Annotated in this window: 87 protein-coding genes, 1 tRNA gene and 15 pseudogenes (1 of these 103 running past the window's edge); 51 read left to right on the top strand and 52 right to left on the bottom strand. The window is 72.0% G+C overall.

Translation table 11 applies throughout. From position 1 onward, the window contains the following. On the bottom strand, positions 1-440 hold the 5' portion of the coding sequence (locus ACFYNS_RS22295) for an FAD binding domain-containing protein (protein WP_388604697.1). Its footprint begins 571 nt before the window's first position; 440 of the gene's 1,011 nt are visible here — the first part of the coding sequence; its start codon is at positions 438-440; the stop codon falls past the left edge of the window. An 11-nt stretch (positions 441-451) separates the two neighbouring features. Next, positions 452-973, bottom strand: a complete 522-nt coding sequence (locus ACFYNS_RS22290) for a (2Fe-2S)-binding protein (RefSeq protein ID WP_388604695.1) — start codon at positions 971-973, stop codon at positions 452-454. 289 nt (positions 974-1,262) lie between these two features. Here ACFYNS_RS22290 and ACFYNS_RS22285 point away from each other — a divergent pair, with 289 nt between their 5' ends. Then, positions 1,263-3,782, top strand: coding sequence for a SpoIIE family protein phosphatase (locus ACFYNS_RS22285; RefSeq protein WP_388604693.1), 2,520 nt, complete (start codon positions 1,263-1,265; stop codon positions 3,780-3,782). Positions 3,783-3,819: 37 nt separating this feature from the next. Here the strand turns inward: ACFYNS_RS22285 and ACFYNS_RS22280 are convergent, their stop codons facing one another. Continuing rightward, a complete protein-coding gene (locus ACFYNS_RS22280; protein WP_388604691.1) occupies positions 3,820-5,067 on the bottom strand; it encodes an SLC13 family permease in 1,248 nt (415 codons plus the stop codon). A 683-nt stretch (positions 5,068-5,750) separates the two neighbouring features. Between ACFYNS_RS22280 and ACFYNS_RS22275 the strand changes: the two genes are divergently transcribed. After that, positions 5,751-7,274, top strand: a complete 1,524-nt coding sequence (locus tag ACFYNS_RS22275; RefSeq protein WP_360291684.1) for a catalase — start codon at positions 5,751-5,753, stop codon at positions 7,272-7,274. 113 nt (positions 7,275-7,387) lie between these two features. Here ACFYNS_RS22275 and ACFYNS_RS22270 read toward each other — a convergent pair whose 3' ends face one another. Next, on the bottom strand, positions 7,388-8,665 hold the full coding sequence (locus ACFYNS_RS22270; RefSeq protein WP_388604688.1) for an ROK family protein: 1,278 nt from the start codon (positions 8,663-8,665) through the stop codon (positions 7,388-7,390). 144 nt (positions 8,666-8,809) lie between these two features. Here ACFYNS_RS22270 and ACFYNS_RS22265 point away from each other — a divergent pair, with 144 nt between their 5' ends. The 5 genes from ACFYNS_RS22265 to ACFYNS_RS22245 all read left to right on the top strand — a co-directional run bounded on the left by ACFYNS_RS22265 (position 8,810) and on the right by ACFYNS_RS22245 (position 14,564). Continuing rightward, the gene (locus ACFYNS_RS22265) at positions 8,810-10,135 is read left to right on the top strand and encodes a sugar ABC transporter substrate-binding protein (RefSeq protein WP_360291601.1); all 1,326 of its coding nucleotides are present in this window, start codon (positions 8,810-8,812) and stop codon (positions 10,133-10,135) included. 7 nt (positions 10,136-10,142) lie between these two features. Further along, a complete protein-coding gene (locus ACFYNS_RS22260; protein WP_388604685.1) occupies positions 10,143-11,219 on the top strand; it encodes a carbohydrate ABC transporter permease in 1,077 nt (358 codons plus the stop codon). Next, entirely contained in the window at positions 11,212-12,111 is a 900-nt protein-coding gene (locus ACFYNS_RS22255) for a carbohydrate ABC transporter permease (RefSeq protein WP_388604683.1), read from the top strand. The genes ACFYNS_RS22260 and ACFYNS_RS22255 overlap by 8 nt, the downstream gene beginning before the upstream one ends. A 56-nt stretch (positions 12,112-12,167) precedes the next feature. Further along, entirely contained in the window at positions 12,168-13,544 is a 1,377-nt protein-coding gene (locus ACFYNS_RS22250; protein WP_388604681.1) for a GH1 family beta-glucosidase, read from the top strand. Between the two features lie 108 nt (positions 13,545-13,652). After that, entirely contained in the window at positions 13,653-14,564 is a 912-nt protein-coding gene (locus tag ACFYNS_RS22245) for a hypothetical protein (protein WP_360291609.1), read from the top strand. A gap of 209 nt (positions 14,565-14,773) precedes the next feature. Here the strand turns inward: ACFYNS_RS22245 and ACFYNS_RS22240 are convergent, their stop codons facing one another. Continuing rightward, positions 14,774-15,751, bottom strand: coding sequence for a LysR family transcriptional regulator (locus tag ACFYNS_RS22240; RefSeq protein WP_360291612.1), 978 nt, complete (start codon positions 15,749-15,751; stop codon positions 14,774-14,776). A gap of 377 nt (positions 15,752-16,128) precedes the next feature. On the opposite strand from ACFYNS_RS22240, the gene ACFYNS_RS22235 reads away from it, so the two are divergent. After that, positions 16,129-17,451, top strand: coding sequence for an FAD-binding oxidoreductase (locus ACFYNS_RS22235; protein WP_360291614.1), 1,323 nt, complete (start codon positions 16,129-16,131; stop codon positions 17,449-17,451). Between the two features lie 89 nt (positions 17,452-17,540). Here the strand turns inward: ACFYNS_RS22235 and ACFYNS_RS22230 are convergent, their stop codons facing one another. Next, on the bottom strand, positions 17,541-18,404 hold the full coding sequence (locus ACFYNS_RS22230; RefSeq protein ID WP_388604678.1) for a LysR family transcriptional regulator: 864 nt from the start codon (positions 18,402-18,404) through the stop codon (positions 17,541-17,543). 69 nt (positions 18,405-18,473) lie between these two features. On the opposite strand from ACFYNS_RS22230, the gene ACFYNS_RS22225 reads away from it, so the two are divergent. After that, positions 18,474-19,421 carry an EamA family transporter gene (locus tag ACFYNS_RS22225; RefSeq protein ID WP_360291619.1) on the top strand — a complete coding sequence of 316 codons (948 nt, stop codon included), beginning with the start codon at positions 18,474-18,476 and terminating at the stop codon, positions 19,419-19,421. A gap of 95 nt (positions 19,422-19,516) precedes the next feature. Here ACFYNS_RS22225 and ACFYNS_RS22220 read toward each other — a convergent pair whose 3' ends face one another. Then, a complete protein-coding gene (locus tag ACFYNS_RS22220; protein ID WP_388604677.1) occupies positions 19,517-21,511 on the bottom strand; it encodes a collagenase in 1,995 nt (664 codons plus the stop codon). A gap of 225 nt (positions 21,512-21,736) precedes the next feature. Here ACFYNS_RS22220 and ACFYNS_RS22215 point away from each other — a divergent pair, with 225 nt between their 5' ends. Together ACFYNS_RS22215 and ACFYNS_RS22210 are read left to right on the top strand one after the other, a co-directional pair. Then, entirely contained in the window at positions 21,737-22,420 is a 684-nt protein-coding gene (locus ACFYNS_RS22215) for a GntR family transcriptional regulator (RefSeq protein WP_360291625.1), read from the top strand. A gap of 650 nt (positions 22,421-23,070) precedes the next feature. Further along, positions 23,071-23,913, top strand: a complete 843-nt coding sequence (locus ACFYNS_RS22210; RefSeq protein ID WP_360291627.1) for a chitosanase — start codon at positions 23,071-23,073, stop codon at positions 23,911-23,913. 79 nt (positions 23,914-23,992) lie between these two features. Here ACFYNS_RS22210 and ACFYNS_RS22205 read toward each other — a convergent pair whose 3' ends face one another. Continuing rightward, the gene (locus ACFYNS_RS22205) at positions 23,993-25,162 is read right to left on the bottom strand and encodes a cytochrome P450 (protein WP_388604674.1); all 1,170 of its coding nucleotides are present in this window, start codon (positions 25,160-25,162) and stop codon (positions 23,993-23,995) included. Between the two features lie 173 nt (positions 25,163-25,335). Continuing rightward, positions 25,336-25,779, bottom strand: coding sequence for an Lrp/AsnC family transcriptional regulator (locus ACFYNS_RS22200; protein WP_360291630.1), 444 nt, complete (start codon positions 25,777-25,779; stop codon positions 25,336-25,338). Between the two features lie 97 nt (positions 25,780-25,876). On the opposite strand from ACFYNS_RS22200, the gene ACFYNS_RS22195 reads away from it, so the two are divergent. Beyond that, positions 25,877-26,854, top strand: coding sequence for an SMP-30/gluconolactonase/LRE family protein (locus ACFYNS_RS22195; RefSeq protein ID WP_388604672.1), 978 nt, complete (start codon positions 25,877-25,879; stop codon positions 26,852-26,854). Positions 26,855-27,163: 309 nt separating this feature from the next. Here the strand turns inward: ACFYNS_RS22195 and ACFYNS_RS22190 are convergent, their stop codons facing one another. Together ACFYNS_RS22190 and ACFYNS_RS22185 are read right to left on the bottom strand one after the other, a co-directional pair. After that, complete coding sequence (locus ACFYNS_RS22190) at positions 27,164-27,466, bottom strand: hypothetical protein (RefSeq protein ID WP_360291636.1); 303 nt, start codon at positions 27,464-27,466, stop codon at positions 27,164-27,166. 325 nt (positions 27,467-27,791) lie between these two features. Then, complete coding sequence (locus ACFYNS_RS22185) at positions 27,792-28,244, bottom strand: VOC family protein (RefSeq protein ID WP_360291639.1); 453 nt, start codon at positions 28,242-28,244, stop codon at positions 27,792-27,794. Positions 28,245-28,265: 21 nt separating this feature from the next. Here ACFYNS_RS22185 and ACFYNS_RS22180 point away from each other — a divergent pair, with 21 nt between their 5' ends. From ACFYNS_RS22180 to ACFYNS_RS22170, 3 genes are all read left to right on the top strand, one after another. Next, positions 28,266-28,865 carry a CGNR zinc finger domain-containing protein gene (locus ACFYNS_RS22180; protein ID WP_388604670.1) on the top strand — a complete coding sequence of 200 codons (600 nt, stop codon included), beginning with the start codon at positions 28,266-28,268 and terminating at the stop codon, positions 28,863-28,865. A 367-nt stretch (positions 28,866-29,232) separates the two neighbouring features. Continuing rightward, positions 29,233-29,889: an alpha/beta hydrolase gene (locus tag ACFYNS_RS22175; protein WP_388604668.1), complete on the top strand. Its 657-nt coding sequence runs from the start codon at positions 29,233-29,235 to the stop codon at positions 29,887-29,889. Positions 29,890-30,334: 445 nt separating this feature from the next. Beyond that, positions 30,335-31,285: an aldo/keto reductase gene (locus ACFYNS_RS22170; protein WP_360291647.1), complete on the top strand. Its 951-nt coding sequence runs from the start codon at positions 30,335-30,337 to the stop codon at positions 31,283-31,285. Between the two features lie 275 nt (positions 31,286-31,560). Here the strand turns inward: ACFYNS_RS22170 and ACFYNS_RS22165 are convergent, their stop codons facing one another. From ACFYNS_RS22165 to ACFYNS_RS22155, 3 genes and pseudogenes are all read right to left on the bottom strand, one after another. Further along, positions 31,561-32,226, bottom strand: a complete 666-nt coding sequence (locus tag ACFYNS_RS22165) for a chitinase (RefSeq protein ID WP_388604737.1) — start codon at positions 32,224-32,226, stop codon at positions 31,561-31,563. Between the two features lie 547 nt (positions 32,227-32,773). Next, positions 32,774-33,396: pseudogene (locus tag ACFYNS_RS22160) on the bottom strand (TOPRIM nucleotidyl transferase/hydrolase domain-containing protein). Positions 33,397-33,587: 191 nt separating this feature from the next. After that, complete coding sequence (locus ACFYNS_RS22155; protein ID WP_388604667.1) at positions 33,588-34,202, bottom strand: XRE family transcriptional regulator; 615 nt, start codon at positions 34,200-34,202, stop codon at positions 33,588-33,590. 80 nt (positions 34,203-34,282) lie between these two features. Between ACFYNS_RS22155 and ACFYNS_RS22150 the strand changes: the two genes are divergently transcribed. The 3 genes from ACFYNS_RS22150 (at position 34,283) to ACFYNS_RS22140 (ending at position 36,987) form a co-directional block, all read left to right on the top strand. Continuing rightward, positions 34,283-34,906 (top strand): class I SAM-dependent methyltransferase, encoded by a 624-nt coding sequence (locus tag ACFYNS_RS22150; RefSeq protein ID WP_388604666.1) that lies wholly within the window; start codon positions 34,283-34,285, stop codon positions 34,904-34,906. A 36-nt stretch (positions 34,907-34,942) separates the two neighbouring features. Continuing rightward, positions 34,943-35,434 (top strand): DinB family protein, encoded by a 492-nt coding sequence (locus ACFYNS_RS22145; RefSeq protein WP_388604664.1) that lies wholly within the window; start codon positions 34,943-34,945, stop codon positions 35,432-35,434. Positions 35,435-35,820: 386 nt separating this feature from the next. After that, complete coding sequence (locus tag ACFYNS_RS22140) at positions 35,821-36,987, top strand: alkaline phosphatase PhoX (protein WP_388604663.1); 1,167 nt, start codon at positions 35,821-35,823, stop codon at positions 36,985-36,987. Positions 36,988-37,086: 99 nt separating this feature from the next. Here ACFYNS_RS22140 and ACFYNS_RS22135 read toward each other — a convergent pair whose 3' ends face one another. Further along, positions 37,087-37,551, bottom strand: a complete 465-nt coding sequence (locus ACFYNS_RS22135) for a GNAT family N-acetyltransferase (RefSeq protein WP_360291665.1) — start codon at positions 37,549-37,551, stop codon at positions 37,087-37,089. Between the two features lie 92 nt (positions 37,552-37,643). After that, a complete protein-coding gene (locus tag ACFYNS_RS22130; RefSeq protein ID WP_360291667.1) occupies positions 37,644-38,054 on the bottom strand; it encodes a VOC family protein in 411 nt (136 codons plus the stop codon). Between the two features lie 338 nt (positions 38,055-38,392). Here ACFYNS_RS22130 and ACFYNS_RS22125 point away from each other — a divergent pair, with 338 nt between their 5' ends. Next, on the top strand, positions 38,393-39,382 hold the full coding sequence (locus ACFYNS_RS22125) for a phospholipase (protein ID WP_360291670.1): 990 nt from the start codon (positions 38,393-38,395) through the stop codon (positions 39,380-39,382). Between the two features lie 122 nt (positions 39,383-39,504). Here ACFYNS_RS22125 and ACFYNS_RS22120 read toward each other — a convergent pair whose 3' ends face one another. From ACFYNS_RS22120 to ACFYNS_RS22085, 8 genes are all read right to left on the bottom strand, one after another. Continuing rightward, positions 39,505-40,152 carry a DUF5825 family protein gene (locus tag ACFYNS_RS22120; protein ID WP_388604661.1) on the bottom strand — a complete coding sequence of 216 codons (648 nt, stop codon included), beginning with the start codon at positions 40,150-40,152 and terminating at the stop codon, positions 39,505-39,507. A 66-nt stretch (positions 40,153-40,218) separates the two neighbouring features. Continuing rightward, positions 40,219-42,186, bottom strand: a complete 1,968-nt coding sequence (locus ACFYNS_RS22115; RefSeq protein WP_360291676.1) for a RiPP maturation radical SAM C-methyltransferase — start codon at positions 42,184-42,186, stop codon at positions 40,219-40,221. A gap of 172 nt (positions 42,187-42,358) precedes the next feature. Further along, on the bottom strand, positions 42,359-42,484 hold the full coding sequence (locus ACFYNS_RS22110) for a hypothetical protein (protein ID WP_019357533.1): 126 nt from the start codon (positions 42,482-42,484) through the stop codon (positions 42,359-42,361). Then, positions 42,481-44,523 (bottom strand): prolyl oligopeptidase family serine peptidase, encoded by a 2,043-nt coding sequence (locus tag ACFYNS_RS22105; protein ID WP_360291679.1) that lies wholly within the window; start codon positions 44,521-44,523, stop codon positions 42,481-42,483. Before ACFYNS_RS22105 ends, ACFYNS_RS22110 begins: the two co-directional genes overlap by 4 nt. After that, a complete protein-coding gene (locus ACFYNS_RS22100) occupies positions 44,520-45,809 on the bottom strand; it encodes an MFS transporter (protein ID WP_388604659.1) in 1,290 nt (429 codons plus the stop codon). The genes ACFYNS_RS22105 and ACFYNS_RS22100 overlap by 4 nt, the downstream gene beginning before the upstream one ends. Positions 45,810-46,523: 714 nt before the next feature. Next, positions 46,524-46,724 (bottom strand): hypothetical protein, encoded by a 201-nt coding sequence (locus ACFYNS_RS22095; RefSeq protein ID WP_360300528.1) that lies wholly within the window; start codon positions 46,722-46,724, stop codon positions 46,524-46,526. A gap of 30 nt (positions 46,725-46,754) precedes the next feature. Next, on the bottom strand, positions 46,755-47,699 hold the full coding sequence (locus tag ACFYNS_RS22090; protein WP_388604657.1) for a DMT family transporter: 945 nt from the start codon (positions 47,697-47,699) through the stop codon (positions 46,755-46,757). A 146-nt stretch (positions 47,700-47,845) separates the two neighbouring features. Beyond that, positions 47,846-48,928 carry a serine aminopeptidase domain-containing protein gene (locus tag ACFYNS_RS22085; protein ID WP_360300520.1) on the bottom strand — a complete coding sequence of 361 codons (1,083 nt, stop codon included), beginning with the start codon at positions 48,926-48,928 and terminating at the stop codon, positions 47,846-47,848. 83 nt (positions 48,929-49,011) lie between these two features. Here ACFYNS_RS22085 and ACFYNS_RS22080 point away from each other — a divergent pair, with 83 nt between their 5' ends. The 4 genes and pseudogenes from ACFYNS_RS22080 to ACFYNS_RS22065 all read left to right on the top strand — a co-directional run. Next, positions 49,012-49,698: a GNAT family N-acetyltransferase gene (locus ACFYNS_RS22080; RefSeq protein WP_360300517.1), complete on the top strand. Its 687-nt coding sequence runs from the start codon at positions 49,012-49,014 to the stop codon at positions 49,696-49,698. Continuing rightward, the gene (locus tag ACFYNS_RS22075; RefSeq protein WP_360300514.1) at positions 49,695-50,570 is read left to right on the top strand and encodes a PaaX family transcriptional regulator C-terminal domain-containing protein; all 876 of its coding nucleotides are present in this window, start codon (positions 49,695-49,697) and stop codon (positions 50,568-50,570) included. The genes ACFYNS_RS22080 and ACFYNS_RS22075 overlap by 4 nt, the downstream gene beginning before the upstream one ends. 43 nt (positions 50,571-50,613) lie before the next feature. After that, positions 50,614-51,144, top strand: coding sequence for a GNAT family N-acetyltransferase (locus tag ACFYNS_RS22070; protein ID WP_360300512.1), 531 nt, complete (start codon positions 50,614-50,616; stop codon positions 51,142-51,144). 271 nt (positions 51,145-51,415) lie between these two features. Then, positions 51,416-51,593: pseudogene (locus ACFYNS_RS22065) on the top strand (ADP-ribosylglycohydrolase family protein); the annotation flags it as partial. A gap of 6 nt (positions 51,594-51,599) precedes the next feature. Here ACFYNS_RS22065 and ACFYNS_RS22060 read toward each other — a convergent pair. The 3 genes from ACFYNS_RS22060 to ACFYNS_RS22050 form a co-directional block, all read right to left on the bottom strand. Further along, entirely contained in the window at positions 51,600-52,280 is a 681-nt protein-coding gene (locus ACFYNS_RS22060; RefSeq protein ID WP_360300510.1) for a serine/arginine repetitive matrix protein 2, read from the bottom strand. A gap of 185 nt (positions 52,281-52,465) precedes the next feature. Beyond that, on the bottom strand, positions 52,466-53,080 hold the full coding sequence (locus ACFYNS_RS22055; RefSeq protein ID WP_360300507.1) for a YdcF family protein: 615 nt from the start codon (positions 53,078-53,080) through the stop codon (positions 52,466-52,468). A gap of 306 nt (positions 53,081-53,386) precedes the next feature. Next, on the bottom strand, positions 53,387-54,475 hold the full coding sequence (locus ACFYNS_RS22050; protein WP_360300505.1) for a MerR family transcriptional regulator: 1,089 nt from the start codon (positions 54,473-54,475) through the stop codon (positions 53,387-53,389). Positions 54,476-54,623: 148 nt separating this feature from the next. On the opposite strand from ACFYNS_RS22050, the gene ACFYNS_RS22045 reads away from it, so the two are divergent. Continuing rightward, positions 54,624-55,154: a GNAT family N-acetyltransferase gene (locus ACFYNS_RS22045; RefSeq protein ID WP_360300502.1), complete on the top strand. Its 531-nt coding sequence runs from the start codon at positions 54,624-54,626 to the stop codon at positions 55,152-55,154. Positions 55,155-55,272: 118 nt separating this feature from the next. On the opposite strand, the gene ACFYNS_RS22040 is transcribed toward ACFYNS_RS22045, so the two are convergent. The 4 genes and pseudogenes from ACFYNS_RS22040 to ACFYNS_RS22025 form a co-directional block, all read right to left on the bottom strand. Beyond that, positions 55,273-55,725 carry a DoxX family protein gene (locus ACFYNS_RS22040; protein ID WP_360300499.1) on the bottom strand — a complete coding sequence of 151 codons (453 nt, stop codon included), beginning with the start codon at positions 55,723-55,725 and terminating at the stop codon, positions 55,273-55,275. 213 nt (positions 55,726-55,938) lie between these two features. Further along, positions 55,939-56,619: pseudogene (locus ACFYNS_RS22035) on the bottom strand (hypothetical protein); the annotation flags it as partial. Positions 56,620-56,888: 269 nt separating this feature from the next. Beyond that, positions 56,889-57,361, bottom strand: a pseudogene (locus ACFYNS_RS22030) (HIT family protein). Between the two features lie 76 nt (positions 57,362-57,437). Further along, positions 57,438-58,724, bottom strand: a complete 1,287-nt coding sequence (locus ACFYNS_RS22025; RefSeq protein ID WP_388604654.1) for a pentapeptide repeat-containing protein — start codon at positions 58,722-58,724, stop codon at positions 57,438-57,440. Positions 58,725-59,975: 1,251 nt separating this feature from the next. Between ACFYNS_RS22025 and ACFYNS_RS22020 the strand changes: the two genes are divergently transcribed. The 3 genes from ACFYNS_RS22020 to ACFYNS_RS22010 all read left to right on the top strand — a co-directional run bounded on the left by ACFYNS_RS22020 (position 59,976) and on the right by ACFYNS_RS22010 (position 63,826). Further along, on the top strand, positions 59,976-61,436 hold the full coding sequence (locus ACFYNS_RS22020) for a Glu/Leu/Phe/Val dehydrogenase dimerization domain-containing protein (protein WP_360300122.1): 1,461 nt from the start codon (positions 59,976-59,978) through the stop codon (positions 61,434-61,436). A 291-nt stretch (positions 61,437-61,727) separates the two neighbouring features. After that, positions 61,728-63,062 carry an MFS transporter gene (locus ACFYNS_RS22015; RefSeq protein ID WP_388604652.1) on the top strand — a complete coding sequence of 445 codons (1,335 nt, stop codon included), beginning with the start codon at positions 61,728-61,730 and terminating at the stop codon, positions 63,060-63,062. 227 nt (positions 63,063-63,289) lie between these two features. Then, the gene (locus tag ACFYNS_RS22010) at positions 63,290-63,826 is read left to right on the top strand and encodes a hypothetical protein (protein ID WP_360300127.1); all 537 of its coding nucleotides are present in this window, start codon (positions 63,290-63,292) and stop codon (positions 63,824-63,826) included. A gap of 167 nt (positions 63,827-63,993) precedes the next feature. On the opposite strand, the gene ACFYNS_RS22005 is transcribed toward ACFYNS_RS22010, so the two are convergent. Beyond that, complete coding sequence (locus ACFYNS_RS22005) at positions 63,994-65,268, bottom strand: NAD(P)/FAD-dependent oxidoreductase (protein WP_388604650.1); 1,275 nt, start codon at positions 65,266-65,268, stop codon at positions 63,994-63,996. A gap of 97 nt (positions 65,269-65,365) precedes the next feature. Further along, a complete protein-coding gene (locus ACFYNS_RS22000; protein ID WP_388581171.1) occupies positions 65,366-66,616 on the bottom strand; it encodes a M24 family metallopeptidase in 1,251 nt (416 codons plus the stop codon). A 366-nt stretch (positions 66,617-66,982) separates the two neighbouring features. Here ACFYNS_RS22000 and ACFYNS_RS21995 point away from each other — a divergent pair, with 366 nt between their 5' ends. After that, positions 66,983-67,999: a LysR substrate-binding domain-containing protein gene (locus tag ACFYNS_RS21995; RefSeq protein ID WP_360300136.1), complete on the top strand. Its 1,017-nt coding sequence runs from the start codon at positions 66,983-66,985 to the stop codon at positions 67,997-67,999. A 96-nt stretch (positions 68,000-68,095) separates the two neighbouring features. On the opposite strand, the pseudogene tsaD reads toward ACFYNS_RS21995, so the two are convergent. After that, a pseudogene (gene tsaD, locus ACFYNS_RS21990) lies at positions 68,096-69,204 on the bottom strand (tRNA (adenosine(37)-N6)-threonylcarbamoyltransferase complex transferase subunit TsaD). A 254-nt stretch (positions 69,205-69,458) separates the two neighbouring features. On the opposite strand from tsaD, the gene ACFYNS_RS21985 reads away from it, so the two are divergent. Next, positions 69,459-69,731, top strand: a complete 273-nt coding sequence (locus ACFYNS_RS21985; RefSeq protein WP_360300142.1) for a hypothetical protein — start codon at positions 69,459-69,461, stop codon at positions 69,729-69,731. A gap of 174 nt (positions 69,732-69,905) precedes the next feature. Here ACFYNS_RS21985 and ACFYNS_RS21980 read toward each other — a convergent pair whose 3' ends face one another. The 4 genes from ACFYNS_RS21980 to ACFYNS_RS21965 form a co-directional block, all read right to left on the bottom strand. Beyond that, positions 69,906-70,601, bottom strand: a complete 696-nt coding sequence (locus ACFYNS_RS21980) for a DUF4232 domain-containing protein (RefSeq protein WP_388604647.1) — start codon at positions 70,599-70,601, stop codon at positions 69,906-69,908. Positions 70,602-70,894: 293 nt separating this feature from the next. Continuing rightward, the gene (locus ACFYNS_RS21975; RefSeq protein WP_388604645.1) at positions 70,895-71,650 is read right to left on the bottom strand and encodes a copper homeostasis protein CutC; all 756 of its coding nucleotides are present in this window, start codon (positions 71,648-71,650) and stop codon (positions 70,895-70,897) included. Continuing rightward, positions 71,647-73,170: a M81 family metallopeptidase gene (locus ACFYNS_RS21970; RefSeq protein ID WP_388604644.1), complete on the bottom strand. Its 1,524-nt coding sequence runs from the start codon at positions 73,168-73,170 to the stop codon at positions 71,647-71,649. Before ACFYNS_RS21970 ends, ACFYNS_RS21975 begins: the two co-directional genes overlap by 4 nt. Before the next feature lie 10 nt (positions 73,171-73,180). Next, positions 73,181-74,437, bottom strand: a complete 1,257-nt coding sequence (locus ACFYNS_RS21965; RefSeq protein ID WP_388604643.1) for an ROK family protein — start codon at positions 74,435-74,437, stop codon at positions 73,181-73,183. Positions 74,438-74,744: 307 nt separating this feature from the next. Between ACFYNS_RS21965 and ACFYNS_RS21960 the strand changes: the two genes are divergently transcribed. From ACFYNS_RS21960 to ACFYNS_RS21935, 6 genes are all read left to right on the top strand, one after another. Then, positions 74,745-76,556 (top strand): peptide ABC transporter substrate-binding protein, encoded by a 1,812-nt coding sequence (locus tag ACFYNS_RS21960; RefSeq protein WP_388604642.1) that lies wholly within the window; start codon positions 74,745-74,747, stop codon positions 76,554-76,556. Positions 76,557-76,615: 59 nt separating this feature from the next. After that, on the top strand, positions 76,616-77,575 hold the full coding sequence (locus ACFYNS_RS21955) for an ABC transporter permease (RefSeq protein WP_360290605.1): 960 nt from the start codon (positions 76,616-76,618) through the stop codon (positions 77,573-77,575). After that, positions 77,572-78,474: an ABC transporter permease gene (locus ACFYNS_RS21950; protein ID WP_360290608.1), complete on the top strand. Its 903-nt coding sequence runs from the start codon at positions 77,572-77,574 to the stop codon at positions 78,472-78,474. Before ACFYNS_RS21955 ends, ACFYNS_RS21950 begins: the two co-directional genes overlap by 4 nt. Then, positions 78,471-80,183, top strand: coding sequence for a dipeptide ABC transporter ATP-binding protein (locus ACFYNS_RS21945; protein ID WP_388604639.1), 1,713 nt, complete (start codon positions 78,471-78,473; stop codon positions 80,181-80,183). Before ACFYNS_RS21950 ends, ACFYNS_RS21945 begins: the two co-directional genes overlap by 4 nt. Beyond that, complete coding sequence (locus tag ACFYNS_RS21940) at positions 80,180-81,115, top strand: ROK family protein (protein WP_388604638.1); 936 nt, start codon at positions 80,180-80,182, stop codon at positions 81,113-81,115. Before ACFYNS_RS21945 ends, ACFYNS_RS21940 begins: the two co-directional genes overlap by 4 nt. Positions 81,116-81,534: 419 nt before the next feature. Further along, the gene (locus ACFYNS_RS21935; protein WP_388604637.1) at positions 81,535-82,245 is read left to right on the top strand and encodes a GNAT family N-acetyltransferase; all 711 of its coding nucleotides are present in this window, start codon (positions 81,535-81,537) and stop codon (positions 82,243-82,245) included. Positions 82,246-82,506: 261 nt separating this feature from the next. Here ACFYNS_RS21935 and ACFYNS_RS21930 read toward each other — a convergent pair. The 3 genes from ACFYNS_RS21930 to ACFYNS_RS21920 form a co-directional block, all read right to left on the bottom strand. Then, a tRNA-Trp gene (locus ACFYNS_RS21930) sits at positions 82,507-82,582 on the bottom strand. A 197-nt stretch (positions 82,583-82,779) separates the two neighbouring features. After that, on the bottom strand, positions 82,780-85,890 hold the full coding sequence (locus tag ACFYNS_RS21925; protein ID WP_388604635.1) for an amino acid adenylation domain-containing protein: 3,111 nt from the start codon (positions 85,888-85,890) through the stop codon (positions 82,780-82,782). 108 nt (positions 85,891-85,998) lie between these two features. Further along, positions 85,999-87,441: a cytochrome P450 gene (locus tag ACFYNS_RS21920; protein ID WP_360290618.1), complete on the bottom strand. Its 1,443-nt coding sequence runs from the start codon at positions 87,439-87,441 to the stop codon at positions 85,999-86,001. Positions 87,442-88,419: 978 nt separating this feature from the next. Between ACFYNS_RS21920 and ACFYNS_RS21915 the strand changes: the two genes are divergently transcribed. Continuing rightward, positions 88,420-88,887 (top strand): hypothetical protein, encoded by a 468-nt coding sequence (locus tag ACFYNS_RS21915; RefSeq protein ID WP_360290621.1) that lies wholly within the window; start codon positions 88,420-88,422, stop codon positions 88,885-88,887. A 550-nt stretch (positions 88,888-89,437) separates the two neighbouring features. After that, positions 89,438-90,411: pseudogene (locus tag ACFYNS_RS21910) on the top strand (SDR family NAD(P)-dependent oxidoreductase). 256 nt (positions 90,412-90,667) lie between these two features. Here the strand turns inward: ACFYNS_RS21910 and ACFYNS_RS21905 are convergent. Continuing rightward, positions 90,668-91,287, bottom strand: a pseudogene (locus tag ACFYNS_RS21905) (response regulator). A gap of 88 nt (positions 91,288-91,375) precedes the next feature. Further along, positions 91,376-92,652 (bottom strand): annotated as a pseudogene (locus tag ACFYNS_RS21900) (sensor histidine kinase). 392 nt (positions 92,653-93,044) lie between these two features. Here ACFYNS_RS21900 and ACFYNS_RS21895 point away from each other — a divergent pair. The 3 genes from ACFYNS_RS21895 to ACFYNS_RS21885 all read left to right on the top strand — a co-directional run bounded on the left by ACFYNS_RS21895 (position 93,045) and on the right by ACFYNS_RS21885 (position 95,402). Beyond that, a complete protein-coding gene (locus tag ACFYNS_RS21895; RefSeq protein ID WP_388604632.1) occupies positions 93,045-93,617 on the top strand; it encodes a heme-binding protein in 573 nt (190 codons plus the stop codon). Between the two features lie 528 nt (positions 93,618-94,145). Then, a complete protein-coding gene (locus ACFYNS_RS21890) occupies positions 94,146-94,820 on the top strand; it encodes a hypothetical protein (RefSeq protein ID WP_360290632.1) in 675 nt (224 codons plus the stop codon). A gap of 387 nt (positions 94,821-95,207) precedes the next feature. Next, the gene (locus tag ACFYNS_RS21885) at positions 95,208-95,402 is read left to right on the top strand and encodes a hypothetical protein (RefSeq protein WP_360290635.1); all 195 of its coding nucleotides are present in this window, start codon (positions 95,208-95,210) and stop codon (positions 95,400-95,402) included. On the opposite strand, the pseudogene ACFYNS_RS21880 reads toward ACFYNS_RS21885, so the two are convergent. Further along, a pseudogene (locus tag ACFYNS_RS21880) lies at positions 95,367-95,513 on the bottom strand (IS630 family transposase); the annotation flags it as partial. The gene ACFYNS_RS21885 and the pseudogene ACFYNS_RS21880 overlap by 36 nt on opposite strands. 252 nt (positions 95,514-95,765) lie before the next feature. On the opposite strand from ACFYNS_RS21880, the gene ACFYNS_RS21875 reads away from it, so the two are divergent. From ACFYNS_RS21875 to ACFYNS_RS21865, 3 genes and pseudogenes are all read left to right on the top strand, one after another. Then, positions 95,766-96,194 (top strand): hypothetical protein, encoded by a 429-nt coding sequence (locus ACFYNS_RS21875; protein WP_360290638.1) that lies wholly within the window; start codon positions 95,766-95,768, stop codon positions 96,192-96,194. 320 nt (positions 96,195-96,514) lie between these two features. Further along, complete coding sequence (locus ACFYNS_RS21870; protein WP_360290641.1) at positions 96,515-97,612, top strand: hypothetical protein; 1,098 nt, start codon at positions 96,515-96,517, stop codon at positions 97,610-97,612. A 226-nt stretch (positions 97,613-97,838) separates the two neighbouring features. Beyond that, a pseudogene (locus ACFYNS_RS21865) lies at positions 97,839-98,423 on the top strand (ADP-ribosylglycohydrolase family protein); the annotation flags it as partial. 101 nt (positions 98,424-98,524) lie between these two features. On the opposite strand, the gene ACFYNS_RS21860 reads toward ACFYNS_RS21865, so the two are convergent. The 5 genes and pseudogenes from ACFYNS_RS21860 to ACFYNS_RS21840 all read right to left on the bottom strand — a co-directional run. Continuing rightward, on the bottom strand, positions 98,525-98,749 hold the full coding sequence (locus tag ACFYNS_RS21860) for a hypothetical protein (protein ID WP_360290644.1): 225 nt from the start codon (positions 98,747-98,749) through the stop codon (positions 98,525-98,527). Between the two features lie 346 nt (positions 98,750-99,095). Further along, a pseudogene (locus ACFYNS_RS21855) lies at positions 99,096-99,395 on the bottom strand (hypothetical protein); the annotation flags it as partial. A gap of 234 nt (positions 99,396-99,629) precedes the next feature. Continuing rightward, entirely contained in the window at positions 99,630-99,779 is a 150-nt protein-coding gene (locus tag ACFYNS_RS21850) for a hypothetical protein (protein ID WP_360290647.1), read from the bottom strand. Positions 99,780-100,034: 255 nt separating this feature from the next. Continuing rightward, a pseudogene (locus tag ACFYNS_RS21845) lies at positions 100,035-100,201 on the bottom strand (FAD-dependent oxidoreductase); the annotation flags it as partial. A 1-nt stretch (position 100,202) separates the two neighbouring features. Continuing rightward, positions 100,203-100,847, bottom strand: a pseudogene (locus tag ACFYNS_RS21840) (substrate-binding domain-containing protein); the annotation flags it as partial. Positions 100,848-101,132: 285 nt separating this feature from the next. On the opposite strand from ACFYNS_RS21840, the gene uppS reads away from it, so the two are divergent. The 5 genes and pseudogenes from uppS to ACFYNS_RS21815 all read left to right on the top strand — a co-directional run bounded on the left by uppS (position 101,133) and on the right by ACFYNS_RS21815 (position 104,967). Beyond that, positions 101,133-101,897 carry a polyprenyl diphosphate synthase gene (gene uppS, locus ACFYNS_RS21835; protein WP_388604629.1) on the top strand — a complete coding sequence of 255 codons (765 nt, stop codon included), beginning with the start codon at positions 101,133-101,135 and terminating at the stop codon, positions 101,895-101,897. Then, positions 101,894-103,363, top strand: a complete 1,470-nt coding sequence (locus ACFYNS_RS21830; protein WP_388604627.1) for an oxygenase MpaB family protein — start codon at positions 101,894-101,896, stop codon at positions 103,361-103,363. Before uppS ends, ACFYNS_RS21830 begins: the two co-directional genes overlap by 4 nt. A gap of 335 nt (positions 103,364-103,698) precedes the next feature. Next, positions 103,699-104,002: pseudogene (locus ACFYNS_RS21825) on the top strand (transposase); the annotation flags it as partial. Between the two features lie 183 nt (positions 104,003-104,185). Next, positions 104,186-104,425 carry a hypothetical protein gene (locus ACFYNS_RS21820; RefSeq protein WP_388604743.1) on the top strand — a complete coding sequence of 80 codons (240 nt, stop codon included), beginning with the start codon at positions 104,186-104,188 and terminating at the stop codon, positions 104,423-104,425. Then, positions 104,422-104,967: a hypothetical protein gene (locus tag ACFYNS_RS21815; RefSeq protein ID WP_388604735.1), complete on the top strand. Its 546-nt coding sequence runs from the start codon at positions 104,422-104,424 to the stop codon at positions 104,965-104,967. Before ACFYNS_RS21820 ends, ACFYNS_RS21815 begins: the two co-directional genes overlap by 4 nt. Positions 104,968-106,132: 1,165 nt before the next feature. On the opposite strand, the gene ACFYNS_RS21810 is transcribed toward ACFYNS_RS21815, so the two are convergent. Together ACFYNS_RS21810 and ACFYNS_RS21805 are read right to left on the bottom strand one after the other, a co-directional pair. Next, a complete protein-coding gene (locus tag ACFYNS_RS21810; protein ID WP_388604626.1) occupies positions 106,133-107,761 on the bottom strand; it encodes an adenosine deaminase in 1,629 nt (542 codons plus the stop codon). A gap of 76 nt (positions 107,762-107,837) precedes the next feature. Next, positions 107,838-108,761: pseudogene (locus ACFYNS_RS21805) on the bottom strand (IS110 family transposase); the annotation flags it as partial. A 208-nt stretch (positions 108,762-108,969) separates the two neighbouring features. On the opposite strand from ACFYNS_RS21805, the gene ACFYNS_RS21800 reads away from it, so the two are divergent. The 3 genes from ACFYNS_RS21800 to ACFYNS_RS21790 all read left to right on the top strand — a co-directional run bounded on the left by ACFYNS_RS21800 (position 108,970) and on the right by ACFYNS_RS21790 (position 112,247). Further along, positions 108,970-110,415 carry a serine/threonine-protein kinase gene (locus ACFYNS_RS21800; RefSeq protein ID WP_388604624.1) on the top strand — a complete coding sequence of 482 codons (1,446 nt, stop codon included), beginning with the start codon at positions 108,970-108,972 and terminating at the stop codon, positions 110,413-110,415. Positions 110,416-111,059: 644 nt separating this feature from the next. Continuing rightward, positions 111,060-111,899, top strand: a complete 840-nt coding sequence (locus tag ACFYNS_RS21795) for a hypothetical protein (RefSeq protein ID WP_388604622.1) — start codon at positions 111,060-111,062, stop codon at positions 111,897-111,899. Positions 111,900-112,073: 174 nt separating this feature from the next. Beyond that, positions 112,074-112,247, top strand: coding sequence for a hypothetical protein (locus tag ACFYNS_RS21790; protein WP_388604620.1), 174 nt, complete (start codon positions 112,074-112,076; stop codon positions 112,245-112,247). Between the two features lie 117 nt (positions 112,248-112,364). Here ACFYNS_RS21790 and ACFYNS_RS21785 read toward each other — a convergent pair whose 3' ends face one another. Beyond that, positions 112,365-114,770, bottom strand: coding sequence for a Helicase associated domain protein (locus tag ACFYNS_RS21785; protein ID WP_388604618.1), 2,406 nt, complete (start codon positions 114,768-114,770; stop codon positions 112,365-112,367). Positions 114,771-115,343: the final 573 nt, after the last annotated feature.

Raw genomic sequence — 115,343 nt, 5'->3', positions numbered from 1 at the left:
TCGCGGCTGTGGCCGGTCAGCGCCGAGCAGCCGGAATCCGGCTCGCGCTTGTTGCAGGGCGATTGGGGGTCGCGGAAGTAGGAACAGCGGACCCGCTGCAGCAGGTTCCCGCCCAGGGACGCCATGTGGCGCAACTGCGGGGACGCCCCCTTCTCCAGCGCCTCGGAGAGCATCGGGAACCGTTCCCGGACCGCCGGGGCGGCGGCGACGTCGCTCATCCGGGCGGTGGCGCCGATGCGCAGACCCCCTTCCGGAGTGGCCTCGATCCCGGAGAGCGGCAGATCGTTGATGTCGACGAGCCGGCGCGGTTGCAGCACGTACTGCCGCAGCAGATCGATCTCGGTGGTCCCGCCGGCCAGGTAGTCGCAGGTGGGGTCGGCGCTGACGGTGGCGACCGCGGTCTGCGGGTCGGTCGCCCGGGAGTAGGTGATGGGGCGCACGGCGCGGCTCCCTAGGCTCGGTCGCGGACGGCGCGGATCGCCGCCCGGATGTTCGGGTAGGCGGCGCAGCGGCAGAGGTTGCCGCTCATCCCCTCCTTGATCTCCTCGTCGCCGGTCCGGCCCTCCTCGAGGAGCGCCACGGCGGACATGATCTGGCCGGGGGTGCAGTACCCGCACTGGAAGGCGTCCTCGGCGATGAACGCCTGCTGCATCGCGTGCAGCGCGCCGTCCTCGGCCAGTCCCTCGATCGTGGTCACCTCGCGGCCCTCGCAGGCGACGGCGAGGGTCAGGCAGGAGAGCACCCGGCGCCCCTCGACCCACACGGTGCAGGCTCCGCAGGTGCCCTGGTCGCAGCCTTTCTTCGCGCCCGTCAACTGCAGGTGCTCGCGCAGCGCGTCGAGCAGGCTGACCCGCGGTTCGATCTCGACCGCGCGTTCGGTGCCGTTGACCGGAAGCGCGACCCTGACCGGTCCCGGTCCGCGCTCCTCCAGGACGGCCCCGCGCCGGGCGAGGGCCTGATCATCCGCAGACATACCGCGCCTCCACAGCACGCATCGGGAGAGAAAAGAACTATATAAATGGGACGGAAATGTAACATTCATGCATGACTGAGACGGTGTCAGACACCCGCGGGCCTCCGTCGGCACCCTCGATTCCGGCCCCGCCGCGGACGACGTCCCCGGAACCTGCACGGCACGCGGGCACGCTCGTCCGGGCCGGGCCCGGGCCCGGGTCCGAACCGCCCGGCGCGGACGGGCCCGGGGCGGGCACCGGGGCACGACGCGTGGACCGAGACCAGGAGACCCGCCAGGAGAGGCGGCCATGGCTTCCGAGAGAGACCTTCCGACCGAGCCGCTCAGACCGCGCGAAGCGGTGGACCCCGCCATGGCGGTGATCGACACCCACGGCACCGTGACCGGATGGACCCCGGCGGCCGCGGCGCTGCTCGGCCGTCCGGCCGCCGATGTGGTGGGCCGCTCCGCCGCGGCCCTGCTGACCTCCCCCGAGGACGTCTCCCGAGCGGCGGAAGCAGCCGAGCACAGCCGCTCCCGGGGCAGTTGGACCGGCCTGACGACGCTGCTGCACCGCAGTGGCCGCCCGGTGGAAGTGGGGCTGCGGGTCTGCCCGCTGTCCGGCGCGGACGGCCGGAAGTCCTGGCTGGTCGCGGTCGTCGACCTGGGCAGGGCGCCCTCGTGGGTGCTGGGCGGCCCGGTGCTGGAGGCGTTCCTGACCCGCTCACCGCTGAGCATGGCCGTCCTCAGCCCCGATCTGCGATACGTGTGGATCAACGACGAGCTGGAGCGCCTGGGCGGGGTACCGCGGGAGGAGCGCTTGGGCCGCCGCCTGGCCGACACCCTGCCGGGCCTGGACACCCACGCGCTCGAGGCGCAGATGCGGCGGGTGCTGGCGACCGGCGCGCCCGTGATCGACTACGAGTACCGGGGATGGACCCCCGCCGATCCGCACCGGGAGCACGCCTACTCCACGTCCTTCTTCCGGCTCGACGACGCGGACGGTGAAGCGATCGGCCTGTGCTACATGGTCATGGACGTCACCGAGAGGTGGCGGGCGCGCGAGCGCCTCACCCTGATCAACGAGGCAGGCACCCGGATCGGCAGCACGCTCGATGTGGAGCACACGGCACAGGAACTGGCCGACTTCGCCGTTCCGCGCTTCGCGGACTTCGTCACGGTCGACCTGGTGGAATCGGTACTGCGGGGCGAGGAGCCCGCGCCGGACCCGCGCGAGAGCCTGCCCGCATTCCGGCGGGCCGGACTGCGGTCGATCACCGCCGGAACCCCGGAGTCCGTGACCGAGCGCGGCGACCGGACCACCGTGGACCCCGCTTCGCCGTTCGCCCGCGCCTTCCGGTCCGGCGAGGCCCTGATCGACCGGGACCTGGACGGCAACGGCGGCGGCTGGCTGAACCGCGACCCCGAGCGGGTCGAGAAGATCCACCGGTTCGGCATGCACTCGCTGATCGCCGTCCCGGTGCGGGCGCGCGGCACCATCATGGGGGTCGCGACGTTCGTCCGCTCCCGGTACCCGGCCCCCTTCGAGGAGGACGACCTGCTCCTCGCCGAGGACCTGGTCTCCAGGGCCGCGCTGTGCGTGGACAACGCCCGCCGCTACACCCGCGAGCACACCGCGGCCCTCACCCTCCAGCGCAGCCTGCTGCCGCACGCGCTGCGGGGCGGCACCGCCGTCGAGGTGGCCTCCCGCTACCTGCCCTCCGGCGCGCACGACGGAGTGGGCGGCGACTGGTTCGACGTGATCCCCCTGTCGGGTGCCAGGGTGGCCCTCATCGTCGGCGACGTCGTGGGGCACGGCATCAACGCGGCGGCGACCATGGGCCGGCTGCGGACGGCCGTGCACACCCTCGCCGACATGGAACTGCCCCCGGACGAGCTGCTCGCCCGCCTCGACGACCTGGTCATGCGCCTCACGGAGGAGGAGGCCCGCTCGGAGCCGAGCGCGATCACCGTACTGGGCGCCACCTGCCTGTACGCCGTCTACGACCCGGTGACCCGGCGCTGCACGATGGCGCGGGCCGGCCACCCGCCGCCCGCCGTGGTCCGCCCGGACGGCACCGTCTCCTTCGCCGACCTCCCGGCGGGCCCGCCCCTGGGCCTGGGCGGGCTGCCCTTCGAATCGGCCGAGCTGGAACTCCCCGCGGGCAGCCTCGTCGCCCTCTACACCGACGGGCTCGTAGGCGAGTGCGGCCCGGACATCGACGCCGGACTGAGCCGCCTCGAGGAGGTACTGGCGCATCCGGAGCTGCCGCTGGAGAGGCTGAGCTCGGCTGTGATCGACACTCTGCTGTCCACACCGCCGTCCGACGACGCGGCCCTGCTCCTCGCCCGCACCCATGCGCTGACCGCCGACCATGTCGTCTCCTGGGAGCTGCCCTCCGAACCCGCCGTCGTCGCACAGGCCCGCTCCCTGGTCGCCGACCGGCTCCGGGACTGGGGCCTGGAAGGGCTGGTCCTGACCACGGAGCTGATGGCCAGTGAACTGGTGACCAACGCCATCCGGCACGGTGCCGGACCGATCCGGTTGCGGTTGATCCGGCACACCGTCCTCGTCTGCGAGGTCACCGACAGCAGCAGCACCTCCCCCCGGCTGCGCCACCCCCGGACCACCGACGAGGGCGGGCGCGGTCTCTTCCTCGTCGCCCAGCTCAGCCGCCGGTGGGGTACCCGCTACACCGAGGCAGGCAAGCTCATCTGGGCCGAGCAGGACCTCCCCGCCGCGCCGGAAGCCTCCCCGGACCTCCCGGGGCCTCCGCGCGAGGGCCTGCCGGAAGCGCCCGCCGACCTGCCCCCGGCGCCCCGCGGATGAGGCGACGCGTCCCCCCACTGCCGGGGCCGTGGCCGGCTCAGCCGCCGAAGACCGCGAGCGAGACCCACAGGGCCAGGGTGGCGGCCAGCAGGGCGGACGGCACCGTGAGCAGGCCGAGGCGGGTGAAGACCGACAGCTCGACGCTGTGCTCGTACCGGTGGGCGATCCGCCGCCACAGCAGCGTCGCGAGCGAGCCCGCGTAGGTCAGGTTCGGGCCGATGTTGACACCCAGCAGGACGGCCAGCACCGCACCGGGCCCGGAGGATGCTGCCAGGGGGACGAGGACGAGCGCGGCGGGCAGGTTGTTGATCAGGTTGGCGAGCACCGCCGCGACGGCAGCGGTGCCGAGCAGCGCGGGCAGCGTCGTCCCGGTGGGCAGCACCGTGTCGAGCGCGTCGCCGAGACCGTTGTCGACCACGGCCCGTACGACCACACCCAGCGCGAGCACGAAGGCGAGGAACGGCACGGCTGCCGCGCCTGCGATCTCCGCCGGGGTGGTGCGGCGGCGGGCCAGGGCCCGGACGGCCAGCACGGCCGCGCCGGCCGTCGCGGCCCACACCGGGTCGATGCCGGGCGCGGAGGCCGCGCCGAACCCGGCCAGCGTCGCGGCCACCGTCACCAGTGCGAACAGCGGCAGTTCCGGTGCCTCCGCGCTCTCGGCCGGTCCCGGGGGAGCATCGAGATCCGCGGCGAAGAAGCGGCGGAAGACGGCGTACTCGACGGCGACGGCGGCCAGCCACGGCAGCAGCATCAGCAGGGCGAAGCGGGTGAAGCCCAGGCCCGTCGCGGTGAACGCGAGCAGGTTCGTCAGGTTGGACACCGGCAGCAGCAGCGAGGCGGTGTTGGACAGATGGGCGCTCGCGTACAGGTGCGGTCGCGGCCGGGCCCCCATACGGGCCGCGGTGGCGAACACCACCGGCGTCAGCAGCACCACGGTGGCATCCAGGCTGAGAGCGGCGGTCACCACCGAGGCGAGCGCGAAGACCGCCCCCAGCAGCCGGCGCGGCCCTCCCCGTGCCCAGCGGGCCATCCAGGTGCCGCAGGCGTGGAAGAGCCCCTCGTCGTCGCAGAGTTTCGCGAGGACGAGCACCGCGGCCAGGAAGCCGATCACCGGTCCGAGCCGGGCGGCTTCCTCGCCCACGTCCGCGAGCGGAATCGCGCCGACGGCGATCACCAGCACGGCCGCGGGCGCCGCGAACGTCACCTCCGACCGGCCATGGGGCCGGCCGACGGCGCACACCAGGACCACGGCCAGGGCGGCGACGGACAGCAACTCGAGCAGCATGGTCCCGATCATCCTCGCCGCCCCCGGTCCGGGTCCGGGCACCCCGCGGGTAGCGTGACCCGCCGCCGAAGGGCGACCGGAGCGTGCGGCGACACCCTCCGCGGCCGGACGGACGGGCTGCCCCTGCGGGGCGGTGCCGCCTGCGGGCCGTTCCCCGCCGCTGGACGGGGGCACCGGCACCGCTCGGACGGTGGAGCGAATTCCGTACCCGCCGGCCCTGCTGACCGGGTGATCCGGCGAAGCGCCGCGTTTGCCGAGCTCAAAAAGGGCCACCCAGTCAAATGACATGACTTCGGCACGGCACGGCGCACGGAACCGCTCGGGCACCGCCACGGCCCGGCTGCGGCACGGCAGGGGACCGCGGGCCGCCGGGCGGCGCGGCCCGGCGGAGCACCGGCACCATCGGCACCCGGCGGCGGGCGAGGCGCCGCGCGGGTGCCGGATTCCTCCCGGAGCGGTGCCGCACCGGCCGAAGCGCATCCTCCTGCTTCACCGGTGGAGACGGAGACCTGCCGGGCCCTCGGATCGGCCCGGCAGCCGGTCCGACGCGAGCGGGGTGCCGGGGGGCGGCAACACCGTCCACCGGCGCGCCGCTGCCGGGGCCGGTGCCCTCGCTGCGTTCCAGTGGTGAAACCAGCGCCCGCGCGACCGCGGGCGCCCGCGACGAGAAGGAGTCAGAAGCGATGGCGGAAGCGGACCGCATGCCGACGACGACGGATGCCGGCATCCCCGTCGAAAGCGACGAGCATTCCCTCACCGTCGGGCCCGGGGGGCCGGTCCTGCTCCAGGACGCCTACCTGATCGAGCAGATGGCGCAGTTCAACCGGGAACGGATCCCCGAGCGCCAGCCGCACGCCAAGGGCAGCGGCGCGTTCGGGCACTTCGAGGTGACCGGCGACGTCACCGCCTACACCAAGGCGGCCCTCTTCCAGCCCGGTGCCCGCACCGAGCTGGTGACGCGGTTCTCGACCGTGGCCGGCGAGCGGGGCAGCCCCGACACCTGGCGGGATCCGAGGGGCTTCGCGGTGAAGTTCTACACCAGCGAAGGCAACTACGACATGGTCGGCAACAACACGCCGGTCTTCTTCGTCAAGGACCCGATGAAGTTCCAGCACTTCATCCGGTCGCAGAAGCGCCGCGCCGACAACAATCTGCGCGACCACGACATGCAATGGGACTTCTGGACTCTCTCTCCCGAGTCCGCCCACCAGGTCACCTGGCTGATGGGCGACCGCGGGATCCCCCGCAGCTGGCGCCACATGAACGGCTACACCTCGCACACCTACATGTGGATCAACGCCTCGGGGGAGCGCTTCTGGGTCAAGTACCAGTTCAAGACCGACCAGGGCATCGAGTTCTTCACTCAGCACGAGGGAGACCAGATGGCCGCGGCCGACACCGACTACCACACCCGCGACCTGTTCGAACACATCCGCGACGGGCAGTACCCGAGCTGGACCATGTACGTGCAGGTGATGCCCTATCAGGAGGCAGCGGACTACCGGTTCAACCCCTTCGACCTGACCAAGGTGTGGCCGCACGGCGACTACCCGCTGATCGAGGTCGGCAGGATGACGCTGGACCGCAACCCGACCGACAACCACGCCCAGATCGAACAGGCCGCCTTCCAGCCCAACAACCTGGTGCCCGGCATCGGACCGAGCCCGGACCGCATGCTGCTGGCCCGGCTGTTCTCCTACGCGGACGCGCACCGCCACCGCATCGGCGGCAACTACCAGCAGCTCCCCGTCAACGCCCCGGTCGTTCCCGCGCACACCTACTCCAAGGACGGGGCGATGGCCTACCGGCTGACCACCGACCCGGTGTACGCACCCAACTCCAAGGGCGGGCCGGCGGCCGACACCGACCGGTACGGCACACCGCCCAGCTGGTACGCGGACGGTGAGATCACCCGGGCGGCGTACGTCTCGCATCCCGAGGACGACGACTGGGGCCAGGCAGGCACCCTGGTGCGCGAGGTGATGGACGACGCCGCCCGGGACCGCCTGGTGGACAACGTGGTGGGGCACCTGCTCAACGGCGTCACCGACCCCGTGCTGCAGCGGGCGTTCCAGTACTGGCGCAACATCGACGCCGGGGTCGGCGCCCGCATCGAGGAGGGGGTGCACGCCAAGCGGCACGAGAAGGACCCGAAGGCCGCGCAGCAGGGCAACCCCGCCCGGGAGAGCATGCAGGTCAAGGCGTGACGCCGCGCTGAGAGATCCGGGTCCCCGCCGCCGCGGGGACCCGGAGCGGGACGGTCGGGCGCGGGCCCCTGCCGCACCGGCCCCGGCGGGTTGCGAGGCGCCCGTCGGCGTCCTCAGACCGTCCGCGCCGCGCCGGAACCGCGGGGCGGGGAGCCGTGCGCGGGGGAGCCGACCGGGCGCCCTCCGGTCTCCAGGAAGCGGGCCAGCGGCAGGGTCGCCGCCCCCACCGTGACGGCGTCCGGCCCCAGCCTGCCCAGCTCGATCGCGGTGCGCCCCGCGGGGTGGGCCAGTGCGCGTGCCCGGGCGGCCTCGCGCACGGCGGGCAGCAGTCGGGCGCCCAGCAGGAGGCCGGCCCAGCCGGCCAGCACGATACGTTCCGGGCTGAAGAGGTTGACGAGGTTGGCGATGCCGGCGCCCAGGTGCTCGGCGGTCTCGGCCAGCACCGCCTCGGCCGCGTCATCGCCCGCCGCCAGCAGTTGCGCCAGCCCCGCCTCCTGGTCGCCCTGCGGGCTGCCTCCGGCCTCGCGCCAGCGCTCGAGCACGGCTGCCGCTCCCACATACGCCTCCAGGCACCCCGCCGCCCCGCAACGGCAGGCGCGGCCGCCCGCGCGGAGCGTGGTGTGCCCCCATTCGGCAGCTCCGCGGAAGCCGGGTCCGTAGGCGCCGCCCTCGGTGATGACACCCGCGCCCACACCCGAGCCGAGGAGGGCCACGACCGCGTCCCGCGCGCCCCGCCCGGCGCCGAACCACATCTCGGCCTGACCCAGGGTCTTGGCGCCGTTCGACACCAGCAGCGGGATCTCGTCGGGCAGTTCCGCCTCGGTGCGCAGCAGCTCCTCCAGCGGAACCGCGTCCCAGCCCACGGTCTGCCCGTGCACCACCGCGCCGCCCGCCGCGCCGCGGTCGACGATGCCGGGTACACCGACACCCACGCCCAGCGTCGGTCCCAGCGGCTGCGGCGGCATCGAGCCCGCGGCGCTCTCCCGTACCGCGGCGAGACCGTCCGCGATCAGCCGCACCACGTGCGCGGCCTGGTGGCCGCCGTCGTGCAGGGGGTATTCGGCACGGGCGTGTTCGTCCAGCGCAAGGTTGAAGAATTCAACGCGTACCCGGGTCTCTCCCACATCCACGCCGATCAGCGTCCCGGCCCCGGGTGCCACCCGCAGCAGGGTACGCGGCCGGCCGCCCTCGGACTCGGCGGAACCCGCCTCCTCCAGCAGGCCCTCGCCGAGCAGTTCGGCGGTGACGTTGCTGACCGACGCGGAGCTCAGGCCGGTGGCCGGGACCAACTCCTGTCGGCTCAGGGGTCCTTCGAAGTACAGGTGGCGCAGCGTGCTGGAGCGGTTGGTGCGGCGCAGATCACGCACTGTCCGCCGGTTCTCCTGGCGCATGTGACTCCCTTCCCCGCGCAATCTACCCGTGCGCGACGTCTTGACGACCCCTTCTTCCACCACTTAACTCACGACCCAAGAAAAGTGCGAGCCGCCTTCAGGTGTTCAACGCTCGCCTCCTCACCTCCCGGAGGACTGTCCGCCATGCGCAGATTCCGTACCGCGGCCGCAGCCGCGCTCGTCACCGCCCTGACCGCGGCCGCATCCGGCTGCGGAGGCGGCTCGGCCACCAACAGCGGGGGCAGCAACGACAACCCCGGCGAACTCACCTACTGGGCCACCAACCAGGGTTCGAGCATCGAAGCCGACAAGAAGGTCCTGGCCCCGGAGCTGAAGAAGTTCGAGAAGCGGACCGGCATCGAGGTCAAGCTGGAGGTCGTGCCCTGGTCCAACCTCCTGGACCGGATCCTGGCCGCGGCCTCCTCCGGGCAGGGCCCGGACGTCCTCAACATCGGCAACACCTGGTCCTCCTCGCTGCAGAAGAGCAAGGCACTGCTCCCGTTCGACGACGCGCGCTTGGCCGACGTCGGCGGTGCCGACCGGTTCAGCAAGGCGGCGCTGGCCGCCACCGGAGCCGAGGGCAAGCCCCCGGCCGCGGTGCCGCTGTACTCGCTGACCTACGCGCTCTACTGGAACAAGAAAATGTTCCGCCAGGCGGGGATCGACGGCCCGCCGGTCACCTGGGACGAACTCGTCGCCGACGGGAAGAAACTCACCCGCGGCGGCCGCCACGGACTCGCCGTCGAGGGCGGCAACCCGGTCGAGAACGCCCACCACGCCTTCGTCTTCGGCAAGCAGCACGGTGCCGACTTCTTCGACGAGAGCGGCCGCCCCACCTTCGACAAGCCCGGCAACGTCAAAGCCGTCAAGCAGTACGTGGACTTCCTGGCCGAGGACGGCATCGCGGCCAAGGGCAACGCGGAGTACGCGCAGAACCAGTCGGTGAAGGACTTCGCCACCGGCAAGGCCGGAATGCTGCTGTGGCAGGCGGCCCGTACCTCGCTGCTGGCGCACGGGATGAAGCCGGACGAATACGGCATCGCACCGGTCCCCTTCCAAAGCCGGCAGGACGCCACGGCCTCCGGCGGCACGACCAAGGTCAACTCCATGGTCGCGGGCATCAACATCGGTGTCTTCAACCACACCGACAACCTCGACGGTGCCATGAAGTTCGTGTCCTTCATGACCTCCACGAAGGAGCAGCGCATCCTCACCGACGCCTACGGCTCCGTCTCACCGGTGCTGGAGGCCCAGCAGGCGAAGCCGCGGGACAAGGACGAGGCCGTGCTGCGCTCCGTGCTCTCCTCCAGCGCCGCACCGCTGCCCCAGGTACCGGACGAGTCGAAGTTCGAGACCCTGGTGGGCACGGCGGTCAAACGGCTCTTCGCCGACGCCGCCGCGGGCCGGCCGGTCACCGAGAAGACGGTGCGCGAGGCCCTCACCAAGGCCCAGCAGCAGATGGGGAAGTGACCCGGCCGTGACCGCGGACCCCGCTCCCCGCACCCCGGCGCCGCCTGCGGGCGACACCGCCCGCGGCCCCAACCGGGCGGCCCCTGCCCCGGCTCCGGGGCACCCGCCGGCAGAGCCAGGAGACCCGGCTCTGTCCCGGGCGAAGCGCCCGGCGGCCGGCTCCCCGCTGCGCGACCGGGTCCGCAGCGCGGGACTGCCCTATCTGCTGCTGCTCCCGGCGCTGGCGCTCGAACTCCTCATCCACCTGGTGCCGATGGCCACCGGCATCGTGATGGCCTTCAAGGATCTGACCCAGGAGTACATCAGCGACTGGAGCGCAGCCCCCTGGGCCGGACTGGACAACTTCCGGGTCGCCGTGGACTTCGACACACCGGTAGGCGAGGCGCTGCTGCGCTCGTTCGCCGTCACCTGCGGCTTCACCGTCCTGGCCGTCGGCCTCTCCTGGCTGCTCGGAGTCACCGCGGCCATCCTGATGCAGGATGCCTTCCGGGGCCGGGGCCTGCTGCGCGCCCTCTTCCTCACCCCGTACGCGCTGCCCGTGTACGCGGCCGTCATCACCTGGTCCTTCCTGCTCCAGCACGACAACGGACTGCTCAACCACATCCTCCACGACCAGCTCGGACTCACCGACGGCAAGCCGTTCTGGCTGGTCGGCGACAACAGCTTCGTCGCGCTGCTGCTCGTGGCGGTCTGGCGCACCTGGCCGTTCGCCTTTCTGCTGCTCACAGCGGCGCTGCAGAACGTATCCGCCGACCTCTACGAGGCGTCCGCCCTCGACGGAGCCGGAATGTGGCGGCAGATCCGGCACATCACCCTGCCCGCGCTGCGTCCCGTCAACCAGGTGCTGGTGCTGGTGCTGTTCCTGTGGACGTTCAACGACTTCAACGTCCCGTTCGTGCTGTTCGGCAAGTCCGCTCCGCAGTCCGCCGACCTGGTCTCGCTGCACATCTACCAGTCGTCCTTCGTCACCTGGGACTTCGGCGCCGGCTCGGCGATGTCCGTGCTGCTCCTGCTGTTCCTGCTGCTGGTGACGGCCGGCTACCTGCTGCTGACCAACCGGGGGAGAGGATCCGCCGATGTCTGACACGGTCACCGCGCACCGGGCGTCCGGCCCCGCGGCCCGGCGCCGCAGCCCGACGGCCCTGCCGAGGTCCTTCGTGTGGACCCGCCGCATCGTGCTGACCCTGCTGGCGGTCTTCACCGCGACCCCGCTGTACGTCATGGTCAGCAGCTCGCTCAAGCCCCTCGAAGAGGTCTCCGGCGCCTTCCGCTGGATTCCGGCCGAACTGACGCTGCAGCCGTACCGGGACATCTGGCGCACCGTGCCGCTGGGCCGCTACTTCCTGAACTCGCTGATCGTCTCCGCCTCGGCGACGGCCTGTTCTGTGGCGGTCGCGGTCTTCGCCGCCTACGCCGTCAGCCGCTACCGGTTCCGCGGCAGGCAGGTCTTCACCGTCACAGTGCTCTCCACCCAGATGTTCCCCGGCATCCTGTTCCTGCTCCCGCTCTTCCTGCTGTTCGTGAACGTCGGCAACGCCACCGGGCTGGCCCTGTACGGCTCCCGGGGCGCGCTGATCCTCACCTACATGACCTTCACCCTGCCGCTGTCCATCTGGATGCTGGCCGGCTATTTCGCCTCCATCCCCCGGGACCTGGACGAGGCCGCCCTGGTGGACGGCTGCGGACCGCTGGGGGCGCTCTTCCGCGTCCTCATCCCCGCTGCCGTGCCCGGCATCATCGCCGTCACCGTCTACTCGTTCATGACCGCCTGGGGAGAGGTGCTGTTCGCCTCGGTGATGACCAACGACGCGACCCGCACGCTCTCCATCGGACTGCAGGGATACGCCACCCAGACCGAGGTCTACTGGAACCAGGTCATGGCCGCCTCGCTGGTCGTCAGCGTGCCCGTCGTCGCCGGATTCCTCCTCCTGCAGCGCTACCTCGTCGCCGGGCTGACCGCCGGCGCCGTCAAGTGACCGACCACACCGCCCGGCTCCCGCACCCCGGCCCGGCGCATCCCGAAAGGACCTCTGTGCCCGAGACGCATTTCGCAGCGCACCTCGACGCCCTCCCCGACGACTTCCTCTGGGGCGCCGCCACCGCCGCCTATCAGGTGGAGGGCGCCGTCGACGAGGACGGCCGCAAGCCCTCCATCTGGGACACCTTCAGCCACACCCCGGGCAGGGTCGACGGCGGTGACACCGGGGACGTGGCCTGCGACCACTATCACCGCTGGCGCGAGGACCTCGGCCTGCTGGGCGAACTGGGCCTGGACGCCTACCGGTTCTCCATCGCCTGGCCCCGCGTCCTGCCGGACGGCGGCGGCACCGTCAACGAGCCGGGCCTGGCCTTCTACGACCGGCTCACCGACGCGCTGCTGGAGGCGGGCATCACCCCCTTCCCCACGCTCTACCACTGGGATCTGCCCCAGGCACTCCAGGACCGGGGCGGCTGGCCCGCCCGGGAGACCGCGGAGCGCTTCGCCGCCTACACGGCCGTCGTCGCCGACCGCCTCGGAGACCGCATCCAACACTGGTGCACCCTCAACGAGCCGCTGTGCTCGGCCTGGATCGGCCACTACGAAGGCCGGATGGCACCCGGCCGCACCGACATCGCCGACGCCGTGCGGGCCTCCTTCCACCTCCACCTCGGACACGGACTCGCCGTCCAGGCGCTGCGCGCCGCGGTCCCCGGCGCGCGGGTGGGCATCGTCAACAACCTCACCCACTGCGAACCCGCCTCCGGCAGCGCGGCGGACGCCGAGGCCGCACGGCGCGCCGACGGGCACGTCAACCGCTGGTGGATGGACCCGCTGCACGGCCGCGGCTACCCGCAGGACATGGTCGAGCTGTACGGGACGGAGCCGCCGCAGCGCCCCGGCGACGCAAAGACCGTCGCCGAGCCGCTGGACTGGCTCGGACTCAACTACTACTTCCGCAACGTGCTCCGCGACGACCCCGCGGGTCCTTTCCCCCGGGCCCGGTCCGCCGAACTGCCCGCCGGAGCACGTGTGACCGGTATGGGCTGGGAGGTGCACGCCGAGGGGCTGGCCAAGACCCTGCGCCGGATGACGGACGACTACGGGGCACGCTGCCTCTACGTCACCGAGAACGGCGCCGCCTACCCGGACACCGTCGGCCCCGACGGACAGGTACACGACCCCGAGCGCACCCGCTACCTGGAAGAGCACCTGGCCGCCTGCGTCCGCGCCGTGCGCCAAGGGGTGCCGCTGCGGGGATACTTCGCCTGGTCGCTGCTGGACAACTTCGAATGGGCCTACGGGTACGCGCAGCGCTTCGGCCTCGTCCACGTCGACTACGCCACCCAGCGGCGGACCGTCAAGACCAGCGGCCGCCGCTACGCCGACCTCGTCCGCACCCACCGCGCCCGCCGGAACCGCGCCGCTTAGCCCGGTGGGCGCCGCCGGAACCGCCTGAGGGCGGCTGCCGTCACAGCGGTGCCGGGAACCCGCCGCCGCGAGGGGGCGGTCCGCCCCATTCATCCTCCGGGAGGTCGTATGCGGGTCCGATCACAGCGCTCCGCCGGACTGCTCGCCGCGGCAACCCTGACCGCCGCCGCGCTGGGCGCGGGTGCCGGCTGCGGCCCGCAGCAGGCCGGGGACGCTTCTGGCGACGGCGGCAGCCGGGCGCGCGCCGACCGAGCCCGGCAGGTCGCCGCCGCCTGGGACGGCTCCCGCGCCGCCGCCGCGTGGCGCGCCGGGTATCACCCTCTGGGCGAGGTGGTCCGCACGCCGCGCGGCGGCCTGCACAGCAGCGCCGACGAAGAGGCGTACCGCAGCGGCAGCTTCGTCCTCCGGGGAGAGCTGCCGGAGGCCGAGCGGACGAGCGGCCGGGTGGTGCCGGACGGCGGCCGGTCGCTCACCCGGCCGCTGATCCCGGCGGACGAGGCGTTAGAGGCGCTGAAGCGCAGCACCACCGAGCCCCATCTGACGGTGACCGGGGCGAAGCCGGGAGAGGCGAGCGTGGCCACCGGCCAGGGACGGGCGACCGTCCCCGCCTGGCTGTTCACCCTGAAGGGCTACGACGCTCCGCTGGTGCGGGCCGCCGCCGTCCCCTCCGCGCTGCCGCGCTCGCCGATCGGGCACACCCCCGGCTCCCGCAGCTCCCTCGAACACCTGGTGCGGATCTCCCCCGACGGGCGGTCGGTCACCGTGGCCGCCCGGCACGGGGTCTGCGACGACGGTGCGCGAGTGGAGGCGCGGGAGTCGTCCGGCAGCGTGGTACTGACCGCCTCCGTCAAGGAGCGCGAGGACCGGGAACCGGGTGCCCTGTGCACCAAGCAGGCCGTCCGCCAGCAGGTGACGGTGCCCCTGCGGCGGCCCCTGGAGGACCGCGTCCTGCTCGACGCGGACTCCGGCCGGCCGGTTCCCTTCCGCTCCCGGCTCGGGCCGACACCGAGCTGGAGCTGACCTCTCGGGCACGCTGTCGTCGCTGAACTCCGCTGAACGCGCGCGGTCTCCCGGGGCGCCCCCGAGGGCCGGGCAGGTTCCGGGCCGTGGTCCTGGCCGCGCGGGCCGCCGGATACGGCTGGGGCAGCGGGGCGCAGGCAGCGCGGGCGGCACCGAACACCGCGGTGCGTGGCATCCGTGCGGCAGGCGGCGGCGGTGGCGAGCACCCCTCACCTGTCGTCGGTGACGAGCCGGCGGGCCGCCTGGGCGAACGCGTGTACGCGAGCTGTGGCGTTTTCGCTGCGCCAGATCAGCCCCCAGCGCAGCGGCGGGGCGTCTTCGATGCGGACGTAGGCGACATCCGGCCTGACGTAGTAACGGCGGGCCTGGGCGCCCACCGGGAAGACGCCGAGACCTGCGCCGACCAGGGTGAGGATCTCCATGAACGTCGACGCGGACGGCCCCGGTGCGATGGGCTTCCCGGACGGGGTGGTCCTCGGCGTCCGGTCCGCGCGCAGGGACTCGGGCAGGTTGTCGGGGAGCTGGAGCAGCGTGACGCGGGCGAGATCCTCCATCCGCAGCGAAGCACGGCGCGCGAACGGGTGCCCTGCCGGGACTGCCAGCAGCCGGGCCTCCGCCACCAGCACCGGACCCGCAACGATGCCCGGGTCCTCGAACGGGAAGGTGGCCAGTGCCAGGTCGACCTCCCCGTCCCGCAGCCACGGCATCAGGTCGGTCATCTGCGCTTCGCGCAGGAGGACGTCGCAATCGGAGTGCTGGTGCCGGAATTCCTCGCCGGCACCGGCGAGCAGCTGTCCACCCGCGGCGCCGACGAAGCCGATACGCAGCGTGCCGGTGAGGCCGCGGCCGGTGGCGACGGCCTGCTCGAACGCCGCGGTGACTTGTTCCCAGGCGGGACGCAGGCTCGCGCACAGCCGGCGTCCGGCAGGAGTCAGCTCGACGCGCCGACTGGTGCGGTTGAACAGCGGAACCCCGGTGCGGCGCTCCAGCTTGCTGATCGTCTGGCTGATCCGGGCGGGGGAGACCCGCAGCCGCTCGGCGGTCCGGCCGAAATGCAGCTCCTCGGCGAGCACCAGCAGTGTCTCGACCTCGTACCGCTCCAGCATGAGCCCCCTGCCCTCCGGTGTTCCCCACCCGCGCGCGGTGCCGGGCGGCGGCCGGTCACCGTTGCCCGCGGTGCGCAGCATTATTTACCCACGCTTCACGGTCCCTGCGCGGAAGCGCATTGATCCGGCCCGCGCGCTCGCCGAGTCTGTATCCCCTCGGAGGTCCTCCACCGTCGCGAAGGAGCTGCTGTGTTCGTCACCACCCCGCAGGCGAGGGCCGCCCCGACCGCACCACGTCCGCTCTGCTGAAGAACCCCCGCGACGTCGAACTGGAGCGCGACGGCGCACGCTGGACAGTCCGCCGGATGCGGATCCGCAACGCCTGGTGGACGGGCGACCCCGCCGCGCTCATCGCCTGACCACCCCGATCCGCGGGCCCGCCGCGGGCGGCGGGCCGACACCCGCCGCGCCCGACCCGCCGTCCGGGCCACCCGCCCCTGCTCACACGAGGACACGCCATGAACGAGCCCCGCACCATCACCGATCACCGCGCCCTGCGCACCGCCGTCCGAGGCCCGGTCACACTGCCGGACGACCCCGGCTTCGACGAGGCGCGGCGTCCCTGGAACCTGGCCGTCGAACAGCCTGTCGCTGCCGTGGTCGAGGCGGCCGACGCCGACGACGTGGCCGCACTCGTGCGCCATGCCCGCAGCACCGGCACCGGTATCGCCACCCAGCCCAATGGGCACGGTGCCACCGGACGCACAGCCGGTTGCATCCTGTTGCGCACCGGCCGACTGGACGCCCTGGAGATCGACCCGGTCCGCCGCCGGGCCCGAGTGGGAGCGGGCGTGCCCTCCGGCAGGGTCCAGGCCGCCGCCGCACGCCACGGACTCACCGGCCTGCCCGGCAGCTCCCCGGTGGTCAGCGTCGCCGGGGTGGCGCTGGGCGGCGGACTGAGCTGGTTCGGCCGCAAGTTCGGTTGGGTCGCCGACAGCGTCACCGCCTTCGACATCGTGGACGCCGAGGGGGAGCAGCGGCGCGTCACCGGCGACAGCGATCCGGACCTGTTCTGGGGCCTGCGGGGCGGCGGCGGGGATCTGGCCGTCGTCACGGCACTCGAACTCGCCCTGCACCCCGCGCCGGAGCTGTACGGCGGCAGAGTCCTGTGGGCCGCCGAGCACGCCGGCGCGGTGCTCGAGGTGTACCGACAGCTCACGGCTGCGGCTCCCGATGAGCTGACGCTCTGGTTCGACCTGCTGCACTTCCCCGGGGCCGCGCCCATGGTGGCGGTGGACGCCACCCACCTCGGTGCGGAGCGCGAAGCGAAGGAACTCCTCGGTCCCTTGGACGGTCTGCCGCGGCCGCTGTCGGACAGCAGAAGCGTCATGCCGGTATCCGCGCTCGGCTCCATCACGGCGGAGCCCACCGAGCCCGGCGCCGGACTCTCCCGCGGTGAACTCCTGACCGCACTGGATGAACGGGCTGCCGGGGCACTCCTCGCCGAGCCGGTGGCGCCGCTGCTGAGTGTCCAGGTCAGACACCTGGGCGGCGCCCTCGCGCAGCCGTCCGGGAGCCCGCACGGACCGCTGACCGAGCCGTACGCGCTCTACTTGTTCGGCGTCCCCACCGATCCGGTGGCCGCCGAGGCGGTGACCACCAAGCAGCGTGCGCTCGCGGAGGCTCTCCCCGTCAGCGGACGGGCGCCGCTGTCGTTTCTCGCTCCGGGCGAGGCGATCGAGAAGGCGCTGCCCCCGGCCGCACTGGACCGGATCCGCGCTCTCAAGCACCACCGTGACCCGGACCGCCTCTTCCGCAGCAACTTCCCCCTGCTGCCCTGACCGCCCGTCCGGAGCGGCCGAGCGGTCACCGCCCGGCATACCGGGGGACGGCCGTCCCCCGGTATGCCGGGTGCCCGGAACCGCACCGGTCAGCGTCCCGCGACCACGTCACGGACGAGGCCGATCAGCGCGGGGATCGCCGGGTGGGCCGGTACGTCGCGGTGCCAGGCCAGCACCAGCGGAACCGGCGGCGCGTCGGTCAGCGGGCGGTAGGCGAGCGTCGGCTGGGAGTGCAGTCCGGGCGTCGCCGAGGTCGTGATGCCCACCGCCCGGCCGGCGGCGATCACGGTCAGCCACTCGTCCGTGTTGGCCACCTCCAGCGTCCGCGCGGGCCGGGCGTCGGCGGGCCACAGGTCCAGGGTGGTGGTGCCCGCGACGGTGTTCAGCGCGATCGGCCAGGCCGCGAGGTCCGCCAGGGTGAGCGTGTCGCGGTGCGCGAGGCTGCTGCCCTCGGGGACCACGGCCACGCGTTCCTCCTCCAGCAGGAGCTCCGTGATCATGCCGGGCAGCGGGACCCGGCCCCGCAGCAGTGCGGCGTCCACCCTGCCCCGGGTGAGTCCGGCCGTGCGGTCGTCGATCCGGCGCAGCTCCAGCGGCACCTCGGGGTGCTCCTGGTCCCAGCGGCGCAGCAGCGGGACGGTCCAGCTCCCGAGCGCGGCCCACGGATGCCCGAGGCGCAGCGGCCGGGCCGCGGACAGCGAACGGGGGTCGAAGGCCGCGTCCGCGGCGGCCAGCGCGGTCGCGGCGCGGTCGCGGAAGGTGCGGCCGGCCGCGGTGAGGTCGAGATGGTGGGTGGAGCGGTCGATCAGGCGTACGCCGAGATGGTCCTCCAACTGGCGCAGCGTCCGGGAGAGCGCGGGCTGGCCGGTGTGCAGCCTGGCGGCGGCACGCGTGATGCTGCCTTCCTCGGCGATGGCGAGGAAGGCCCGCAGATGGCGCAGCTCCATAGTCATGCCTGTGAAGCATAACCGCAGAGCATTCGGCATTTCACGGCGCAGGGGTCGGCGCGTAGCGTGAGCCGCATGACACATACGGGTTCCGGGGTGGAGACCGCGGGCGACGGATCCGCGACAGCGCCCGGCACGGTTGCGGCAGGCGGGGCGGGATCCGCCCGCGTGCCTGCGGGGGTCGGCAGCCTCGGCGGCATCGGGCTGGTGCTGGCCGGCGCGTTCTCCGTGCAGTTCGGTTCGGCCGTCGCGGCCCTGCTCTTCCCGCGTGCCGGAGCCCTGGGGGTGGTGGCACTGCGGGTGACGCTCGCGGCCGTACTGCTGCTGGTGGTCTGCCGCCCCCGGCTGCGCGGGCACAGCCGCGCTGACTGGGCCGTGGTGGTCGCCTTCGGGCTGGCGCTCGCCGGTATGAACACCCTGTTCTACCAGGCGGTCGACCGGATTCCGCTCGGTCCGGCGGTGACGTTGGAAGTGCTCGGTCCCCTCGCGCTGTCCGTCGTCACCGCGCGCAAGGCGCTGAGCCTGGTGTGGGCGGGGCTGGCACTCGCGGGCGTCTTCCTGCTCGGCCGGAGCGGTTTCGACACGCTGAGCCCGGACGGCGTCGCCTTCGCGCTGGGTGCCGGCGCCATGTGGGCGGCCTACATCGTCTTCAACTCCCGGACCGGGGCCCGCTTCCCGCGGCTGGACGGACTTGCCGTGGCGATGGCGGTGGCCGCGCTCGTCAGCCTGCCGCTGGGGATCGGGTCGGCGGGCGGTGTGCTGCTGGAGCCGGAGGTGCTGGGGCTCGGGCTGGCGGTGGCGCTGCTGTCCTCGGGAGTGCCCTACACCCTGGAGTTGCTGGCGCTGCGCCGGCTGCCTGCGGCGACGTTCGCGGTGCTGATGAGTCTGGCTCCCGGGATCGCGGCACTGGCGGGGTTCCTGGTGCTGGGCCAGGAACTCACGGCCGTGCAGTGTCTGGCCGTCGCCCTGGTGATCGGAGCCAGCGCGGGCGCGGTGCGCAGCGGGGGCGCGGACCGGAAGTGACGCGGGGCCCGCCGCGGCTTCCGCGGCGGGCCGTGCGTGCTCGGACCGGTGGCGCCGGGGCCCGGCGCAGCGCGCCGGCCCCGGCGGCGGTTCGGCTACCCGGTCGTGCAGGCGCCGGTCGCGCAGGCGTCGAGCCAGGCATACCAGTCCTGGTCGTACCGCGAACCGATGGTCTCCTCCAGGTATCGGCGGGCGGTGCCCCAGGCGCCCGTCCGGTAGGAGGCCAGCACCGCGTCCACCGCGCCGGGGTGTTCCTCCAGCATGTACCGCACGGCCAGGTACCCCCAGCGGTAGGTGCGGTCGGCGTCGGTGTTCCCGTAGGTGGTGTCGAACAGCGTGCTCAGCGGGTAGGTCCTGCTGCCCGCCCGGTCGATCGCCTCGTCGTAGCGGAGTCGGCGGTAGGAGTAGGACACGTACTCCGCGAAGCCCTCGATCCACCAGACCGTGGGAGTGGAGGTCCCGGCCGCGAAGTCGCCGTACATGTCGAAGCGGCCGTCGAGATAGTGCGTGTACTCGTGGTTGAGGTTCCAGATCCGGAAGTCCGGCCGCAGCCACTCGGCCTCGTAGGCGAGGAAGCGGGGCAGGTTGCCGGCTGCCGACGGGTCGCCCTCCAGGTACATGCCACCGTTGTCGGTGTCGATGCCGTAGAGGGCACCCGCGTAGATCCGGTAGTCGCGGCTGGAGTCGAAGACGACGACCTCGATGCTGCTGTTCCCGTCGTCCGCGACCGGCCCGCTGTCCCGGGCGACCCGGTGGAAGTACGCGTCCTGCCCGTTGAGGCTGTCGCAAGCGGCGCTGAAGTCCTCGGCGCTCATCTCCTGGGCGACCATGGTGATGCTGTCACTGCAGGGCTTCCTGTCCTTGAGTACGGCCTCCGTCAGCTTGCCCTTGAGGTCGCAGACGCCGTAGTACGCGCACCTGTCCCTGTCGTACGCGTCCGCCGTCTCCGCGACACCCACCCACAGTGCGGCGGTGTCGCCGGTGATGTCACCGGCGTCCAGCAGGTCCTTCACCAGCGGCCGGACCGTGCCGCGCAGCGCGGCGTGCTGGAGGAACCGCCCCAGTTCGCGCCCCGCGTTGTAGGTGAGGAAGTAGCGCTCCCCGCCCAGCAGGCCGAGGTGGTCGCGTGCGAAGGCGTGCAGGGTCCACAGGACGCGCGGATCCCGCTGCACGGCCCGGACGAAGTCGGGCATCTGATGGCCCCGCCACAGCACCCCGTAGGCGTTGTTGACGGCGTTGACCATCCAGTACTTGTCGTCGTAGGAGCTGTCGTAGCCGGTCAGCATCCGCTTGACGACGTCGAGGTAGTGCGCGTTCTCCTCCGCGCTGTCGATGAGGGTGACCGCCTCGGACAGGATCTCGCCGTTGGCGTCCGTGACGTCGTGGGAGTGCGCCGAGCCGAAGAAGGCGTCGAGCCCGCCCCGTAGAGCCGTCTTCAGCTCCGGCCCGTAGGTGCCGACGTCCTGCTCGTGGTACCAGTGCACGTAGTAGCCGGCCCGCAGGAAGAGCACGAGTTGCGGCATACCGGTGCTGCCGTTTCCCGGATAGGAGACGGAGCGGCTGCGCAGCGCGTCTGCGGCGGTCACCATCTGCTCCTCGCGGAAGGCGCCGTGTGCGTCGCTTCCGGTCAGGCCGAAGAGGGAATTGACGCAGCCCGTCGTGGCCGAGGTGATCTGTTCGACGAGCGCAGCCCCGGTCCGCGCGAAGTCGCCGGGAGAACAGGCGGCGCGGGCATGGCCGTCGTGCGGCGCGAGCCGGGCGGAGGGCCGTTCGCGCGGCGACCGGGGGGCGGGGCTGTCGTAGTCCGTGCGGAGTCCGTCCCGGGACGCCGGGAGCGGGGCACGGTCCGCCACTTCGAGCCGGCTGCCCTGGATGTGCTCCGGTTCCTCTCCGGTGCGGACCGCCAGGGGGCCGCTGCCCCGGTCCGGGGCGGCATCCCGTACCGAGTCTGCGGGCGCTGCGGCCCGGGCCGGGGCGCCGCCGGGCTGGCCGGCGCCAGCGGCGAGGGAGAGCGCGAGGGTTCCGGCGCCGACGGCACGTATCAGGTGGCTGCGTAACGGGTTGCGCGTTCTGCGTCCTCGCCAGAGCATCTGATGCCTCCTGTGGGGGTGTTCACCGTTCCGATCCGAGGGGGTTGCGCGCTGCGTCGCTTGACGCGAGCACGTCGAATCGGCTCAGTACAATTTCACACATCACATGTCATGGAGGAAGAAGCGTGCGGCCACCGGATTCCCGGAGCCGGACCGGCGGCGCAGCGCTCGCCCTACACTCGGCACGATCACGCTCGTCCCCGCACGCCGAGGAGCAGCGCACCCATGACCGCAGACCACCCGCTGAGGCTGCCCGCCGTGCCGGACCGGCTCAGCATCCGCGACCATGTCGCGCAGGCCCTGCGTGCCGCGCTGATCGCCGGTCGGCTGCGCCCCGGCACGGTGTACTCCGCGCCCCAGCTCGCCGCGCAGTTCGGCGTCTCGGCCACACCCGTGCGCGAGGCCATGCTCGACCTCACGCGGGAGGGCATGGTGGAGCCCGTGCGCAACAAGGGCTTCCGGGTGACCGAGCTGTCGCGCCGCGATCTGGCCGAGTACGTCGGGATCCGCGAGCTGATCGAGGTGCCCACGGTCGGGGAGGTGGCGCGCGGCGCCGACTCCGCCCGGCTGGAGGAGCTGCGCCCTGTCGCACAGGAGATAGTCGCGGCGGCCCGGGCCGGCGACCTCGTCGGCTTCCTGGAGACCGACCGCCGCTTCCATCTGGCCCTGCTCGAACTCGCGGGAAACCGGCGTCTGGTGGAGACCGTGGCCCAACTGCGCAGCCACTCACGTCTCTACGGCCTCGCGGGTCTCGCGGAGAGCGGCCAGCTCATCGAATCCGCCGAGGAGCACGAGGTGCTGCTCGACCTCGTACTGGCCCGCGACGCGGCGGGTGCGCAGGCCTGCATGCGCACCCATCTGGGCCGGCTGCGCACCCAGTGGGAGCGCGGCGGCTCACCGGCGGAATAGCCGCCGCCCGCCTGCGGTTCGCTGTGCGCCTGCGGCGAGGCCGTGCTCCACCTGCGGTTCCGGTCGCCCCGCACCGGCGGCGACACGTGTCCCGCAGCCTGGAAGACCACCTGGCGCTTCGAGCGCGTCGCCACCTCCGACGGACGCCCGGTCCACCAACTGCGGAGCTCTGCGGGAGGCTGCGCCACCAACGACAATGGCGAGAAGAGCATCGTCCACCTGCGTGCCTGCTCCGCCTGGAACAAGGACCAGTGGTGGCTCCTGGACCCCGTCCACGGCACCGCCCCCCCGGATCCGGATCTCGGCATCGTCTCCTACCGTGACGAGGACCTTGCCCTGACGGCCCGGGGCGAGGGGGACAACGGGATCGACCTCAAGCGCATGTGGGGCGATCACCCTCGCAGCGTCAGGGCTGGCACTTCTACCCCGCCTGAGAAGCTCCGGCGGAGCTCGGGGCGCCGTCCGGCTGCGGGTGCTCTGTCGGCTCGCGGCAGCCGGGGCCGCCCCGGCTGCCGCTCGGCGGCGACCGGGGAGCGGACGTCCGCGTGCCGGGTACGGGCACGCTGTGGTAGGGAGTCACCAGTCAACTCTCCGGACGGCCGACCGGAGACCTCCCGGGCGGCCGCCCCCGCATCGGCTGGAGCCTGCAGATGTCACCGTCCGGTGGTACACCGCGTCGTGGGAACCCTTCACGCCGTACGGTGCTCGCACTCGCGGGCGCGTCCCTGGCATCGGTACCCCTGGCGGGCGCCCGCTTCCTCCCGGCCGCCTCGGCCGGCGTGCCGGTGGGACTCGAGGACCCCGCCAGGAAGGAGAGCGCCATGCAACTGGTCTCGAGCGCGGAGAACTCCTCGCTCGACTGGCAGGCGCAGTACGGGTACATCGAGGACATCGGCGACGGCCGGGGATACACCGCCGGGATCATCGGGTTCTGCTCCGGTACGGGGGACCTGCGCGACCTCGTCGAGCGGTACACGGACCGCGCGCCGGGCAATGTCCTGGCTCCGTACCTGCCCGCGCTGCGGGCGGTGGACGGCTCCGACTCGCACGACGGGCTCGAACCGGGCTTTCCCGGCGACTGGCGCACCGCCGCCCGGGACCGGGTGTTCCGGCAGGCTCAGAACGACGCACGCGACCGCGGGTACTTCGATCCGGCGGTCGCACGGGGCAAGGCCGACGGGCTGCGGGCACTGGGACAGTTCGCCTACTACGACGCCTTCGTCATGCACGGCGGCGGAAGCGGCGCCACCGGCTTCGGCGGCATCCGCGAGCGCGCCCTGGGCCGGGCGCGGTCCCCCGCCGCGGGCGGCGACGAGACCGCGTACCTGCACGCCTTCCTCGACGCGCGGGTCCGGGCGATGCAGCAGGAGGAAGCACACCGCGACACCAGCCGGGTCGAGACCGCGCAGCGCGTCTTCCTGCGCCAGGGCAACCTCGACCTCGACCCGCCGCTGGACTGGAAGGTCTATGGGGACAGCTACCACATCGGCTGATGATCCCCGGCGCCGGCGCCGGCGCCCCTGACGCGGGCCCGCGGAAACGCCCGGCCCCGGGGCCGGCAGCGAGCCGCCGTCAGACCAGGACGGGCAGTGCGGTCAGGCCGCGGACCAGCCGGGTCGGGCGCCACTCCAGCTCCGCCGGGTCCACGGCCGGCCGGATGTCCGGGAACCGTGCCAGCACCATCCGCAGTGCGATCTCCCCCTCCAGCCGGGCGAGCGGCGCTCCCAGGCACCGGTGGATGCCGTGACCGAAGGCGAGATGCCCGGAGGCGTCCCGGGCGAGGTCCAGCCGGTCGGGTGAGGGGTAGCGGTCGGGGTCCCGGTTGGCGGTTCCGATCGCCACCTGCACCGGGCACCCCGGCGGCAGGTCGGTTCCGCCGAGTGTGCTGGGCCGCGTCGTGAACCGGAAGGTGGCCGTGCTCACGGGGGAGCTGTGCCGGAGGAGTTCGTCGAGCACGTCACGTACCCGGTGGGGGGCGTGGCGCAACAGGTCGAGCTCGGCGGGGTGCTGCAGCAGGGCGAGGAGTGAGTTGCCGATGAAGTGGGTCGTCGTCTCGTGCCCGGCGACGAGCAGCAGCACGCCGAGGGACACCAACTCCTCATCGCTCAGCCGGTCCGTGCCGTCCCGGACCGCGATCAGCTGGTCCAGGAGTCCGTTCCCGCCCCGGATCCGCTTCTCGGCGACGAGCCCCGCCATGTAGTCGGCCAGCGCGTGCGAGGCCGCGTCGATCACCTCGGGCCGGCCTGCCGCGAACAGGTCGGCGGACCAGCGTCGTACGTCTGCCCGGTCGCTCGCCGGCACCCCCAGCAGCTCGCAGATGACCGCGACGGGCAGTGGCATGGCCAGCTCCTCGACCGCGTCCACCGGCCCGGGGGAGTGCCACCGCTGCAGCTGCGCCGCGGTGAATTGTTCGACGAACGGGCGCAGCGCGGCGACGGCGCCGGTGGTGAAGGCTCTGGTGACCAGTTTCCGCAGCCGGCTGTGCCGTGGGGGATCGCTGGCCAGCATGCTCCGGGCCACGGCGGGGTGCAGACTGCGCCGCGAGGGCGCGTTTGCGAAGAAGGCTGCGGTCTCCTTCGACAGTTGCGGGTCGCCGAGTGCCTGTCGGGCTTCGGCGTATCCGGTGACGAGATACGCGGTGCGCCCCGCCGTACCGCTCTGCACCGCGCGCACCGGGCCGTCGCGCCGCAGCGAACCGCCGTGCCCGTGCGGCTCCTGGCGGCTGGGTGTGGTCTCCTGCACGATGCCGAACTCCCGACTCCTGGCCGACCGCTGCTTTCGCCGCGGGCGGGGCGTGTACCGCGCGCACCGGGAACGCCCCTCCGCAGACTACGGGTCCTCCCGGCGGCACCGTCGCCGCGGCCGCGGCCCCCCGGCGCGTCGGTACACGAGGGCTGGTACGCCGCGCGGACGGCTCACGCGTCCTTCACCGGAACCGGCCGTTCGAAGAATGTCTCCAGCACGACGGTGGCCTGGGTCCCGCTGACACCCTCGATCGCGTACAGCCGCCGCAGTACGTCCTGCAGTTCCCCGGTGGTCGAGGTGCGCACTTTCACCAGCACCGAGGCGCTGCCGGCGATGACGTGGGCCTCCTGGATCTCGGGCAGCGCCGCGAGATCGGGTGCGGAGTCGCCCATCCAGGACGTGGAGTCGAGCATGACGTAGGCCAGCACGTTCCCACCCACCGCGGCCGGATCCACCTCGACGGTGGTCCGTCGGATCACCCCGCGTTCGCGCAGCTTCCGCACCCGTTCGTGGGTGGCGCCGGGGGACAGGCCGACCGCCTCGCCGAGGGTGGCGTAGGACTCCGTGGCGTCCTGCTGGAGTCGGGTCAGCAGGGCCCGGTCGATATGATCCACAGCTCTCCCATTCGCCAAAATCTTGTGTTAGCAATACATCATACTGTTGATGCGAGTAAGCATCGAATGAGATTCAGCTGTGCGAGAGGGTGTTTCCATGACTGCCGAACGACGGCCCCCGCTCTACGAGTGCTTCGACGACCGCTTCCGCTCCGGGCGCTGCATGAACGGCGACGAGCGGTTGGAGGTGCTGCACACCGGCTCCCGCTGGGCCGAGGGCCCGGTGTACGTGCCCGCCTGGCGGCAACTGGTCTGGAGCGACATTCCCAACGACCGGATGCTCCGCTGGGATGAGGAGACCGGCGCTGTGGGCGTCTTCCGCCGCGAGGCCGGCCACACCAACGGCAACACCCTCGACCGGCAGGGCCGCCTGATCACCTGCGAGCAGGGGAACCGCCGGGTGACCCGGACCGAGCACGACGGCACCCGCACGGTGCTGGCCGACCGCTGGCAGGGCAAGCGGCTCAACAGCCCCAACGACGCGGCCGTGACCTCGGACGGCGCGATCTGGTTCTCCGACCCGGACTTCGGCATCACCAGCGACTACGAGGGGTACCGGGCGGAGAGCGAGATCGGCGCGAACAACGTCTACCGGATCGATCCCGCGACCGGGCGGGTGGAGGTGGCGGCGGACGGATTCTCAGCTCCGAACGGGCTGGTGTTCTCGGCGGACGAGCGGCAGTTGTTCGTCTCCGACACCCGCGCCGGATGCATCCGGGTCTTCCCGGTGCGCGAGGACGGATCGCTCGGCGGGGGCGCGGTGTTCGCGGATGCCTCGGCGCGGCCCGAGGCCCGGTTCGACAACCTCCGCTTCGACGCCGACGGCCGGCTGTGGGCGGCGGCGATGAACGACGGTGTGCACTGCTACGACCCGGACGGGACCCTGATCGGCCGGCTCGACGTACCGGAGCCGGTCGCCAACATCGCCTGGGGTGGCGCCAAGCGCAACCGCCTCTTCATCACCGCCACGACCTCGCTGTACTCCCTGGTGAGCGCGGTGACGGGCACACACCCGACCGGCCGCGGCCGACCTCCGGCCGCCGTCGCCCTCCCGGAGCCCTGGGGCGGCGCCTGAGGCCTGCCCCGAGACCGGCGGCGGGAGGTGCGCCACCCGGTCGGCCGCGGAGACCTCGACCGCGGCGGGCCCGGCGCCGCTGTCCGGGGTGCCGGCCCGGGGCTGCCGCGCTGACGACGGGGTGCCTGCCGCGGAATACCTCCGACGGGCGGCCCGCATCGGCGACGGAAGTCCCAACTCCTCTTGTGCGTATACCTGTTCGGATGTTCGGCAATGGTCAATCGTGAGTACGATCTTCCCCTGTGGTCCGGCGCGGTACACCCGCCGGGGCGGGCCGCGGCCGACCGCGGCCCGCTGTTCTGCGCTCGCTCACACGGTGGAGGCGATCCACCCCACTGTCTCGGAGGTGTGCGTCCCGTCCGAAGTGACCTTGCCGTTCACATGGATCTCGTTGATGCGGATCTTGAAGCCGGTGGTGGTGACATCGGCGATGCGCAGGCCGGGAGTGTCCGGGCCGTTGAACGTCTGGACGAAGGGAATCACCACCACCGAGGACCCGCTCGGGAAGGCCGAGGGGAAGGTGATCTGGGTGAAGGTGGAGGTGTTGCCACCCTGCGTCGCCACAGGGTTCGAGGAACTCAGGTTCAGTTTGCCGGTCTGGATCATGCTCATCCGCGTTCGCCCTCTCCGCACGCCGGCTGCCGCAGGACTCAGCCGGGGCGACCAACCGAGCCTGCGGAACCGGTAGTTGAACCACTTCTCCTGGTGAAGCGGTTGCTCGGGTAGTGCCCGTGCGCACGGCTGACCATGGGTGAAATCACCCAAAAGTGTACTCTTTTGCGATATACGGATTTTCGGGCGCAGAATAATCCGCCCGGGAGTCCACGCCCTCGGGGCCGGGGCTCGTCGACGGCGCGGGCCGGGCCTGCCCGGGTCGGTGCGGGCAGGCCCGTACGTGCCCTCGTCGCCGGGCGGCGCAGCTGCGGCTCGGCGTCGGCTACGCCGCGCAGAACTCGTTGCCTTCGGGGTCCTGGAGGAGCCACCAGTGTCCAGCGGGCCCCTGGTCCACCTCGCGGAGGCGGGTCGCGCCCAGTCGCTCCAGCCGCGCCACCAGCGCCTCGCGGCCGTCCGGCCCGCTGTGCACGTCGATGTGCAGACGGTTCTTCCCGGACTTGGCCTCGGGCACGTCCTGGAAGAGCAGTCGCCGACCGCGTCCGACGCCGCTCCTCCTGTCGAACGGGTCCTCGGGGTGGCGGATCGCTGCCAAGCCGCGGAACGTCTTGCGGCCGCGGTGCTCGGCGACCGCCTCCTCGCCGAGGTGCCCGGCGGCCAGCAGCTCCTCGACCAGGGCGCTGGGGTCCTCCACCTCGTATTCCAGAGCCGCGGCCCAGAAGTCCGCGAGAGCGGGTGCGTTCCTGCTGTCGATGACCAACTTCCACGTCAGTGTCATGTAACTCATAATATCGGTTACATGGATTCACCGGCGGCCACGGGCCTGACGCTCCACTCCCGTTCCGGTGCGGCCTACCGGTTCGACCCCGGCGCGCTGTGCCTCGAACTGCTGACCACCGGCGGCCCCGGTCCCTACCGCCGGTACGAGGTCCTGCACGAGCCGGCCGACCTGGCCGACTGGGCGGCCCGTTCACGGCTGACGCCGACACCCGTGCCGGACATCTCCCCCGCCGAGGTGGCGGAGGCGCGCCGACTGCGCGACGCGCTGTTCCGCCTGGTCGTCGCCCACATCCGCGGAGAACCCCACCCGCCCGACGACCTGGAGATCCTCAACGCGGCCGCGGCCGGGCCGCCGCTGGCCCCCGTCCTCACCCCGGCCGGGGAGCGGCAATGGGCCGCGTCCAGTGGCGCGCAGTTGCTCGCCACCGTCGCCCGGGACGCGATCGAGTTGCTGACCGGCCCGCTCGCGCACCGCGTCCGCACCTGTGCCGCCGGGGACTGCCAACTGATGTTCGTCGACACCTCGCGGCCCGGCCGCCGCCGCTGGTGCTCCATGGAGCACTGCGGCAACCTTCACAAGGTCAGAGCGGCGCGGGCCCGCCGCTCGGCGGAGGGATGACCCCGCGGAGCCCGTCGGGGTGCCGTCTCGCCGAGTGGACCATCGGCGCCCCGCCCCACGGGTGAGGGCGGGCATGTCCGACCCCGGCTCACCAAAACACCCCTCGACGCCGCAGCCACGTCCGCCACAGCGGGCCGGCCCCCCCCCGCCGAGAAGCGGAAACGGAGGGAGATGCCGACCCTGCGGGCGGGGGATCGCGCAGGCCCACCCATCCGCGGCCGCTCCGGCTCCGAAGTGGAAGACGAGCCCGCAGGCAGGCGAACCGCGCAGCCGGCGGTACCCGGGGTTCGTCCCGGGAGCGGGTGCCGGTGGCTCGGACCGGCCCGTCCTGCGATCCTGTCCGCCCGCCCAGTTCGAGGAGTGTCCGGTGGAAGCTCCCGCTTCCGCAGTGTCGTTGGACGTGCCCGCTGCCGCGCCGCAGGCCGCGGTTCTGGTCCTGCACGGTGGCCGCGCCGACGGGTTGGAGGCCCCGCCGCCGTGGAACCTGCCCGGTGCGCGGATGCGGCCCTTCGTGCGGATGATCGGGCGGGCGACCGCTGGGCAGGGTGTGGTGCTCGGCACGGTCCGCTACCGCCACCGGGGCTGGAACGGCGACCGCCAGGACGCGGCCCGGGATGCCCGGCAGGCCCTCGCGGAACTGGTGGACCGGGTGGGCGAGCTTCCGGTCGTGCTGCTCGGGCACTCGATGGGCGGCCGGGCCGCGCTGCGGGTGGCGGGGCATCCGAGTGTGCGGGGCGTCGTCGGCCTCGCCCCCTGGTGCCCCCCGGGGGAGCCGGTGGCGCACCTCGCCGGCTCGCACGTCGCCTTGGTGCACGGCGACCGCGACCGCACGACGGATCCGCGGGCGTCGGAGGAGTTCGTACGGCGGGCCCGCGCCGGGGGAGCGGAGGCCCGCATGATTCCGGTGCCCGGTGGGGACCACGCGATGCTCCGCCGACCGGGCTTCTGGCACCGTCTCACCACCCGCCTGGTCACCGGGCTGCTGGACCCGACGGCGCGGCCGCCGCGGGCCGCCGCTCGGTAGACCGCGGCGGCCGCAGAGGGTGGAGGGGTGCGGCAGGGGATGTGCGGCTGCCTCTTCGGGCCGCTTTGCACGCCGCAGTGCACGCACAGGGGAGCCGCAGTGAGGGCCGGGCCGCTCCTTGCCCCGACGCCGTGCACCCGCTGTGCGGCGCTGCCGGTACCGCAGCATGTTCCGGTGCCGGCAGCCCGCGGCCACGGCTCAGGCGGCCCCTGCGGCGGGCTCCTCCGCCACGGTCAGCGGTTCCAGGGTGGCCCCGCGCCCGGGCCTGCCGGTGAGCGGACCGTACCCACCGGGCAGTCGCCGGCCCGGGGCCGCCTCCGCGCAGGGGCCCCGCAGCCGTGTGAGGACGAAGGTCTGGCTGCGTTCGCCCGGTGGCACGGAGCAGACAGACCCGGACGCGGACACGGCCCGATTCGGCCGGGTGGTCGGCTGGTACGTTGCGTGGGTGACGACAGGTGAAGACGACTACGCCCTGCTGTACGGCTGCATGGGACTCGGCGGTACCGGGAAGGCGGAGACCGGTGGCGCGGCGGAGATCGGCGCCGCCGAAGCCGCTGTCGAGGCCGCTCTCGACATCGGGATCACCGTTTTCGACCATGCCGACATCTACCGCGGCGGCAGGGCCGAGGCCGTTTTCGGCGAAGTCCTCGGCCGGGCGGCGGGGTTGCGCGAGCGCATCGTGCTGCAGACGAAATGCGGCATACGGCTGCCCGACGGAGACCGCCCCGGCCACTACGACCTGCGCGGTGCGAGTATCCGCCGCCGGGTCGAGGAGAGCCTCACCCGGCTGCGTACCGACGTCCTCGACGTCCTCCTGCTGCACCGCCCCGACCCCCTCGCGGACCCGGCCGACGTCGCCGAGGCGTTGACCTCGCTGCACCGCGAGGGACTGGTGCGCCGCTTCGGCGTGTCCAACATGAGCGCCGGCCAGATCGCCGAGCTGCAGGCGCACCTGGAGCTGCCGCTGGCGGTCGACCAGTTGGAGATGAGTCTGGAGCGGCGGGACTGGCTCGAGGCGGGCGTCCTCGTCAACACCGCGGCTGCCACGGACAACGGATTCCCGCTGGGGACCCTGGAGTATTGCCGCAGCAGCGGCATCCGCCTCCAGGCGTGGGGCGCCCTCGCCCAGGGCCGCTACACCGGTCGGCAGGAGACACCGGAGCAGCACCGCACCGCGGCGCTGCTGAAGGACCTGGCGGCAGCCAAGGGCACGACCCCCGAGACGGTTCTGCTGTGGTGGCTGCAACGCCACCCGGCCCGGATAGCCCCCGTCGTGGGAACCACCAGTCCCGAACGCATCCGTGCGTGCAAGGACGCGGCGGGGGCGACTCCGCGCCTCACACATGAGGAGTGGTACGCGCTGTGGATCAGCGCGCGCGGAGAGTCGCTTCCCTGAGATCGTCCGCGTGCCGCGTGCCGCGGTGCCGGGAGGGGGTGCGGACGCGCAGCGCGTGGATCGGGAGCGGGCCGCAGCCGTCCGGTGGGCGGTCGCCGGCCGTGGGACGCAGGGGAGCGGGCGACCGGAGGCCGGACGGGGACCGCCGGGGAGCCCGCGCTGTTCCCGGAGCGGAGCCGGAGCAGCCCGGGTCGGCTGTGGCCGACCCGGGCTCCGTCCGTGCTTCTCGCGCTGTGCCTGCCCCCTCCGCGTGCCTCGGCGGGGGCCGACGGGACTCAGCAGCTCAGATTGTCACCCGGGGGAACACCCAGGATCGCGGTGAACTGCCGGTACTTGTCGATCCGGCTCTGGACCTGGCCGGGGTTCCCGCCGTCGCACTCCAGGCTCCCGTTGATCGCCCGGATCGTCTCGCCGAAACCCGCGCCGTCGACCATGGCGCGGTGCGGTGTCATGCTCCCGGGACCGGATTGGGTGTTCCAGTACCACAGAGCGGTCTTCCAGGAGACCGCCGGGTCCCGCTCCACCTGATAGGGGTCGTTGAGCAGGTCGATCCCCAACGCGTCGCCCGCGGCCTTGTAGTTGAAGTTCCAGCTGAGCTGGATGGGGCCCCGGCCGTAGTAGGCGGCCTGCCCGGCGGGGCAGCCGTACGGTTGGCCGGCGTCGCAGTAGTGGGGGTAGTTGCTCTCGTTCTGCTCGACGATGTGGACGAGGCCGCCGGTCTCGTGGCTGACGTTGGCCAGGAACGCCGCGGCCTCCTGCCGCTTGACCGTGTCGCTGCCGGTGTTGGCGAATCCCGGATAGGCGTCCAGGGCGGCGGTGAGGCCGCTGTAGGTGTAGAAGGAGTTCCGGTTCGGGAACATCTGGTTGAACTGGGCTTCGCTGACGACGAACTCCGCTGCCGCACCCGTCCGGGGCGGAGCAGCCTGGGAAGTCGTGGGCATGACAAACCACAAGGCGCATCCGACCGTCAGTGCGGTCAGCAGTGCCATGACGCGTTGCTTCGACACCGATGCTCTCCTCGCATGTAGGGGGTGAGGAAAACTCAACTGCATTGGTCTGTACCAAGTCAAGATGCGGGATCGGGTGAGTCACGGCGGCCGCCGGTGCGCCGCTGCCCTCATGTGACGTGTATGCCGCCTGGGGTGGGCGGCGCCTTGGCGGCACGGGCGGGAGTCCGGCAACACCCGGCTCCCGGCCCCCGAGGACGTGTCGCGCCCCGGTGGCACGTCCGGCGAGGGGCGGGCGCGCGACGGCGCCACCGAACCGTACCGGGACGCCACGGCATCGCCCCACGTCCGGTACGGGCGGTCGGCGCGCCGCCGGGCGGTCTCAGCGGTGGGCGGTCCGGGCGGGGCGGGCGCAGTGCACCTGTCCGGATGCGAGACGTACCGGACGTGGGGCCCCTGCCGCTGCGGACCGGCGGGACCCGGGCGGAGCGTGCCCGACCACGGTCGCGGGCCACTGCGGACCCGCTGCCCGAAGTGCTGGTCACAGCACGGCCAGCAGGCCCTCGAGCGGAGCCGGCACCCGGTCGGGGGCGAGTGCCCCGACGAGGACCCGGCCGTAATGGATCTTGCGGCCCTTCTTGGTTCCGAGGAAGCGCCGCAACTGCTGCTGCGGGGTGCGGCCCTGCTGCGCGGGCTGGCGCAGGAAGGTGCGCAGGGCGGGGCGCGCTCATCGCCCTCTGCCCGGACGAGTTCCGCCACCCGTGCCGTGCCCAGCGTGCGGATGAGCTCGTCCTCCAGATCCGCGACGCAGACGAAGAACTCCTGCGGTACCGCACCGGCGCGCTCCCACCCGCGCGCGTAGTGGTGTCGCTCGGCCTCGTCGCACAGCCCGGTCAGCCGCAGGCCCAGCCCGGGCGGCCCGAGAAGGGAGGTGAAGCGCCCCACGCTCATCGCACCACCCATCGGCAGGACGCAGACACCCTCGGCGGCCAGATCCCGGCCGCGCCCCGCGGCCAGCGCGTCGACCGCCGCCAGGTCGCTGGCCCCTTCGAGGAGGACCGCGGTCCGCACGGACAGCCGCGCGGCCAGTTCGCGCGCGGTGTCACCGGCGCCACCGGCCGCCCAGGCGGTCACCGCATCCCGGAACGCCCCGATGTCAGTCATACGGTGAGTCTCCGCCTCCTGCCGCCACCGCGGTAGGGAGTTTCCGCCGGACCGGCCGAGGGCGTGCAAGAGCCCGAGCACAGTACGGCAGCCGGAATCCGGCCACGACCACCGGCCGGCTCGGCTGGAGCCGCGCCGGCGTCGCCGCACCGCACCGCTCGGGTGGCGGCGTCGCAGCCGCTCCGCCCGGCTCACCGCTCGCTCTCGCTCCGGGTGGACCGAGGGGCGTCCGCACGGGTATGGGCACGCAGCCCCTGCAGGTCGAACAGAATGAGCAGTTCGACCGTGCCACCGTCTGCACTGCCCAGCCAATGGGGCCGGGACGTGTCGAACTCGGCCGCCTCGCCCGGGGGCAGCACCAGGTCGCGTTCGCCCAGGACCAGCCGGAGCCGGCCGTCGAGCACATACAGCCATTCGAAGCCCTCGTGGGTCTGCGGAGCCGGTTCGAGGGGCTCCGGCCGGGCGGGAATGATCATCTTGAACGCGTGCGTGCCGCCCGGTCGCCGGGACAGCGGAACGAGGACCATCCCGAACCGGCGGATCGGCTTCAGATGGATGCGGGGGTCGCCCGTGCGCGGAGCGCCGACGAGATCGTCCAGCGGCACGTCGTAGGCGCGGGTCAGCGGAAGCAGCAGCTCCAGGGTCGCCCGGCGCCGTCCGCTCTCCAGCCGCGACAACGTGCTCTCCGACACCCCGGTCGCCGCCGCGAGCTGGGCGAGGGTCAGGCCGCGCCGCCGGCGCAGAGCGCGCAGCCGAGGCCCCACGGCGTCGAGCACGTCCTCCTGCGCGGGATCCACGGAGGCCATCTTGCCAGACCGGCAAGATTCCGTGCCGGATCGCGGTCAGCGGCGCGAAGCTCACCTGCGTACCGACAGAAGGAGGCTCGATGAACACCGAAGCGGTCGAGTTCTGGGACGGCGTCTACGAGGCCCGTGCCGCCCCCACCGACCCCCGCCCGAACGTACGACTCACCGAGGCGGTCACCGGCCTGGCGCCCGGCGACGTGCTGGACCTCGGTTGCGGAGACGGCGGTGACGCGGTGTGGCTCGCTCGCCAGGGGTGGCGGGTGACCGCCCTCGACATCTCGGCTGTGGCCGTCCGCCGGCTCGCCGGTCTCGCCCACGCGCACGGTCTCGCCGACCGGGTCACCGCCGAGCGGCACGACCTGGGCGACCCCTTCCCACCCGGCCGGTTCGACCTGGTCTGCGCCCACTACCTGCACACCCCCCTCGGCCTGGACCGGGACGCCGTCCTGCGCGCGGCAGCGCACGCGCTGCGCCTCGGCGGACGGCTGCTGGTCGTCGACCACGGCTCCACCGCTCCGTGGTCGTGGAACCAGCACCCCGGCATCCGCTACCCGGCCCCGCGCGAGGTCGCCGCCGGTATCGGCCTGGACCCGGCGCGCTGGCCGGTCGAGCGGGCCGACGTGCTGCACCGGACGGCCACCGGCCCCGGCGGGCAGACCGCCGAAGTCACCGACCACCTCCTGGTCATCCGCCGCACCGCCTGAACCGGTCCGCCGAGGCGCCGCACGAAGGAGATCACCATGCCCACCGGCTCCCGCCGCCGCGACACCCCACCGCCCCGCACCGGACCCACCGAGGTCGAGGTGCTGCGCGGATTCCTCGACCACCTCCGCGACGCGATCGCCGCGAAGGTCGAGGGCGCACCCGAACCGCAGGTCCGGACAGCGCAGGTGCCCTCCGGGACGAATTTGCTCGGACTGCTCAACCACCTCGTCTCCGTCGAGAGCGCGACGTTCCTCGGCGACCGGGTGGCCGACTGGCAGGCGACCTTCCATGCTGCGCCGCAGGACAGCGTGGCCGAGGTGGTCGCCCGCTACCGGGCCGTGACGGTACGGGCGAACGCCGTGCTCGACGCGTGCGCCGACCTGGGCGCCCCGGTCCCCCGGCCCCGGCCGAACAGCCCGGCACCCAGCCTGCGCTGGGCGCTCACCCATCTGATCGAGGAGACCGGCCGCCACGCCGGCCACGCGGACATCCTCCGCGAACTGCTCGACGGCACGACCGGACGCTGACTCCCGGAAGCGGCCCGCCCCAGCCGGATCAGGCGGGGCCGCGGCCGGCCACCCGCCCGACGGCGTCGTCGAGGAACTGGAACCGGACCGGCGCCGACTCGTCCTCGGCGCGGGGCCGCGGCCCGCGCCGGTCCTTCGGTCGGGAGGTTCGGCGCCGGCTTCCAGGCCGTCGGTCCGAGCGCGCTGCGGGAAGCCTGCCGGCCCGCCGGTACGCCCGCGCCGCGGCCGGCAGGCCGGCGCAGGCCGCGCGGGACGGTGAAGCGACCCCGGACCGCCGCACCCTGCCGCGGAGTTCACCACGGGTTCCCGCGTCGGCCATCCGCACCGGTTAGCTTGCCGGAGGAAGCAGCACCATCCGTGCCCCTCCCTCTTCGTCAGGAGCGCTCATGGATCGTCGCTCACTCCTGCGCACCGCCGCCGTCGCGGGTTCCACCGCCGCGCTGGGCGGCTCGCTGTGGCGTACGGCCGCCGTCGCGGCTCCGGCGCAGCCGGGCTCGGGCCCCTACGGCCCGCTGGGCCCCGCCGACGCGAACGGCATCCGGCTGCCGGCGGGTTTCACCAGCACCGTGATCGCGCGGACCGGGCGGAAGGTCGGTGCCACGGGATACACCTGGCACCCGGCACCCGACGGCGGAGCGTGCTTCGCCACCGAGGACGGCGGCTGGATCTATGTGTCGAACTCCGAGGTGTCCCCGGGCGGCGCCGGTGCGGTCCGGTTCGGGGCCGGCGGCGACATCGCCGGAGCCCACCGCATCCTGGACGGCACGCGGCTCAACTGCGCGGGCGGCAGCACACCCTGGGAGACCTGGCTCTCCTGCGAGGAGACGGACCGGGGCGCGGTGTACGAGACGGACCCGTGGGGGCGGGAGGCGGCACGGCGCCGCCCCGCCATGGGACTGTTCAAGCACGAGGCTGCCGCGGCCGATCCGGTGCGCGAGGCCGTATACCTCACGGAGGACGAGCCGGACGGCTGCCTCTACCGATTCCGCCCCAGCACCTGGGGCGACCTGTCGGCGGGCAGGCTGGAGGTGCTGACCACGGGGTCCGGTACCTCGGGGCCCGTCGGCTGGGCGGCGGTGCCCGACCCGGCGGCCCGGCGCACCCGTACCCGCCGCCAGGTCGCCGCGGCCAAGCACTTCGACGGCGGCGAGGGGTGCCACTACGCGGCCGGGAACTGCTGGTTCACCAGCAAGGGCGACAACCGTGTCTGGCAGCTCGACTGCGCCGCGAACACCCTCGAACTCGTCTACGACGACGACCTCGTACCGCAGGGTGAGGACGCGCCGCTCAGCGGAGTGGACAACCTCACCGGCAGCGTCTCCGGCGACCTGTTCGTGGCGGAGGACGGCGGCAACATGGAGATCTGCCTCATCACTCCGCAAGCCGTCGTGGCGCCCTTCCTCCGCGTCGAGGGCCAGGGCGGGTCCGAGATCACCGGTCCGGCGTTCTCCCCCGACGGGAAGCGGCTGTACTTCTCCAGTCAGCGCGGTATCGGCGGCCGCTCGTCCGACGGGATCACCTACGAGGTGTCAGGGCCTTTCCGGGGGCGCTGAGGCGGTGCCCGACACGGGGCCGGGGCGGGCCGGGGTTCGTGGCGGCCGGATGCGGTGTGGCCGGCCGCCCTCCGCGTGCCACGGCGACCTGGGGGCGGGTCAGTCGACCGTGCGCCGGAAGACCTGCCGTGAACCGCCCTCCGGCCCCGGTTCGGCCATCTCGGCGGGGGTGAAGCCGAGCCGCTCGTAGAAGATCCGCGCCCCACCGGCGGCGGCGCCCGGATGGTCGGCACCGAACGTCACCACCTCGATGCTGCCCGGGCCCCGCACGAACCGGCGCACGGCCTCCGCCATCAGCTCGCGGCCGACGCCCGTCCCGCGCGCGGCTTCTGAGACGACCAGCCAGTCGACGTGGTGGTCCGGGTGCGACGGGGCGAACAGCAGGCCGCCGAGGATGTGCGCCCGCGCGGAAACGGCCACGAGCGCCGTGGACCGGTGGATGTGCTCCTCCAACGCGCGGTGGAAGCCGGGCTCCTGGACCATCGGCCCGAACCAGTGCTCCACTTCCGCCGCCAGCCTCAACAGGCCGGGGCGGTCCGTCTCCCGTGCAGGTCTCACACTCACCCGCCCAGTCTCGCAGAAGCCGGACGCCGCCTCCGCGGCTGCTCCCTCCCGCCCGGGCCGTACCCGGTACCGGCCCATCCGTGCCCGGAGGCCTACGAGTTGGACCATCCGCGGGTGGAGAGCACCAGCCGATAGCCGTCCGGGTCCTGAACGGTGACGCCCCAGGTGTCCCAGTACGGATTGTGCGCCGCCACGCGTTCCCCGCCGTGCTGCGCGAGCCGTTCCACCAGGGCGTCGGGGACCGGCGCGTCGAGGTAGACCACCAGCAGGTCCGCGGCCGTCGGCCGGGGCTCCACGGGGGCCAGGGGGTCGTGGACGAGCTCCAGGTGCCAGGACGCACGGGGCCACCCGACCATGAGAAGCGCGCCCCGGCCGGCCGCGCTGTCCGCCGCGCACCGGTACTGGACGTCGAGACCGAGGCCCGAGACCCAGAAGCGCTCGGCGGCCCGCAGGTCACGCGAGGGCCGGGCGATGCGGATGTGAGCCGTGGAGTCGGCGGGCATACGGACATCTCCTGAGCGGCGGGGCGTCACGGACCTGTGGTCCGTGCGCGGTGGAAGCGGACCACCGTGAGCCTAGGGATCCGACGGCCTGCTGCCATCGGTCGCTGGTCCTGGGCCGGGTGCCGGAGGCCGGCCGGGACCTCATCCCGGCCAGGCCGCGTCGCGGGCGGGCCCGGGAACGGTGAGCGCACGGAGCGCAGCCACTGGTTACCCGTGAGTAATATGACGTACGCTCTTCCGGGCGCGGGCGCTCGGTCCGCGTCGTCCGCCCCGGCAGACAGCGCGCGGAAGCGCCCGCGACCCGGGGCGGTCCGAAATTGAAGGAAGGACCGGACTTCATGGCCGTCGTGCGTCGGCTCCGCGGAATACTGCTCCCGCTCGCTCTGGCCGCCGGAGCAACCCTCATGGGAGCAGGGCAGGCTCCCGCCCAGCAGCCCGCCTCCCAGGGGGCGCCGTCCGCCGCTGCACAGCAGCGACCCACCTGGGCCATCGCCCACCGGGTACTCACCACGGGCGGGGTGACGGCGTCCCTCCGGCAGGGGGCCAACGCACTGGAGATCGACGCCACCGCCTGGCGGGACGGCTGGTGGGCGGACCACGACGGCACCCTCACCAGCTACGGCGACTCCATGGCCGCCATGTTCGACCAGGTGGCGGAGGAGCACCGGGCAGGGCGCCAGGTCTCCTTCGTCTGGCTGGACATCAAGAACCCCGACTGGTGCGAGAGCAGCGACCCCGAATGGCGCCACTGCTCCGTCGCCGCGCTGCGGGACCTGGCCCGCAGCAAACTGGAGAGCCGGGGCATCCGGGTGCTCTACGGCTTCTACGGAAGCGAGGGCGGCGCCGGCTGGCAGGATGCCGTCGGTGATCTGAACGCCAAGGAGGCCATCAGCTACAGCGGCGACTACGCCGAGGTGCGGGACGGCTTCGCCGAGCACGGAGCGGCCGTGCCGAGCAGCCGGCGCATCATGGACAAGGGGCTGTTCAGCATGGCGCTGGACTTCGGCAGCATCCAGCAGGAGCTGCGGGCCGGCGGCGCGGCCCGGGACCGCGGTGAACTCGCCCGCACCGTCGGCTGGACCGTGGGAACCGGCGACCGGGAGCGCACGGCCACGCTGCTCGACTCCTCCGGTTCGGGTGCCGCCGTGGACGCGCTGATCTACGGCAACCGCATGTCGTGCTACCCCGACGGCGTCAGCGGCCCGGACGGCTGCGGAACGGACGACAGCGGTGTGCGCACCGCGCTGTCCTACATCCAGGACTATGTGCGGGCGCACCCCGGCACCCGCCGCATGGCCACCCCGCAGGACATCCCCTTCGGCAGCTGACCTCCGGCAGGGGCCCCGCGCCGGAGCGCCCCCCGCCGCCGGACGTGCTCCGGCTGCCCGTCCAGCCGCCCGGCGCAGGCGTCCTCAGCGGCGCCGGGCGGCGGGCGCCCGCACGGGGACGTTCAGATGGCCATCGCCTCCTGGATCCAGCGCCGCACCCGGTAGGGCAGCCACCACACCATCTCGCCGACGTCCCCGACGAGCTGCTCGGACCGGAAGTCCTGGAGGATCGCCGCCGGTACCGCCGCGGCGGGCGCCCCCTCGGCCAGCAGCGCGATGGCCTCCTGGTAGTCGGGTTCGTCCACGGTGAAGCGGTGGAGTTCGCCCCACCGCCGGTCCCGGATCTGGACGAATCCCGGCCCCTGCCGCCAGAGGCACTTGCACAGGTAGTGCTCCTCGCGCCAGGTGCGCAGCGTCTGCTCGGGGTCGGGCGGACCGGAGAGGGCGACCGGCGGCTGGAGGTGGTTGAGCGGCCGCCACGCGTCGGGTCCGGGTGCGAGGCGCAGCTCCCATTCGACGTACACGGCGTGCGCCGTCAACTCCCGTACCAGGCACAGCCTGCGCACCGTGCGGGCCGCGTCGGCGGCGTCCGTGTTCGCGGCGGGGCGCAGGTCGGTGGCGCCGGCCAGCCTGACCCGCCGGGCGCCGGAGCGCCAGAGCCGCGCTGCGGCCTCGGAGGGCGGACCGGCCGCCTCCACCTCGCCCAGTGACATGCCGGTCAGACCGGCGGCCTCGAGTTCGTAGTCGCGCCAGGCGGTGACGGTGTCCATGGAGCTCCTCGGTACCGGGGTGCGTGCGGATGAGGGTGCGGATGCGGGGCGCCGGGCGCGGCGGCGTCAGGGGACCGGGACGGCGGGCCGCTCTCCCGGATCCTGCGCGGTCGCAGCTTCCGCGGCGGCCGCCGCGGTGCGCATGAACTCCAGCCGCAGCAGATCCTCGTTGACGGCCGCCGGGGCGAGATGCACGTACTGACCCGCGTCGGTGAACACCACACCCCACTCGAGCCAGCGCTCCAGCAGCTCCCGTATCGCCGGCTCGTCCCCGGCACCGTCCTCGCCCGGCGCTCCTTCGCCGCCCTCCGACGCGAGCTGCCCGGCGACCTTCCGGGCCAGCGCGGCGGGGTGGTGCGGCTGGTCCAGCAGCCGGAAGGCGGCCAGCTCCACCGGCGCTGTCAGCTCCCGCACCCGCCAGTCGAACATCCGGCGGCGGCTGACCAGCACGATCCGGTCACCGAGGTCGGTGTGGGTGAGCCGGCTGGACGGGTAGGCCTCGTGCCACGCCTTGATGCCGTCGTTGAGCCGGCTCGCGGTCTCCTCGCCGATCCCCCGCTCGGGCGCCTCGAACACGTAGGCCAGATCGTAGAGTTCGGACTCCGGCAGGTCGTAGGTGAAGCGGTAGTGCACGTCCGGGCGCAGCGCTTCGTAGCCCAGCTCGGGACGGTTGAAGTAGGGACTGAAGCGCTCGATGGCGATACGTGCCGAGAGGTCGACCGGCGGCATCAGATGCTCCAGCGCCGGTAGTTGCGCGATCACCGGGGTGTAGTCCTCGTCGCGCTCGTGGGGAAAGCCGTGCAGGTAGTTCCAGGAGACGGCCAGGCCGGTCTCCGCGCCGTCGCGTAGCATCCGCACGTTCTGGCAGCCGCTCACCCCCTTGTCCATCAGGTCCAGCACCCGGCTGTTGAGGCTCTCGATGCCCGGCTGGACGTAGATCATCCCTGCGTCGGCGAGGGTCTGGAGCTGGGAGCGGCGCATGTTCGCCTTGATCTCGATGTGCAGCCGCAGGTCGTATCCGCTGGCCACGATGCGGGGCAGCACCGTGCGCACGTACCCCATGTCCAGGATGTTGTCGACGACGTACATGTCCAGCACCCGGTGCTTGCGGGCGAGTTCCATGATCTCGTCGTAGAACCGCTCCGGCGCCTTGCTGCGGAACTCCATGAAGGTGCCGTTGAGCCCGCAGAACGTGCAGTGGTGCTTCTCGCCCCACCAGCAGCCCCGGGCGCCCTCCACGACCAGCTTGGGCTCCACCCAGTGCCGGGCCGCGGAGGCGGCGAGCCGCTCGAAGTAGCCGGAGTAGTCCGGCGAGGTGATCGCGGCGGGCGGAAGCGGGGAGGTGGCCATCGGGTTGGCCACCGAGGAGCCCTCGGCGTCCCGCCAGCACAGGCCCGGTATCGCACGGGGGCTCCCCGAACCGTCGAGAGCGGCGAGCAGTCGCGGGAAGGCGGCCTCCCCCTCGCCGCGCACCACGTAGTCGACGAACGGGAAATTGCGGTGGGCCGCGTGCCCCTGTTCGGCGTCGCAGTTGGCACCGCCCAGCACCGTCGTGATGTGCGGTGCGAGCCGCTTGACGTACTTGGCAGCGGCCAGCGCCGCGGTGTTCTGCTGGAACGTCGAGCAGAACCCCACCACGTCGGGCTCCCGCGCCACGATCTCCTGTGCGGTGCGCGCCACGAACTCCGGCGCGAGACGGTGCAGCTCGTGGCTCATGCGCATGCGGGAGGTGGAGAGCTTGCCGCGCAGCGCCGCGGTGAACTCCTCGGTGCGCCACTCCGGATCGTCGTAGAGCGCCGAGGAGAAGACCCAGTCGCCGCAGCCGAGGAAGTAGGAGGAGAGCGCGTAGTACTCGTAGTCGCCCTTGTCGAACTCGGTGCGCTCGGTGATCCAGTCGGTGTACTCGAGATTGGCGTGGTACACCTCCGCGGTGGTGTCGGGCCGGTTCTCGCTCGCGCTGCGCTTGAGGATGCCCAGCGCGAGCGAGGGCACGTCGATGGGGGACCAGGGCATGTTGACCAGCAGCACGCGCATGGGCGGACTCCTCGGAACGATCGCTGTCGGGCGGGGCCGGGCGGGGCCGGGCAGGTCCGGGCGGTGGCGGGGTGACGAGCGGGAGCGGCGGCACGGCGGCCCGGGGCCGGCCGCGCGGCTGCCGGGGTGCCTCCCGGCCCGGTGCCCCGGGGCACCGGGCCGGGAGACCGGGTCAGATCTCCTCGGTCTCCTCCGCGTTGCGGATCGGAACCGTGATCGTGATGCTGACGCCGGGCTTGCGGTTCTCCTCGTCGTCCTCGAGCGGGTTGTTGTGGATGACGTCCTTCTGCATGGTCATCGCCTCCCTTCGGGATGTCGGCGGACGGCGCCGGAGGGGTCCGGAGCACCGGCCTGCTCGGCCCCGCGCCGGTCGGAGCGGGGAGCTGTGGAGGTCGTGCGGCGGGCGGCCGAGGCCAGGTGGCGGTGCAGGAACTCCAGGGCACGGCGCAGCGTGGCCACGTGGTCGGCGCCGCGGTAGCCGTCGTGGCCGGACTCCAGCCACAGCGACTCGTGCGGTGCTCCCGCGGCCCGCAGCGCCGCCAGGTAGTCGGCGATCTGCTGCGGCGGGCACTTGGCGTCCCGGGCGGCGGCGACCACGAGTACGGGCGCGATGACGTGGGCCGTGTGGGTGACCGGGGAGCTTCGCGCGTAGCGCTCCGGTACGTCGTCCGGCGTGCCGCCGAACAGCCGCTCGTCCAGGGCGCGCAGGGCGGGCAGGCCGGTACGGTGTGCCGCGGCGAAGTCCGCGATGGGCTTGACGGCGACGCCCGCCTGCCACAGTTCGGGCCGCACTCCGAGGGCCAGCAGCGCCAGCGCTCCGCCCCACGAGGTGCCCCAGAGGCCGACGGCGCCCTCCCGCGCCAGGCCGCGTGCCAGCAGATCGGCCCGTACCGCCACCAGGTCGTCGACCTGCGTGAGACCTACCCCGGCGCCGAAGGCGGCCCGCCAGCGCGGCCCGTAGCCGGTGGAGCCGCGGTAGTTCACCCGCGCCGCACCGAGGCCGGAGGCCACCAGCGAGTGGACGATGCCGTCATAGGCGTCCCGGTCGTGGTCGGCGGGGCCGCCGTGCAGCAGGAACACCAGGGGCGGAGGCGTCGAGCCGGTGCGCTCCGGGAGGCTGAGCAGGGTGTGCACCGGTCCGTCGGGGCCGGGTGTCCACAGTTCGCTGTGCACGCCGGGTGCCCGCTCCGGCAGGGCGCCGAGCACCGGCGGATGCGCCCGGGCCGGGCCCGCCGCCGCTGTGGTGCACAGCCGGGGCGGGGTGGCGCTGTCCGTCCATACGTAGTGGATTCCTCCGCCGGGGCGCGGGGCGGCATCCGGGATGCTGCCGGGCGGGGTGGCCTCCGTGGACAGGGTGCGCCGGTTCAGGTCGGCGGTGTGCAGCAGGCTGCGCCCGTGCCGGTCCTGCCGGATCAGGACCGTGCGCGCCTCGGGGTACCAGACGGCGTCGATCTCGGTGTCGAAGGCGCACCAGGCGTGCTCGCGGAGCCCGTGCCGGGCGTCCCAGGTGGCGAGCCGGTACCGGTCGGAGTGCTCGGTGACCAGCAGGAGTTCGGCCCGTTCCGCCGCCGGTGCGAAGCCTCGCGCCCAGATCCGGGCCGCGGCGGGGCCTGCCGCCCCCGACTCCCGTTCCGGGGGCGCGCCGGAGCCCGCCGCGGTGCCTCGGGCGGCGGCGGCCACCTGCGGCAGGTCGCCGCCCCCGAGTGTGGCGACGGTGCGTCCGTCGGGGGTCAGCAGAGTCACCGCAGTGACGTCGTGCGGCGGCCCGGCGACGGCCAGCAGTGCGCCGTCGGGGGAGAGCCCGGCCAGCCGCCGTGGGCCGGGGGCCCGGTGGACCTCGCGGGCCGGGCCGCCCCGCCGTCCGAGCCACACGGCCAGCCCGGCGGGGCTGCCGACGCCCGCGGCGACCTGCCCCGCGGCGTTCATCGCGAGCCCGCGCGGGGTGCCCACGGGAGCCGGTGGCAGCGCCGCCGCGTCGGGGCCCCCGTCGAAGTCCTGGACCCGCCAGACGCCGCGTCCCTCCAGGTCTTCGTCGAACCACCACACGGCCCCGTCCCGGTCCAGGGTGCCGTGCAGGGTCCCGTGCGGCCGGTCGGTCACCTGGCGGGTGCGTCCGGTGGCGGCGTCGTGGGCGAACACTTCGCAGCGTCCTCCGGCGTCGGCGGTCAGGACCATCCGATCCGGGTCCGCCGGGCAGACCTCCGGGATGACGGGGCGGTAGACGCGGTAGCCGCGTTCGTTCTCCACCGCGCCGGACCCGGTGCCGGCCGCCGGCGTGCCGCCGGATCGGGTGCCGCCGGGCCCGGGCACGTCGGCTTCCGTTGCGCCGCGCGTCATACGGCCTCCTTCCGCAGCACCGCGGGGGCCCGCGCCGTGGACCACAGGGAGAGCAGGATCAGGGCCGCGCAGCAGCACAGCGCCGTGCGGTCCGTGCCCCCGGTCCCGGCGAGTCCGCCCGCCGCGAGCGGGCCCGCGGCGGCCGCCAGTCCGGTGGCGGTCGCGAGCACCGTTCCGGTGCGGGACTGGAGCTGCTGGGGGGTCACCTCCAGCGCGCGGGACTGCAGGACGACGGCCGCCGCCGGGAGCAGCAGCGAGATCGCCCCGAACAGCAGTGCGTACGCCCAGACCCGGGTGGTCAGCGCGAGTCCGAGCGTGGGCGCCACCATCAGCCAGGACACCGTGATCACCAGACGGGCGCCCGGAAGCACGTGAGCGAGCCGGGGCGCGAGCAGCGCGCCGGCCAGCCCGGCGGCCCCGGCCACCGCGAGCACCGCACCGACCGGCCCGCCGCCCGCACCCGAGTCCCGCAGGGTGAAGATCGTGCCGTAGGAGAGGGCGGCCAGCAGGAGGCTCATCGCCGTCGACCAGAGCAGGACGAACCGCAGGAACGGCTCCCGGCGCACGAACCCCGCTCCGGCGCCGAGTTCCCGCAGGAAACGCCGGCCGGCCGCGGCGATCCCGGCCCCTGAGGCGGTCGGGGAGCCGGACTCGGCCGGGCCGCCCCGGCGCGGGTGCAGGTCGGCACGCATCGCCGCCACGCAGAGCGCGGAGGCCAGATAGGAGAGGGCATCGGCGAGGAAGGGCAGCCAGCGCGCGAGTTGGAAGAGGGCACCACCGAGGGCCGGTCCCACCACGAGCCCCGCCTGTTCACCGGCCTGCAGCCGGGAGACGGCCCGGGGGTAGCGGTCGGGCGGCACGAGAGTTGCCACCGTGCCCGCCGACGCGGCCTCCTGACAGGAGGTCGCGGTCCGCTCCACCACCACCGCGGCGCAGAGCTGCCACAGCGGCGGGTCGCCGACCAGCGCGCCGACGGCGACCCAGGTCATGGCACCGGCCGAGACCAGAGCGGCGCAGACCAGCACCCGCTTGCGTGCGCCGTGGTCGGCGAGGACGGCGGCGAACGGCCCCGCGAGGATGCCGCATCCGGCGGACACACCGGCCACCGTGCCGACGACGGCGGGTGGGGTGCCGAGGGCGAGCAGCAGCAGCGGAAGAGCCAGACCGGAGGTCTGAGTGCCGAGCGCGTCCGCGGTGTTGGCCCACCAGAAGCGGCGGAAGTCCCCGTCCGCCGCGGCGCCCGGAGCAGTCGTCCGCTTTCCCGGACGGGCGGTTCCCGGGGTCAACGCGCCGTGGGCGTGCGCCGATCCGGCGAGGGAGATGCGGGAGGTGCGGGCGGGTGTAAGCAGCCTCTGCCGTGGTGCGCCATGGAACGTTCCCCCGGTTCACGAGCCGAAATCGCGTGAAGGTTTCGTGCCTTTCCCGTGCGCACCTTGAGGAATATCAGCCGCTGTCAAGGTTGCGCAATACATGGGACGCGGACCCGTCCGATGTCTTCCCGCGCCCTCCGCGGACCGCTCGGTGGCCGCGGGCGGCCGCGCGCCGGGCCGCCGCGCCCGACCGGGGCAGGGCCCGCCGGGTGCCCGGCGCTCAACCGGCCGCCGGGGTGCGGACGGTGCGGGCGGACGGTCCGCCGGCGCGGAGGCGTACGAGAGGCCTCGGCGTACGAGACGGTCTCGCTGACGGCGTCGAGGGGGAAGGCGCGGAAGCGTTCGGCGCCGAGGTCGAGCGTGCCGGACGCGAGGGCGCGGATCAGACCGGCGAGCGTCGAGCGCGGGTGCATCCACCGCCCGCGCACCGTGACCGAGTTGCGCATGAGCCACGGGCAGGGAGGGCGAGATCCGCGCCGCCGAGCATGCCGACGCCGCCCATGAGGACGACGCGCCCGGACCGCGGACGGTCATGACCGCGGTCCGGGCCGCCGGGAAGTGGGGGTTCCCGCGGGGCGCTCGCTCCGCATGCGCCCCCCGAGAGCGGGTTCCGCTGTCTCCGGGGGCAGCTCAGCGGGGGCCGGGCCGGTGGGGCTGACTCCGCCGGGCCCGCTGTGCCGCGAGCCGCGCGGCGGCGTCCTCGGTGCCGAAGGGGTTGCCGCGGCGGGTCCGGTCGGGAATCGGGAGTCCGTGCCGGATCGCGTGGCCGGTGTCGATACCGGTGGCGATGTCGCGTGCGAGGAGCAGGAACCGGTGCAGTGCTGTGCGCATGGGGTTCTCCTTGCCGTTGGTGGGGACGTCTCAGAGGGGAGCTGCGGCATTCCCGGCCGGAGTCGGAGCGTCGCTCCGGGCACGGATCGGCGCCGGGGCCGCGGGCCGTCGGCCGCGGTGGACGACGACGACGGCCGCGAGGCAGACGGCCAGACCGAGGGCGGTCCGCACTCCGAAGTGCTCGCCGAACATGATCGCGCCCCAGACCGCGGTGACCGGGGCCATGAGGAACATCAGCGTGTTGACCTGCGTGACGCCGGAGCGCCGCAGGATGAGCCAGTAGAGGCCGTAGCCGCCGAAGGTGGAGAGCACGACGAGCCAGACGACCGCCGTCCAGAAGGCGGGGTCGGTGGGTGGCGTCGCCGAACCCGCTGCCAGGGCCAGGGCGGTGAAGATGACGGCGCTGGTGGCACAGTGCACGGCCAGCGGCACCTCGGGGGAGAGGTCCGTACGGGAGCGGCCCTCCAGGAAGGTGGCCGCCACCAGCGACAGCATGCCGAGGAACGGTATGAGATAGGCCCACCAGGCGACGTCGGCGGCCGTGGCGGCATCGGCGGTCGTGACGATCACGACCCCGGCGAGTCCCAGCCCCAGTCCCAGCCCCAGTCCCAGCCACTGCGGGCGGGAGACGTACTGGCGCAGCAGCGGCCCGGCCAGCGCTCCGGCGACCAGGGGCTGCACGCCGTCGATGAGGGCGGTGGTTCCACTGGAGACGCCCAGTTGGATCGCCCAGAAGACGGTGAGCAGATAGCCGCTCTGGGAGAGCGTGCCGATCAGCGCCTGCCGGAGGAGGGCTCGCGGCGGCACGCTCCGCCAGGAGGCGCGTGCCGCGGTGGCGGCCAGGAGCGCGAGCGCGAGCGGCAGGAACCGCCACATCAGGAGCGTCACCGCGGGCGCGCTGCCCGCCCCCAGCTTCGCTCCGATGAATCCGGAGCTCCAGCAGACCACGAACGCGACGGCTAGCAGGAAGTTCACACCTCACCCCACAGTTCGAGTAAACAGATCGGTTTACTCATCCCACTATACAGATCGGTTTACCTTCTGGGGGGGTGAGGTCCGCTGGGCGGCATGGGACCGGCCGCCGTCGCGCGGCCGGCCCCGTCCGCAGTCGCTCGATGCGGCTACGGCCGTGCCGTGCCTGGAGCTGCCAGGAACCGCCGCTGGTCGTCCAGGAACCCCTCCGCGAACAGGCGGCGGGGGGCGAGGAGCGCGGTGAGCACAAGCTTGAGGTCCGAGTGCTCGACTGACTCCTTGACCAGTGAGTGGGCTGCCTCCGGGTAGTGCGCGACCGTCAGTGCGTCCGAGCCCAGGACCTCGCCGTAGACCCTCTCGGTCTCCGCGGTGTCGACGTTGGTGTCGTGGCCGGCGAGGGCCAGCAGTACGGGTGTGCCGCGCAGCGCCTCCAGGTCGCGCGTCGCGTCCGCGGTGTAGTTCTCGGACACGAACCGCCACCGGCCCGCGGTCATGCCGTCCGTGCGGCCCCCCAGGGCGCTGGTGTACTCGCCGAAGGTCGCGCCCCGCCGCAGCAGCCGCCGCGTGGTGTCGCTCTTCGCGATCTCCGCCTCGACGCGGGCCGCGGAGGCGCCCTCGGCGCGCAGCTCGGCGAGAAGGTTGTAGCGGCCCTGCCGGAGCCAGTTGATCGCGGGCGAGACGGCGATCACGAAGCTCACCGGGGTTTCGGCGGCGACCTTCGGCAGCACCCAGCCCGCCTGGCTGGCGCCCCAGAGCCCGATCCGGTCCCCGTCGATGCCGGGGCGTTCGCGCGCCCAGGCGATGGCGGCGGCCACTTCCTCGGCCCGGTCCTGCATGGACTGCGCCAGCCAGTCCCCGGGTGCCCCCGCGACACCGGGCTTGTCCCAGGAGAGTGAGGCGTACCCGGCCGCGGCGTTCGACTCCCACATGGGTCGGTAGCCGCCGTCGTGGGTGGCGTCCACGGCGCCGTCGCCGTGGACGTACACGACCAGGCCGTGTTGTTCGCGCCCGTCCTGGGGGGTGGTCAGTACGCCGTGCAGGACGTGGCCGCCGTGGCGGATCGAGACGCGCTGCTCGTGCATGTCGTAGGAGTGCTGCCAGGCCACGATTCCGCCGAGGCAGCAGGTCAGCGCCAGGGCTGTGGCGAGTGACCACACGGCGAGGCGGAGTGCGCGCCGCCGGGGCCGGGTGGGCCGCTGCTCGGTTCTGGATCTCTCTCTCCGGTTCCGCATGGCGCCAGAAACTATCATCCGAACTACGATCGTAGACATCGTAATAGTTTTCAGTCCGGCGGAGACGCGGAAGGGGCGGCGGTATGGAAGCGGATGCGGAGCGCACGGAGAGCGCCGGAGCCGATGGCACCGGCAGGGCCGACCAGCTCGGCAGGGTCCACGGGGTCTCGGTGCGGCGGGGGCTTCCCACCGGAGCCGAACGCAGGGCGGCGGAGCTGTACTGGGACGCCTTCGGCCGCAAGCTCGGCCCGGCACTGAACCCGCCGGAGAAGGCGGTGCCCTTTCTCGCCGACCAGTTCGACGCCGACCGCGCGGTCTGCGCGCTCCTCGACGGGCAGCTCGTCGGTCTCGCCGGCTACCAGGTCGACGGCCGGGCCCTGACCGGCGGTTCGGCTTCCGCGCTGCTGCGTGCCTACGGATGGCTCCGGGGACTGCCCGGACTCCTTCTCCTCGCCCTTCTCGAACGCCGCCCGGCACCCGGACAGCTCGTCATGGACGGCATCGCCGTGGCTCCGGAGGCGCGCGGCCGCGGCGTGGGGAGCCTGCTCCTCGAGGAAGTGGCGGACGTGGCGGCGGCGCACGGCTGCCGGGAGGTCAGACTGGACGTGATCGACACGAATCCGCGGGCCAGGGCCCTCTACGAACGCCGCGGATTCACAGCCGTTCGGACCGAGCGCACGCCCTACCTGCGCAAGCTGCTGGGATTCGGGGCGGTGACCACCATGCACCGGGCCGTCGGAGCCCAGCAGAAAGGACCGTCGACACCGTGAGCGACCGCGTCGAGATCCCCACCCGTATGCTCGTCCACGCCCTGATCCGCGAGGACGGCACAGTCGGCGCAGCCGAGCTCTACGCCGTCGCCAACACCCTGGGCATGAGCGACCAGCAGGTACGGCTCTGCATCAAGCGGCTGCTCGCCGAAGGGCGCTTCACCCACGAGGGCCGGGGCCGGAAAGCAGTGCTGCACGCGACCGAGGCGACCGCCCGGTTCCTCGCCCCCAACGCGGACTTCCTGCGGCACGCCTTCCGGCAGGACGCCGGGCACGCGCCCTGGGACGGTACCTGGCATCTGGCCGCGTTCGCCGTACCCGAGTCGGCGCGCACGGCGCGGGACGCCCTGCGCGAGACACTCGTCCACCTCGGCGGCTCCGCGCTCCAAGGGGGCTTGTACGTCTGCGCCAACGCCTGGGAGCCCTACGTCGAGGACGCCGCCGGCCGGCTCGGTGCCGATGCGGCGCTCACCCTCCTCACCACCACGGACCTGCGCAGAGGAGGCACCCAGGACCCCGTCGAACTCGCCAGGGACCTGTGGCCCCTGGAGGAGATCGCGGGCCGCTACCACCGGCTCGACCAGGTGGCCCGGCCCCGCCTCGAACGGCTCACCGGCTCCGATCCGGTGCCGTCGGCCGAACTCCTCACCATCGCTCTCGAACTGGCAGCCGAACTCACCCGCGCCATGGACCCCGACCCCCTGCTGCCGCCCGAGCTGCTGCCCCGGCCCTGGCCCGGCGCGCGGGCCAGGGAAGTCGTCGCCCGGTGCTGGGCGGCGCTGCACGAACGGGCACCCCGCGCATCCCGCCCTGCCGTCTTCCAGGTCTACGCCGACATCACGCGCGAGGCCGCGGAGCGGACCCGACGCTGAGCGGACCGGCGGACCGTGCCGCCGGAGCGGCTATGCTCCCGCCGTGGACGACATCGCCCCCGGCCTACGGATCAGGCCCGGAGACCGGGCCGACACACCGGCTGTCCTGCACCTGCTCGATGCCGCGGTCGCCTGGATGAACGCCCGCGGGAACACCCAGCAGTGGGGCACGACCCCGTACTCCCGAAAGCCCGGCGGAGTGGCGCGGGTACAGCGGTACCTGAGCGAGAACAGCCCCTGGATCGCGGAGCTGGACGGCACACCTGTGGGGGCGCTGGTACTCGACTCCGGCCCCAGCCCGCAGCTGCCCATCGGCCCGGCCGGCGAACCCGAGCGGTACGTCCGGCTGCTGGTCACCGACCGACGGCACGCCGGCCGGGGCATCGGCGCCGCGCTGCTGGACCACGCCGCCGCAGAGGCCCTCCGGGCCGGAGTCCGGTTGTTGCGGGTCGACTGCTGGGCGGGTGGGGGCGGCCAACTCGTCGCCTTCTACGAACGCAACGGATTCGCCCCGGCCGAGCGGTTCCTGCACGGGGACTGGCCGGGAGCGGTGCTCGCCCGCCGGGTGGGCTGAGGGTCCCGCCGGGCGGGCCTGCAGCGCGGGGCAGGGCCCCTGAGCCGACCGCGGGCAGCCGGTCAGCCGCGTGCCGCCGGAAATCGGTGGCAGGCCCTCGCTCGACACGGGATAGCGGGATGGGCATGGCAACAGGCGGAAAGCAGGCCGCGGTCGGGCGATGATCGGGCCGGCGGTCGGGGACGCACTCGGCTTTTCGAACGAGTTCAACGACCTTCCGCAGATCCTCGCCGAGCGCGGCTCCTGGCGCACGATGGACCTGCCCGCACAGCTCACCGCCGTGCGGAGGGCGGCCTGCACCTCCGGTGACTCCGACTCCCTCACCTGCTTGACCGGCGCTTTCGCCCGGCGCGTGTCTGGGCGCGGACGCCTGTCCGGGCGCCTGGGCGGAGCGGATCGAGCACGGCCGCGACTTGGGGGCCCTCGGACATCTTCGGGACGCGGGGTGAGTCCGCTCAGGACCGGGGGCCGGGCGGGGGAGGCGGGCCCGGGTGCGGGCCGAAGGGAGGCGGGCCCGGGTGGCCCGGGTACGGCTGCGGGCCCGGCATGGTGAGCCGGCGGCGGTGGCGCCCCCGGCGGACAGCGGTGACGACGCTGATGACCACAGCCGAGGCGACCGCGGCGAGGAACAGCCCGATCGCCGCGAAGACGGAACCCACCGCGGAACCCACGCGGGGCTCGTCCCCCAGAGCGAACTCGGTCTGCCGATCCGAGGTGCACGTGAGGGTGTAGTCACCGGTGCTGCCCGGCTTCACCTCGAAGACGCGCTCCCAGGTGCGGGACCCGCTGGTGATCCGGAACGTGCTGTCCGGCTGTTTCATGGATCCGGACCGCATCTGCGGGATCCGGCAGTTGACCCGGCCCCGCCCGGAGACGGAGGCGTAGACCGCCTTGGTCTCGCCTGCGGTGAACCGGAAGGTCTGCGAACCGCCGCTGGGGAAGCTGTGGTCGGTGTCGATCGAGTCCACCGTGTCCCGCACCGTCGCCACGATGACGGCGGTACCGCTGCCGGCCAGCACGAGCGCCAGCACCGCGGCGACCACGTACCAGAGGCGGCGGGGCCGCAGCTCCTTCGCCGGGATGGTCCGCGGCGGGGGGCCGCCGTACGCTGCTCCTCCAGGGTTACCTATAGCCACGGTCCCGCACTGTATCGCGACGGGAGCCGACGCCAGGGTGCGGCCGCCGGCAACTCCCGGCGTGGGAGCTTCTGCCCGCATCCGCATCCGCATCCGCATCCGCATCCGCATCCGCATCCGTCAGCGGGCCGGCCTCTCCTCTTTGCCGGGATCGCGTGCGGCCGGCGGCGCGGCGGAAGCATCGGTCAAGCAGCGGTCCGACGCGGTTGCCTGCGCTCGTCGGCCGTGAGCCCGCGCAGGGTCCACAATCCGTACAGCGCGAGCAGTGGCTTGACGATCAGCCACTCGCCGGGGCGGTAGTCGTCGGCGCGCACGAGCCGCTCGGCGAGGTCGGGGCGCTGCCGCCGCAGATACGCGCGGGCCTTCAGCGCGTGAGCGGGCTGGGAGACGAGCTTGATGCGGTCGGCGTTCTCGAGCAGGGGGAGCACATTGGCGATGTTCTCCCACGTAGTGGCGCTCCGTTCCTCGAGGAGCACCCTGCCCTCGAAGCCGAGCACCGACCGCGCGTAGGCGGCCAGCAACCGGGCCTCCGGCACGCCGCTGCCGACCGGACCCCCGCTGAAGACCAGGCAGGTTCCGCTCTCGGGGCCGGCGCCGAGGGAGCGAATCCCCGCACGCACCCGCCAGCGGTTGACGAGGTTGGCCTCGGCCCGCGGGTTCCGGTAGCCCAACACGACCACAGTCGCGGCAGCGTCCCCTCCGTCCGGGACGAGAGCGCGGGACCAGCGCCGGTTCAGCCACTCGCCCCAGGCCAGGGCGACGACGGTCCCGGCCATGGTCAGTCCCGTCCTGCGCCGCATCCCAGGACTCTAGGGCGCCTCCACCCGGAGCGGCAAAGGCTCAGTCGCGCAGCAGCCCCCGTATTCTGCCGGGACGTCGAAGGATCCTCCTGAGCGAGCGGAGGAACCCTCCCCGGCCGCCGTGCCTGTCCGCGCGTTCGGCCGGAGGCGGGACGCGGCAAGGCTGCGGATCCGCGACCCGGGACGCATCGCCGGCGACGGCGGAAGGTGCTGCCGTTCTGCGGGCCTGCCGGGCGAGTCGGTACGCGTCCGCCTCCCGGCGCAGCTGTTGTGAGCGGATCCGGTGCCACTCGACGTGCATGCCGCTCACGCCTGCTGCGGGAGTGCCAGGACGTCGGCGACCACGCAGCTCACGTTGTCGGGGCCGCCGGCACCGTTGGCGAGAGCGACGAGGTCACGGACCGCCTCCTCGGGTCGCGGGCTCCGGGCGAGCACCCGGCCGATTTCCGCCGCGGGCACGACGCCTGACAGCCCGTCCGAGCACAGCAGGTACCGGTCTCCTGCCCGGACGTCGTGCAGCCGCATGTCGGGAAGGGCGTCGTCGACTTCTCGGCCCAGCGCTCGCAGCAGCAGGGACCGTTGGGGATGGGAGGCTGCCTCCTCCGGACTGAGCCGTCCCTCGTCGACCATCGACTGCACCACGGTGTGGTCGTGGGTGATCTGGAACAGCTCCCCGTCGCGCAGGAGGTGGACGCGGGAGTCGCCGATGTGCACGAGGCCCAGTTGCGAGCCGGTCCACAGCATCGCGGTGAGTGTCGTGCCCGCCTCGTCGGGCTGGGAGCCGGCGTCGGCCATGCCGCGCACGGCCTGCCGGGCCCGGTCGACGGCGTCCTCGAGGACGTTGAGGAGGTCCCCGGCCGGAATGCTGTCGGTCTCCAGGTACTTCAGCGCGTGGACGGCGGCGGAGCTCGCGGGGGCGCCGGCGGCGCCGAAGCCGTCGGCGACGGCCAGCAGCCGGGATCCGGCATAGGCGGTGTCCTGGTTGCTCTCGCGGACCAGGCCCGGGTCGGAGAGTGCGGCATAGCGGATTTCCAGCGGGCGAGTGGCCGGGGTCATGGCAGGGTCCTTCCTGGCGAGGCTGTCGATGAGGAAGGTGGCCAGATCGCGCCGTGCCGCGGTGTCGGCTTCGACCTGCGCCCAGAAGGCGCGAACCTCACGGGCCGCGGAGCCGGCGTCCAGCGCGCAGATCCGCTGGATGCGGGCCAGGGGCATCCCCAGCCGCCGGAGCCAGGCGACGAGCCGGGCCCGGTCCAGTTGCTCGGGTGCGTAGTGGCGGTAGCCGGTCACCGGGTCGACGCGAGCGGGGGTCAGCAGGCCGAGCTCGTCGTAGAGCCGCAGTGCCTTCGGCGACAGCCGGGACGCCTTCGCGAACGCTCCGATGGTCAGCAAGCCCATTCCCACCCCTCCTCATGCCGGGCACGGCGCCCGGCCCCACCGATGCTGTGGCCTCCCCCAAGGTGAAGGTCAACGCCGCCGGGCCCGGCCGCGCCGCGCACCGGAATATTCACTCGCAGCGCCGTCGGCGGGTGTCCATACTGCGGTGATGGACCCGGTGACTCTCGAGACGGAACGGCTGACGCTGCGGGCCTTCACGTCCGCTGACGTGGACGCGGTGTACGAGGCCTGCCAGGACGAGGACATCCAGTTCTTCACGCCGGTTCCGGTGCCGTTCCGGCGTGCGGACGCGCAGAAGCGTATAGCCGACGATCTCCCCGCCGGCTGGGCCGAGGACCGGAACTACACCCTCGGCGCGTTCCGCAAGGACACCGGCGCCCTGGTGGGGTCGTACTGCCTGTTCCTCGTCAGTCAGGGGGTCTGGGAACTCGGCTACTGGGCGGTCAAGAACCAGCGCGGGCGCGGCTATTCGGTGGAAGCCGCCCGGTCGCTGTGCGAGTGGGGCTGGACCGCTCTCGACGTGCACCGCATCGAGTGGTGGGCCATGGTCGGCAACGCCGGCTCGCGTGCCGTTGCCGAGAAGCTCGGCTTCACCCTCGAAGGGATGCTGCGCAACCGCAGCATCGCCAACGACGGCAAGCCGCACGACTGGTGGATCGGCGGCCTGTTGCGGCCCTGAGAGCCGCCCCGGCGCGGAGAGCCGTCCCGGGTCCGCTGCGGCTCCGGAAGCCCGCGGGCGGGCCCGCGGCCGCCCGGGGGTGCGGCGTCCGGGCGGCCGCGGGTGTCGAGGGCCGGGATCAGGCGGGGACGGTCCGCCGGTCCAGTTCGCGGGTGCGGGAACGCGAGGAGGAGCGCAGCGAGCCCAGTGCCAGAGCGCCGGGCCCGGTGAAGACGAGCAGCAGGAGCGCCCAGCAGAACATCGCCGAGGCCTCCCCTTCGTTCTGCAGGGGGAAGAGGCCCCTGGGCTGGTGGACGGCGAAGTAGGCGTAGGCCATCGAGCCGGACGAGACGAAAGCTGCTGTCCTGGTCCCCGCGCCCACCAGGACCAGCAGGCCCCCGGCGAACTGGATCGCTGCCGCGTACCAGCCGGGCCAGGCACCCACCGGCACGGTGCCGCCGCCCTTCGCACCGCCGAGCACCCCGAAGAGCGACGCGGCCCCGTGGCAGAGGAAGAGCAGGCCGACGACGATCCGGAACAGTCCGGTCGCGTAGGGGCGTGCCTGGTCCAGTCGAGCGGTGAGGGAGGACATGGGGGTTCCTTCCATGGGGGGACGGACACCGCCGAGCCCCTCGCCCCGAGTCGACCCGGATGGAACGCCTGTGCGTGGGAGGAGTGGATCGACGGACCGGGCCGAGCCGACGGGGTCCGCAGCGGTAGGGCCGATCGGAGGGAAGGGGCGGCGGTGGAGGACGCTGTTCCGCGCGCCGGGTGTCGGGCTCGCGGACAGCATCCCGGACTTGGTCTAGACCATGCCTGAGTCGACGGAAGCGGTCAAGATGCTCGGGGACCGCTTGAGACTCGGTTGACAACCGGTCGGGACATCCGAGGCAGACCGCGCCGGGCGGAACGCGCCCAGGTCCGCCGCCCACCCTTCCCGGCGCCGGTCAGCGGGCGGGGGGAAGAGGCCTACGACCGTGCGACGGGGCGGTGGTGCCGCGGGCCGCGACGTCCGGACGCGGCTCGGACCGCAGTGCCTGGACGACCGGAGGTCAGGTTCGTTCCGCCGCCGATCAGTTCCAGGTTCTGGGCACGGCAGAGCAGCACCGCGACTCCGGCCGCCGCATCGCAGCAGACCATTGACACCAGGTCCCGCCGACCGCCCACCGCGCGGGAGAGCGCCGCCACTTCCAGCAGGGCGCAGCCCAATTCGCCGTCGCTCACCGAACCGGACATGCCGATCACGACGCAGACGCGGGGCGGGGTGGGGCGCGGCCCCGGCAGCAGCGCTCCGGCCCACCCGCCGAGCGCCGGGTGGGCCGCCGGTAGCTGTGCCCTCACCCACACCCGGTGCGCTCGCCGTCGCCGCCGAGCGGACGGTCGCAGCCGGCAACTTCCGCCAGGGCTGCGGCGGATGGAACGCCTCCTCAGCCCAGCGGCGCCACCCCTCCGGGGCGTCTCCCGGACGCCCTCTGGCTCCTTCCGCCTCGATCATGGACGGTGGCACGCCCTCCTCGCGGACGCGCTGCCACATCGAAAGGCGGGACGGAATCGGATTCGCGAAGTGAGTCGCCATCAGCACTCACCTTGTGCGAACGATTCCCCCGATCCAGGTGAGGAGTAGTTCTTCATCGCGGGCATCGTCGCCACCTCGATGATGAGCAATCACCCCTCTTCGAAGCCGTGCCGGCAACGGCCGCACCCCTGCCTGTGCCGGTGGGAACCCTTCACGCGTCCGGCCCGGCCCGCGCGGGATCAGGGGGCCAACCGGTCCAGCTCCCTTCCGATCGCCTCCCGCAGCGGGTCGTGCTGCGGTCCGAGCCGGAACTCCCGCGCACTCCACCGCTCGCGCGGATGAAGCCACACCGGACCTCCCACGAGGTCGGCCGGTTCCCAGTCGTACCGGGGCCACACGTGCGCGTGCAGAAACGGGTCCGTGTTCCCCAGGATCTCCAGGTTCACCCTCCGGAAGGCCGGGTCGAGCCGACGGCAGGCGCGCTCCACCGCCTCGCCGAGCCGGTCCATGTCCGACAGGAACGAGCGCCGCCTCTCCTTCGGCAGGTCCGACAGCCGCCCCACGTCCGGGTCGTCCACGAGCAGCAGCGCGTAGCCCGGCAGGAACTGCACATCACCGATCACCGCGAACCCCGAGGCCACCGCCGCAGCACAGCGGGGTTCTCGCCGCGCAGCGCGCTCCCGATCCGATCGGCCCGCCAGTCTGCCGTCATCGCCACATCCGCTCTCTCGCCGGTGAGGAGACCGCCGCGGCCTCCGGGCCGCGGCGGAGCGTGCGGAACCCCGCGTTCACGATCGCGTCCGCGCGGAGTGCCAGCTGCCCGGCAGGCTCACACCCGCGGGGGCCGTCCCGCCGTCCGAGGGCACCAGCCCTGCCGGAGCCTCGCCCTGCGCCTGGGCGAAGCCGACCGCGCCACCGGAGAACGTCGCGCGGGTGAAATCGGCACTGCCGTCCGCGAAGCGCGCGCCGGTGAAGGTGACGGCACCGGCCGAGAAGTCCGCGCTGCCGACATCGACGGCACTTCCGGCGAACCGGGCGCGGTCGAAGTCGACGGCGGCGCCGCAGAAGCGGGCGCCGTGAAAGCTGACCGTGCCCCGGAAGCTGCCGGGGTTGCCGGAGAAGTGCGCCCCGCGGAAGCTGACTGCTCCGTCGGCGAAGTGCGCGCCCTTGAAGGAGACCGTGCCGCCGGTGAAGAGCGCGGCGCCGAAGCCGACGGTGCCGCCGCAGAACCGGGCGTCCTCGAAGCTGACGCGGCCACCGGAGAAGTGCGCGCCGTTGAAGTTCGTGGTGCCGCCCGCGAACCGGACGCCGGTGAAGTTCACGGTACCGCCGCAGAACCGGGCCCCGTTGAGCACCACCGATCCCCGGAAGACGGCGCCCTCGAAGCTGACCGAGCCGCCGGAGAAGTGCGCGTGGTCGAGGGAGCCGCCGTCGAGGACGGCGCCGGTGAAGTCGAAGTCGTAGCCCTGCCAGGAGTGCGGGTGGTCAGTCGGGAGGCGGAGGCGGTCGCGGATGAGCCGGACCACGGTGCGGCGGACCTCGTGCAGGCCCACGTGCCGTGGGCTGCCGCCGACCTCCGTCCGCTCCGGGTCCTCCTCGGGCGGGTAGGGCAGCCGGAGGTAGGCGCACAGCACGTCGATGCAGGTCTGGCGCTGCGCCCTGTTCGGGGCGTCGTCCGCCAGACCCGCCAGGGCGTGCACACCCCCCAGGCGGACCGCGGCCGGCTCCTCGCCGAGTTGGCCGACCGCGCCGGTGAAGCGCTCGGTGTGCAGGCGGGTGGCCTCCCGGCGGGCACCGTCCTCATCGACCCGCTGACGCCGGTAGGCCACGACCAGCGCGACGAGTGCCCCGGAGCCGGCCACCACCCCGAAGGAGAGCTTCACCAGTTCGAAGACGGTCTTCGACGTCAGCTGCCGCTCCCGCTCGATTCCCCGGGCGCCGAGCAGGTCCCACCCGGTGAGGAACACCGCGGCGGCGACGACCACCGAGGCGAGGAAGGTCAGGGCGAGTACGGAGCCGACCGGCCACAGGCGAAGGCCGCTGCGGCCCTCCGGGAGCCTGGACTGTCGTGACATCACACTGCACAAGCCTCTCTCACCCGCCCGGCCCGCGACACCGGTTTCGCCCAGATCCGCAACACCCCGGCGGACAGCGCCGGGCGCACCTTCGCGAACGATGGTGCACGAACCCGACCGCCGCGTGCTGCCGTACGGTGCAACCCTCCTACGATCGCGCGGACTGTCCGGGCGTTCACGGGGCCGAAAACCCGAGTCCCGGCGCCTGGGCCGGTGACCGGCCCGTGACCGCGGCCGCGGACCGTTCTTCGACGTGCCGCGATGGCCACCACCGGGTGGCCTGCGGCGAACCGAACCCCGGGCACCTTCGACCGGCCGCGTCGCGGGCCGGTCGGCGGGCCGGTCGAAGGTGCCCGGGCGCCCGCTCCCGGCACCGGCCCGCGACGCGCCCGGGTCCTCGCGGAGCCGGTCGCCGCTCTTCCGGGGCCCGCCGGTCGAACGGATATATGAGGATCCGGAAAACGGACCCCCCGCGCGGGACTCGTGGTTTTCCCGAAACGGCACGGTGACAGGGCGGTGTTCTCATGACAAGGCAGGGGCCGAGCGACTCCTTCCGACCTGCGGAAGAGGTCCGACGAAATCCGGCGGCGCCGGTCCGGAAGGGCGGGAGGGCGGACCGGCTGTTCCCACGGTCAAGGGATGGAGAGGGCGAATGGTAAAGCTCCCGAGCGGCACCCGGCAAACACGAGCGGAGTCCGTTCGGGCCCAGCGGAAAGCGCCGGCGCGCATTCCGCCCCGGAGTCCCTCCCGCGGGCGGAATCCGGGGTGCCGCGCGGACCGCCGGAGGGCCTCGCGGGCGGGGGGGCGGCGAGCCGGGGCAACGGGGTCCGGCCGCCCGGGTGTGCCGGCGCGGCCGGCACGTCCCAACGCCCCTGCGACCAGGGGTGCTTCACCCGATCGGGCCAATCGCGCTGGGGTGGTCACGCGGGCGCCGGAGCCGCCTCCAGAGACACCTTGACAAGGGGTGATCCCGACCTCACAGTGGTCGCTACGTACAACGCAACCGGATGCGTTCTCTGCGTACATCCATCCCCTCCCTTTTCTGGGGATCACTGGAAGAACACCCCTGCGGGTGCCATTCGGCCTGCCCGAATAAACCCGCACGACCGTCGTACGTATTGCTGCCCGCCCGACCGGTGGAACAGGATCGTGCGGCCCCCCATGTGCGTTAGTGGATTTCTGCCCGCTGGGCGGTGATGCCTGAAAGCTCGCACATAAATCCTGGATAGTTAACGGAAGGGTGAGTGCCACATGACACAGAACGCTGTCGACACGCCGCTGCAGGCTGCCGAGCATGAACCCTTTCTGCAGGTCATGTGGCGAGATTCGGAAACCACCGCCCGGGGCTACGTCGTGATCGACCAACTGGTGTCCGGCATCGCCACCGGCGGCCTGCGCATGCGGCCGGGATGCACGCTCGACGAGGTCGGCGCCCTCGCCCGGGAGATGACGCTCAAGATGGGAGCCTTCGGCATCCCGGTCGGCGGCGCCAAGGGCGGCATCGACTTCGACTCCGCCGACCCCCGCGCCGACGGGGTGCGGGAGCGGTTCCTCCAGGGCGTGCGGCCGCTGCTGGAGCGCTTCTGGGTGACGGCGGGAGACCTCGGTACCCAGCAGGACGAACTCGACAGCGCCTTCGGGAGGGTCGGCCTCGGAGACACCTCCTTCCACGCCGCTATGGTCCGTGCCCCGGACGAGGAGGAAGCGCGTGAACGCGTCCGGCAGGCTTTCGCCACCCGGACGGACGGCCTGAAGCTCTCGGAGCTGGTCGGCGGCTTCGGAGTGGCGGAGGCGGCGCTGGCGGCGCTGGAGCACCGCGGCATCCCCGCCTCGTCCGCTCGCGCCGTCATCCAGGGCTTCGGCACGATGGGAGGGGCCACGGCGCTCTATCTGGCGCGCGCCGGAGTGAAGATCGTCGGTGTCACCGACGCCCAGGGACTGGTCCGCAACCCCTCGCGCGGCGTCGACGTCGAAGGCCTGCTGCGCGCACGCAGCACCAGCGGGGTCATCGACCGCTCCGCGCTGCGCGACGACGACGAGGTGTGCCCCGGCGACGCGTGGCTGGATCAGGAGGTCGACGTCCTGGTCCCGGCCGCCGTCTCCTACGTGATCACCGAGGAGAACTGCCACCGCGTCACTGCCGAGCTGGTGGTGGAAGCCGCGAACGTACCCACCACCCCCGAAGCCGAACAGCTCCTGAAGGAGCGGGGCGTCGGCGTGGTGCCCGACTTCATCGCGAACACCGGTGCCGCCGCCGGAGCCTGGTGGGTCATCCTGGGCGACGTGGTCAGCCCCAGTGGAGCCTGCGGCCGGCTGGCCTCCCAGATCCGGCCGCTGGTCCGCGAACTGATGATCCTGGCCGACGAGACCGGAATGTCCATGCGCGCCGCCGGGGTCCGGCTCGCGAAGCAGAACTCGCAGCGGATGATCGGCGAGTGCGGGGCTGCGGTGGCCTTCCGCGACCTGTTCGACCGCACGGCTCAGGAGCAGCAGCTGCCGGACGCACACACCGCTTCGGCGCTCGGGTCCGCGCCGACGCCGGCCCCCGAAGCCGCCACCGACGTCCTCGCGGCGGCCCCGCCGAACGGGGTGGCACCGATCGTCGCCGAGCTGGAACCGGACACCGGGCTCATGGAGACCGGGCGGCAGCCCGCAGCCGCCTTCCCGGCCTACTGGCCGGGCACGGCAGACGAGCCCCCCGCGCGTCACTGAGAAGTCTCGCGCCGGGCAGGTGCCTGCGGTCGGGAGGTTCCGGCCGCAGGCATCTCCCGTTCCGCCCCGATGCGGCAGAGCCGCTGTGTCCGGCCCCGGTGCCTCCGCGGTGAGCCGAGCCCGCTCCCGCCGGCGGGCGGCGCGCCGGAGTCCGTGCAGCCGCCCTCCGGGGAGGGCGCGTTGGGCCCAGGGCGACCGGATGCCGGGACGGGGCGGAGATGCAGGAATGGAGGTGCGGCGGAGCCCGGTTACCCGGTGCGGAAGGAAAGCGCACCGGAGGGATGGCGATCGATGACGCGGGTGAGTGAACAGCCCCAGGACTCGGCCGGAAGGCCGCAGCCCAACCGATCTGACGAGGGGCGCGACAGCCCGCCCCGGCGGACCGGGCGCCAGTTGGTCGCCGCCTCGGTCGGCAACGGCGTCGAGTGGTACGACTGGTTCGCGTACTCCTTCCTCGCCACCTACATCGCCGACGAGATCTTCCCCAAGAGCGCGGGCAGTTCACTGGTCCCGCTGCTCTCCACCTTCGCCGTCTTCGCCGTCGGCTTCTTCATGCGGCCCGTGGGCGGCCTGCTGCTGGGATCGGTGGCCGACCGGGCCGGGCGGCGGGCCGCACTGACGCTGACCATCCTGCTGATGGGCGGCAGCAGCCTGCTGGTCGCGGTCACGCCCACCTACGCGTCCGCCGGGGTCCTGGCCCCGGTGGTGCTGGTGGCAGCGCGCCTGCTGCAAGGGCTCTCCGTGGGCGGTGAGTTCGCCGCCTCGACGACCTTCCTGGTGGAATCGGCCGGCCCCGGCCGACGGGGGCTCTTCTCCAGTTTCCAGTATGTGTCGACAACCGCGGGCCAGCTGGTCGCCAGCGGTGTCGCCGCGCTGCTCGTCTCCACCATGAGCGACGGGCAGATGCACCAGTGGGGCTGGCGGGTGCCGTTCCTGTTCGGGGCGCTGCTGAGCCTGGCCGGATTCTGGGTGCGGCGCGGGGCGCGGGAGACTCGGAGCGAGCAGCAGGCCGGAGCGCCGCGCCCCGGGCTCTTCGACGCGCTGCGCCTGCACCCCCGCGAATCCCTCCTCATCGTCGGGATCACGGCCGGCGGGACGATCGCCTACTACGTGTGGACTTCCTATCTGCCAACGTACGCGGAGGTCAACGCCGGTCTCGACAAGAGCGACGCGCTGGTGTCCGGCACGATCTCGCTGGTGTTCTTCATGCTGCTCCAGCCGCTGGGCGGGATGCTGTCCGACCGGATCGGCCGCAAACCGCTGCTGCTGGCTTTCGCGATCGGCTTCGCCGCACTGTGCGTGCCGCTGCTGCATGCGGTCGGCGACTCGTTCGCCTCACTGCTGCTCGTCCAGTGCGTCGGCATGGTGCTGCTCACCGGCTACACCTCGATCGCCGCCGCGGTGAACGCGGAGATCTTCCCCGCCCGGGTGCGGGCCACCGGCATCGGATTCCCGTACTCGCTGGCGGTGGCGCTCTTCGGCGGCACCGCGCCCTACGTCGGCACCCTGTTCGAGGACCTGGAGATGCCGGACGCCTTCCCGTGGTATGTGGCCGCGCTGTGCCTGCTGTCCGCGCTGGTCTATCTGCGGCTGCCGGAACGGTCGGGGGAGGAACTGGAGCGCTGACCGAGGCGCCGTCCCGCACGACCGGGCAGGCCCCCGATCCCGTAGAGGCAGGAGGCAGGAGGCAGGAGGCAGGAGGCAGGAGGCAGGCCGCGCGGGAGTGCGGCCCGGCCGCGCACACCGTCCGCCGAATCCCGGGGCTCTTCCCGGGATTCGGCGGACCGGCGAACCGGCGGGGAGCTACCGTACGGATATGTTCCGCTCCACACGGTCACCCGAGGAGGAATCCTGTGCCCTCGCCCTGCGATCCCCAGCACGCGCCCGCCGGTGACGTGGGCGCAGCCCTCATGATGATCGACTCCCAGCTCAAGGCCGTCTACGACGAGAACACCCGACCCGACGCCGAACGGAGGCGGCTGGACCGCCAGTTCGCCGCCTCACTGGGCCCCGGCGGCATCGACGACGTGCTCGACGGCGCGTGCACGCTCATCTACCTGTTCATGCGGTGGCTGCGACTCGCCTATGAGGACCACGACAAGGACGTCATCGAGTGCGTGGTCCCGAACCTGGTCGCCTCCATGCGCATGATGCCCAAGAGCGTCCGTCCGGAAGTCGTCCCCACCATGGCCGGCCTGCTCGTCGCCGCGGGCACCGGTCTGAGCCCCAGCCTGTGGCGTCAGCAGTTCGGCGAGTGGCGGCGGGAGGAGCTGAGTTCCCTGGAGGCCACCGCCTTCCTGCTCGCCGAGCTCATCAACCGGATCACCGACGACCGTGACTTCGCCACCCGCATGATCGCCGAGGCGCTCTCCAGCGCGGACGGGAGCTGACGCGCCATCATGCCCGCCGCGGGGACGGCCCGTGCGGCAGGCGACGTGCACGCGACGCGACGACCCGAACCGCGCTTCGCCCCAGAGCCGAGAAGCGCCCCTGCGTGGTCCCCTGCGGTGCCGGAGCCGCGAGCGCACCGATATCCCGCCGACCGCGGGAACGCCGCTCAGCGCAGCGGGTCGAGACGGCGCAGCAGCGCCGGCGCCTCACCACCGGTCATGGCGTCGGCGAGCAGCCGCCCGGTGAGCGGCCCCAGCACCATGCCCCACATACCGTGGCCTCCGCAGACCTGCACCCGTGGCGAGCGGCTCGGCCCGACCAGCGGCAACCCGTCCGCGGTGCACGGCCGGGATCCCACCCACTCCTCGCGGCGGTCGTCCCAGTTCACATCGCGGAACATCGGCCGGGCGGACTCGACGATGGTGCGCACCCGCCGCTGATCGAGCGGCGCGTCGGGCGCGCGGAACTCCATGGTGCCGGTGACCCGGAAGCGGTCGCCCAGTGGATTGCACGCGATCCGCTGGCCCGACAGATAGATCGGATGCGTCGGCATCGCCCGCGGCCGCACCGTGAAGCTGTACCCGCGCCCCGCCTGCACCCGCATCCGGACCCCGAAGGGCCGGGCCAGGGGGTCGAGCCACGCGCCGCAGGCGAGCACGACCGCGTCGGCCCGCACCGGCTCCGCCACCGCGGAGGCGGGAGAAGGCACCAGCTCCACGCCTGCCCGGCCCCGGTCCCGGATCCGGGCCACCGAGCAGCCCTCGACGATGTCCCCGCCCCGGCGGCGGACATCCTCCGCGAGCGTGCGCAGGAACGCGGGCGGGTTGATGAAGCGCTGCCCGTGCACTTTCAGGCCCAGGCGGACTTCGTCGCTGAGCGCGGGCTCGAGTGCGCGCAGCTCCGCACCGGAGACGGCCTCGAACCGGGCCTCGTCACCTCCTGTCGCGCTCATGTGCGCGAACTCCTCCAGGACATGTGCGCGGTCCTGCTGGTTCCGGCAGGCGATGACCAGCGGGTCGGCGTCCTTCACGGGGGCGTGCACGCCGCCCTCGACGAGCTGCTCGTACGCCGCGAGGCAGCCGCGGTTGAGTTCGTTGAACACCGTCATCGTGCGCCGCCACCGCCGTGCCGTGCAGTTGCGCGCGAACGAGAGGAGGAAGGCCCACAGGTGCCGGTCGACCGCCGGCGGCACGGACACCGGCGAGTCCCGGTCGAAGAGCGAGGCGATGCCGTAGCGCAGCACGGACGGCTCCGGCAGCGGCACGGTGAACGCGGGATTCAGCATGCCCGCGTTCCCCCATGAGGACCCCGCTGCCACTCCCTCGCGGTCCAGCACGGTCACCCTCACCCCGCGTTCCTGGAGGAACCACGCGGCGGAGAGCCCGGCCATGCCGGCCCCGACGACGGCGACGTGTTCGGGTGCGGTGTGCGATGTGTTCACGGTCACCTCGAAGTATCCGGAGAAGCAGTGCGGTTGCCGAACCCGTCGGTCGAGCCGCCGCCCGGCGGCACCGGCCCGAGCCCGACGGGAACCGGTCTCACACCTCGATGACGTCCGCCGGGCCGTGGGTGAGCACGCGCGTGCCGTGCTTCTCGACCACGAACGTCTGGCTCAGGCCGACCACTGACGTGCCGAACGAGCGGAAGGAGCCGGGAATGTGGAATGCCATGCCGCTCACCAGAGGCTCGTGATTGTCCGGGGTGAGGTAGAAGGGGGCGCCGTCCATCCAGTGCGGCTTGTGCGCCAGACCGACGGGATAGCCGAAGAGCTGGTGGAACATGACATCGTCCGGGAGCGGGCCCAGCGCCTCGCCGGCCTGGACGGCGACCTGCGCGGCGGTGACCCCCTCCGCCGCGGTCTCCAGCACGGCGGCGACGGCCGTGCGGGCCAGCTCCGCCAGCCGCCGGTCCGCCGCGTCCAACGCTCCGCCCCGCACCACCGTGCGCATCACCGGCGCGTGGTAGCGGTCCCGGGTCCCGGCGAACTCCAGGAAGGTGGGCCCGCCGCCCAGCTCCCGGCCCACCCAACTGGAGTGCGGGATGCCGCCGCGCCGCCCGGTGGCGACGACCGGCCCCCAGGCCGAGGGCGAGTCCGCCTCGCGGTACAGCGCCTCGGCGATCGCCGCGGCCACCGAGGAGTCGGTCGCTCCGGGCCCTCCGGCGGCGGCCACCCCCGCCGCGACGCCCCGCTGGGTCACCGCGGCCGCCTCCTCCATCCTGCGCAGCTCGGCGGGGGAGAGCACCAGGCGGGCGCGCTCGACCAGATGGTCCGGGTGCACGACCACCAGCCCCTGCTCGCGCAGCAACTCCAGCACGCGCGGGGGCGTGGAGGCGTGCCCGACCTCGACACCCACCCGCGCGCCTCGGGGAAGCACCGTCGCTGCGTGCCGGATGAAGAGTTCCAGACCGCGCAGCGCGTCCGCGTAGCCGCAGTAGTGGAGATTGCCGGCCACCGAACTGGCCAGCGCCCTGCCGACCTCCAGGTCGGGCAGGTACAGATGGGTCTCGGAGCCGGTGACCAGCAGCGGCTGCGGAGCTGTCTCCGCGGTGTGGAAACCGCACAAATACTCCACGCTGGAGGGGCGGAAGACCAGCATCGCGTCCAGCGGCAGCCGCTCCATGCGGCCGCGCAGCTCCCGCAGCCGCGCTGCGTACTCCGCCTCTTCGAACGCGGGGCCCTCCGTCGCCCGGATCGATGCGGCGTTCTCCTCGGTGAGCCAGCCCGGCGACGGGGCGTTGCCCAGCCGGGTGACGTCGGGTCCGTGTATGCCGTGTTCCGTGGTGCCCATGTGCCCCTCTTCTCTTCCTGATGCAGGAATGCGGTGGACCGCTCGGCAGCCGTACCCCGCCCGCCGCGGCCGTGGGCCAGTGGGTGGGTTCCAGGGGCATCCGGTTGCCCGTGCAGGGTGCTCGTCCTACCCGCCCGGCGCGGGGGAGCGCACCGGGCGGGGTCCGGCGGCTCCCGGTGTCCCGTCCCACCGCCGGGGCGGCGCGAGCGGGAGCCGGCCCGGGAGCCGGGAAGGGTGGTGGGTGAGGTCGGTCTGCCGCGGGGGGATCCGCCCGGCGGCCGGGCTTTCGCCGTGTCTGCAGTCTCGTGCACCCCGTTCTTTCACGTCCATCGGGAAAACCTTCAGCGATCTCATTAGATTTGGTTAATGGAACTCTCGCTGAACCGGTTGCGCATGCTCCGGGAGCTGTCCCGGCGCGGCACCCTCACCGAAGCGGCGGCGGCGCTCCACTACACGCCCTCGGCCGTCTCCCAGCAGTTGGCCGCGCTGGAGCGGGAGGTGTGTGTGCCGCTGCTGGAACACGTCGGGCGCCGCGTCCGGCTCACCGAGATCGGGCGCGTGCTGGCGCAGCACGCCGAGGAGATCCTGGCCGCCGAGGAGCGCGCCCGGATCGCGCTCGAACAGGCGCGGGAGACCCTCACCGCCGACCTGACCGTGGGCGTACTGGCGACCCTCGCCGGAACCCTCGTGCCGCCCACGCTGGCCACCCTCGCCGAACGCCACCCCGGAGTGCACGTCAGGACCCGGGAGGTCGTACCGGAGGAGACCCAGGCCGCCGTACGGGACGGTGACCTCGACCTGGCGTTCGTACTGGACTATCCCACCGCCCCCGGCTCCGGCGCCCTGGACGGCGCACTGGAGAGCACTCTGGTCGGCGTGGAGCAGCTCTACCTCGTCGCCCCGCACGGCGCCCTGAGCACACCGGCGGCCCTGGGCGAGTCCGCCGAGGAGCCGCCCTCGACCGCCGCCCCGCCGCGGCTCGCGGACCGGGACAGCGCGGACCCGGGCGCCCCCGTGGACCTCGCGGACCTGGCCGGGAGCTCCTGGGTCGCCTCCGGGACCGACACCGAGTTCGGGCGGGCCCTGTGCGCGGTGTGCCGGACGGCCGGCTTCACCCCGCGGATCGCGCATCAGATCGACGAGCAGGCCACGGCCATGGCGATGGTGGCGACGGGCCTCGGTATCACCCTGGTCGCCGAACTCGCGTTGCCACTGCGGCCGGCGAACGTCGACGTCTTCCCCTTCCGGGACCCGATCAGGCGCCGCATCACCGTCATCCGGCGGACCTCGACCAGAGACCGCCCCTCCGAACTGGCCTTCGTCCGCGCCGCCCTGGACACGGCAGCCGCGCTCCGGCTGCTGGAGGATCCGGACGGTCGCTGAGAGACGGCCGCACCGCGCCCTCGATGCCGGGCTCCGGATCTCTCACCTCCAGGGGAGCAAGCCGCACTGTCGTAGGGACGGGCCGTCGAGCCGACTTCACCGTGCCGTTGTCCCGCCACCATTGACCGTGCGGGGCGGCTCCGTCGGCACCGCGCCCGTCCCACCGGCCGCAGCGCCCGGCTGCAGCGCCGCGTACTCCAGGGGCGCCGACGGGTCGACGGACACTCCCAGCGGCGCGGGCTCGGCACCGGAGCGCACCAGCAGATCACCGACGGCCGCGATCATCGCCCCGTTGTCCGTGCACAGCGTCAGCGGCGGGACACGCAGTTCGACCCCGGCCGCGGCGCACCGCTGCTCCGCCAGGGCCCGGACCCGGGAGTTGGCCGCCACGCCGCCGACCACCACCAGCGTCCCGACACCGTGGGCGCGGCAGGCCGCGACCGCCTTGCGGGTCAGCACGTCGGCGACAGCTTCCTGCAGGGCGGCGGCCCCGTCGGCCACGGGGGGCTCCTCGCCACGGAGGCGGTGTTGCTCGGCCCAGCGGGCCGCAGCCGTCTTGAGCCCGGAGAAGGAGAACGCGTACGGGTCGTCGCCGGGACGCGTCAACGGCCTGGGGAAGGCAACGGTCCGCGGATCGCCGTCCCGTGCCGCCCGGTCGACGGCCGGACCGCCCGGATACGGCAGGCCCAGCACGCGGGCGACCTTGTCGAAGCACTCACCGGCCGCGTCGTCCAGGGTGTCACCGAGGTGCAGGATCGGCTCCCGCACCAGGTCCCGGACCAGGAGCAGCGAGGTGTGGCCGCCGGAGACGATCAGCACCACGGAGGGGTCGGGCAGCGGTCCGTGCTCCAGGGTGTCCGCCGCGACGTGTCCGGCCGATGGTGCACCCCGTACAGCGGCACCCCCACCGCGTACGCGAGGCTCTTCGCCCCGGCGAGCCCCACCTGCAGCGCGCCCGAGAGGCCGGGCCCGGTGGTGACCGCGAGCGCGTCGAGCTGGCTCAGCCTCAGCCCTGCCTGGTCGAGCGCCCGCCGGACCACGGGGTTGAAGGAGTGCAGATGCGCGCGGGCCGCGATCTCGGGCACGACACCGCCGAACCGTGCGTGCTCGTCCATGCTCGACGCGACGGCATGCGCCAGCAGCTTCCCGTCCCGCACGATCCCCGCGCCTGTCTCGTCGCACGACGACTCGATACCGAGCACGATCGGTCCTCGGGACACGGCCACTCCCTCACGTCCGGCTTTCTTGCACCCTCATTGTAATTGCAAGCAATATGCAATAAGACGGGAACTCGCAGAGCGCACTCCCGCCTGCTGCCGGGGCCGCCTGGCCGGTACCGAAAGAGCGCTCATGGATCCGTCGTGACGCTGGAGGCAGAAGGCGGCCCTGACGCGCGGCCGGACAGTGCGGGCAGCGAGAATTCCCGCACCGGAACGCCAGTGACCATGAAGGAGAACCCGTGAGCAGACCGGCTCCGCAGCATGCGGCCGTCCTGTACGCGATATCCGCCACCTGCGCCGTCGTGGGCGCGCTGCTGTGGGTGCGCGGACACGACCGGATGGCGCAGCCACCCCGCTCCTACGGGGCCTACCTGGCGGTCGACGGCTATACGCCCTCGACGTGGCAGGTTTGGTCCTCGGCGGTGCCGCAGGACCGACTGGGTGTGTACCTCGTCGTGTTCGGCGCTCTGCTGGCGGTGGGGACGCGCGTGTTCCTGGCGCGGCGCGGCTGACGGCCGTCCGGTCGCGGAGGCTCCGCACATCCGCGGGGGATCGGCGCACCGCCGGGTGCTGCGCGAGAACCCCGGCGGTGCGCTGCGGGACCAGCACCGAGCGGTGCGCTGCGGCGGCACGGAACCGACCGGCCGTTCACGTCGCCGCGGATCCGAGTGAACCAGCAGGCGCGATCAGGCGCCCGGGACGGCGTCCTGAGGCACCGTGTGCCAGTTGGTGACGACGGGCTTGTCGACGGTGATGCTGCCGGTGTCGAGGCTGACCGGGTCGGTCCTGTCGTCCCTGCTGACCGTGGCGATGACGGCGCTCAGCTCTTTGCCGCCGTCGGTGCCGGTGGTCTTGGGGTTCACCCCGGCGTAGGCGGTGGTGCCGCCGCTCAGCTTCGTCTGCTCCCCGACGGCCTGCTCGGCGGGCGCTGCCTCGGTGCCGTCGGAGCCGAACGCCACCACGGGAGGCGTGCCCGGCAAGGTGCAGCTGATGCCCGGCTTGGCGGTCACCGACAGCAGGATGTACCCACCCGCCTGGGACTCGGACCTGGCGCTCCAGGACAGGTCGTTGGCGCCGCACACCTGCCCGTAGCCGCCCTTGCCGGTGCCTTCGCCGCCGCCCTTCGCGGAGCTGTCACCACCGGCCGCCTTCCCGTTCCCCGCCGTCGCGGAGCCGCCCCCGGACCCGGACTCCCCGCCGCCGGACTCCTTCTCCTGGCCGACGGACCGGGAGGCGCCGGGGGAGGATGAAGGAGCGTCCGCCGCACTGTCGCTGGTGCCGCCGCCGTCCTGGCAGGCCGTGAGCGAGAACGCGGCGGCGACAGCCGCGGCCAGCAGGCCGGTGGTACGGAGGGTGCGGCGCGCGCGGCGAACGGGCTTCACGAGATTCTCCCCTGTGTCGTGGGTACGGCCAGGCCGCCGCGTTCTTCCGCGGGCGTCCCGGCCGGAGTCACTGGTCGGTACGTGCACTGAGATGGCGCGTGCCGGGGAGTTGTTCACCTGATTGTGTCCCCGCTGTGTAACGGCCTGCCCGACCCCCGCCGCTTCCTCGGCGGACACGGCGAGCGGGAGTGCGCATTCCCGTCGGCCGGCCGAGGAGCGGGCGGGCCGCACAGCCGGCCCGCCCGGCGGGAACGGGCCGGTGTGCGCGCCCGTTCAGTCCTCGCGGCCGGAGGTCAGCCCGCGGCGTCCAGCGCCCGCCGGGCCCCGGCGACGACGGCGGGGTCGGTGACGAAGTGCCCGTCCTCCGCGGCCGAGGCGCCTGCGGCACCGAGCGGCACCCATCTCCCGCCGCGCCGGGGCGCGGCCCGGGTCTTGGCGGAGAGGTGGACGGCGGCGGCGCCCGCGGCGAGCAGCTCCGCGACCGTGCCGGGGCGCACCCCGCCGCCGGCCATCACCTCCACGCCGTCAGCGGCGGCGGCCATCGCGGCGATCACCCCGGCGCCCTCGGCCGCGGTGGCGGCGCCGCCCGAGGTGAGCACCCGGTTGAGGCCGAGCCCGGGCAGCAGCGCCGCGGCCGCGACCGGGTCGGCGGTCTGGTCGACGGCCCGGTGCAGGGTGACCTCGACCGGCCGGCCCGCGGCGTGCGCGGCTTCGGCGAGCGCGGCCACGACGGGGACGTCGAGGGCACCGGCGGCGGTGAGTGCCCCGATCACCACTCCGGCGGCTCCGGAGGCGACGGCCGACCGCACCTCGGCGGCCATCAGCGTCACTTCCTCCGCGTCGTGCACGAAGTCGCCGGGCCGGCACCGGACCAGCACGTGCACCGGCGGGCCCGCTTCGACGGCGGCCTCGACGAGCGCGGCGGACGGGGTGAGGCCGCCCAGCTCCAGGCCGGTGCACAGCTCGACCCGGTCGGCGCCGTGTTCGCGCGCGATGCGGGCACCGGCCGGCGAGGTGACGGCGATCTCCAGGGCGGGGCGGGCGGTCACTCGTCGTCTCCGGTCAGCGGCTGGTCGGAGGCCGGGATGCGGCGGGCTCGCAGGTCGGGGTCGGCCATGCCGCGGTCGAAGGGGAACATCGGGCGGCGGATGCGGTGGTGGCCCAGGCGCACCAGGTCCTGGTCGACGCCGCCGGGGGTGAGCGCCATCTTCCAGCCGACCGACATCTCGGCCAGTTCCGGTTCCAGGTAGCCGATCTTCACGATCACGATGTCGGCGCTGCGCGGGTCGAGGCCCAGGTCGGTGAAGTCGTGCTCGTGGTGGTAGGGCTTGCGCAGCCGGGTGAGGATCGCGTGGACGCTGCCGGCCCGGATCACGACCTCGGTCCCGGCGTCCCGGTCGCCGTGCCGGACGGCGTGCACCACGCCGGTGAGGGTGACCGGACCGGCGTGCCGGTCGTCCACCTCGGCCCCGGCGGTGACGGTGACGGTGGCGCCGACGCCCGCCGCGACGGCGGTCTCGACCGCCTCCGGCCCCGGGACGGAGGCGTAGAGCACCGTCGGGCCGTCGTCCTGTTGGAACTCCGGGCGCTCCAGCAGCCGGGTCAGGCCCCAGGTGACGTCGCCCGCGCCCCCCGCGGTCGGGTTGTCACCGGTGTCGCTGACGAAGAACGGCCGCTGGTCGGAGGCGAGCGCCTCGTCCAGGATGCCGTCGAAGGTGCCGGTGGGGGCGACGAAGTCGAAGTCGTGGCGAGCGTTCCAGAAGCCGCGGGCGAGCCGTTCGGCGCCCGCTGCGACGGCGTCCCCGTCCGGGCCGGTGACCACGACGGCGGCCCGGTTGCGGGGCTCGTCGGCCCAGGCGTAGCCGACCCAGATCGCGGCGTCGGTGACGCCGTCGGCGGCCTCGACCTCCTCGACGGCGGCGTACACGCTCCGGGCGGGCTCCACGCGGGTGGAGGTCTGCTCGCCGGCCAGCAGCACCGGTACCGGCACCCACGCCTTGGCCGGGCGGGGTGCGCCGGAGGCCAGCAGGTCCACCAGGTTGCGGGCGGCCCGCTCCTTGGTCTCCATGTGGTCCTCGTGGGGCGCCATCCGGTAGCAGGTGATCAGGTCGCTGCGGTGGACGAGTTCCCGCGAGACGTTGCCGTGCAGGTCCATGGACGTGGAGACGGTCACGCGGGGGCCGACGGTGGCGCGGATGCGCTCCAGCAGCACGGCCTCGGCGTCGTCGACGCCCTCGACGGTCATGGCGCCGTGGATGTCGTACCAGAGGCCGTCCGGCTCGGGCAGCGCTGCGAGCCTCTCGATCAGCTCGCCGGTCAGCTCCTCCCAGGCGGCGGCGGTGACGGTGCCGCCCGGCAGCGACTTGCCGACGAGCGCGCCGTGCCACTCGGCGGCCTCGCGCAGCTCCCGGCCGGGTGCCAGGAAGGGGTAGCGCTCGAGCACCTTGTCGCCGCGCGCGGGATGGAAGGCGGGGGCTCGGGTGCGGGCGGGGGAGAAGGTCGAGGACTCGATGCCGAGTCCGGCTATCGCGATCACCGGGCGGTCGGCGGGGGTGCGGGGGCGTGACACGGCTGTTCTCCTACGGGGTGCGGGGGCCCGGCGTGGCGGGGGAAGCGGGGGAAGCGGGGGAGGGGAGGTGGCCGGAGGCCAGGTCGGTGCGGCCGACCTGGCGCAGGGCGTCGGCGAGGGCGCGTTGCAGCGCGAACTGCCCGGCGCCCACCAGCCCGGCGTCGGCGCTGAGGCTGACGCGTTCGATGGTGAGGTGCTCGGTGACCAGCGGGTGGCAGCTCTCGTACAGCTGGCTGCGCACGGCGGCGACGAACGGTTCCAGGGTGGAGAGGATGCCGCCGAGGTAGACGGCGTCGGGGTTGAAGAAGTTGACGTTGGCGGCCAGCACCTGGCCCAGGTAGTCGCCGGCCTTGCGGACGGCGCGGGTGGCCTCGGGGTCGCCGTGGCCGGCGAGCCGCACCACATCCTCCAGGCGGTCGACGTGTGCGCCGCGCTCGCGCAGGATGCGGACCAGCGCGGCGCCGGAGGCCACGGTCTCCAGACACCCGGTGTTGCCGCAGGAGCAGGGGGTTTCGGCACCGCCGACGACGCGGATGTGGGTGATCTCGCCGGCGGCTCCGGTGGCGCCCCGGAAGAGCCGGCCGTCGGCGATGACTCCGGCCCCGATCGCGGAGCCGATCTTCACCATGATCGACTGGCGGTGTTCGGCGGGCCGCACGGTGTGCTCACCGACCGCCATGCAGTTGGCGTCGTTGTCGGCTGCGGCCGGGACGCCGAAGCGGTCCTGCAGCCAGGAGATGATCGGGAAGCGGTTCCAGCCGGGCATCCGGGCGGGCATGACGACCGAGCCCGAGACGACGTCGACCGGGCCCGGCAGCGAGAGGCCGACGCCGCGCAGCCCGGGACCGTGGTCCTCGGCCAGTGCCTGCAGGGTCTCGGCGAGCCGCGGCAGGGCCGCCTCGGGCCCCTCGTCGATGGCGAACGGAACGGTCGAGACGCCTGCGACGCCGCCGCCGGGCAGTACCACGCCGACGCGGGCATGCCGTCCGCCGAGGTCGGCGGCGACGGCGAACTCGTCGGTGCCGCCGAGCCGCAGCACCTTGCGGGGCCGCCCGCCGGTGGACGCCTGGGTGCCCTCCTCGGCGATGAGCCCGCGCTCGACGAGCCGGCTCACGGCCAGCGAGACCGTGGAGGCGGCGGCACCGAGCAGACCGGCGAGCTCGGCGCGCGAGGACGCCTGTCCGGATGCCACGAGCTCCAGGATCCGCGGAGCGAGGGTCGAGGCGCCCTTCGCGTCCTTGGAGCCCTCTGTACTTATTTCATTCATGGACGAAGTAACTTCCGCGATGGAGGGGTGTCTGGGAGACGGTACGCCGGGGCAGCGCGTTGCGGAACGGTTCCTGGTGATCTTTTCCAGCCATAAAATCCACCCAATACCCCGCGAAAGACAGCAGCGTGGCCGGTTCTCGGAGTGAGTCGAACTTTTTACAGAATCGCAGATACTTACTTGTTACAGAACTTTGTTTGTGTGCGGGCCGCAGCAGGCGTTAGCTGTCGTGAACACAGCGCCGGTCCGACGGCGCCGGCCCGGTTCGCCGGGCTCCCCCTTCGGGTCCTACCTCCTGAGGAGAGCCATGTCCCCTGCTCGTACGGCCGCCGGCCGCCGCTGGGCCCTCGTCGCGGGCGCCACCGCCACCACCGGTGCACTGCTGGCCGGCTGCTCCGGAGGCGGCACCTCGTCCGCCTCCGGCGCCTCGGACACGATCAACTACGCGCTCCCGGCCAACTTCACGCCGAACTGGATCCTCCCGATCGGCACCGCCGCACATCTGAACACCAACAACTCCTCCATATCCCAGTCCCTGTGGGAGCCGCTGATCGCCTACGACGGCTCAACCGGCAAGGTCGGCTGGAACAAGGACAACTCGCTGGCCACCGCCGCGGACTTCGCCGACGACAGCAAGAGCGTCACCGTCACCCTCGGTGACCGGCACTGGAGCGACGGCAAGCCCATCACCTCCCGCGACGTGGAGTTCTGGTTCAACCTCGTCAAGGAGAACAAGAAGGACTGGGCCAGCTACAGCCCCGGCAAGGCACCCGACAACTGGAAGTCCTTCAAGACCGTCGACGACACCCACTTCACCCTCACCTTCGACCGGGCCTACAACCAGCAGTGGATGCTCGCCAACGAGCTGAGCATGATCCGCCCGATGCCGCAGCACGTCTGGGACAAGACCGGCGACTCCGGCTCCGTCTCCGACCTGGACCGCACCCCCGCCGGGGCGAAGAAGGTCTGGAAGTACCTCAACGGAGTCGCCAAGAAGATCTCCGGCTACGCCACCGACCCGCTGTGGAAGACCGTCAGCGGCCCCTACACCCTCAAGTCGTTCTCCACCGCCGGAAAGGTGCAGCTCACCGCCAACGCCGAGTACGACGGCCGGGGCAAGGCCCACATCAAGAACGTCAACCTGCTGCCGTTCACCACCACCGACGCCGAGGAGAACGCGCTGCGGGCCGGCACCGTCGACTACGGCTACATCAAGGCCACCGACCTCGGCCAGAAGTCGCAGTTCACCGCCAAGGGCTACTCCGTCCGGCCGTGGTCGGGCTGGGCCATCACCTACATGCCCTACAACTTCAACAACCCGAAGATGGGCCCGGTCTTCAAGCAGCTCTACGCCCGCCAGGCCATCCAGATGTCGGTGAACCAGAAGACGCTCTCCAAGGTCGTCTTCAACGGCACCGCGGTGCCCACCTACGGCCCGATCCCGCAGGGCCAGAAGTCCTCCTTCGTCTCCAAGAAGCAGCAGGACAACCCCTACCCCTACGACACCGCCAAGGCCCGCAAGCTGCTCACCGGCCACGGCTGGAGCGAGCGGGGCGGCACCATGGTGTGCACCAGCCCCGGCGACGGCGAGGGCCACTGCGGCAAGGGCGTCGACAAGGGCACCAAGTTCTCCATGCAGGTGCTCTCGCAGTCCGGCTCCACCGTGACCGACAACATGATGAGCGCCCTGCAGTCGTCGTTCGCCAAGACCGGCATCGACTTCCACATCAAGACCGCACCGGTCAACTCCGTCCTCTCGCAGTCCGGCCAGTGCAAGGCGAGCGAACCGAGCTGCAAGTGGCAGCTCTCCTTCTTCGGCACCGCAGGCAGCTGGTACTTCCCCGCCTACCCCAGCGGCGACTCGCTCTTCGCCGGCGGCGGCGGCTCCAACTTCGGCAACTACTCCGACCCCGAGGTCGACAAGCTGGTCGCCCGGACCACCACCTCCGCCTCCGACGAGGCCATGCGCGAATACAGCGCAGCCCTCGCCGAGAAGCTCCCGGTGGTGTGGCTGCCCGAACCCGACTACCAGGTCTCCGTGGTCAAGAAGGGGCTCGGCGGCTTCGCGCAGGACTCGCTCGCCAACTTCCACCCCGCCATGTGGAAGTGGACCAAGTAGCCCCGAGCAGCCCGTCCCCGCGACCGCGCGCACCACCGAGCCCGAACGACGGAACACATATGAGCACTCCCACATACCTGATCAGACGGGTCCTGCAGGCCGCCGCGGTCATCCTGATCGTGACGATCGTGGTCTTCGCCCTGCTGCACGCCCTGCCCGGGGGTCCCTCCCGCGGGATCCTCGGCCCGCAGGCCACCGCGCAGCAGATCGCGGCCTTCGACCACGAGCAGGGCCTCGACAAGCCGCTCCCCGTGCAGTACCTCTACTACCTGGGGCAACTGGCACACGGCGACCTCGGCACCTCCTACACACTCAACGAGCCGGTGTCGCAGCTGATCACCGAGCGGCTGCCGAAGACCCTGCTGCTGACCGTCCTCTCGGCGGTCGTCGGCCTGCTGCTGGCCGTGCCGCTGGGCATGTGGCAGGCCGTGCGGCGGAACAAGCCGGTCGACTACGTCATCACCACGCTGAGCTTCATCGCCTACTCCACACCCGTGTACTTCCTCGGGCTGATCCTGGTGCTGATCTTCAGCCAGGCGCTGCCGTGGTTCCCCTCCCAGGCCCCGCAGGGGCACACACTCGGCGAGGTGCTCGCCTACCCCCAGGGACTGGTACTGCCCGTCGCCGCGGGAGCCGCCTCCATGGTCGCCGTCTTCAGCCGCTACATGCGCGCAGCCACCCTGGAGAACCTCTCCGAGGACTACGTCAGGACGGCCCGGGCCGGGGGCTCCCGCTCCCGGGCCATCCTGTGGCGGCACGTCTTCCGCAACTCGCTGACCCCGGTGGTCGCCATGCTCGGCTACTACGTGCCGGTGCTGTTCGGCGGCGCCCTGGTCGTCGAGCAGCTCTTCAACTACCCCGGCATGGGCCTGCTCTTCTGGACCGCCGCACAGTCCTCCGACTACCCGGTGCTGCTCGGCTGCGTGCTGATCATCGCGGTCGCCACGGTGACCGGCACGCTGCTCGCCGACATCGTCCAGCGGATCATCGACCCCCGAGTGAAGGCAGGCCGGTCATGAGCACAGTCATGCAGCCGGGCCGCACCCCCGGCACGGCCACCACCCCGGAGCCCGCCGCGTCCGGAACCCGGCTGGCCGTCCGGCGCTTCCTGCGCAACCGGCTCGCCGTCGTCGGCCTCGGCGTCGTCGTCTTCTTCGTCCTGTTCTGCTTCGCGGGCCCGCTGGTCTACTCCACCGACCAGACCCACACCCTGCTCCACCAGGTCAACCTCGCCCCCAGCGGCGCACACTGGCTGGGCACCGACGCAGTCGGCCACGACGAACTGGGCCGGCTGATGTACGGCGGCAAGGTGTCGATGACCGTCGGCCTCGCTGCCGGTGTCCTGGCCACGGTCATCGGCACCCTGTGGGGCGCCGCCGCCGGATACGCCGGCGGCTGGGTCGACGCCGTCATGATGCGGATCGTGGACGCCGGTATCGCCATTCCCGCCCTCTTCATCCTGCTGGTGGTCTCCGCCATCACCACCCCCGGCCTGGGCGGCCTCGTCCTCATCCTCGGCTTCGTCTCCTGGCTGGTGCCCTCGCGGCTGGTCCGCGCCGAGACACTCACCCTGAAGAACCGCGACTACGTCCTGACACTGCGCGCCATCGGCGGCACCCACTCCAGAGCCATCACCCGGCACATCCTGCCCAACTCGGTCTCCACCATCGTCGTCGCGGCCACCTTCCAGATCGCCGACGCCATCCTGCTGGTCGCCTACGTCTCCTACCTGGGCCTGGGTGTCCAGCCGCCGTCCACCGACTGGGGCGGCATGCTGTCGGCGGGCCTGACCGCCGCCTACTCCGGCTACTGGTGGCTCATTCTGCCGCCCGGCCTCGCCATCATCCTGGTGGTGTGGGCGTTCAACGCGATCGGGGACGGGCTCCGCGACGCATTCGACGTGAGGGGACGCGGATGACCGCCACCGAAAGCCCCGCCGCACCGGCGGCCGGGCCCATCCTGCAACTCGACGACCTCGGCGTCGTCTTCACCACCCAGTCCGGCGAGGTGCCCGCCGTCCGCGGCGTGTCCCTGCTGGTCGAACCCGGCGAGACCCTCGCCCTCGTCGGCGAGTCCGGCTCCGGCAAGTCCACCGTCGCGCTCGCCGCGATGGGCCTGCTCGCCGGCAACGCCCGCGCCACCGGGAGCGCCGCCGTGGCCGGCACCGAGGTGATCGGCGCCGGCGAGTCCGCACTCGCGGGCCTGCGCGGCCGGACCGTCTCCATGGTCTTCCAGGAACCGGCCACGGCGCTGGACCCGCTCACCCGCGTCGGCAAGCAGATCGCCGAGGTCGTCCGAAACCACCGCGACGTCTCCGCCAAGGAAGCCGCCGCCGAGGCCGTGGACCTGCTGCGCCGCGTCGGCATCCCCGAACCGGAGAAGCGGGCCTCCGCCTACCCCTTCCAGCTCTCCGGCGGCCAGCGCCAGCGCGTCGTCATCGCCATGGCCATCGCCAACGAACCCGCACTGCTCATCGCCGACGAGCCGACCACCGCACTGGACGTCACCGTGCAGGCCGAGATCCTCGACCTGCTGCGCCGCCTCGCCGCCGAGACCGGCACCGGCGTGCTGCTGGTCACCCACAACATGGGCGTGGTCGCCGACTTCGCCGACCGGGTCGCGGTGATGTACCAGGGCACCCTCGTGGAGACCGGCCCCGTCGAGGACGTGCTGCTGCGCCCCTCCCACGAGTACACCCGGCGACTGCTGGCCGCGGTGCCGCGCCTCTCCGTCGCCGACGCGGGCGCGCCGCATGCGGCACGGTCCGCCGCGCCCGCTGCCGGGGCCGAACCGGTCGTCGAACTGGACGGCGTCTGCGTCCTTTTCGGACGCGGCAGGAACGCCGTACGGGCGCTGGACGGTGTCTCCCTCGCCGTCCATCAGGGCGAGACCCTCGGCCTGGTCGGCGAGTCCGGATCCGGCAAGTCCACCGCCGCCCGGGTCGCGCTCGGCCTGGTCACGCCGACCGAGGGCACCGTCTCGCTGTTCGGCACCGACCTGGCCCGCACCCGCTCCCGGGCCCGCCGGGCGCTGCGGGCCGGCATCGGCGTGGTCCTGCAGGACCCGGTGGCCTCGCTGGACGCCAGGATGACCGTCGGCGAATGCGTCGCCGAACCCCTCAGGGTGCACCGCCGGTCACTGAACACGCGGGAGCGCCAGGACCGCGTCGCCACCGTCCTGGACCGGGTCAGACTGCCGCGCGAGGTGGCGCGGCGGGCCCCCAGGGAACTGTCCGGCGGGCAGCGCCAGCGGGTCAGCCTCGCCCGCGCCCTGGTGCTGGAGCCCCGGCTCCTGGTCGCCGACGAACCCACCAGCGCGCTCGACGTCAGCGTGCAGGAAGCCGTCCTCGAAGTGGTCTCCGAACTCCAGGCCGAACTCGGCTTCGCCTGCCTCTTCGTCTCCCACGACCTCGCCGTCGTCCAGCACTTCGCACAGCGCGTCGTGGTGATGCGCGCCGGCCGCGTCGAGGAGCAGGGCGACACCGGCAGCACGCTGCTGCGGCCGGAGACCGACTACACCCGCAGACTGCTGGCCGCCGTGCCGGTGCCGGACCCGGTGGTGCAGCGCGGCCGCAGAGCCGAACGCCTGGCCACCCTGGCAGCGGGCCGGACGGAGGCGAGGGCTTGACACCCCGGGAACGCACCCTCTTCGCCGGAGTGGACATCGGCGGAACCACCACCGAAGTGGTGCTCTGCGCCGAGGACCTGACCGTCTTGGACCGCGCCGGGACGGCGACCCCGGCGTCCGACGGCGGCCAGGCCATGATCGGCAAGGCGCTCGGCGCGCTGGCTCCGCTGCTGGAGCGCACCCCCGGGCGGCTGGCCGGCGTCGGTACCGGTGCGGCCGGCGTCGTCGACTCCGCCGCCGGACGCATCCTGGTGGCCAGCGACTCCTTCACCGGCTGGGCGGGCTTCGCGGTCGCCGACGCCGTCGAATCGGCACTCGGCGTCCCGGCCTACCTGGACAACGACGTCAACGCCTTCCTGTACGGGGAGGTGTACGGCGGCGCCGTGCGCGGCGAGACCGACGTCCTCGGCATCACGCTGGGCACCGGGGTCGGCGGGGCGCTGTGGACCGGCGGCGCACTGTTCCCCGGACCGCACGGCGCGGCGGGCGAGATCGGGCACATCCCCGGATTCGGCGACCTGCCCTGCACCTGCGGCGGCCGCGGCCACCTGGAGACCCTCGCCTCCGGGCGTTCGCTGCGCGCCCGGTACGCCGAGCGCACGGGCCGCCGGCTCACCGCGCGCGAGATCGCCGACGCCGCCGGACACGGCGACGCGGACGCCCTCGCGGTCTACCGGGCCGCAGCCGGGGGCCTCGCGCGGGCCATCGTGATGACGGCGGGCCTCGTCGACGTCACCACGGTGCTGGTCGGCGGCGGCGTCAGCGGTGCCTGGTGGCTGCTGGAGCCCCTGATCCGGGAGCGGTTGGCCGCCGAGCCGCCGGTCAGCGGCCACCCGGTCCGGCTGGTGCGGGCCGCGCTGGGCGCCGACGCGATCCCGGTGGGCGCGGCCGCCAGGGCCCGCCGGGAACTGACCGCGGGCGCTCTGGTCTGAGACCCGCACCGGGGATCCGCCGGCGGCCACGAGCGGGTGGTGCCGGGCGGGCGGCACCGGGGGAGGAGGCATCGCCGGGGCCGCCCGCGGGCCGGTCGGCGCGCATCGCGGCAGGGCCGTCGCCTTCATGTCGCCTCCGGAGCAGGGGAATGCACCCAGCCCCCGTGCCGACGTCTGCGGCCTCCCGGCCCCCGAACGGCCGGAGCACCCGGCACCTTGCCTCCCCGGAGCCAGCCCCGCGCCCTCCGGGACTGCGTGCGAGAGTGCTGACCGAGCCGCGGACCAGAGTGATACCCGGTCCGTGTCTCGTCATGAAGCGGGGCCCGCGGGCTCACCGGGCCGGCGCCACGGCAACTGACCGACTGCTGAAGGCGAACGTGCCGACGTATCGGTCCCGCTGCGAGCGAGAGAGGCACTGCATGACGACGGAACGCGACACCGCCCCCCTCGACGACCCGGTAGGAGAGTCGCTGCGCGGCCACCACGCACACCTGGCCCGCAGGGTCGGCGCGGCTGTCAGCTATCTCCCGGAGGCTGCTACCTTCTCCGCTGTCCGCCCCGACGCGGACACGACGCCGTGGTCCGACCTCGCCGGGCTGCTCGGGCCGGGAGAACTCGCCGACCTCTTCAGCTGTCCCGCCGTCCCGCCGGGCGACTGGGAGCCGGTCTTCAGCCTCGACGGCCGGCAGATGATCTGGTCCGGCGGTATTCCCGGCGGGTTGCGTCGACACCCGGGATCCGACAGCGAACTGGTCGAACTGGGCGCGGACAGCGTGCCCGAGATGCTGGACCTCGTCGCACGAACCCGGCCAGGACCCTTCCGGCCGCGCACACACGAACTCGGCACCTACCTCGGGATCCGCCGCGCGGGCGTCTTGGTGGCGATGGCGGGAGAACGGCTCCGCCCACCGGGATGGACCGAGATCAGTGCCGTGTGCACCGCCCCCGAGGCCCGTGGGCACGGACATGCCGCCCGTCTGGTGAGGGCGCTGCTCACTCGGGTCCTGCACCGCGGAGAGCGCCCCTTCCTCCATGTCGCCGAAGCGAACACGGGTGCCATCGCGGTCTACGAAGGGCTCGGCTTCACGACCCGCAGGCACGTGGTCTTCCGCGGATTCCGTACCCCCTGACGAGACTCCCGTTCGACCGACCCGGCGCAGCATCCGTCCGACCGCCCGACTGCCCACCGGCCGCCAGCGGGGGACCGGCCTTCCGGCCCGCGCGCCCGCCGGGGTGTGCGCCTCGAAGCCGATCACCACGAAGGTCCTCCCGCGCGGAGTCGATCAGATTTCCCGTCATGTGGCATTCTGCCGGCGGGGCGAGCGTGTCGCGCCGCGGCGGCCCCGCCACGGGTTTCACTGCCGGAGAACCGGCCTGTGGCAGGGACCGTGTGGCAGGGGTGGCAGGAGTCGAACCTGCGGCATCCGGTTTTGGAGACCGGCGCTCTGGCCTCTGAGCTACACCCCTTCGGCACGCTTCAGCCTGGCACCTCCGGCAGGCGGACCGCCACGGAATTTCCGCGGCCACGGCTGCTGACCGGAGTGCTGCCCACCGTGCGGCAACGGTAGGTCCTCTTCGGCAGTCCGGGCACGATTGGGCCCGGCGCCCGCGAGGAGGCCCGGCCCTCCGGGCACCGGCGGACCGGGCACCTCTCGGTGCCAGGGCTACGGCCCGGAACCGGAAGCCGAATCCGCATCGTGCCCATGCGCGGACATCGCGACCGACCGGAGCAGCCCGTCTCCTCGGAGACGGGCCAGGTACAGGTCGAGCAGTGCCGCGTTCACGGGTGGGCAGGAACGGGCCCAGTCAGGCCAGATCTGGTCGGTGCGGGTCCGGTGGATCTCAGGGAAGACGGTGTCGAAGTACATCTCCTTGACGGAGAAGTCCGCCCCCCGGGCGGGGGTGACGAACAGCGGCAGGAAGGGCGCGATCGGGGCCGCGGGATGGTCGCGGACATGTTCGCCCAGCATGTCGACCCATTCGCCGTAGGGCACCGTCCGCACCGTGTGGCCGGCAGCGCGCATCCGCTCGGCCATGTCCGCGAGCATGGCGGGCCGGGGATTGGTCAGATGCACAGCACCGCCCAGGTGCGGCATCTGCACGGCTATGCGGGTGATTGCGCTCGCCACATGGTCGACAGGCACCAGATCCAGCGGCAGCGGCACTTCGGGGACGGCACCCAGCCGGGCGACAGCGTCGACGACGGCACAGATGGCGGTCGTGGTGTTCCAGGCTCCGGTGCGGCTGTCCCCCGTGATCTCGTACGGCCGGTGGATCGTCACCGGCAGCCCTTGGGCGGCTGCCTGCGCCAGCATCCGCTCCGCCACCCACTTCGACTCCGGGTACCCCATGCTCAGCAGTTCGGGATGGCTCAGCGGTGTGGACTCGTCCACATCCGGTACGCCGCCGACACCGCTGCCGGCGAAGACCGCGGTCGTGGAGACGTAGTGCAGCGGCACCCTCCGGGCCGCGGCCAGGTCGACGAGGGCGCGCACAGCTCTCACATTGGTGTCCCGCAACTGCGCGTAGGGATAGAGGAAGTTGACGTGTGCGGCGTTGTGGAGCACGAGGTCGACGGAGTCCGCGAGACGCTCCGCCACGCCCGAGGGCAGTCCCAGATCCGGCTGCGACAGGTCGGCGGGCACCGCACGGACGCGGTCCGCGGGCGGTTGCGGGAGCAGATAACCGCGGGCGGTGTCCTCGATGCGACGCAGCGCCTTGTCCTCGTCGGATGCACGCACCAGACAGTGCACCGTCACGTTCGTGGTGCGCACCAGCCGGTCCAGCAGGAAGGCCCCGAGAAATCCGGTGGCGCCCGTCAGCAGCACCTCTCCTCCCGCTCCGAGCGGGAGAACCGGCCGTGCGCGGTAGGAGTCGGGGGAGCGCGGGGGGAGAACCAGCTGCGCGTCCTCCTCGAAATGCGCGAGGCCCGCCGCCGCAGGTGCGGCGGGCGCCGCGTGCACAGCCGCGCGGTAGGCGGTCAGGGTGGGCGTCGTGAGCAACTGCCGTAGCAGCGGGTCGAATCGCGAAGCGGGCAGCGCGTGGGCCGTGAGCGTGCGGGTGACGGCTTGGGCGGCCAGGAGGGAGTTCCCGCCCGCGGCGAAGAAGTCCGTCGCTCCGGTGACCGGCGTGCCCAGGACATCGGCCCAGATAGCGGCCAGCGGATCCTGTGTGTCCGCGTCCGTCTGTGCGGGCGCCCCCATGCCTTCTTCGGCGGAGCGGGCGAGCGCGGTGTAGTCGATCTTGGCGTTGCGGGTCAGGGGGAGGCGGTCGAGCACGGTGATCGGGGCCGGGACGGCGTGTGCCGGCAGCCGGGCACCGGCCTCCGCACGGAGGCTTCCCGGCTCGGGGGGCCGGTCTCCGCGCGCGGGGGTGACGAAGGCACTGAGCCCTTTGCCTATCGCGTCGTTCGTCCGCACGACGACTGCCGCCTCGGCCACCCCCGGAAGGGAACGCAGCTGCGCCTCGACAGCGTCCAGTTCCACACGGAAGCCGCGGACTTTCACCTGCCGGTCGGTCCGCCCCAGGAACTCCAGCAGTCCATCGGCTGCCCACCGGGCTCGGTCGCCCGTGCGGTAGAGCTGACCCGGTCGGCTCCCGGGCCCACCGGAGCCGTGGGCGACGAAAGCCGCAGCCGTCTCCTCGGGCCGGTTGAGGTAGCCGAGGGCCACCCCGGGGCCGCCTATGTGTATTTCGCCCTCCTCCCCGGGGTCCGCCGGCCTACCGTCCGGGCGCAGCAGCAGGACGGTGCTGCCCGCCACCGGATGCCCGATCGGTACCTGGGCGGCATCGTCCGGCGGCCGCGGCACGTCGTGGGCGGTGGCCATGATGCCGCCCTCGGTCGGCCCGTAGCCGTTGATCAGGTGACGTGGACGCCCGGCATCGCACACCGCACGGGTGAGTGCCGGGTCCATGGCCTCCCCGCCCATCAGCAGCATCTCCAGCGGTGCGAAGGCGTCCGGCCGCGAGCGCGCGGTGTGGTGGAAGAGGCTGGTCGTCAGGAAGGCATGGGTGATGCCCTTCTGCCGCACGGTCCCGTACAGCGCCTCGGTGTCCAGGAGAGTACGGCGGTCGGCGACCACCAGGCAGCCGCCGTTGATCAGCGTCGTCCAGGTCTCGAAGAGTGAACCGTCGAAGGAGAGCCCGAACGTCTGGAGCACCTTCGCCCCCGGCCCCGCCCCCGCTGCCCACGGCGCCGGACCCATGGCCAGCCGGGCCACGGCCCGGTGCGGGAAGAGCACAGGCTTGGGACGACCGGTCGTGCCGGAGGTGTACAGGACATAGGCGGCTTCCCCACTCCCGCGCCCCGAGCCGGGCAGGGTGGGGAAGGGGCCCGCAGTACCGCTGCGAACCAGTTCCTCGTAGCGGTACCACTCCACGAAACGCCCGCCGGCTTCCGGCGGGAGCGGCGCGTGTCCCGGGAGGGTGACGACCAGGCGGACGCCGGCGTCGCCGAGCATCTCGGAAGCACGAGCGGACGGATAGTCGGCATCGACCGGTACGCACACGGCACCCGTACCCAGGATGCCCGCTGCCGTGACCGCGGCCTGCCAGGAGCGTACGCCCAGCATGCCCACAGCATCGCCCGCAGCGACGCCGCACGCGGCGAGGGCGGCTGCCACCCGCCCCGCGAGCACTCCGAGTTCGCCGTAGGTCAGGCTCTCGGAGCCGTCCTCGACTGCGGTCAGATCCGGATGCCGGGCTACGCGGTCAGCCAGGGCCGTGGCCAGAGAAGGGAGGGGGAGGGGAGTGGCGGGCGTACTCGTGTCCAACATCGCGCTCCAGACGGAAGAGGGCAGGCGGAAGGGCCTACTTCGGGGCCTTGCAAGCGCCCGGTAACACCGACCGGGCGCCTCCCCGCCGACGCGCCACCGCCCGCGTCTTCAGCTCTGGTGCGCCCACGGCTTCCACCACGGGGCTCTCTTCCTGCCGGGTGCCGGGCCTCCGGCACCCGCTCCTTGTGCTGGGGATGCTGTTGTCACCGCGCTCGGCAGCTTGGCCCGCAACGTCCCCGCAGCATCGGCGTCCAGCACCGGAAGCTTGCGTGACACCGGGCTGAACTCGACCGGCAGCGCGGCCAGGTTCCGGTACATCAGTGCCGACGACCACCGAAGCTCCTCCTCGGGGACGGCCAGCCGCAGGTCGGGCAGCCGCCGCAGCAGGGCGTCGATCGCGCTTTCCGCGATGGCTCGTGCGATCTGCTGACCGGGGCACTCGTGCGGCCCCCGGCTGAAGGCCAGGTGCGAGCGGTTGCCGATGACGGGCGTGTCCTCGTCCCGGACCGCGGAGTCCACGTTGCCGGCCGCCAGTCCGAGCAGCAGCAGGTCACCCGCACGGATGCGCTGCTCTCCCAGAACTGTGTCCCTCGCGGCCCACCGCCCCAGCAGGGTCATCATCGGCGGCTCGTCCCACATCACTTGCTCGAGCCCGTCCGGCAGCGTCATATGGCCCCCGGCCAGGTCGGCGCGGAAGCGCGAGTCGGTCAGCACCATGTGCACCGTGTTGGCGAGGAGGTTGACCGTGGTCTCGTTCGCGGCCGTGAGAATCAGCCGCAGGTGCTCGCGGACCTCGTCCGTGGAGAGCTCGGCCGGATGGGCCAGCAGCATGGACGGCAGGTCATGAGCGGGTGCGTCCTTCTTGCGGGCCACCAGGTCGTCGAGCGTGCGGGTGACGAACTCGTTGCTGGCTGCCGATGTCGCGGTACCCCGCAGAGCGTCCTGCACGGCTTCGATGAACGCGGGGCCGTACTCGCCGCCGTGCTCGTCCGACATGCCGTACAGCTGGGTCATCACGCGCAGCGGCAACTGTGCCGCGAACTGGCCCACCAGATCGGCCCGGCCCGCTTCGGCGAACTCGTCCACCAACCGGTCGGTGTGCTGGGTGACATGGAGCCGGATACCGCGCGACTCGAAGGCGTCCAGGCTCTCGGTCACCGCGCCCCGCAACCGCCTGTGCTTCTCCCCGTCCACGAACACGCACAGCGGCTGCCAGGCGGTGATCGGAATGAGCGGATGGTCGGACGGTACGCGCCCCTCCTCCATGTCCCGCCAGTACCGCGAATCACGCGAGAACACCGAAGGGGTCTGCAATGCCTTGAGGTTCTCCCGGTACCCCAGCACCAGCCAGGCCGGAAGGTCGCCGTGCAACAGCACAGGGGCCACCCCGCCGTGCTGCTCGCGCAACTCCTCGTACACGGCTCTGGGATTGCGGATGGCGTCTTCGGTGTACAACCGCCGTCCGACGGGCTGACCCCCGGCGTGGGCGGGGCAGCCGGGAGGCGGAGTGCCCGGCGCGTGGGGAGCGGGGTCGGAACTGGGGGCGGTCATATCGGCTCCGGGTTCGGAAAAGGGGTGCGCAGGTTGTGCGGCGGGAAGACGGGGGAGTGGCGGCCGGGAGGCTGGACATCCGGCAGACGGGAGAGGGAACTTCCGCTTCCGGGCGACTCTCGGTGAGCCATCAGCACCTCTCATCCAGGAGAAGACGACACAGTCCACGGCACGCAGTTCCGCCCTGCCGGGGCCGACAGGATGGCCGGGAGGGACGTGTGTCGACCGTCACCGGCCGCGCCGCCTCAACTGGCCGAGCCGGTCGCAGAATACCTGTAGATGATCAATCTGTGCACGGCGCCTCCGAACGAGCGTGCGCATGCTGGGTGATGAGTTCGGGGCCGGCGCTCCGAGGGACGGTCTTCGCCACCGCGGTGCGGGCCGACTGCGCCCTCGACGACGCCGGCACTTCGTCGGCACCGATGCGGTCCACGACCTCGGGTCGCCCGTGGACGCCGCGAAGAACCGGTGATACGACAGCAGCCAGGTACCGGGCTGAACCGCTGCCCGTGCGCCGGCCGACGCATACATCCACTCGACGCGGACATCGCAGAGTGACTGCTCGGCGCCTCCAGAACGTTCGGAACGGAGCACGGACTGTTCAGCTCATCACGGCAATGAGGGGACGACGACAATGAGGGGACGAGGTCCGACATCACGTCGTGGTGGCGGACCCCGAAGCGCCGACCGGGCGGGCTACCGACGCCCTGGGCCCGGTCGGCCACCGCGGGCCCGCCACGCCCGACACCGGCCCGTTCCTGCCCGCGCCCTGCACATGCACGCGGGGCTCACCCCATGGAAGAGACGTGCGCCCACGGCCACAGAGCCCGTGACCAAGTCCGTGTACGGGCTCCAGAGGGCCGACCGGCAGGCAGCTACGAAAGGAACAGCGGGACCCGACCGGTTCGCACCCGGCCGAGGAGGCAGGCGGCTCCGGGACCAGGTTTTCGGCTCCGGGCCCGGGGAACCCCGCGGCCCATGATGGGCAGCATCGCGCGCGGCTGCGCCGCAGGCGCGGTCGGCACCACCGCACTCAACGCCGTGACCTACGCGGACATGGCCCTGCGCGGCAGGCCAGCCAGCGCGACCCCCGCCACTCCGGTGGACGAGATCGGCGCCGGAATCGGGCACCCGGTCGCCGCAGGCGCCACCCGGGACAACAGACTCTCCGGCCTGGGAGCCCTGTCCGGCATCCCGGACGGCACCTCGACCGGGGCGCTGGGGTCCCTGGCCCGCGGAGTCGGCATCCGCCCGCCCGCCTGGGGCAGGGGCCCGTTCGCCGGAGCGCTGGCCATGGCCGCTGCCGACCTTCCCTTGGCCTGCCTGGGCATCAGCGACCCCCGTACCTGGTCGGCGGCCCACGACTGGGCCGCCGACGCCATACCGCACCTCGTCTACGGCCTCACCACCTGCGGAGCCCTCAGCTCCTGGGAGCGGAGAGGATGAGCCCGCCGCTCCCCGCTCTGATCCGGGCCGGTCTGATCGGTGCGGCCACGGGTCTGCGTTCCTCTTTCGGAGCGACCGTGCTCGTGTGCGCGGCGCCGACCGTCCTCCCCTCGGGAGCAGGGGCGGCTCGATTCGTTCGTCCAGCGGTACGGGCTGTCGCTCTGGCGGGGGCGGCGACCGAATTCGTGGCCGACAAGTCGCCGCGCACTCCCGACCGGCTGTCTCCCGGCGGTCTGGCTCCCCGGGTCGTCCTCGGCGCGGTGACCGGGGGAGTCCTCGCAAACGGCCGCGCCCCGGACCGGTCGGTGGCGGCCGGCGCAGTGGCAGGAGCTGCGGCGGCTGTCGCAGCGGGATACACCGGAGAACGCTGGCGAACGGCGCGCGACCGGCACGAGGGCAGGGACTGCGTGGCGGCGGCGGTGGAGGACGTCGCCTCACTCGCCTTGGCCGCGGGGGCCTGCGCCTGGGCGACCACCGCACGGCGAAGCGGGCCCACGGCCGCAGACGAGGAGAACAGCGGCCTCCGGGGGGTGTTCTCCTCGGAGCGGGAATCGTAGCTTCCACCCAGCCTTGGAACGTCCATCGGCTCCCGCGCGCAGACGGCAGCGCCTTCCTGGTCACCGGCGGCAACGCCGGCATCAAGTACTTCGTCGTCGTCGCGGAGCAGTTGTCGGCGACCGGAGCGACCGTCGTACTGGGCAGCCGGAATCCGGCGAAGGCCGAGGCCGCCACGGCCTCGATACGTGCACATGTCGCCGATGCGCGAGTGCGGGCGGTGCCGCTCGACCTCGCGGACCTCTCGTCGCTGCGCTCAGCGGTGGAATCGCTGGGAGCGGAGCGTCTCGACGCGGTGGTGCACAACGCCGGTGTCACGCTCGACGATCCGCCGCGCAGCACGACCGAAGACGGTCACGAGCTCATGTTCGGCACGAACCACCCGGGACACTTCGCGTTGACCCGCCGGCTGATGCCGCTGCCGTCGGCCGCGCCGTCGGCCCGTGTGGTGACGGTGGGCAGCTTTGCCGCGAAATCGGAGCGGCTCGACCTCGACGACCTGCAGTCCCGGACGGACTACCGGCCCAAGCGCACCTATGGACGGTCGAAACTGGCGCAGATGTACTTCGGCCTCGAACTCGACCGCCGCCTGCGCGCCGTCGACAGCACGGTGCAGAGCGTGGTCGTCCATCCCGGCGGAGCGCTGGACTCCCTCACCCCGTCCCGGCTGCCCGTGCACGCGCGGACCACGGGCGCCCGGTTGCGCGCGGCACCCGCGGCCCTCCTCGCCCAGGGCAAGCACGCCGGTGCATGGCCCACCGTCAGGGGAGTGCACCACCCGGCCGTGCGCGGAGACCGGATATGGGGCCGCGCGTCCTCGGCCTGCGCGGCGAGCCGAGGAGCGGACGGGTGTGGAACCACCTCTCCGACACCTCGGTGGCGGCCCGGCTGTGGGACGCGAGCTGCGAGCTGACCGGCATCGACCCCGCTGCCCTCGTCGCCGGAGGCTCCCGTTCACGGGCGCGGTGACGAAACGCGGCCCCGGAACCGACTCGACCGCACTGTCCGCCCCGGGATCCCGGGGCGACGGCCACCACCCGATCTTCCCACGGGCGGCGACGGCCCCGGTGAGAACCCGTCCGTCCCGAAAAGCAGCACAGCCGGCCGTCCCTCGCGCAGCCGCCGAAGATTCGGCAGGACACAGCGGCGGACCTCCCCCGGCTCTTCGCCCGCCCCGGGGCGGACAGCGGAACGCCGCCGACCCATGGAGTGCACAGCCGCAGGTCTACGACAGAAGGCGTCGCTCCTTGGCGACGGCGACGGCGCCTGCGCGGGTGTCGACGCCGAGTTTGCCGTAGATGCGGCCCAGGTGAGTCTTGACCGTGGCCTCGCTGACGAAGAGAGCCTTCGCGATGTCCCGGTTGGACAGGCCGCGGGACAGCTGGCCGAGGATGTCGCGCTCCCGGTCGGTGAGGGCGGGCCGCGGATTGCGCAGATGGGCCATCACACGGTGGGCGACCGGCGCCGACAGCGCGGAACGGCCGGCTGCGGCGCTTCGAATGGCGGCGAAGAGCTCGTCGGGACGTTCGGCTTTCAGCAGGTAGCCGGTGGCGCCGGCCTCGATGGCCCGGGTGATGTCGGCGTCAGTGTCGTAGGTGGTGAGAACCAGGACATGCACCCGGCCTCCCGACTCGGCCGTGATCCGACGGGTCGCCTCCGTACCTCCATCTCCACCCCCAGCTGGAGATCCATCAGAACCACGTCGGGGGCCAGCCGGGCGGCGAGTGCGACAGCTTCCGGGCCGCTGCCGGCCTCGCCGACGACCTCCATGCCGGAGGCGCTCCGGAGCAGGGCGAGCAGTCCCGCACGCACGACGGCGTGGTCGTCGCACAGGACGAGCCGCACCGGTGCCTGGTGTTCACCGGAGCCGCCGTCGCCGGGCGGATCCGTGCCGTGGGCGTGGAAGGTGCCGAATCGTCTCGATGGGCGCGGTTCATGGGGTGTCGGCTTTCACGGAGGAGGGGTGGAGCGGAACGGAGACGGAGAGGACAGTGCCGTCACCGGGCACGGACTCGACGGTGAGCGCACCGCCCACCTGCCGGACTCCGGCCCTGATCGCCGGCAGACCGTGGCCGCGGGCGTGCTCCCTGGGCCCGTGCGGAGCGGCCGTGTCGAAGCCGCGGCCGTCGTCGGCGATGTCCAGGCGCACCTGGTCGCCGAGGTAGGAGAGCGTGAGAGCGGCACGTGAGGCGCCGGAGTGCTCCCGCACGTTCGCCAGGGCGCCCTGCGCGATGCGCAGCAGCGCGGACTGGATGGGCCCGGGCAGCGCAGGAGCGCCCACGGCGTTGTCGACACGGCAGTGGACGGACCGGTTGGCAGCCGACTCGCGGGCGGCGAGCCGCTGCAGGGCGGCCTCCAGCCCGCCGCCCTCGGCCAGGTCGGCCGGCGCCAGATCATGGACGAAACGACGGGCCTCGGCCAGACACCGCTCGGCGATCGAGGCCGCGCTGCGGACGTGGGCGCGCGCCTGCCGCGGGTCGGCATCCCACAGCCGGTCTGCGGCCTGCAGAAGCATCTGCTGGCTGGAGAGACCTTGGGCGAGGCTGTCGTGGATCTCCGCGGCCAGCCGCTGGCGCTCGGCGAGCGTGCCCGCGCGCCGCTCGGTCGCGGCCAGTTCGCGGTGCGTGCGGGCCAGGTCGTCGATCAGCACGGCCTGCCGGGCGGACTGGCGGTCCATGGCGGTGAAGACGGCCAGCGCCAGCGCGGCCACGGCGGGCGGGCCCACCACCAGGTCCAGGTCGAAGCGTGCGGCCAGCCGTAGCTGGGCGAGGACCACGAAGCCGGTGAAGAACGCCACCAGCGCATAAGCGGCAGGCGGCGGCAGCGTACGCAGCGCGGTGTAGAACAGCGGAACCGCACACCACGAGAAACTCGGCGCCAGAGCCCCAGCGCGGCCCAGACCACGACCAGCACACCCAGCCACAGCAGGTGCCGCGCCGAGGGGTGCCGGACGGCAGCCGGGCGCGCCCCGACCCCGGCGAACGGGCCGGCCGCCGCAAGCCGGCCCGGAGCCGGGCCGAAACCGTAGAGCAGAACCAGCACCCCGGCCAGGACGAGCACCGGAAGGGCACCGCCGTGCCGCTGCACGTACCGCACCAGCGCCGCTCCCAGCAGCACGAAGAAGGTCAGGTGGATCACCAGCGCCAGCCACCGGCGGTCACGCTCGGCGGCCGACGCGCCGCCGAGGGCCGACGATCTGCTCCGGGCCACGTCCCTGCTCCTCAGCTTGCCCGACGGGTACCCCAGCGGCCGACCAGCGGGCGGGCACTCCTCGTATCTGTCCACCGGTGAGGCAGCTGAGCTGCACAAACGACTCCATTGTCACCCTGCGCCGAGCGCCTGCGGGTCAACCGATCGGATGACCATGCCATCGGCTGTCCCCTCTCTGCGGACCAGCCGGTACGCCGACGCCCGCGCCCCGTCCGCGACGGAGGGTGGAGACACGGCACCGGACCCGAGGCGCGGTGCGGGACACGAGGCGGCCTGCCCGGGCACAACCCACAGAGCGCTGTTCCGGCCGCCCCCCCACGAAGCCCGAACCCGCCCCGGGGCGGACTGCCCGAGACAACCCACGGACGACGAGACGACCGGAGTTCCCAGCCATGCAGCACAAGGCCAAGAAGTTCCTCACCCCCGCCAAGACCGTCTCCTGCGCGGCGGCCCTCGCCCTGGTCGGCGCCGGCACATTCGGCGTGCTCTCCGCCTCGGCCCAGGCCCCGTCGGCCGACGCGGCCACCGCCGCCCCGGCTGCGCCGAAGGCGAGGACCACCACCACCCGGCACCTGAGCGCCGACGCCGCCGCCGACGCGGCGCGGTCCGCACTGGCGGCCGCCGAGCAGGAGGGGCGGCGCGTGACCGTCGCGGTGGTCGACCGCAACGGCAACACGGTCGTCACCCTCCGCGGCGACGGCGCGGGGCCGCAGTCCTACGAGTCGGCGGTCGAAAAGGCGTACACCGCGGTCTCCTGGAACGCCCCCACCTCGAAGCTGACCGAACGGCTGGAGTCCGCCCCGAATCTGAAGGACATTCCCGGCACACTGTTCCTGCCGGGCGGGGTGCCGGTGACCCATCGGGGCACGCCGATCGCCGGTATCGGCGTGGCGGGTGCGCCCTCCGGTGAACTGGACGAGAAGTTCGCCCGCGCCGGTCTCGCCGGAGTCGGCGCACACCGCTGACCCCGTCCCGGTAGACCGAACACCGCCGACTGCACCGGCGGGAGATCCTTCCGTGCCCAGATCCGACTTGCGGCGGCCGTGCGACAGGTCGGGAAGGTGCGAGGGAGATCTTCGGGAGCCGGGTCGCGCCAGCTGGTCGGAGGGCGCTTCTCCCGCGAGGGCCGGGGGAGGAGCGCCCTCGAACTGTCCGCCGGGGTCTGCTCCTCCCGGGGCCCCGGATTGCCGTCGCGCACGCCGGGGCGGTTCGCCTGCGCCCCGGGGCCCGGTGGCCCACACGCCCCCGACAAACACCAAGGGCAGGGCACTGCTGCCTGTTGCCACCAGGCAGCCGACTCCCACAACCGGTTCCAGAGGCGGAGGTGTCCACTATTCGGGCACAAGGATTCCAGAGCTGTACGTGCGTCAACTGACGCTGCAAGTATGTCGGTTGCGGCAACGCGCTGCCGCGGCAGGCGGTAATACGCGGCGACTCTTCAGTCGCTCTGCCCGTAATCACCGGCCCCCCATGTACAGCGAAAGGACGCACGTATGGCGAACAATCGCAGGAGACGGCACACAGGACGGATGCTGGCGCTTTCAGCGGCCGCCCTGGGCGTGGTCGCGGCGGCTGCCGCACCGGCCTCGGCCGAAGAGCAGCCCACCCGGACACAGCTCATAGCCGACTGCGACTCAGGCGCAGGAAAGTGCACATTCAACGAACCCAAGTTGGGCGAGGCATACCTGGGAAGCTTCCATCAGGTCTCCGACTCGCTCTACAACTGCACCACCTCGCCTGCCACTCAGTCGATGACGTGGTCCGACACGGTAGGATCCACCGATTCGGCGGGCGTTTCCGTGACCGCCGGCGGCAAGATAGCAGGCATCATCGACCTCAGCGTGACGGCGACCTACAGCCACACTTGGTCCAGCACACACTCGGAGAGCAGTTCCGTCAATATGACGGTGCGGCCTGGCGAGGTCGGCTGGATCTCCCGGGCGCAGGTGATGCAGAAGGTCTCCGGCACTTGGCAGACCCACTACGACGACCCGAAGTGGGGCCACTACTACTGGTTCGTGCCCGATGTCATCACAGGTCCGGCCCCGAACGGAACAGACGGCCAGAGCAATGCGGTGGTCGTCAAGACCCGGAAGATGACTGACGAGGAGAAGCAGTCATGCTCCAGCCGTTCCAGCAAGGCCAGGGCATTCGTCGCCGAACGCTGATCCGCTGACCGCACCCACGGCTGCCTCGCGGTGCCTCCCGTTACCGTTTTCGCTGTCCTGCAATGTACCCGCGGCCTCGGAACTCCGGCATGGTTTGTCCCGTCGAGCTGACGGCAATTGCCGTTGCTCTTCAGTTGTCGGCCAGGCCGTGTGCTGGTATGCGGGCCGGAGCGGTTGAGACCGGGTGCTCCGGAGCCCGGATGAGACGAGCTCCGAAGAGGCGGCCGGGGTGCTACGGACCGTACGGCGGGCATCCGACGGTGTCCAACGTGTCAGCAACCTCGGCAGGGCCCAGGTCCGGAGCGCTCCGGACCTGGGCCCTGCACCGCCCCGCTGGGACTTCGAGGGCGTGCCTCGAACGCGGCGAAAACTGCATCGAACACCACCGTGCCCGAGCCGGAACCACTGGCCGAGCCCACCGGCCTGGCGGCCCTCGAGGACGAGGTCGCACACCCATGGGGCGTCCTGGACCTCCTGGACGTGCTGCAGAACGCCGACTTCCGCACCGGCTTCACCGAGGAGTTCCCCTCGGTGGCTATTGCCGCATCAGGCAACGTTCGCCCTGTCGACAACGGCGTGTAGGCGTCGGTCGTCGGCATGGCGGGTTCGCCGAATGATGTAGCGGTGGAGCATGCTGCCCTGCTCCTTGTGGCTGGCGTGGTCCATCCCGTCCAGCGCGAAGTAGCGCAGGGCGGCTCCGTCTCCGCACCGCAGCCTCCACGCACCTCTGACCTGTCACCGCCGCTGTCCATGGGCTGCTGAATGTCGTCGGGCCGGCCGGATTACTGGGCACAGGATTGGCTGGGCACGCCTGTCCGGAGGCGCGAGCTGCTGGTGCTCCGCTGGAGCCGGGTGTTGTCGCGCCGCCTCCCGAAAACGCCGTAGAGCTGTGGCGGCATACTTATTGTGAGATCGGGGGGAAGCATGCAAAGAATCTTTACTGGTGTGGCTGTGGTGACGGCCGCTGTTGTGCTGACGGCCTGCGGAAGCGACGGCGGCGACAAGGCGGCGTCGGGGGGCAAGACCGCGCCGGACGCGAAGAAGACGGCAGATGCCGGAGCCCACGGCGGTGAGGTGAGACGCAAAGTCACTCTCGAGGTCCGCGGGAAAGGGGCCTTGTCACAAGTGATCTACTACCAACTCAGCTCCAACGGCTACGAGTCGGGTTCGCTGCCCTGGAAGAAGACCGAGACCCTCACGCTCACCTCTGCCCAGCAGAAGGTCGGGGTCCTGGTGTCCGTCGTCCCGGGATCGGTGGCCGGCCCCGACGGCACACTCAAGCCGGGCGCGTGCGTCATCACCGTCGACGGGAAAGAAGTCGCGGACAATCAGGGCGGCACGTCCGACACGAGCTGCGAGTACAGGGTGCGGTGAACCGCAGGAGCCTCCACCGGCCGGTCCGCGCGCCGGCAGGCGTGCGGACCGGCCGCCCCGGCGGCCCGCACGCCTGAACGTCCTGACCGGACGCAGAAGTATCAGGGGAACACGCGCGCCGACACACCTTCGTCCATGTCGAAGGGCCGTGTGGCCCCTGGGCCCCCAGCAAGGACCATTCGGCAGTGGGCCGCTCGGATGTTCGGTCGGAGCGCGCAGTGATCAGGGTCATGACGTCCAACCCACCGAAAGCGCACGCACGTTCGTCGTCGCAGCTAGTGTTACGCCCTGTACGTCAAGTGAGGAACTTGGGGGATGTGATGAGGGAGTCACAGGAGGCAGGGCGAGGAGCGCTGTACGGCACAGATGCCATCGGTCGCAACAGGGCGGCCGGTCTGGCCGTGCTGGCGGCTGTGGCCGTGTCGCTCACCGGCTGCGGCGACTCAGCGGCCGAGGGGGACAAGAAGGCTGCCGAGCCGGAGGGTGTCGTCACCGAGGCGGAGGCTGCCAAGATCGTCGACCGGTATGTCAGTGTCAACAACCGGGCCAACAAGACGAACGACGGAAAGCTGCTGTCCACCGTCGAGGGCGGAGCCCTCCTTGAGCAGAGCCAGGCCGGCTACAAGGCGGACGCCGACCTCAGCAAGAAGGAACAGGCCGCGTCCGCCGAGCCGTTCTCTTACGTGGACCGCACCTACCTCATTCCCAGGGAAGGCAAGGCCACGTGGTTCGCGGTCAAGACCCGGACCAAGGACAAGGAAGGCACGAGCAAGTACCCGCAGCTGATCGTCTTCGACCGGGACAAGGGCAAGAGCAAGGGGAAGGCGGCGGGCGGGTGGAAGAACGTCGCGAGTGTGTCTCTCGTCGACGACGAGAAGAAGACGGTCCCTCTCGCCAAGGACAAGGACGGTTTTGTCCGCGTCCTGCCCACCGGTTCCGGCGCGGAAGGCAGCAAGGCCAAGGGCGTTGAGGAGTTGTCCACGTCGCTTGCTGACCTCTACACCATCCGTGGCCCCCTCTCCTCCTCCGAGTTCGCCGACACCAAGGCTGCGCGTTCGGTGCACGAGGTCCCGAAGGAGGTGGGGAAAGACCTGGGAAAGAGGGCCACCGCCCAGTTCAAGGAAGGCGAGTCGGAGCACGAGAAGGTCTACACGTTCCGGACCCGCGACAAGGGCACGTACGCCGTCTTCAACACAGCGGTGGACGTGGACCAGCAGGTCATCGCCGACAACCTGGAGATGGTCCCTGCGCCGAACCTGCACCCCTTCGTCGGTAAGAAGCCGAGCAAGGGGTTCTCACTCCACTGGCTGCACCAGTCCTCCGCCGTCCTCCCCGCACACGGCAAACCCCAACTGCTCGACTATGAAGTCGAACTGACCAGTGTCCGCCGCCTGCACCACGCCGCCGGCGCCATATAGCCGCTGCCACCACGCCGCCCCTCCTCCGGCCCCGGTCTGCCCTCTTGGGTCCGGCCGGAGGAGGGACAGCCGGGCTTCCCGAGGAAAGCCGCAGGCGTCGGCTCCCGCTACGGCTCCGTCGACTTCTCGGCCCGTAACGGCGACCACCAGCAAGGCATGGAACCCCTTGGAGAGCTCCCCACGGAAAACGATGGCGCCTCACCCACCCAGTGGCTTGGATGGGCGGATGAACATCCGAGCAGGGGGCAAGCAGGCCGGGGTCGGGGCGATGATCGGGTTGGCGATCGGGGACGCGCTCGGCTTCCCCACCGAATTCAACGACGTTCCGCAGATCCTCGCCAAGTGCGGCCCCTGGCGGGCGATGGAGCTGCCCACACCTGCGATCGTCACGGACGACACGCAGATGACACTTGCCTTGGGCCGGGGGCTGCGTACCGCCAGGGAACGGGGACCGCTCGCACCGGCCCGGGTCGTGCGACCGGTCCGCGAGGAGTACGTCGAATGGTGGCGCTCGCCCGACAACAATCGTGCGCCGGGACGCACCTGCCTGGTGGCGTGTGAGAAGCTCAGTCATCAAGAGCGGCGCTGGCAGCAGGCGAGCCAGACGAGTTCCAAAGGGTGCGGTGCGAACATGCGGGTGGCGCCGGTCGGTCTGCTGCCGGGCTTGCCGGAAGAGGCGCGGTCGGGAGTGGCGCAGTTGCAGGCCGCGCTCACGCACGGGCACCCAACAGCCCTGGCCGCCGGCGATCTCACGGCACACGCCGTACACCTGCTCGCGCACGGGACGCGGCCGGGCGAGCTCGTCGCCCTCGGGCTGCTCTGGGATGCGAGCTGAGGCCCTGAGCCCCCGGAGTGTCCCAACGTGCCCAGACGGGAGGGTTCGCTCCTGCGGTACGCGACGAGGCGGCGGGGTCAGCTCTCGTGGATCGCAAACAACTCCAGGTGGCCGCACTGGTGGCACCGGTAGGCGTCGATCTGCCGGTTCGGCCGGCCCATGCGCTTGGCGTTGCCGAATATCCCTCGCTCCAGGTGGCCCGCGATCCAGCGCGCATATCCCCGCGTGTTCTGGCCGGAGTCCGAGACGAAGCCCGGCCCCGGATCGGCCGCGCCGCAGTGGGTGCACGTGATGTTCTGCATCTGGTGGTCGTAGTAGGGAACGGTGTGATGGGGTTCGGTGCCCCCGACGCTCGGAGTCCTGCCTCTCTGGCAGTCCTGCTGAGCTCTGGGCGGGCCAGGACAGGCCGCGACGGTACCGCCCGGGGGTTTCCCCTCGGGCCCGTAGGGGGCGGTGACCTCGGCTTTCGCGCCGGAAGCCACGTATTTCGAGACGATGACGCCGTGGGCGCCGCTGGCTGAAGCTGCGCATGGCGGCTTCTTGAACCAGGTCCAGGGAGCTGAGCGGTGTCGACGGCTCGGACAGTGCGGGGAAGGGTCGGGGACATGCCGACATGATGCCAAGAAGCTTCCGCGGAGCCGAGAGGTCAGATGGGCGGGATGCGATCTGCCGACGGGCAGCTCGCCAGAATTCCTCGAACTCCTCGGAGGCGAGTTGTTCGGGATCGTGGCCTTCCCATTCCGAGACGGGCAGCCCGGCCGTGATCCCGAACCTGCTGTCGTAGTCCTCGAGGCGGCCCGCTTCGTGGGCCTGCTGCCATTCGGCGAGGGAGGCGGCTGCGATAGGTGTCAGCTCAGGCCCTTGGAGTTCGACTTGCCTGGTTACCCAGCCATCCACGCCGACCTCGAAGTGGAACCAGACGTCTTCCTCGTCCCAGTAGCAGCGCATCCATGTGGTCACTTGGGCATGATGCCGGGCCGGATGCGCCGCGCTACTTCGCTTGATCTCATGGCTGAGCGACAAATCCTGCGGATCGCTCGAGCTGGAAAGGGGATCCGTGCCGGGTGGGATCCCAGCCTTGAGCCCGTGCCTCTCGAATGCCGGCAGCAACGTGAGCGGGACGAATCGGCTCCGTCTCGACGCCCACCCAGTTGCTGGGGTGGGCCTGGCCGTTGGTGACGATCAGGGTCGTGCCCGGCCGGCCGCTTCGACCGCGTAGGTCATCGGTGTCCAGCAGAGGCCCTGCATGTAGGAGGGCTTTCTGCGGATCCGCCAGCGGTACTCGATCCCGTCAACGGTTATGAGCCGGGAGCCCTTCTTGTTCAGCGTCATCACCTCCTCCGCTGTTGGACTCTAGTGCCGTGCAACAGGTCCGTCTCAGGCGGAACCTCCCGGGCTGCCGGGCAGCACGCCGAAACCAGGGTGCCGTTCAGGCTGTGGTCACCATAGTGTCCCAGGCGAAGGGCGGTTGCAGTGGAGATCGCGGTGCAGTGGATCATGACGTCCTGGACTGAAGCATTCCAGGGGCGGTGAGGCTGCTGCCCGCAGGAATTCAGCGCCGACGGGGGTCCTGGTGCCACCGGTATCGGCGAGGGCAACGCGCGGCTTGTGGCAGAGCTTGCTGACCCGGCCCGCGCCGGGGTGGAGATCGCTCAGGCCGAGGGCCTCGAGCGCAGCGGATACCACTGCCGGTAGTAGGCCGGGATGCCCTCGCGCAGGGCAGGGAAGGTGGCGGTCGTGCCGAACTGCTCCACTCATGGGTCCGGTCGTCTCATTGGTGCGCAACTCGCAGGCCACCGGGGGTTCGTGCGTGTCCATGCCGACCACGAGGGCGGACAGGAGACGCACGGCGGCGGTGCCGATCCGGTGCCGGGGGGGGGGTGTCGAAGCCCGTCGGGACGGGCTGCCGAGCAGGGCGAGGGAGACGTCGTCCGGGCAGTCAAGACCGGCCCCGCGCACAGCGGCATCGAGCGCCCGTCAGGCGGCCCCGGTGTCGGTCTCCTCCGCGACGAAGGTCGTCACGCCGTCCGCCACGAGGTCCCGGATGTGCTGTCCGGTGAGTTCGGCGGCAGGGTCCGTGCAGCGCAGCACCGCCTCGTGGTGCTCGATGTCGGCCTGCGCCAGCCCGTCCAGGAAGCCCTGCTGGCGGTCGGTGGAGGCGGGCGCGTCGTCGTTCTCGCGCACCAGCACGATGCGGCGGTGCCCTTGGCTGCAGGTGGCCGACGATGTCGCGGCTGGCACTTGACGTAGTCGGCGCCGACCCAGGCCAGCCCTTCGAGTTCTTCCCTGCGCCCCGGGTGGACCACCGGGAAGCCGTCGGCCACCGACCCGCTTGAGTTCAGCACGCGGCACGCGGTACGTGGCGGCCGCGGAGAGGCAGCCGTCGGCCAGGCGGACCCGGAAGGCGGATGAGGTTGTCGATCGTGGTCACTGGAGAAAGCTGCCGATGCCGAAAGGAATCGGGCATATGAGCCAAGGGTGACGCCCCCCCGTTTGGCCGGTCAGGTCCCTTCCCCGCTGTCAGACTCCTGAGGTGAACGCCCGGTGGGGCGTGGTTGTGGGCGACGATACGAAATGGGCGTCACCGAGCACGATAGGGCCGACCGTGCCGTTCGGGGTGAGTCGGAGCCGGGTGTGACGGACCACGGCGTCAATCGCGCACGCACGGCGACGGGGGGCCGGCCGGTGGGGCGACAGTACGGCGATGAGCAGCGGCGGGCCGACGGGTCGGCGCATTCGGTGCCGCGGCACGTGGCCTGCGTGATGGACGGCAACGGCCGTTGGGCTCAGCGGCGTTCGCTTCCCCGAACGGCGGGCCATAGGGCTGCGGAGATCACCGTCATCGACATTATCGAGGCGGCCCGGGCGGCCGGAGTCGAGTGGCTCAGCCTGTACGCGTTCTCCACCGAGAACTGGAACCGGCCCGGCACCGAGGTCGACTACCTGATGCGTTTGGTCCGCCAGGTTGTGCGCAAGCATGCGCCACTGCTGCTCGCCCGTGGCATCCGCTGCCGCTTCCTGGGGGCCGCAGATCCGCGCATCCCCCGCGAACTGGCCCAGGACTTCGACGATCTGGCGACGCTGACCGCCGACAACCAGAGGATGACGCTCACCGTCGCCTTCGACCACGGGGGACGCCGAGACATCGTTGAGGCCACCAGGTCGCTGATCCGCAGCGGGACACTCGCCGATGATGTGACCGAGCGGCTCTTCGCGGACCACCTGCCGTTCCCCGACACCCCCGACGTCGACCTCGTGATCCGCACCTCCGGCGAGCAGCGCATCTCCAACTTCATGCTCTGGCAGGTCGCCTACGCCGAGTGGGTCTTCCCCGAAGCGCACTGGCCGGACTTCCGGGCCCCTGACTTCCTCGCCTGCCTGCACACCTACCGGCGCCGTGACCGCCGCTTCGGCGGCGTGCCGCCCCAGACGAACGGAGACCCGTCATGACGACTGGAACCACGGGAACGACCCACGAGGCACCCCTGTTCGGCCCGGAATCGCAGTTCCGCGCCTTCTTCGACGACCCGCGTTGGGCACTGGCCATCATCCGCGCCACCGTGCTGGAGGCCGCCCACCCGCAGATCGGCGCCGCCCTCGCCGACAACTCCACCTTCGTCGCCCACCCCTGGCGCCGGCTGCGCAACACCTTCCTCAGCATGCGGCGCATGCTCGACGCCGACCCAGCGGTACGCGAACGGGAGGCCGCCCGGCTCAACAGGCTGCACGCCCGCATGAGCGGCTCCGACTCCCGCGGCCGCGCCTACGACGCCATGGACCGCGCGACCCGCGCCTGGGTCGTGGCTACCCTCTACGAAAGCGCCGTCACCATGTGCCGGCTGAGCGGTCAGCCGCTCGACCAGGACACCATGGAGCGCCTGTACGCCGAGTACCGGGCCTTCCTCGCCGCACTCGACGGCGACGCCGGGGAACTCCCCGAGGACCTGAACGACTTCTGGCGGTACTTCGACAGGGTCGTCGAGGACGAACTGGAGAACACCGAGGCAGCCCGAGTCATCCTCTACCGGCTCTTCGACCACCTGCCCGCCCCGGCACTGCTGGACTGCGCGCCGACGCTGTGGGCGACGGGCCGGGCCGTCGTCGGTCCGCTCCTCGGTTCGATCACCGTCGCCTCGCTTCCCCAGCCCTACCGGCGCAGGGCCGGCCTGCCCGAGATGCCTGGCGCCACGGCCCTCATGCAGGGCGCCTACCTCGCCGCCGGGCTCACCCGTATCCTGCCCGAGGGCTGGATCAATACCGAAACCATCATCGAAGCCCTCTCCCTCTCGCCCGACAGCGACGACCCCCGCGCCCGCACCGTGAGCGCACTGCGCGCCCGTATGAAGCGGGCATCGGCCCTGCTCCGCCTCCTCACACCATCGAGCGGTGGCACCGGCCCCGACTCGGAACCGGCCGCCTCGACGACCACGGGAGAGGGCCGCCGCTCGGCCGAGGAGTTCTTCCGTCAGGTGCTGGACCAGACCGGCGACGGCCACCTCGCCTGGCCCGACCTCGCGGCCATGGCGCGCGAACTGGCCACCCGCCTTGACCTGGACGAACCCGAGGAGACCCGGCTCTACGACGCCTTCGCCGCCTGGTGGCGCGAGCTCCAAGCCGCCCTCGACACGGACGGCGACGGCCGGGTCAGCGCCGACGAGTACGCCGCCGCCGTACCCTCCCTCGCCGGTCCCGCGCTCATCCGCGTCGCCGAGGTGCTCTTCGACGCCACCGACAAGGACGGCAACGGGACCATCGACGCGGACGAGCACCGGGCGCTCTTCCGCACCGCCTTCCACCGCGACCTCACCACCACCGACGACACCTACGGCCGCAGTGCCTTCGTGGGCGACTTCCTTTCCTTCATGTCAGGCCTCCGCAGGAACACTCCGTATGACCCCCTTCTCGCCGACGCCTAACGAACTCGCGCATATGGGGGCCACGGCTGCACCATTTGTACCCACATCCGGAGGTGCAGCTCAGGCGGCCGCGAAAATTCCTCACGCGGCAGGATCTCCGGAGCGCGCGATCGTCGTCCACTGAGATGGCTGGGCCTGGCTGTGACTGCACACGGCCCGGCCACTGCACAGGACGAGGCCCGGGGTGGCTCTGTTGATGACGAGGGGCAGTGAGGGTTTTTCATCCTGCCTCTGAGCTGGCCTGCTGGGGAGTGAGGACAGGCTGGCCGGGGCGGTGATGCGGGTGGTGGAGCATCGCAGCTTTCATCCGGGCCGCCGCTTCGGCCGAACAGGGCTGGTGGGACGGCATCCTGCCCGACTGCTGGCTGCTGATCGAATGGCCCGAAGAGGCCGGGACTCCCACCGGCCACTGGCTCTCCAGCCTGCCGGCCGACGCCCCGATCGCCGACCTGGTCCGTCTGGCCAAGGTCCGCTGGCGCATCGAGCACGACTACCGCGAACTCAAGCACGGTCTGGGTCTGGATCACTTCGAGGGCCGGGGGTGGCGCGGCCGGCACCACCACGTCACCCTCGTCACCGCCGACCCAGGCATTCCTCACCCCCAGGCGGCTCGACCCAAAAGTCCGCACGTCGGCCTGACGCTCTACCAGGTCCTGGACCTCCTCCAAGACCTGCTGAAGGGCTGGACCGGCACTTGCACCACCTGCAACCGCCCCCTGCCCTGCAACCGAGCCAGACGCAGAACCTGACGAAGCACTACTATTCATCGCCGACCGCGGCTTCTGGTCGGTCGAGTTCACTCACGTCTTCACCGCGGCGGGCGTGGATCTGCTGGTCAGGCTCCAGTCCAACCACCTCGGCACCGTCCAGGAAGACCTTCCGGACGGCTCATGCCTGTCGATGGCGCGGCTGGGAAAGGACGTCCGGCTCCGAGCGGCGCGAGAGGGTCGGACGCTGCCCAAACACGTGATCTACCGGGTCATCACCTTTGCGGAGGGCGACAAGGTCGCCACCCTGGGCACGACGCTGCTGGACCCCGGCAGTATCCGGCCGCCGAGCTGATCGCGCTCCACCGGGAACGCTGGGAGATCGAGTTCGCCTTCGGCGAGATCAAGAACCACCTCGGGCCAGGAGGCCCGATCAGGTCACGGACACCGGAGGGCGTCCGGCAGGAACTGTGGGCCTACCTCGCGGTCCACCACGCGATCCGCCAGTTCGCCCACACAGCCGCACTTGCCCGGCCAGCCGTGGACACCGACCGTGTCTCCTGCCTGAAGTGCGTCGGCATCGTCCGCCGCAGCATCCCGTCCCAGCTCGGAGCGACCGCCACCAAGCTCACCCGTTCCTTCACCGAGGCCGGTCGGGAGGCACGTGCAGGCCTCCTGCCGGCCCGGCGCGGGCGGGACTCTCCACGCGCGGTCAAGAAGCCGAACCGTTGGCCCGTGCTGAGGACCCGCGCCAGACGCGGCACGGTCCAGCCCGGCCGTCGGGCGCACAACCAGACCTCGAAGCCGAAGAGCAACCGTAGGGCTGGGCAGTCAGTTCTCAAGAGAACGCAAGCCCCCGACGCCACCTCAGCCGGTTCCAGCCGTCTCTCGGCGTAGCGGGCACGCTTACGACGGGATCCGACCTCCCGTGCGAGCGAGAAGGCTGCAACAGGTGCGAGGACTGTGAGCACGGGATACACCAGAACACCCCCGATAGCAGTCTGTCCGGCGAACACGCACGTGCCGTCGTCACACAGTACTCTGTGAGAGTCTCCCACTGACATGCCCTCACCTCCCTCCTTGAGGCGGCTCTCTTCAACCGTGCGCCCGTCGTCGGAGGTGAACGTTCCAGTGCAGACAGTGGTAGGACCACCACGCCCACTGCTTTGTGTTTCGCAGGCCGTAGCCACGAATCGCCCCGGCCCTCCGTCAAAGCCAAGGCCGATCCTGGCTTCTTCCCATGCATCCAGGCTCGCCAGCACTCCGCCCCCCATGGCGAACGCCGCGACCAGGACGATCAGCGTCCGCAGAGCCCACTTCGTTCCTCTTGCCAGCTTCCTCCCGCCCATGCGTCACACCCTGTCAGGGCAGGCTTCAGCGGTCTTTGCCCTGCACTGGCAACAAGAACCGCTGCTTCATGCTGCGACCGGTGCAGGGCCGGCCTCATGGAAGGCCAGCCAGCGCAGCAGGGAGACAGCACCTGAGCCGAGCTCGATTCTTTGGCGCCCCTTCCGGCTCGGCGCGGTGAGTATTCGCTGACCTGCGGAAGCTGAGGCGACAGCAGCGCGGCCCAGGTGTGGTGACAGTCCAGATCACCGAATCCACCTGTACTGCCACACCTTGAACTTCTCCCAACCTGGCCTGGCCTGGCCTGGCGTGTGCGTAGGTGTGCCGCGCGGGGGTGGGGTGTGCGTCATCCCGTGGGTCGCTCTGAGCCTTCCCCCGCCCTCGACCCTGTGGCCAGGGGGCCGTCCGCTTTCCTGCAAGCAGCTCGCAGGGGGACGTGACGTGACCTCGGGGTTCCCGATGCGGCTCTCACTGCGGTGGATCGGTGCATGATCGGGGCGATGGTGCGGGGGCTCGGGTTGGGGCCGGCCGTCGTACGGGACCTGCGCGATCTGCGCACCCTGCTCCTCGGCACCCGTCCGGAACCGTGCCGCCCGCCGCGCTGTCCTGCGGCGGGCAGCAGCCGGGACGGCCCTCCGCGTCTACCGAGCCTCGGACCGCAGGAGACCCGGCCCCGGCTCCTTGCTCGGAGCCGGGGTGGGCGACGGGGTCGGGGTCAGCGTTTGTCGACGTGTGTGCGTTCGAAGGTGGTGGCGGCGGATTCCAGGCGCCACTGGGCGACTGCCTTCGGACTGGCGGCCAGGAGCCGGCCGCAGGCGCCGCCGGGCCTGCCGCTGCCTGGGCGTTCCTTCGCGCAGGCCGATGTGGGCCGGTACCCGTCGCGCGTCGGGTTGCCGCGCCACAGGCTGCGGCCGGGCAGGAAGGCGTATTCCAGCGAGGCCCGCGCCAGGTCTTTGAGTTCGGGGTAGCGCAGCCGGTAGGTGGTGGACGCGTACTGGAACTGGTGACTGATGTCGGTGCGGGAGATGCCCGGGTCGTCGGTGGCCAGGACGACCGGCACGCCGTAGGCGCGGTAGGTGTTGAACGGGTGGTCGTCCCCCTTCACGCCGAGGATCTGTGCGTTGCTGGTGAGGGGCACCTCGACGGCCGTCTCCCGGCGGGCCATGGTGCGGGCCAGCTGCTGCCAGTTGTCCTCGTGGACGAGGTCGACGCCGTGGCCGATGCGCTCGGCCTTCGCCACGTTCACCGCCTCGCCGATGTGGAAGGACAGGTCCTCCGGCTTGACCAGCCCGGGCCACAGCTCCCCGGCGTGCAGGGTGATGTGGGCCTTCGGGTACTGCTTGCCCAGGTAGCTCAGCATCCGCATCTGGAGCCGGTAGTTGCGCAGCGCGCTCTGGCCGTCCTCGGGCTGGACGAGGTTGACGGCGACGAACCGCGGGTCGCGCTCGGCCAGCCGCAGGCCGAGCGCGATCTGGGTGAAGACGCGCTCGGGTGAACTGCCGCGGGAGACCTGCGAGATCCACCGGACGGGCAGCCGGCAGGCGCGGCGGGGGTGTGCGGTGTCGCAGCGTGCCTCGCTGCGGAACTCGGCGTTTGTACGGTCGGCGTCCTTCCGGGCCTGTGCCACCAGCCGGTCCAGCTTGCCTCCGGCGAGGAGCTTGCGATGCATCCGCGTCGGGTCCGGGTCCCAGCCGACCTCTTCGGCGAGCTTCTTCGCGCCGTCGGAGGCAGGGGTCGCCATCGTCTCCAGGTAGGACTGGTTCTGCTGGGCCGCATGCTCGGCGACCTCCGCGAGGAGCTTGCCCGGATGCCGCCACGTCACCTCGCCGAACTTGCCGAAGGCGGCGAAGAAGTGATCATGCCCGGACTCGCCCTGCGGGAAGTCCTCCATGGACCAGGCCCGCACCAGCTCCTTGTGGAACGCCTTGTCCGTGCGCGCGTCGGCGGCTGGGCGGGCACCGTCCTTGCACGGCGACTGCACCGCGGTCATCGTCTTCATCTCGATGCACAGACCGTCCTGCGCGGCCAGCTCGATGAGGTACTCGGTCGTGACGGCGCCGGAGAGGTGGTTGTGCAGGTCGCCGCCCTTGGGCAGCTTCCGGAAGAAGTCCCCAAGTCGGCCGGGATCGTTGCGGACGGATTCCAGATAGGCGGCGGTGCGCGCCTCGGCGGGCGTGGCAGGTGGCCGGACGGCGGGCCCGGCGGAGCGACCGGCCTTGTCGGACCGGCCCTCGTCGGATTGAGCGGCGGCTGGCAGCGCGGTGAGCGCGGTCAGCAGACAGAGTGCGGCGGCGCCGCTCGGGTACAGCACCCGACGGCGGCCGATACGGGATCGATGAGTCACCTCAACATGATCAAAGGGCCGGGCTCAGGTGTGACCGCGATCGCGGGGGCGCCACTCGAACGTGGGATTGTCCCTAAGCGGCGAGGTGGGCGGCTGTGGGGAAGCCGCTGCCGTCGCCCACGTCGATGAGGATCCGGGCTCCGGTCCTGACGCCGATGCCGGGCATGGACGTCAGGACCCGGGAAAGAGGGTGGGCCTCCAGGAGTTCCTCGATCCTGGTGGCCAGCAGTTTCCGCTGGTCGAGCACGTTCTGGAGCGAGCCGGCCAGGCTCGGGACGATGAGTGCGGCCGCGTCGGTGCCGGGAACGACAACGGTCTGTTCGTCGAGCGCGGTGAAGATGTCCTCGACGAGTCGTTCGGCCATGCGCGGGGCTTTGGGGTGCATGAGGCTGATGAGCCGCCGACGGCCGGCCTTGCGGATCTGGGCCGGGGAACCGAACCGGTCGAGCAGGGTGAGGACGGCCGGGTGCTGGATGCGCGGGCCCAGGACGCGCTCGAGGTGCGGGTGGATCTGGGTGAGCAGGCCGCGGAGGCGGTTGCTGATCCTGGTCGCCTCGCCGGCGAGGTCGTCGTCGAAGCCCACGACCATCTCCAGCTCGGCGACCGCCTCGTCCTCGAGGGCGATCGCGCGGAGGGTGTGAGGCATGGAACGGGCGGCGTCCGCGATGACGAAAGCGTCGCGGGCGTCGGTCTTGGCCTCGCCGGGGTAGAGGTCGGCGATCCTCCGCATCGTCAGTCCGGGAAGGTAGGCGACCTCGCAGCCCACGTCGCGGGCGACCGCGAGGGGCAGGGCCCCGATGGAGGCCGGCTGGTCGACGGCCACGAGCACGGTGCCGTGCTTCGCGGTCAGCTTGCCGAAAACCTCACGGAGTTTGGGTTCGCTGTTGGGCAGCCGCCGGTCGAACGCCTTCTTCCCAGCCGGGGTGACGGCGGTGGCGTGGTGTTCGCCCTTGCCGACGTCCAGGCCCAGGAAGACACCGATGTCGCTGATATCGATCACGTGCAGTCTCCGTCGTCCTCGCCCGGCCTTGGCACGGCACCGATCGCCACATCCACATTACGAAGAGCCTCCCGACCTGCGAAGAAGCCGGTGGTCATGTCCCTAATCAGCGGTCTGTCGATGCCTCCGGAGCTGGTGACACCACCCCCCGGGCCATACGTTCGACAGGGGGACACAGTCATGCCAGCTCCAGAGGCCGGGAGCCCCGTTGCGGGGCCACGAAAAAGGTAATGGGGGCGGCTTCGGTGCCGTGTTCGAGGCGGAGAACACTGCTGGCGAGAAAGCTGCGGTGAAGCTTGTGCCCAAGGCGCCGGGCACCGAGCGCGAGATGCTGTTCACCAACCTGGACGGCGTCCGCAATGTGGTGCCGGTCATCGACAGTGGCGAGCACGAAGACCAGTGGGTGCTGGTGATGCCTCGCGCCGAGAAGTCCCTGCGCGACCACCTCCAGGAGCACGGTCGACTGCCTCTCAACGAGGCGGTCACGGTCTTGTCAGACGCTGCCGAAGCGCTCGCCGACCTCAAGGACCGCGAGATCGTCCACCGCGACCTCAAGCCGGAGAACATCCTGCTGCTTGGTGGCCGCTGGTGCCTCGCTGACTTCGGGATCGCCCGCTACGCCGAAGCCACCACCGCGCAGCGCACCTTCAAACTCGCGGGCACTCTCGCGTACATGGCTCCCGAGCGCTGGAACAATCAGCGGGCCACCAGCGCCAGCGACATCTACGCCCTGGGCATTCTGTCGTACGAGCTCCTGGAAGGCGCCCCGCCCTTCACGGGACCGTACGAGCACGACTACCAAGATCAGCACCTGCACGGAGTCGTGCCGCCCCTCACCACCGCTCCGCCCCTCCTGGCGGCGCTGATCACCGAGTGCCTCTTCCGGGCCCCGCAGGGGCGCCCGGCGGCCGGCAACGTGCTCGCCCGGCTGGGCCAGATTCCCGCGGCCCCGCTCTCCGGCGGGCTGGTCGCGCTCGCACAGGCAAACCAGGACGCGGTCGCGCGCCAAGCCGAAGCTGACCGCCAGGCTTCGGCGCACGCCACCGAGGCTGACCGCCGCAAAGCCCTGCTCGAGGCCGCCACGACCTCCTTCTCCTTCATCACCAACGCTCTCCTCACGTCCCTCACGAACGCCGCCCCCAGCGCGGAGGTCCGTAAGGGAAACCTGGGCGGCTGGACCGTCCGGATCAACGACGCCCAACTGACGCTGTCCGGACCGAGGGAGAACACAGAGGTCTGGAGCACCCCCTCGACGCCAGCGCCCTTCGACGTCATCGCGTCCGCGGCCCTCTCCCTGAAAGTCCCCGTCAACCATCACGGATACGAGGGCCGCAGCCACTCCCTCTGGTACGCCGACGCGGAGACGCAAGACCAGTACCAGTGGTTCGAGACCGCCTTCATGGACACCCCGCTGCGCCCCGCTAGGAAGACCGTGGAACCCTTTGCGCTCGCCCCTAACCACGAATCACTCGGTGCCCTCGGCCCGGCGATGATGATGCAGCAGGTTGCCTGGCCCTTCACCCCGCTCGTGATCGGGGACCTAGACGAGTTCATCAGCCGGTGGGCAGACTGGCTTGCCAAGGCAGCGGCTGGCCGGCTCGCCCACCCCAGCAGGATGCCCGAACGCGACCCTCAGGGCTCTTGGAGGCGGTAACCACACGGGGCAGTAGATGTCGCGGTCTCGTGCTCACCCGTACGGGACCTGAAGCCGCGCCAGCCACTCGGACGCCACCGTGTCCGTGGCCTTCTGCTTTCCCGCACCCGTTCGCGTGCGGTCATCACGCCGCTCTTTCCACTCCCGCCCAGCCGAGTCCGAGGCCTGCGAGCTTGTCGGCGGTCAGCTTGCTGCGGCGGCTCTTGCTGTTGGACAGCCTCACCCTGAGCTTGACCTCCGACCCGTCCGGCAAACCTCTACATGTCCCCTGAGGGGCCGCCGTAGATCTGGTGCGGGCCCTTGTTACTGGGTCAGGGGCTCCACGCCTTTTCGAAGGCGCTCACGGGCGCCGTCGTGGGGGATCTGGCCTGTAGGAGCGCGATGGCGCGCGATCAAGAACCGTTGAGCTGGAAAAGCGAAGTGGTCGCTGGCACGCGCTGTGCCGCCGAGCGGAGAGCCACGGCACATGCAGACCGATGCGCCCAAACGTCTCCGCGTTAGACTGGTTCTCCCAAGTGGTGCTTACAGGTGTCCTCTCAGCTTGATCTCTCAACTTTGCCCTCTCAAGCACCCGCTGGCACATCCGCTCGCGATGGGGCTGAACTGTTTGATTCGACCCGAGTCTTCCGTCTAACTTCGAGGACATGAAGACGACACCACTCGCCAAGCAGGACATGCAGATGATGAAGGCGTCCGGCCGGGACGACCGAGCCGCCATCCTCAAGCGGTCGATCCGTGCCAACGTGCCCCTGCGCAAGACGTTCGTGCAGGCGCCGAGAGGCTCAGCAACCCGGCACGGGCCGCTCAGCGAGTTCGTGACCGGTCGGGACCTGCGGGCCCTCAAGGCGTACCTGATGATCGTGGCGGCCTGCAGCAACGGAACCGACGGTTGGTCCACCCGGCACGACAGCGCGGTGTGGGCCCGACTCATGGACATCCAGGAGACCGCGACCGACCAGTCCGCCCGTACCGGCGCCTGGCGTGCCCTGCAGCGACTGCAGAAGCGCAAGCTCATCACCTGCACGCGGGCCGGCGCCCTCATCACCGTGACCCTCCTGCGCGAAGACGGCAGCGGTGACGCGTACCACCGGCCTCGTGGCGACTCCGAAGAGGACCTCTACCTCCAGATCCCGGCCACCTTCTGGACCAAGGGCCACGACGAGCAGGTCGACCTGCCCGCGCTCGCCCTCCTCCTGGTCGTCATGCGAGAGAAGAACTGGTCCAGGTTCCCCTCGGAAAAGGCCCCCGACTGGTACGGCTGGTCCGCCGACACCCACGAGCGCGGGCTGAAAAAGCTGCTCAAGCTCGGCCTCATCCAGCGGCGGAAGCACTACACCAAGGCACCGCTGACACCGAGCGGTTACACGATGACCTACCAGTACCAGCGCGCCCCGATCATGCGACCGCGCAAGAACAGGCAGACCGCGTCCTCTGCCCCCTCGTCTTCCAGTTCGAAGAAGAATACGGCAGCCACCGGCACCTAGGCCGGGGAATATGCCCTCCGTCCGTCCGGGGCGCGCCTCGGCCCGTCCACCACCGCGTGGAGCCGAAGACGGAAACCCGATCCCCGGCTGCAGGGCGTGCACCCTCCTCAGAACTCCAGCACCAGACTCCTGACACCCCCCGGGGGCGTCCGAACTTCCCAAGGGGGACTCTTCATGTCTACGCTTGTCCTGCTGGTCGGCCTGCTCCTCGTGCTGGTCGGCCTGATGTTGTTCGGCGGTCTCGCCTACCTGGCACACTGCCACCCGACCTGGGCCGTGCCGATCGGCGTCGGTCTGACCGGACTGACACTAATGACCGCCGCAGTCACCGTCATCACCACTCGATGACCGGACGTCGTGTGTGGTCGGGGCACCGGGGAGCCCCGACCACACACGAAACCGCAGTCGTCCGCGTTGAGCTTCGGCGGCAGGCGATGCCGTCCGGACTTCACATTCCGAGTCCCACTACGCGGCCCATTCGAGTCCGTGGTTGGCGAGTGTGGTGAGTTTGCCGGCGGACAGTTTGGTCCGGCGGGTCTTGTGGTTGGACAGGAACACCCCGAGCTTGACCTCAGTCCCGTCCGGCAACACTTCTACGTGACCCCTGGGGACTGTCACAGAGCCCGTGCGGGCCTTGTACTGCGCCAGCGCCGCAACGCCCCTCTCGAAGGCACTCATGGGCTTCGTGGACGACTCCGCGGACACCTCCGACTCCACCGCGGCCGGGGCATGCGGGGTGACGCCGACGGCCTCCAGGCGCTCGCGCTGCCCCTGCGCCAAGGCGGCCCACACCTCGGGCTTCCGCTGCCGGGCCAGCCACCTGCCGATGTCCATGCCGTGCACGGTGACGCCAGGGAGCACGAGCAGCGAGGGGCCACCGCCCTGCTCCCGGCACTCCTCGCGTACGAGTTCCCGCAGCGCGGCGAAGTGCCGCTGCCAGTCGGCCGGCCATGACGGGTTCCAGTCCGGGTCGATCTCCTCAAGTGCTGCCTCCCATTCGGGACGTCCGTCCAGGGCGCCGGGGCGGCGGAGGTTGGACAGCCACTGCCCGACCGGCTTGTCCAGCGCGGCCACGGACCGGGGCGCGCACAGCGTCCAGTGCTCCCGGTAGTACACCCGGGCCGCCGCCAGGTTCTCCTGGAACCGCGCATCAGCCGCCGACCAGGCCATGCCCAGCTCCTCCAGCCGCGCCGCCCGCCGCCCGTTCATCTGCCCGGCCCCATAGGCGCGCCGCTGCTCCGCGACCCAGGTACCCAGCGGGAACGCGCCCTCCTTGTGCTCGTACGGAACCCGGCCATGACCCTCACGTTCCACGTACTCCTTGAGCTTCGCCCAGCCGCGTGCCCAGTCCTGCCGCTCGGTGTCGATCACGTTGAAGGACACCCAGTCCGCGACCATCACCGGATCCCTGGGAGCGGCGAAGCGCAGCAGCAGGCGGGATTCTTCCCCGTCATCACCGGACGCGGAACCGATGGATTCCGAGGGCTGAGCGACGTCCTTCTGAGGCTCCTGCGGAATCGCCAGCAATTCCACGGCTTCCTCATCGTGAGCCCGCAGACCCTCAAGAACCTTCACCAGCGGCTTATACGAACCAGAGGTGAACATATCCTCCGGCGATTCATCGGGCTGGAGGAATACCGGCACGATCAGAGAAGCGAGTTTTCCTTCACCGGGCTTCTGGCGCAGCGCGCGGCCGATGGCCTGGACGATGTCGTGCGGGGCGCCCTTGGGGTCCAGGAGCGCCACGGAGTCCACGGCGCGGATGTCCACGCCCTCGCCCAGGACGCGGCAGTTGGAGAGCACGGCCCGCCGGGCGGTGGCCCCGAACGTGGCCAGGACCTCCCGCCGGCGCTCGGGAACGTGCTCGCCGCACAGCCAGTCCGCCCAGACCGCGGCCGGGTACTTCTCGGGCTCGCCTGCGTGCAGCTTGGCCGCCACGCGCTGAAGGCCCTCCGCGTACGCCTCGGCCTCTATGGTCCGGTGGTGGAAGGTGATGCAGGTCTGGAGGTTGTGCTGCTCCATCGTGTGCAGCAGCGCGGCCTGGAGCGCCCCGAGGCGCTGCCCGCGGACCTTCTCGGTGTGCCGCTCCTCGCCCATCAGCCGCTCGGGCGTCACGACCGGGTCCTGGAGCTCCAGGACGATGATCTGGTACCGCGCCAGCAGCTTCCGTGACACCGCCGACGCCAGCGAGAGCTTGTACAGGACCGGCCCGAAGACCTTCTCGTCGTCCATCGAGGCCGCCATCTCGCGCGGCAGCGGATCCCGCACCCCCTCGGCGACCTCGCGGTTCAGGCGCTCCTCCCAGATCCGGGGCGTCGCCGTCAGGTACAGCCGGCGGTGCGCCGGGATCTTCGTCTGGTCGTGGATGTCCGCCCACGCCTTACCCATCGAGCCCGACGTCCTGTGCGCCTCATCGACCACCGCCAGGTCCACGGGCGCGAGCTTCTGCCCGTAGGCGCCCTCGAAGGCTTCCACGAGCACGCCCAGCGAGGCGTAGGTGGCGTAGATGGTCACCGGCCCGGCGCTGTGCCACAGGGCCAGCTGCACGGGGTTCGTGGTGGACCGCACCCCCAGGTGGAACAGCTCCGGGTCGTCCAGGGGCGAGCACACCATGACGGCTGGCCCCTTGTGCCCGCTCCACGCCTTCACGGTCTGCGCCAGGAGATCCAGGGTCGGCACCACCACGAGAATGCGGCCCTTGGGCACGATCCGCTTTGCGGAGGCGGCCGCGATGATGGTCTTTCCCGTCCCGCACGCGGCGTGCACCTGCCCGCGCAGACCATTCCAAGGAATGCCGCCCGGCGGGATATCGAGGCCGCGCACGATGGCGGCTACGGCCTCAATCTGGTGTTCACGCAGTTTCACGGCCATTCCCGTGTTCTCCTTTTCGCGGAATGCGACGCGTAATAGGAATGAGAGTCCAACGCGGTGACTGGCGGGCCGGGGTGGTGGTGTCTGGTCCCAGACTCTACACACCTGACACCCGTGATGCATCACCCACATGACAGCTTCCCCATGTAGGCTGATACTTGGCCAAATATCGCCCCGCACGCACGGTTCATAGAGTATGCTGGCGGGGAGTATTCGTGAACGTGAGCGGCCGGTTTCGAGGGTAGGGGAGTGGTCAGGGCGGAGCGCAGCGGAGCCCGTCACTGCGGTGGGGCCGGCACCCGATCGGGCCGACGGTCCGTCACCCTCATTGCAGGGGTGGTGGCTGGGAACCCCAAGCCCTACACAGTCCCGCGCGTGATGCACCTCCCCTCGCAGCCAGCCTCAGGAGTCCCGCCTGCGGGACTCCTCGCAATTCGCGCTTGCGCGAATTGCCTCACTTCCTGAATTCCGCTTGCGGAATTCCATTCCGGCGCCTGCGCCGGAATTCGCATTGCGCTTGCGCAATGCGTTTCTCTATGCCCCGGCTTGCCGGGGCATATCCCGCTCCGCGGG

It is taken from the genome of Streptomyces sp. NPDC006925 (assembly GCF_042869575.1).
Lineage (GTDB): Bacteria > Actinomycetota > Actinomycetes > Streptomycetales > Streptomycetaceae > Streptomyces.
The sequence above is the reverse complement of the archived record's forward strand: the minus strand, read 5'-3'. Positions and strand labels throughout refer to the sequence as shown.

Excerpts from the sequence above, each read along its gene's own strand:
- ACFYNS_RS21955 (WP_360290605.1), top strand. The coding sequence starts at position 76,616 with ATGAGCACTCCCACATACCTGATCAGACGGGTCCTGCAGGCCGCCGCG.
- ACFYNS_RS21860 (WP_360290644.1), bottom strand. The coding sequence starts at position 98,749 with ATGCAGAACATCACGTGCACCCACTGCGGCGCGGCCGATCCGGGGCCG.
- ACFYNS_RS21795 (WP_388604622.1), top strand. The coding sequence starts at position 111,060 with ATGAAGACGACACCACTCGCCAAGCAGGACATGCAGATGATGAAGGCG.
- ACFYNS_RS21790 (WP_388604620.1), top strand. The coding sequence starts at position 112,074 with ATGTCTACGCTTGTCCTGCTGGTCGGCCTGCTCCTCGTGCTGGTCGGC.
- ACFYNS_RS21950 (WP_360290608.1), top strand. The coding sequence starts at position 77,572 with ATGAGCACAGTCATGCAGCCGGGCCGCACCCCCGGCACGGCCACCACC.
- ACFYNS_RS22280 (WP_388604691.1), bottom strand. The coding sequence starts at position 5,067 with ATGCTGCTCGAGTTGCTGTCCGTCGCCGCCCTGGCCGTGGTCCTGGTG.
- ACFYNS_RS21850 (WP_360290647.1), bottom strand. The coding sequence starts at position 99,779 with ATGACGCTGAACAAGAAGGGCTCCCGGCTCATAACCGTTGACGGGATC.
- ACFYNS_RS22000 (WP_388581171.1), bottom strand. The coding sequence starts at position 66,616 with ATGGGCACCACGGAACACGGCATACACGGACCCGACGTCACCCGGCTG.
- ACFYNS_RS21925 (WP_388604635.1), bottom strand. The coding sequence starts at position 85,890 with ATGTTGGACACGAGTACGCCCGCCACTCCCCTCCCCCTCCCTTCTCTG.
- ACFYNS_RS21965 (WP_388604643.1), bottom strand. The coding sequence starts at position 74,437 with ATGAATGAAATAAGTACAGAGGGCTCCAAGGACGCGAAGGGCGCCTCG.
- ACFYNS_RS22015 (WP_388604652.1), top strand. The coding sequence starts at position 61,728 with ATGACGCGGGTGAGTGAACAGCCCCAGGACTCGGCCGGAAGGCCGCAG.
- ACFYNS_RS21785 (WP_388604618.1), bottom strand. The coding sequence starts at position 114,770 with ATGGCCGTGAAACTGCGTGAACACCAGATTGAGGCCGTAGCCGCCATC.
- ACFYNS_RS21960 (WP_388604642.1), top strand. The coding sequence starts at position 74,745 with ATGTCCCCTGCTCGTACGGCCGCCGGCCGCCGCTGGGCCCTCGTCGCG.
- ACFYNS_RS22285 (WP_388604693.1), top strand. The coding sequence starts at position 1,263 with ATGGCTTCCGAGAGAGACCTTCCGACCGAGCCGCTCAGACCGCGCGAA.
- ACFYNS_RS21945 (WP_388604639.1), top strand. The coding sequence starts at position 78,471 with ATGACCGCCACCGAAAGCCCCGCCGCACCGGCGGCCGGGCCCATCCTG.
- ACFYNS_RS22265 (WP_360291601.1), top strand. The coding sequence starts at position 8,810 with ATGCGCAGATTCCGTACCGCGGCCGCAGCCGCGCTCGTCACCGCCCTG.
- ACFYNS_RS22270 (WP_388604688.1), bottom strand. The coding sequence starts at position 8,665 with ATGCGCCAGGAGAACCGGCGGACAGTGCGTGATCTGCGCCGCACCAAC.
- ACFYNS_RS21890 (WP_360290632.1), top strand. The coding sequence starts at position 94,146 with ATGGCGAACAATCGCAGGAGACGGCACACAGGACGGATGCTGGCGCTT.
- ACFYNS_RS22255 (WP_388604683.1), top strand. The coding sequence starts at position 11,212 with ATGTCTGACACGGTCACCGCGCACCGGGCGTCCGGCCCCGCGGCCCGG.
- ACFYNS_RS22210 (WP_360291627.1), top strand. The coding sequence starts at position 23,071 with ATGTCACCGTCCGGTGGTACACCGCGTCGTGGGAACCCTTCACGCCGT.
- ACFYNS_RS22105 (WP_360291679.1), bottom strand. The coding sequence starts at position 44,523 with ATGACGCGCGGCGCAACGGAAGCCGACGTGCCCGGGCCCGGCGGCACC.
- ACFYNS_RS22120 (WP_388604661.1), bottom strand. The coding sequence starts at position 40,152 with ATGGACACCGTCACCGCCTGGCGCGACTACGAACTCGAGGCCGCCGGT.
- ACFYNS_RS21895 (WP_388604632.1), top strand. The coding sequence starts at position 93,045 with ATGCAGCACAAGGCCAAGAAGTTCCTCACCCCCGCCAAGACCGTCTCC.
- ACFYNS_RS22095 (WP_360300528.1), bottom strand. The coding sequence starts at position 46,724 with ATGCGCACAGCACTGCACCGGTTCCTGCTCCTCGCACGCGACATCGCC.
- ACFYNS_RS22220 (WP_388604677.1), bottom strand. The coding sequence starts at position 21,511 with ATGCTCTGGCGAGGACGCAGAACGCGCAACCCGTTACGCAGCCACCTG.
- ACFYNS_RS22230 (WP_388604678.1), bottom strand. The coding sequence starts at position 18,404 with ATGACTATGGAGCTGCGCCATCTGCGGGCCTTCCTCGCCATCGCCGAG.
- ACFYNS_RS22180 (WP_388604670.1), top strand. The coding sequence starts at position 28,266 with ATGGATTCACCGGCGGCCACGGGCCTGACGCTCCACTCCCGTTCCGGT.
- ACFYNS_RS21830 (WP_388604627.1), top strand. The coding sequence starts at position 101,894 with ATGACGACTGGAACCACGGGAACGACCCACGAGGCACCCCTGTTCGGC.
- ACFYNS_RS22045 (WP_360300502.1), top strand. The coding sequence starts at position 54,624 with ATGGACCCGGTGACTCTCGAGACGGAACGGCTGACGCTGCGGGCCTTC.
- ACFYNS_RS22190 (WP_360291636.1), bottom strand. The coding sequence starts at position 27,466 with ATGAGCATGATCCAGACCGGCAAACTGAACCTGAGTTCCTCGAACCCT.
- ACFYNS_RS22040 (WP_360300499.1), bottom strand. The coding sequence starts at position 55,725 with ATGTCCTCCCTCACCGCTCGACTGGACCAGGCACGCCCCTACGCGACC.
- ACFYNS_RS22240 (WP_360291612.1), bottom strand. The coding sequence starts at position 15,751 with ATGCTGCGCACCGCGGGCAACGGTGACCGGCCGCCGCCCGGCACCGCG.
- ACFYNS_RS22055 (WP_360300507.1), bottom strand. The coding sequence starts at position 53,080 with ATGCGGCGCAGGACGGGACTGACCATGGCCGGGACCGTCGTCGCCCTG.
- ACFYNS_RS22235 (WP_360291614.1), top strand. The coding sequence starts at position 16,129 with ATGAACGAGCCCCGCACCATCACCGATCACCGCGCCCTGCGCACCGCC.
- ACFYNS_RS21870 (WP_360290641.1), top strand. The coding sequence starts at position 96,515 with ATGAGGGAGTCACAGGAGGCAGGGCGAGGAGCGCTGTACGGCACAGAT.
- ACFYNS_RS22245 (WP_360291609.1), top strand. The coding sequence starts at position 13,653 with ATGCGGGTCCGATCACAGCGCTCCGCCGGACTGCTCGCCGCGGCAACC.
- ACFYNS_RS21935 (WP_388604637.1), top strand. The coding sequence starts at position 81,535 with ATGACGACGGAACGCGACACCGCCCCCCTCGACGACCCGGTAGGAGAG.
- ACFYNS_RS22195 (WP_388604672.1), top strand. The coding sequence starts at position 25,877 with ATGACTGCCGAACGACGGCCCCCGCTCTACGAGTGCTTCGACGACCGC.
- ACFYNS_RS22080 (WP_360300517.1), top strand. The coding sequence starts at position 49,012 with ATGGAAGCGGATGCGGAGCGCACGGAGAGCGCCGGAGCCGATGGCACC.
- ACFYNS_RS21915 (WP_360290621.1), top strand. The coding sequence starts at position 88,420 with ATGATGGGCAGCATCGCGCGCGGCTGCGCCGCAGGCGCGGTCGGCACC.
- ACFYNS_RS22155 (WP_388604667.1), bottom strand. The coding sequence starts at position 34,202 with ATGGCCTCCGTGGATCCCGCGCAGGAGGACGTGCTCGACGCCGTGGGG.
- ACFYNS_RS22145 (WP_388604664.1), top strand. The coding sequence starts at position 34,943 with ATGCCCACCGGCTCCCGCCGCCGCGACACCCCACCGCCCCGCACCGGA.
- ACFYNS_RS22050 (WP_360300505.1), bottom strand. The coding sequence starts at position 54,475 with ATGGGCTTGCTGACCATCGGAGCGTTCGCGAAGGCGTCCCGGCTGTCG.
- ACFYNS_RS22140 (WP_388604663.1), top strand. The coding sequence starts at position 35,821 with ATGGATCGTCGCTCACTCCTGCGCACCGCCGCCGTCGCGGGTTCCACC.
- ACFYNS_RS22085 (WP_360300520.1), bottom strand. The coding sequence starts at position 48,928 with ATGCGGAACCGGAGAGAGAGATCCAGAACCGAGCAGCGGCCCACCCGG.
- ACFYNS_RS22020 (WP_360300122.1), top strand. The coding sequence starts at position 59,976 with ATGACACAGAACGCTGTCGACACGCCGCTGCAGGCTGCCGAGCATGAA.
- ACFYNS_RS22215 (WP_360291625.1), top strand. The coding sequence starts at position 21,737 with ATGACCGCAGACCACCCGCTGAGGCTGCCCGCCGTGCCGGACCGGCTC.
- ACFYNS_RS22025 (WP_388604654.1), bottom strand. The coding sequence starts at position 58,724 with ATGTCACGACAGTCCAGGCTCCCGGAGGGCCGCAGCGGCCTTCGCCTG.
- ACFYNS_RS22225 (WP_360291619.1), top strand. The coding sequence starts at position 18,474 with ATGACACATACGGGTTCCGGGGTGGAGACCGCGGGCGACGGATCCGCG.
- ACFYNS_RS22275 (WP_360291684.1), top strand. The coding sequence starts at position 5,751 with ATGGCGGAAGCGGACCGCATGCCGACGACGACGGATGCCGGCATCCCC.
- ACFYNS_RS21920 (WP_360290618.1), bottom strand. The coding sequence starts at position 87,441 with ATGACCGCCCCCAGTTCCGACCCCGCTCCCCACGCGCCGGGCACTCCG.
- ACFYNS_RS22110 (WP_019357533.1), bottom strand. The coding sequence starts at position 42,484 with ATGACCATGCAGAAGGACGTCATCCACAACAACCCGCTCGAGGACGAC.
- ACFYNS_RS22130 (WP_360291667.1), bottom strand. The coding sequence starts at position 38,054 with ATGCCCGCCGACTCCACGGCTCACATCCGCATCGCCCGGCCCTCGCGT.
- ACFYNS_RS22165 (WP_388604737.1), bottom strand. The coding sequence starts at position 32,226 with ATGCCCACGACTTCCCAGGCTGCTCCGCCCCGGACGGGTGCGGCAGCG.
- ACFYNS_RS22290 (WP_388604695.1), bottom strand. The coding sequence starts at position 973 with ATGTCTGCGGATGATCAGGCCCTCGCCCGGCGCGGGGCCGTCCTGGAG.
- ACFYNS_RS22115 (WP_360291676.1), bottom strand. The coding sequence starts at position 42,186 with ATGCGCGTGCTGCTGGTCAACATGCCCTGGTCCCCCATCGACGTGCCC.
- ACFYNS_RS22185 (WP_360291639.1), bottom strand. The coding sequence starts at position 28,244 with ATGACACTGACGTGGAAGTTGGTCATCGACAGCAGGAACGCACCCGCT.
- ACFYNS_RS21995 (WP_360300136.1), top strand. The coding sequence starts at position 66,983 with ATGGAACTCTCGCTGAACCGGTTGCGCATGCTCCGGGAGCTGTCCCGG.
- ACFYNS_RS22125 (WP_360291670.1), top strand. The coding sequence starts at position 38,393 with ATGGCCGTCGTGCGTCGGCTCCGCGGAATACTGCTCCCGCTCGCTCTG.
- ACFYNS_RS22150 (WP_388604666.1), top strand. The coding sequence starts at position 34,283 with ATGAACACCGAAGCGGTCGAGTTCTGGGACGGCGTCTACGAGGCCCGT.